This window comes from Streptomyces bluensis, from assembly GCF_014650715.1.
Lineage (GTDB): Bacteria > Actinomycetota > Actinomycetes > Streptomycetales > Streptomycetaceae > Streptomyces > Streptomyces bluensis.
The window spans coordinates 1-115343 of record NZ_BMVM01000020.1 but is presented as its reverse complement, the minus strand read 5'-3'; the positions used below and the strand labels follow the sequence as shown (position 1 = coordinate 115343).

Below are 115343 nucleotides of genomic sequence, written 5' to 3'. Positions count from 1 at the left end.
TCGTCTACAACGACGAGGCCCGGCTGCCCACGGCGGTGCGCTCCGTGCTGGACCAGACGCTGCGCAGCGTGGAGGTCGTCATCGTCGACGACCGGAGCACGGACGGCTCGTACGAGGTGGCCAGGCGCCTCGCCGCCGAGCACCCCGGCCGGGTACGCGCCCACCGGCTGCCCGAGAACAGCGGCGGCTGCGGCGCCCCCCGCAACCACGGCATCCAGCGGGCGCGCGGCGACCACGTCATGTTCCTCGACAGTGACGACGTGCTGGAGCGCAACGCCTGCCGCAACATGCTGGAGGCCGCCGAGACCACCGGCGCCGACCTCGTCTCCGGGCTCTGCGTCCGCGTCCACGTGGACGCGCGCAGCGGCAAGGAGGTCAAGTGGTACCCGTGGCTGTACACGCGCACCCGCACCCTCGACTCGATCTCCGAACTGCCCGACCTGCTGGTCTTCGACACCCTGTCGACCAACAAGTGCTACCGGCGTGACTTCCTGCTGGCCAACGCCCTGGAGTTCCCGGTCGGCATCCACTACGAGGACCTGCTCTTCTCGGCGCAGGCGTACGCGGCCGCGCGCCGCATCACGCTCATACCGAACCGGGTCTACGACTGGAACGTCGTGGACAACCCGGGCGGGGCGGGTGAGGCAGACAAGGCGGCCGCGAAGTCGATCAGCAACCGGCGGGCCGAGATAGCCAACTTCACCCACCGTATGGAGATCCACCGCCGGGTCGACCAGCTGCTCGCCGACCGGGGCCTGGCGGAGCTGAAGTTCCACAAGGACGTCAAGTTCCTCAAGCACGACCTCGTGCTGCACCTGCGGGACCTGCCGTTCCGGGACGCCGCCTACCGGCAGGAGTTCGCCGCGATCGCCCGCGCGTACCTGGAGTCGATCGACCCGGCCGCGTACGCCGAGATCGAGCCGATCCACGCCATCTGCGCCTATCTGCTGCGCAAGGGCGACTGGGACAACCTGCTGCCCGCCGTGGACACGCTCACCAACCGCGACAAGATCTCCGCGCCGCTCGTCGAGCGCGACGGCCGGATCTACTGGTGTGCCGAGCACCTCGACAACCCCGACGACGGGGTTCTTGCCCGCCGCGTCCTGGACGTCACCGAGCTCGGCTACCACACCAGGCCGGTCGGGAGGATGTTCCTGCGCAACGAACTCACCGCGTACCAGGGGCCGTCCGGTGGCGTCGGTGGCAGCGGCGGCGGCGGCACGGTCCGCCTCGCCGGGCGCATCACCAACCCGCTGGGTGTCGTGCCGCCCGGTGCCCGCCTCACCGGTGAACTGGAGTTCGCCGCGCGCCGCAAGGGCGTCCGCTTCCAGGTCTTCCGCTTCCCCGTGGCCACCTTGCGGCACGAGGGCGAGACCATCGCCTGGGAGGCGGCCGCCGACCTGACGCGAGGGCTGCGGCCCGTCGGCATCGTGGACGCCGTGTGGGACGTACGGCTCCACCTCCAAGTCGACGGGGTGCGCACCACCACCCGGCTCACCGCCTCCGAACCCGGCCTCGTCACCGGGCAGTTGCCCGTCCGCCCCCGGCTCACCCGGCTGGTCGCCGACCGTATCGAGCCGCAGATATCCTCCCGTGGTCACCTGGCCTTCCGGCTCGTGCCCGACAAGAAGGCGAACGCCCTCGTCCAGCGCGGCATCCACGGCGCCCCCGGACGGCTCGCCAAGTCCGGCTACCGTAGGGCCAGGGCGGTGCGCAGGACCCTCGCCTCCGGGGACACCAAGATCCGCGTCTACCACGAGGTGTTCAGCCGACTGCCCGTGAAGAAGCGCCTGGTCGTCTTCGAGAGCCATCTGGGCCGCCAGTACAGCGACAGCCCCCGCGCCCTCTACGAGGAGATGCGCCGCCAGGGCCTTCGGTTCGAGGCCGTGTGGGCGTACGCGGACAGCGCGGAGGGATTCCCCGAGGACGCCGTGCTGGTCCGCCGCTGGTCGATGCCGTACCTGAAGGCCCTGGCCCGTGCCGAGTTCTGGATCGACAACCAGAGCTACCCGCTGAAGCTCACCAAACGCCCCGGGACGACGTACATCCAGACCTGGCACGGCTCCGCGCTCAAACGGATGGGCTTCGACGAGCCGGAGTGGAAGCTCCGCTCCCGCGGCGAGCAGGCCGCACAACAGCGCACCCTGGACCGCTTCGACCGCTTCCTGGTCCGCTCCGAGCACGACGTCCGCACCCTCGCACGCGCCTTCCGCCTGAAGGAGAGGACGCTGCTGCGGGTGGGCTATCCGCGCAACGACGCGCTCGTCCGGGCTCGCGAGACCCCCGGACGCCCGCCGCTCGCCGCCGAGCTGGGCATCCCCGAGGACAGGAAGGTCCTCCTCTACGCCCCCACCTTCCGCCGGCGCGAGCAGCGGCGCTTCGAGCTGCCCTTCGACGTGGAGCGCTTCGCCGACACCTTCGGCGACCGGTACGTCCTCCTCGTCCGCTCCCACTACCTCAACCACGTCGTGCTTCCACCGTCCGTCCGGGGACGGGTCGTCGACGTGTCGTCCCACCACGACGTGACCCCCCTCCTGGCGCTCGCCGACGGGCTGATCACCGACTACTCGTCCGTGATGTTCGACTACGCGCTCCTCGACCGGCCGATGTTCTTCTTCGCGTACGACTACGACGAGTACGTGCACGAGGGCCGCGGCACCTACTTCGACCTGCTCGAACGAGCCCCCGGCCCCGTCGTCCGCACCGAGGACGACCTGTACGCCGCGCTCGGCTCCCTTCAGCAGCAGTCGGCCAAGTACTCCGGAGCCCGCGAGCGGTTCGTGGCCGACTTCGGCGAGTACGACAAGGGGCATGCCGCCGAGAGCGTCGTCGACCAGTTCTTCGCTCACTGGAGGCGAACGTGACCCCGTGTCCGTATCCGTATCCCGAGCGTGACATCTTCCTCGTCGCCAACAGCGTCAACGAACTGGGCGGAGTGGCCAGTTGGTCGCACCAGATGGCCCGACTGCTCACCGAGCGCGGGCACCGCGTGCACGTCGTCGGCATCACTCCGCCCGAGATCGCGATGGAGCTGGGCGACCTGCCGTACCCGACCACGACGCTGTACGACGGCCACGAGGCCCACGGCGGCCGGCCCCCGCGCCTCGGCCGTGCCCGGCACGCGAGCATGCGCGCGAAGGCCGCCCGCCTCACGGCGCTCTTCCGGGCCGCGCGCCCCGGCGCGATCGTGATCGTCACGCAGGTGTGGGCGATGGAGTGGGTGGAGCTCGCCGACACGACCGGTCTGACCGTCATCGGGATGAGCCACGAGTCGTACGAGTACAGCAAGAAGAGCTCGCGCTTCCGGCGCGTCCTCAAGCACTACGAGAAGGCCGACCGCATGCTCGTCCTCACCCGGGAGGACGCGGACCTGTGGATCGGCCAGGGACTCAACAACACATCCTTCATGCCGAACCCACTGCCGTTCATACCCGCCGAACCCTCCCCGCGCACCGAGAAGGCCGTCGTCAGCATCGGCCGGCTGCACGACCAGAAGGGCATCGACATGCTCCTCGACACCTGGGCGGAGGTCGCGCCGCGCCACCCCGACTGGACCCTGCGGATCTACGGCTCGGGCGAGGACGAGGAGGCCCTGCGCACCCAGTGCACCGCGTTGGGCCTCGACGACTCGGTGGCCTGGATGGGCCGTACCAGCGACGTGCCCGGCGCTCTGCGCGGCGCTTCCGTCTTCGTCCAGTCGTCCAGGGGCGAGGGCTTCCCGCTGGCCCTGATGGAGGCCATGGCCTCCGCCGTCCCGTGCGCGGCCTTCGACTGCGCCCCCGGCGTCCACGAGATCATCCGCGACGGCGAGGACGGCCTGCTGGCCGCGCCCGGCAACACGGGAGAACTCGCCCGCAGGCTGGACACGTTGATGTCGGACAAGCAGGTGCGGGACCGGATGGGCGACGCGGCCCGCGTCAACATCCAGCGCTACACGACGGACGAGATCGTACGGCGCTGGGAGGAGCTGTTCGGCTTCCTGGAGAGGTGAGCGTTCCCGAGCCGCGCTTTCCGGAGCCGCGCAGGGCGCCCCTGTCGGGTCACTTCTTCCCGCCCGTGAACTTCTCGTACTCCCGCAGAACCTCCTCCGTCGCCCCGTCCATCCGGAGCTCCCCCCGCTCCAGCCACAGCACCCGGTCACACGTGTCCCGGATCGACTTGTTGTTGTGGCTGACGAGGAACACCGTGCCCGCGTGCTTGCGCAGCTCACGGATACGGGATTCGGAGCGCTTCTGGAAGGAGCGGTCCCCCGTGGCGAGGGCCTCGTCGATGAGCAGCACGTCGTGGTCCTTCGCGGCGGCGATGGAGAACCGGAGCCGCGCCGCCATGCCGGAGGAGTACGTGCGCATCGGCAGCGTGATGAAGTCGCCCTTCTCGTTGATGCCGGAGAAGTCGACGATCTCCTGGTAGCGCTCCTTCACCTGCTCGCGGGACATGCCCATGGCGAGGCCGCCGAGGTGGACGTTGCGCTCGCCGGTGAGGTCGTTCATCAGGGCCGCGTTGACGCCGAGGAGGGAGGGCTGGCCGTCGGTGTAGATGCGGCCGTTCTCGACGGGGAGCAGCCCGGCCACGGCCTTCAGCAGCGTGGACTTGCCGGAGCCGTTCGTTCCGATGAGCCCGATGGCCTCACCCCGGTACGCGGTGAAGGACACGTTCCGCACAGCGTGCACCTTGCGCACGCCCGCCGCCTTCTCGGCCTTCTTGCGGCGCAGGATGCGGTTGAGCGCGGCGGTGGCGGTGCCGCGACCCGCGCCCGTGCCGTTGACGCGGTAGACGATGTCGACGCGGTCGGCGATGACGGTGGGGACGGGTTCGGTGGGGACGGGTCCCGTAGGGGCCTGCTCGTGCGGGCGGGTCAGGGTGGTGTCAGCCACGGCCGTAGGTCTCCTCAGCCTTCCAGAAGTAGATGAACCCGCCGACGCCGGCGAGCAGCGCCCATCCGAGGGCGAGGGCCCACACGTGGTGGGGGAGCTGGCTCGCGTGGAAGCTGTCGATCAGCGCGAACCGCATGAGGTCGATGTAGACGGCCGCCGGGTTGCACTGGAGCAGGAGGTGCACCCAGTGGGGCAGGTCCTGGTGGGAGAGCACCTTGTCGATGCTCCACATCACGCCCGACACGTACATCCAGGTGCGCAGCACGAACGGCATCAGCTGGGAGATGTCCGGGGTCTTGGCCCCGACCCGGGCCATGATCATCGCGACCCCGGCGTTGAACATGAACTGGAGCGTGAGCGTGGGCACGATCAGCAGCCAGGACGCGGAGACCGGCACCCCGAAGGCGAGCAGGATCACCACCAGCGCGGCCATCGAGAACAGCAACTGCTGGAGCTGCTGGAGCGCGTACGACACCGGGAGCGCGGCGCGCGGGAAGTGCAGTGCGCGGACGAGTCCGAGGCTGCCGGAGATGGCCCGCGTCCCCGCCATGATCGAGCTCTGGGTGAACGTCCACACGAACACACCGGTGACCAGGAACGGGATGTAGTCCGGCACGCCCCGGCTGGTGCCCATCAGGACGCCGAAGATGAAGTAGTAGACCGCCGCGTTGAGCAGCGGGTTGGCGACCTGCCAGACCTGGCCGAGCTTCGCCTGGCTGTACTGCGCGGTGAGCTTGGCCGTGGCGAACGCCGTGATGAAGTGCCGGCGCGCCCACAGCTGCCCTATGTACTCGGGCAGGGAGGGGCGCGCACCGCTGACGCTGAGGCCGTGCCGCGCGGCGAGCTGCGCGGGGGACTCGGTGGGCGGCGCCGGGGCTGGTGCTGGTGCCTGCGCGTGGGCCGTGGCGGTTGGCGGTGTGGGGAGGGCTCGGCTGCTCACATCCGCTGCTTTCGGTCGAGGTCGTGGGGCGCTCTTGCGGCCCTGTGGGTTTGCGTCGGGACGGGACCGTATCGTCGTAACGCGAGCGTATGCCGAGCGACGTCGGAACGCAACCGTAGCGTCGTCACGCCCTATGCTGGTCGGCATGACTTCCAACGCCGACGCCCCCGAGACGCAGTCGGCGCGGCCGCCGCGCCCGCGCCGCCGGACCCCCGCCGGGGCGGCCGTGCTCCGTGAGGACGTGACCGAGGCCATCCGGGCCGCGGTCTTCGAGGAGCTCGCTGCCGTCGGCTACGGCCGTATGTCCATCGAGGGCATCGCGCGGCGCGCGGGGGTCGGCAAGACGGCGGTGTACCGCCGCTGGCGCTCGAAACTCCACCTGGTTCTGGACCTGGTCTCGGCGGTGGCGGTCCAGGGCCTGCCGATGCCGGACACCGGTTCGCTGGAGGGTGACCTCCGTCTGCTCTACGAGGTCACGTCCCGCGCCCTGCGCCACCCGGTGGCCGGCCAGATCATCCCCGACCTCCAGGCCGAGGCGGCCCGCAACCCCGAGATCGCCGAGGCCATGCAGAAGGCGTTGCGCGAGGGGCAGCAGAGTGTGGCGAGCGGCATCGTCGCGGCGGCGGTCGCCCGCGGTGAGATGCGCGACGGGGTCGACGAGGACCTGACCCTGGACCTGATCTCCGGTCCGTTGTACTGGCGGTCGGTGGTCGTACGGGGCCCGAAGCTGCCGAAGGAGTACCTGCCGAGCCTGGCGAGGGCGACGGCGGCGGCGCTCAAGGCGCTGTAGGGAAGGGATTCGAGGGACGTCGAGGGACGGGCTGAGCGGGCTCGGCCGGGCTGTCCTGGAAAGGGCGAGTAGCCGAAGGGAGAGAAACTCCCCTCGGCTACTACTCGGCGCGTCAGAGCGCGATCAGGCTCAGCCGGCGGCCCGGTACGCGGCCCAGCTCTGCTGCATCCGCGTCACCTGACCCGCGGTGAACTGGTACATGCAGGAGTCGTACGTGTAGTCCATGAAGTTGTGGATCGGGTCCGCACCGGCGTCGCGGGCGCAGGTGTCGCGGCCCGTCGGGCACTGGTAGGCGGCACTCTTCTCGGCCGGGGTGTCGGTGACGTAGTCGCCGTTGCCGTTACAGCCCCCCTGGAAGGTGTGGTACAGACCCGCCCAGTGGCCGACTTCGTGGGTCGCCGTGTCGCCCTCGTTGTAGTTGGTCGCCGAACCCCCCGGCAGCGAGGCGTCGAGGATGACGATGCCGTCCATGGACGGGTTGGCCGCGTATTCGCTGGGGAAGGTGGCCCAGCCCAGCAGGCCGCCGCCGAGGTTGGCCGTGTAGATGTTGAGCGCGTCGGCCCCGCCCTTGCGCAGGGCGGACTTCATCGCCTTCTCCGCCGTGGAGCCGTAACCGACGTTGTACCAGGTGGCGTTGTCGGTGTAGTCCGTGCCCGCCAGGGTGAACTGGAAGCCGGAGTCGGTGTTGCCGGTGCCCTGGCCGGCGTACGCGGCGTTCAGCACGTTCATCTGGGCGTTGATGTCGGCCGAGCTGAGCTGTCCGGTGGGTCCGTCGTGGATGACGTGGAAGTACACCGGGATGGTGGCGGAGGCGGCCGTCGCCGACAGGTCGCGGCCGCTCGTGCGCAGCTTGTCCAGCTTCTTCTTCAGATCCGCGTCCATGGCCTGGGCCTTGGCCTCGCTGATCTCGTTCGGCTCCGCGACGTCCTTGCCCGGTGCCGGGCGGGCCTCACGGGCGGCGGTGCCGACGGCGTCGGTGGTGTCGGCGCACTCGGCGGCCGTCGTCCCGGCCGCGGCGATTCCGGTCGGCGCCGAGAGGGAGGTGAGCATCAGGGTTCCGGCCACGACGGCCGTGCCGAGCAGGCGTCTGCCTACAAGGGGGGATATCCGGGCGAGCGCACGCATGTTGACTCCTGGCGGATGCGAGGGAAGGAAGCGCAGGGGGTGGCCATGGCCGGAGATTACGTGGACATGCCGAGTCCGCAGGAGAGTTGATCAAGACCAATCAAAGCGGGGATAAACAGGGGCGATTCAAAGATCACGACCCTTCGCGCCCCGGGATCTGTGACGACGGCGTAACGCCTGGGGCGGCCTGTGCGGGTGGTGTGTCTGGATTCGGGCTGCGACCCGCATCACCCGCCGTGATCGTGGTGATCTCCCCTTAACAGCCATGCGGGCGGGCGAGATGTGGCTTGAACTTGCTCTTGACATCGCGCGGGCGCATGGGTCGCTCTGCTTTGAGCGGCGCCGTCTCGGCGGCGGTCGCCCGCGGTCGCCCGCGGTGAGGTGCGCGACGGGGTCAGCTCAGGCGGGAGTGATTGGCAGATGTGGGCCAGCCCGGAAGGCAGCCACCAGGCGAAACGGAGCCGCCGGTGGCCGGGATCTGCCAATTGCTACTGCTCCAGCAGGGGTTCCTCGACGGCTTTGAGGGCGGTGAGGAGGGCGTGGAGGGATGCCGGGCCGGTGGTGAGGTGGGTGGTGGGGTGGTCGCTTTCGCGGAGGTGTATCGCGGTGGGGGCGGAGGGCGTGGTGGCGAGTTCGACGCACGTGTCACCCGAATCGGCGCCTGAAAAGGACGACTTCTGCCAGTGGAGGGGGCTGCGCACGCTGGTTCCTTTCACAGCTCGTGGGCGATGCGGCTGATGAGGTCTCGGGATTCCGCGGGCGGGAGGGCTGCCATCATCACTCGCTCATAACGCTTTCGGTACTGCCGCAAGCGCGACTCGGCGTCGAAGAACTCGGGGTCATGGCCCGTGTCCGTCTGCACAGTGTCGAGTTGGGGAACGGGGCCGTGCAGATAGAGCATCGAGTACCCGCTCCCGGCGAAGTCCTCGGTGTCGAAAGGTAGGACGCGTACGGTCACGTTGGCCAACTCCGACCGTTCGAGAATCTGCTTCAGCTGGGCCCGAGCCGTGCCGCGGCCACCTACCCGGATGCGGAGAGCTGCTTCGTGGATGACCGCTTCGTACGGCGTCCCGGACGAACCGGCGAGAACCTGCTGGCGCTGAGCGCGGAACGCCACAAAGGCGTCCAGATCCCGCTTGGGCACGTCTGACGACATGTAGCTGAACATGGCCCGCATGTGGTCCTCGGTCTGCAACAGCCCCGGAATGTGGGCGACTTGGAAGGTGCGGAGGCGGGTGGCGTGATGCTCGCACTCCGCGATGTCGAGCCCTTGCGGGGCAACGACTCCCCGGTACTCCTCCCACCATCCCTTACCGCGTTCGTTCGCCATGCTCACCAAGGCATCCACGTACGCCGCGTCGTCACACGCGCAGTGCGCGGCCAAGCGACGAATGCGGTCCTCACTGATGCCGCCGCGGCCAGTCTCCACATGGCTCTGGTGCATGGGGCTCGACCCGAGGAACTCGGCTGCGGCTCGGGCGCTGATCCCCGCCAACTCGCGCATCTTCCGCAGTTCGGCGCCCAGGCGCTGCTGCCGGGCCGTCGGGTTGTTCCTTGGCGGCATGCGCCTCTTCTCCTGGTCGTCCCGCTGAACGAGTATGCCGCGCAAGCATGGCACGGGTCACACGGTCGGGGACCAGTTCCGGGTATAGCTTGCGCCGGGTATAGGTTGCGCCCTACCTTCGGTGACGCAAAAGGCACTCTGGGTCACTGAGGCCAAGCGCTCCCCCCCATACAGGAGTTGATCAGCCATGCCCGAATACACCCTCAGGTGTCCACCGCTGGACACCACTGCCCGTATCGCCCGCGACTTCGTGACCTCCGTCCTGCGTGCCCTGGGGCTGGACGCCCTCGTGGACGATGCCACCCTCTGCACCTCCGAGTTGGTCACCAACTCCTGTGTCCACGCGAAGGGAACGGGCGCCGTCTTACTCCTCACCGCAGAACGCGAGGCCGTCCGCGTCACGGTCTACGACGAGGACCGCACACCCCCCGCCCTCCGCGAGGGCTACGACGGCGAATCGGGGCGCGGGCTCTGGATCGTCGACGCGCTCACGGACGGCCGCTGGGGAACGGAGCTGCCCGCACCGCGCCTCGGGCTCGACAGCAACGAGGGGAAGGGAGTCTGGTTCGAGCTGGGCGAGGGGCCCAACGGCGGGGCGTCCTGAGCTTCACCCGTGCCCGCCCTTGGAACCCGCACCGAGCCGTGCCGCGGGTGGTAGCGGCGAGTGTGTCGGAGAGGTCTGGAACGCCTGGATCACCAGCGCGGCGAAGCGCCGGGAAGCCGCGACGCGGGTGGCCGTCGATGTGGCGTGGATGCCTCTGTGGGCCGTGAGCATGATGATCAGGTCGTCCAGGACGAAGTCGGGGCGCAGGTGGCCGGCGCCCTTGGCGCGGTGGGCCAGCTTGGCGATCGAGTTCAGCGTGTGCGCACGGTCCGCGGCGAAATCCATCGCGTCGGGGAAGGCAGTCATGAAGGCTTCGGTAAAGCCCTGATTGTGTGCGTGCAGTTCGCAGATCCTCTCGATCACACGGCGGAATCCGCGCCACGGATCCGGATCGGTGAGCCCTTCGTCGACGATGGTGTGGCACGCCCGCATCTGGTCCGTGAAAGCCTCGGTGACCAGCATCTGCTTGGTCGGGAAACGGCGGTACAGAGTGGCGGGGCCCACACCGGCCTTCCGGGCGATCTCGCGCATCGGCACGTCAAGGCCCTCGGTGGCGAACAGCGAGCGGGCCGCGTCGACGATGCGTTCACGGTTGTCCAGGGCGTCGGAACGCAGGGTGTGAGGCAAACGGTCGGTCACCGCTCTCACTTTACTTAAGTGGACGCTGGCGTCCGTTAGCGTCCGGAGGTGTGGAAACGCTGCGCGTCCTCGCGTGCGGTCCATCGAGGTTCCTCGAATGACTGGCCGCACCCATGACCAGACCAGGAGATGACATTGAAAGCAGTCGCGATCCAGGCGTTCGGAAGCCCTGAAGGCCTGGCCGTCATCGACCTCCCGGCCCCGATTCCCGCCGACGGGCAGGTGCTGATCGCCACCGAGGCGATCGGAGTCAGCGGTGCCGACGTCCTGATCCGAAGTGGTGCTCTCGCTGCCTATGGCTTCAAGGAGGGACATGTCCCCGGCGGTGAGGTGGCGGGCACGGTGACAGCAGTCGGCGACGGCGTCGACACGTCATGGATTGGCCGGCGGGTGTGGGCATCCACCGGCGGGGGCGGCGGCTACGCGGAACAAGCGATCGCCCCGGTGGAGGAGGTCCTTCCCCTCCCCGCGAACCTCTCCGCCGCCGAGGCGGTGACGCTCGGGAGCTCCGGTGTGGTGGCCCACTTCGGCCTTTCCCATGCCCACTTCGCACCGGGCGAGTCGGTGCTGGTGCGCGGCGCGGCCGGCAGCCTGGGGATCATGACGGTCCAGCTCGCGGCTCGGGCTGGTGCCGCCGCGGTGGCAGTCACGACATCGTCGGTCGAGCGTGGTGATCGCCTGCGAAAGCTCGGCGCGACCCATGTGCTGGACCGCTCCGGTGAAGGAGGAGAAGACGCTCCCACGGGTTACGACGTCATCATCGACATCGTCGCCGGTGTGGACATGCCCTCGTTCTTCGACAAGCTCAACCCGAACGGTCGCATGGTGGCCATCGGCGCGGTAGGAGGACAGCCGCCGGCGGACTTCGGCGCGAACATGATGGCGGCGTTCAAGAAGTCGATGTCGTTTGCCACCTTCAGCGCCGACACCGTGAGCGAACCCGATCGACGTGCGGTGAGGACCGAGCAGTTCGCTGCCGCGAGTCGTGGCGAACTCCAACTGGTGGTGCACGAGCTGCTGCCGTTGGAGCAAGCCGCGCCGGCACACCGGAAGATGGACGCCGGCGAGGTGTTCGGCAGGATCGTGCTGACACCGTGACGTCGATCACTTCGTACCTGTCCTCGGGCCCGCCACCCCGACGTACTCGCCGCCCCACGCAAGGAACGCGCCCGCATCCGTGGTGAGAAGGGCATCCGATGGGGCGGGCGCCCCCTCACAGTCGCAACCTGAACTCGATCGAGTGGGCTCTCGCGTCACTTTCGCCAGAACAGGTGGTGTGTCACGCCGCTCGGGCTGGGCACGACCTCCAGGTGGAATCGGTCGAGCAGTTCATCGGGGGACTCCCAGAGTCGTAGTCCGGACCCGAGCTTTACCGGCGAGACCGCCACATGCATGGTGTCGACGAGGTCAGCAGCAAGGAACTGCCGGATGGTGGTGACCCCGCCGCCTAGTCGGACGTCCTTGCCCTGCGCCGCTTCCCGCGCCCGTTCGAGGACCATGGCCGGGGCGCCGCCAACGAAGTGGAACGTGGTGTCGCAGAGCGTGAACGACGGACGCTCATGGTGGGTCATGACGAACACCGGCGTGCGGAACGGGGGCTTCTCCCCCCACCAGCCGCGCCACTCATGGTCCGGCCAGGGCCCGCGCTGCGGCCCGAACTTGTTGCGGCCCATGATCTCGGCACCGATGTTGCGTGCGAAGTCTCGCGTGAAGTAGTCGTCGAGGCCCCGGCTCCCGCCGGGATCCGTGCGCATGGGCCAGCTTGCCGTGGCCCCGGCCCAGGCGAACAGCTTCTCCGGATGGTCGTGGCCGAACGGCAGTTTGAGACTCTGGTGCTCGCCGGCACCGATTCCGTCACTCGATACGTTGAAGTTCATAACTCGCAGTAGTTGATCCACGTGTCTCCTCGTCAGGTCCTGTCGCGTCATCGTGTGGCGAGGCGCCGCACATCATGACGTCGAACGGGACATGGCCGGATCGACAGCGGCCCACAACTTTTTCCAAGGCACGTAGGAAGCGGCCCCGCCGGCGGTGTGGCCGTGGCGGACGCGGACGGCATCGGGGTGGCCGCGCGACACTCACCTGCGTCGCAACGGACGTCACACAAGCGCCAACCCGGCGAACCGCCCCGGTCAGAGCACTGGCAGGCCCCCGGTCGGGAGCTACATCTTTGGCCTCGCCCGGTGACGTCTGCGCAACTCAGCCAGTCGTTCGCGGGCTGCTTCGCTCTTGGGTGTCGGAGGCGTCGCGTTGGAGGGAAGCGGAAGCGCCGGCGGTGCGACCATGGCCAACTCCGCCGATACCTGCGTGAAAGCTGTCATGTCAGTGCAGGCAAGATAGGTGAGAGCGCCTGGGGCGCGACCTTTGAAGCGCGACGCCTCAAGGTGAAACGAAGCCCAGACCTGGCCTCTCCGTACGGCGACGCTGCTGCGCCCGTAGCGGTCACCGAACTCGATCTCGATCGTGAGCTCACCCCGCTCTGCGCTGGACCACCAGGTGCGCCAGTCCGGGTCGGCATTGATTGATTCGGCTACGGCGCCAGCTGCGTCGAAATATGGTGCGGGGATGTGACCCTCTCCGTGTAGTGCGAGGTTCAGCCAGAGCGCGGGCAGTGCGGCTCGTACGTTGTCGATGGCCTTCGGCCGCCGCTCGCGCTGCGGTTTCTGCCCTTCCTGATCCCTCTGGCTGCGCACTCGCACAGGCTCGGTCACGACACCTCCAGCGGTCGGAACGGACGGCACCGACCATCCAACCGTTCCCACCGCGTGAGCATCCAGGGCTCGCCGACCTCGCAGGGCTCGCCGACCTCACGACGTGTTCGACTGAAAGGCGAGGCACATGTCCACCGCCTACGCGTCATCACCGTCACAGCGATCCTGGCCAACGCGGCAATCGCCGTCGCGGACCTCCTGAACGAGCTGTCGATGGCGGTACCTCAGTAGGACGACGGACCCTCATAGGCCCCGCCCCGCCCCCGGATGCCTCCGCAGCCAGCCCTCCCACGCCGAGGAGATCATGTCCTCCACGCCGTAGCGGGCCTTCCAGCCGAGCTCGTCGGCGGCGCGGTGTGCCGAGGCGACCACGCGGGCGGGGTCGCCGGGGCGGCGCGGGGTGACGGTCGGGGTCACGTCGTGGCCGGTGAGCGCGTTGATGCGTTCGATCATCTCGCGGACCGAGACGCCCTCACCGCGCCCGATGTTGAGGGTCAGGTGCGTACCGCGGGCGGCCTGTAGGCGATGGGCCGTCGCCACGTGGGCCTCGGCCAGGTCCACCACGTGGATGAAGTCCCGGACGCACGTGCCGTCGGGCGTCGGGTAGTCGTTGCCGAAGATCCGCGGCGCCGTGCCCTCGGTCAGCTTCTCGAAGACCATCGGGATGAGGTTGAAGACGCCGACGTCCGCGAGCTCGGGCGAGGCGGCTCCCGCCACGTTGAAGTAGCGGAGTGACGCCGTCGACATGCCCGTCGCCTTGCCCGTGGCCCGTACCAGCCACTCGCCCGCGAGCTTGGTCTCGCCGTACGGGCTCATCGGCACGCACGGCGCCTCCTCGGTCACCAGCGGCTCGTTCCGCGCGTCGGACGGCATCCCGTACACGGCCGCCGAGGAGGAGAAGAGGAAGCACGGCACCCTCGCCTCGGTGACGGCGGAGAGCAGGACGCGCAGCCCTTCGACGTTCTCCCGGTAGTAGTGCAGCGGCTGTTCGACCGACTCGCCGACCTGCTTCTTCGCAGCGAGGTGGATCACGCCGGTGACGGTGTGCCGGGTCAGGGTGCGGTGCAGCAGCTCGCTGTCCAGCGTGGAGCCCTCGACCAGCCGCACCCCCTCGGGCACCCGCTCGGCGATCCCCGTCGACAGGTCGTCGTAGACCACGGTCCGCTCGCCCGCTTCGCGCAGGGCGCGGACGACGTGCGCCCCGATGTAGCCGGCGCCGCCGGTGATCAGCCAGGTCATGGACAGCCGTCCCTTCTCGCATGCTCCTACGGGCCGTGCGCCAGTCTTGTGTCCACCAATTCAGCTACGGGTCGTGCACCAGTGAAGCAGGCGGTTGCTCGGTCACTGATGAAGCAGGCGTTTGGCTCGTCTGCTCATGACATCTGTCAATCCTCGCCAACCGGGCGCGAGCCGCAACGCGAGCGCCCCGGCGTGGGTCGCGTACGGCTGCACGAGGAGCAGCCCGTGGCGCGCGCTCGGTACGGCCGTCCGCCGCAGCAGCCCGCGCCCGGCGAGCGCGTGGGCGGTGGTCTCCCGGCTGGTGCCGTCCCGGAAGCGCAGCCGCAGCCGCAGGTCCCAGGTGCCCGAGCCCAGCTCACCGAGGTCGACCGGCATGGTGGCCAGCCAGCTCTCGGAGTCCGGCTCGGCCGTGAGGGGAACCGTGCGCGCGAGCCCCACCCGGCCGTCGTCCCGGTGCGTGAACTCCACGTCCACCGCCTCGGGCCCGGCCTGCCCCAGCCGCCCGTACAGCTCGTGCAGGCGCAGCCGGAGCAGGGTGTCGCGCGCGCGGGGGCGCAGTTCGGCGTCGACGGCTACGGGCAGCAGGCGCAGGGGGCGTTCGAGGAGGTGGTCCAGCCGCACCTGGGGCAGGTCCGCCGACCACACCGGGGTGCCGTCGGCCGCGCGGGCGTACGGCGGTGTCAGCCGGGCCGGGCGGGCCGCGAGTTCCTTGAGGCGGGGCACGTCGCGCGGCTCGGCGGAGGCCAGGATCACACGCGCCACGACGCGCCCCGGCGCGGGCGCCCGCGCGAAGTCGGCCGCGTCGAAGGTCTTCAGGTACGCGCGCGTGAGGGCCCACCACGCGCGCCGGTACTCGGCCCCGCGCTGGTCGAGTTCGCGTGCGTACATCCGCACCGAGTGTTCGAGGAACCTCGCCCGCGCCGCCCGCGCCAGCCGCTTCTCCCCGGCACCGAGGAGGATGTCGTACGCCAGCCGGTGGGCCTCCGTCCGCGCCCGCCAGTTGTCGATGCCCGCGCGGTCGAGGGAGATGGACAGCCGGGCCGCGGAACGCCGCACGTGCCAGACGTAGACGGTGTCCGGAACGAGCGCCACGCGCGGGGCGGCGGCCAGCACACGCGCGCTGAACACGAAGTCCTCGTACGGGAACCGCCCGTCGGGAAAGCGGATCCGGTGCCGGCGCAGGAAGTCGGTGCGGTAGAGCTTGTTGACGCACAGCGTGTCGTGGACCAGGCGGGTGTGCCGGGACGGGCGGGCGATCACGGCCGGCTGCGCGTACAGCTCGGGCTGCCACGGGGTCTCGCGCCCGGACGGCAGCTCCCGGCGCACGCACAGGCCCGCCGCGACGTCCGCGTCCTGCTCGGCCGCCGCGCGCAGCAGCGCGTCCACCGCACCGGGCGGCAGCACGTCGTCGCTGTCCAGGAACATCACGTACGGGGCTGTCGCGGCCTCGATGCCGTCGTTGCGCGGGGTGCCGCAGCCGCCGCTGTTGACCCGGCGGCGGATCACCCGCAGTCGCGGTTCGGCGGCGGCCAGCCGCTGAAGCAGCTCCGCGCTGCCGTCCGTCGAGCAGTCGTCGACCGCGATCACCTCACGCACGGCCGGGCCCTGCGCGAGCGCCGAGCGGACCGCGCCCGCCACATGGGTGGCGTCGTCGTATCCGATGACGACGACGCTGACCTGCGAGTGGTGAGGGTCCATGGCTCCCACGAGTCGGAATAGTTGATGTTGTTGTCGTTTTCCCGTTTAAGAGGTACTTAGCCTCTTGTGGGGAAGATGGCAGGAATACGGCTCGGGTTCCGTTCCGGGCTGCTGGATTCCGAGTCGTCCTGATGTCGCGGGCCGGCGGCCGTGCCCCGCCACAGCCGTACGAAGGACAGGACCGCCGCGGCCGTCAGCAGGCCATTGCGTACGAGCATCAGCAGGCAGCCCGTCCAGGTGCTGCCGACGACCTCCTGGTAGAGCACGGGATACGTCACCGCGCTGACCGCCGTCGCCGCCACGATCAGCACGGCCACCGCGCGTTGCGTGGTGTGCCGCGAGGTCAGGCACACGGCGGCCAGCCCCAGCAGCCACACCATGTACTGCGGGCTGATCACCCGGCTGGTGACCGTGAAGAGCAGCACGGCGCTCAGCGCGGCGTCGTACGGGGTCGCAGGCGACCAGCGGCGGGCGCGCGTCCGCCACAGCAGCAGGGCGCCGAAGGCGGCGACGGTGAGGGCGAGCGAGAGAGCCGCGACCTCCGCCACGTACGGCCCCACGAACTCCATCGCGCCGTACCGGTACCGCACGTCCCCGTCCCAGCCCGCGCGGCGGGCGAGACCGAGAGCCGTGCCGCCGAGCGACTCGATCTGCACACCGCGGTGGCCCTGCTGGCGTAAGAAGTCGAACGGCGTCCTGAAGAGCACGGCGAGCGTCCCCAGCAGCACCGCCGTGGTGACCGCGGCGGCCGCCCACGCCTCCTTCGTCGTACGGCCCCTCGGTGTGCCGATCAGCGTCAGCGCGGGCCAGACCTTCGCCAGGGCACCCAGCGCGGCGAACGCCCCGCACGCGCGCGTGGAGCGCGAAAACGTCAACAGGGCGATGACGGCGCACGCCGTGACCAGCACGTCGTACCGCACCAGCGGCAGGTACAGCATGACCGGCAGCCCTGCGGTCCACAGCGCGGCCCCGCTCAGGCTGCGCCCGGCGGGGCGCGTTCCCGCGCGCGTGAGGGCGACCGTGACGACGGCGTCCGCGGCGACGGTGAGGGCCACGAAGGCCTGGAAGTACGTCAGCCCCGGCAGCGCCCCGGGCGCGAGCAGCAGCGGTCCGGCGCCCGGTGGGTACTGCCAGAGCGGGTCGCCCTCCGGGTACGCGCCGCCCGAGAGGACGCCGTACCAGCGGGCGTACAGCCGGTACACCTCACCCGCGACACCGCCGCCGCCGAGCAGGGGGTGGTGGTTGTGGGCGAGCAGCCACAGCATCAGGGCGCGGGTGACCGCCCAGGCCGCGGCGAGGGCGAGCAACCGGGGGCGGACTTCGGAGCGGCCGGGCCGCTCGGGTCGCCCGGGTCGGCTGGGTCGCCCGGGTCGGCTGCGGGTTCGGGGCTGGGTTCTCCGGTCCCGGATTCTCCGGGGCTGGGTTCTTCGAGGCTGGATTCGGCGTGTCATCAGACCGGATCGTAAGTCGGTCAAATGCCACATTCATGGCGATACGCCGCCTGTCGCCACCAACAGGTGCGCAAGCCCGCGAGGTCAGGGCTGCGAGGCGCAGCCTGGCGTCTCCTCCAGTGCCGCCCCGTCCAGCGCGGCCGTCAGGCGGTCGAGGCGGGTGTGCAGATCGCGCAGTTCGTCGAGGTCGAAGCTCGTCGCCGCCATGATCCGGCGCGGTACTTCCAGGGCCCGTTCGCGCAGCGCCAGGCCCTCCTCGGTCGGCCGCACCTCCACCGACCGCTCGTCGCGTGCGCTGCGCTCGCGCCGCACCAGACCGGCCGCCTCCAGTCGCTTCAGCAGCGGCGACAGCGTGCCGGAGTCGAGGCGCAGGTGTTCGCCCAGCTTCTTCACGGGCAACTCGCCCCGCTCCCACAGCACCAGCATCACCAGGTACTGCGGGTAGGTGAGGCCGAGGTCCTTGAGGAGGACGCGGTAGACGCCGTTGAAGGCGCGCGAGGCCGCGTGCAGCGAGAAGCAGATCTGTTTGTCGAGGCGCAGGAGGTCCGCGTCGGGGACCGAGGGCGAGACCGAGGCCGGGTCGGTGGCTGAGGTCGGGGTCGGGGTCATGGGTCGAGAGTACCTCCGGTGTGTCATTTAGTTGTGCACAATTGAATTGCGTGCTCTAATCGTGCCGTGCGGGCGGCCGGACCGAGCCGCCGGACATGAACGTCGAGCCGAACGTGAACTCCGAGAGGGATGGTTTTCCCATGGATGCGATCTACACCGCTGTCGCCACCGCCACCCACGGCCGCGAGGGTCGCGCCGTCACCTCCGACGGCAAGATCGACCTCGCGCTGAGCCTGCCGACGGAGCTGGGTGGCGACGGCCAGGGCACGAACCCGGAACAGCTCTTCGCCGCGGGATACGCCGCCTGCTTCGGCAGCGCCCTGGGGCTCATCGGCCGTCAGGCGAAGGTCGACGTCAGCGAGGCCGCGGTGACCGCCGAGGTCGGCATCGGCAAGCAGGGTGAGGGCTTCGCCCTCAAGGTGACGCTGCGCGTGGAGCTGCCGGACTCCGTGGACGAGGCGACCGGCCGCAAGCTCGTCGAGCAGGCCCACCAGGTCTGCCCCTACTCCAACGCCACCCGCGGCAACATCCCGGTCGAACTCGTCATCGAGTAAAGGGCTCGTGGCCGAGTAAGGGGCTCGTGGCCGAGTAAGGGGCTCGCCGTCGAGCAACGGGCTCGCCATCGAGTACTGACTCAGCCCCGTGCCGCCCCCAGCCTCGCCAGCACCTCCCCCGTCCGCCGGTTCCGGTCCACCACCACCGCCTCCTCCGGCACCTTCCGCCACCGCGTGAGGAGTAGCCAGCGCACGTGGTAACGCCGGGCGATGGCGGTGCGCTCGGCGCGGGTGGACGCCGGGTCGAGGTAGGCGCGGACGTCGGCGAGCCGTCGCGCCCGCTCCCGCTCGTCCAGGGCGGGGTCGGGCCAGGCGGGCGCGACCAGGTTCGGCCCGTACCCGGCGATGGCGTGACCGGCGTAGTACCCGTCGGTGATCACCACCTCGCCGGGCCCGATGTGCCGGGCCGCCCATCCGTACCCCGGCCACTGCGGCGGCTGTGCGAACCCCACCGGGTCCAGCGCACGAGGCACCACCGCCCCCGCCTGCGCGAGGAACCCGACGCACACCCCGGCGGCAGCGGCCGCGCCCAGCGCCCGCCTCGCCCACTCCCACGGCCGGGGCGCCGCCAACTCCACGGCCAGCGCGAGCTGCGGGGGCACCGCCGTGAGCCCCAGGATCCTGCCGTACGTGTAGTGGCCGCTCGTCCAGCCGTACGCCACCACCAGGCACTCCAGCGCGAACATCAGCACCAACGGGTCCCGCCCGGCCCGCCACCAGCGCCCGCCGCCCGCCCGCCGCGCACGGGCCCACAGCGCGGGCACCCCGAGCAGGGCCAGCCAGAAGTGGCCGCCCATGTGCTCGTACAGGCGCCGGTGGATGGCGTCCACACCCGTGTTCCCCGGCAGCGCCAGCACGTCGTAGTACGGCCACACCACGGCGACCCCCAGGGCGACCGCCCCGGTCAGTGCCCACCGGCCCACGACCGGGACGCGCCACGAGCGCTGCCACGCCACCACGATCGCGACCGCCCCCGTCAGCGACGCGACCGCGCTGATCGGATGGACCAGCACGATCAGGCCGTACAGGACGCCGAGTCCGGCGTGCCCCCGCCACGAACATGCCCCACGTGGTGCTCCACGCGATGCTCCACGCGCGCGCGTGCCCGTCATCGCCCATGCCCAGAAGGTCAGCCCGATGGCGAACGTCGACGGATAGCCGAGGTTCGTCGTCATCGACATCAGCCCGAGGTAACCGCTCCACAGCACCCGCTCGGTGCCCCACAGCAGCGTCATGAACAGCACGGCGAGGACCGGCGCCCACGGGCGGGGCGTCAGCGTCCGTACGAAGCGGCCGATCCCCGTCAGCAGCACCGCCAGGTTCACCGGAGCGGCGAGCCTCACCGCCTCCCAGCCCGACAGCCCGGTCAGCCGCGCGAGGGCGCCCTGCACGACGGCGTACGGCGAGTAGTACGGGCTGCCCGCGCCCGGCAGGTCCGCCATCGGATGGGCGGGGTGGAGCAGGTCGGCCTTGAGGCGCTCGACGACCGCCGCGTGCTGGCCGGCGTCGCAGCACAGCGGGACCCGCCAGTACGCCAGCGTCATCACCAGCCAGAACAGGCCGCCGAAGACGGCGTACGGGCTGGGGCGCCAGGTATGCCAGGTATGCCAGGTGCGCCAGGTGCGGCCGCCGCGCACGGCCGTGACACCGTGCGCGGGGCGCCGTACGCCGGCAGGGATACCGTTCTGGCCTGGTTGAGCTGTTTGGGGCATTTGCCGTCTATTCCCCTGGGGGTCAACGGCTTAGCCGCGCGTCACCTCATCGGGTGACCGGGTGTCCCGCCCGGACAGACCCGGCGCCGTGACAGCGCCCGCCGCCCGCCCGTCCTTCCCCCGCATCACCCGCTCCAGCAGCAGCGGCAGCCCGATCACCGGCAGCAGCCACGCCAGCACGATCAGCCGGCCGCCCCAGATGGTGATGTTGGGATGCGCCGCATGGGTGAGGAACCCCGTGCCCGCCGCCGCGAACAGGAACCCCGCGAAGGCCGGCCGCTGCCGCACCACCCCCCACGCCCCCGCCACCAGCGCCGTCAGGAACAGCGGCTCCCAGAACTGCCGGCGCAGCCACTCCACCCAGAAGTTGAGCTCCAGGTGCAGGAACTCCGGCCACGGCCGGGCCCGGTCGGGCCTGTTGTAGTGATGGGTGAGCAGGTCCTGGACGCTGTCGGAGCTGGACGGGTAGTGCAGCAGCCCGGCGGCCACGACCGTCGCCAGGGCACCGACGACCGCCACGGACCCGATCAGCAGCCGTGGCCGGTCGAGCTCCCTGCGCCGTACGGCGGTCACCGCGCACGCCGCCGCCAGGCACACCGCGAGGAACATCGCCTGCGAGTGCTTCACCGTGAACAGCAGCACCAACGATCCGCCGACCAGGGCGGCGCCCGCCCGCCCCCTTCCCCCGATCGCCAGCGCGCACCCCCACAGCGCCGCCAGCGTCAGCGCCAGCATCAGCCCCTCCGTCATGGGGCGCATCGCTGTCGTACCGCACGGCAGGACGTAGAAGAGGGCCTGCCCGGTGAGCGCGACCACCAGGGGCGCGCCCAGCGTCCGCAGCACCAGGAACGCCAGGACGCCCCCGGTCACCGCCATGAGCACGCTCACCAGCCAGACGCCCCACGTCACGCCGAACACCGTGATGAACGGCACCAGCAGCAGGGGATACCCGGGCCGCACCTCGAAGATCCGCATGAACCGCTCGTTCGCGAACGGCGCGATGTGCCCGCCCGTCTGCCCGGCCCGCAGCCGCTTGTCCACCTCACGCCACAGCTCCTCCCGGCACTTGTCGGTGACCCGCGCGGTCGGGTCGGGGGCATGGAAGCGAGCCGGGTCGGCGCTCTGGTTCCGCCGCGCGATGGAGGCCCGTCCCGCGCACGTCCAGTCGATGGCGCCGGCCGCGGCCTCGCGCTTGGAGTCGCCCCGCAGATCGAGCGCGTACGACACGTAGTTCTTGCTGTCGGGCGTGTCCCGGCCGGTGACGCCCGCGAGTTGGAGGAGTGCGAAGAGGGCGGCCAGGGCCAGCACCCAGGTGCGCGGTCTCATGCCGACTCCACGGGGGCCTCGGCGGACACGGCGGGCGGCGGCGCGGGCACCGCGGGCACGTCCGGCTCCCCCAGCATCAGCATCCGTACGACCCGCTCGGCCGCCCGCCCGTCGTCGAACTCGCAGAACCGCGCCCGGAACCCCTCGCGCAGCCGCGCCGACTCCTCGTCCTTCCACGCCCCCGATCTCAACAGCCACGCCAACTCCCGGTAGGTATGCGAAACATGGCCGGGCGCGTCGGCCCTGATGTCGAAGTACGCGCCCCGGCTCGCCGTGAACGCGCCCCAGTCGTCCGTGTGGAGCACGATGGGCCGGTCCAGGTTGGCGTAGTCGAACATCAGGGCCGAGTAGTCCGTCACCAGCACGTCGGAGGCGAGCATCACGTCCTCGACGTGCGGCTCGTCCGTCGCGTCGACGACGACGCCCCGCCGGTGCAGCTCGGCCAGACCGAAACCGCGCGCCGGACCGTCCGCGAGCGACGGGTGCAGCCGGACGACCAGGGTGCGGCCCGCGCCCAGGTCAGCGGCGAATCGCGCGAGGTCGAAACGCTCCACGTAGCCGCCGCGCCGGTAGTCACGGCGCGTCGGCGCGTACAGCACCACCGTGTTCCCGTCCGGGATGCCGAGCCGGGCGCGGACCTCGGCACCGCTGTCCGGCTTGGCGTTCACCAGGACGTCGTTGCGCGGGCTGCCGGACCGCAGCGAGCTGAACCGGCACGGGAAGGCGCGGCTCCACACCAGCTCGGAGTGGCGGTTGGCGACCAGGCTGAAGTCCCAGCGGTCGGAGCGGCGCAGCATCTGCGGCACGTCCACTCCGAACCGGGCACCGGGCTTGCCCAGCAGATCGGCCCCCAGATACTTGAGCGGGGTGCCCTGGTGGGTGTGGATGTGGACGGTGCCGGGGCGTTTCACCAGCGTGGTGGGCCAGTTGACGTTGTTGACGAAGTACGTGGCCCGCGCGGTCACCCGGCGGAAGTCCGGTGAGTCCGGGAGGACGTACTCGATGTCCGGCGGCAGCGACGGCACCTGCTCCGGGCGCACCACCCACACCGCGCGGATGTGCGGGGCGAGGTCACGGGCGGCCCGGTGGACGGCGGCCGGATCGCCGAGGACGCCCTGGTGCGAGAACGCCGAGTACACCGCCAGGTTCGGGTCCAGCGACCGGTGCTCGTGCACGAAGGACACCGCCGACCTGACCCGGCCCGCGGCCGCCGCACGCACCGGCTGCCCGCGTTCGCCGAGCGCCCGGACCACGCGGGCCGCCTGCTGCCGCACCCGGTAGCCCGCCCAGCTGCCCTCCAGGACCCGCAGTTCGGCGGGTACGGGACCCGCGACCCGGTACTTCCGGAACAGCTCCGCCGTCCGCCGGAAGAACTCCGCCCTGTCCTCGGGCGGCAGCCGGTCCGGCTTGGCGAGGACGTCCAGACAGTGCTCGCCCATCTTGTGACGCAGATACCCCCGCCAGCCCGCCAGCCGCGGCCGGGAGCCGACAAAGGCGAAGACCCGCTCGTACTGGTCGAGCAGGTCGAAGTGCTTACGGCTGGTGGTGGACAGGATGTTGCCCTGCCGACGCTGCCGGTACGCGACACAGATCCGGTCCAGCAGGGCGATCGAGCCGGCGGTGAGCAGCACCGGGAACGTCCAGGGCGTGTCCTCGTAGTACCCGGGCGGGAAGGCGAAGCCCTCGCGCTCGACGAACTCCCGCCGGTACGCCTTGTTCCACACCACCATCAGCAGTTCCATGACCTCCGGGTACTCGTCGGCGGTGAACGTGTCGCTCCGGCCGGTCAGCAGGTGCGCGAGGCCGTTGCGCCGGGTGCCGCCCCACCAGTACGTGCGCGCGTAGTCGAAGACCAGCACGTCCGGGTCGCCGGTCTCCTCCAGCCGGTCGGCGATCGCGCGCAGCGCGCCCGGGGTGAGCGTGTCGTCGCTGTCGAGGAACAGCAGGAAGTCCCCGGTGGCGTGCGGCATTCCCGCGTTGCGCGCCCGGCCGAGCCCCACGTTCTCCGGCAGGTGCAGCACCCGCACCCGAGGATCGAGGGCCGCGTAGGCGTCGAGGATCTCCCCGCTGCCGTCCGGCGAGCAGTCGTCGACCGCGATCACCTCCAGATCGGTGTACGACTGCCGCAGCACCGAGTCGAGGCACTCGCGCAGGAAGCCCCGCACGTTGTGGACGGGGACGATGACACTGAAGCGGGGCACTGCCGTGGGCTCCTTACGAGGCGGTCGGGCACGTCCGTGCGGGGGCGGGAGCGGGGACGCGCCGCCCGAGCGGGACCACGGGCGGAATCGACTCGGGCGGCTGGCCGAGCAGCACCCGGCGCACCACCCGCTCCGCGGCCAGCCCGTCGTCGAACTGGCAGAACCGCTCCCGGAACACGGCCCGCAGCGCGGCGGCCTCCGCGTCCGCGTAACGGCCGTCACGGAAGAGACACGCCAGCTCCTCGGGCGTCCGCGCCACCGGGCCGGGCGGCGTCTCCATGAGGTCGAAGCAGACGCCCCGCGTCTCCCGGTAGACCTCCCAGTCGTCCGCGTACACGACGATCGGCCGGTCCAGGTTGGCGTAGTCGAACATGATCGACGAGTAGTCCGTGACCAGCGCGTCGGCCGCGAGACAGACGTCCTCGGACGAGGGGTGGTGCGTGACGTCGAGGATGCGGCCGACGCTCCTCGCGGGCCCGCCCCGGTCGTAGAAGTAGTGGGCGCGCAGGAGGACGACGAACCGGTCGCCGACCGCCTCGCAGAACGCCTCCAGGTCGAGCCCGGAGTCGAACCCGGTCGCGTGGTCGCGGTGGGTGGGCGCGTACAGCAGCGCCACCTTGCCCTCGGGGACGCCCAGCTCGCGCCGGACCCGGGCCACGTCCTCGGCCGTCGCCGTGTAGTAGACGTCGTTGCGCGGATAGCCGTACTCCAGCTGCTCGTACGCCCCCGGGAAGGCCCGCTCCCACACCTCCGTGGAGTGCCGGTTGGCGGAGAGGTTGTAGTCCCAGCGGTCCACACGGGCCAGGAGCTTGGTGAAGCTGCCGGTCGTGGCGGCCACCACCTGGTACGTGGACTGGTCGACGCCCATCGTCTTGAGCGGCGTGCCGTGCTGGGTCTGGAGGTGCACACTGCCGGGGCGTTTGACGACGGCGTCCGCGAAGTTGGCGTTGTTCACCAGGTACTTGGCGCGGGCGAGCACCTCCCAGTAGCGCGGGCTGCCCATGACGGCGTACTCGATGTCGCCGGGATACTTCGGCAGCGCGTCCACCACGTCGGGCTCGACCAGGAACACCGAACGCAGATGCGGGGCGAGTTCCCGGGCCTTGGCGTGGATCGCGGCCGGATTGCAGGTGTAGCCGCGGCCCCAGTACGCGCAGTACACCGCGAGGTTCTCGTCGAGCGGGCGGCGCAGGTGCGCGGCGTACAGCGCACGGGTGCGCAGGCGCCGGGCACGCGGCAGCCGTCGTACGGCCTTCTCGGCGGCCTGGTTGGTGGCGCGCAGCGTGTGGAACACGGTGTACGCGCCCGCCGCGAGCAGCCGGTGCTGCGCCCCGAGGCTGCCCGCAGGGGGACGGAACCCGGCCGGGCGATGGCGCCGGTGGAGCCGGGCCGCCCGGCTGAAGAAGGCACGGCGCCGGTCCGCGGGCAGCAGCTCGGGGCGCGCCGCCGTCCGCAGCACGGCCGCGAAGAGCTGCTCGAACAGCGCCTGGGACAGCCCGCGCTCGGCGACCGCCCGTGACAGCACCAGCTCCACCTGGTCGAGCAGGTCGAGCTGGTGCTCACCCGGCGCGTTCAGCCGGCTGCCCTGCCGGCGCACCAGATGCCGTACGCACACCGAACGCAGCTCGGCCGTCTTCTCGGCGGTGAGCGCGACCAGCCCGCTCCAGCCGACGTCCGTGAAGTGACCGGAGGGGAAGGCCAGCTGCTGCTCGCCGACGAACGCCCGCCGGTACGCCGCGCTCCAGGCCGGGACCTGAGCCCCCTTCAGCCGGGGCGTGGTCGGCTCGCCGTCCCACCAGGGCACCCGCTCGTGGTCGAAGTACAGGACGTCGGGTTCGCCGGACGACGACAGCCGGGCATCCAGCGCCGCCAGCGCGCCCGGCGCCAGCGTGTCGTCGCCGTCGAGGAACAGCAGGTAGGTGCCGCAGGCCGCCGCCATGCCCGCGTTCCGCGCTCCGCTCAGCCCGGCCGACGGCGGCGAGTCGACCGGGGCGACGCGGCAGTCCCGCTCGGCGTACGCGGCGGTCACCGTGGCCGCCGGGGCGTCGGGGGCGCCCTGGACCGGGATCAGCTCGAAGTCGCCGAAGGACTGGGTGAGGACCGAGTCCAGGGCCAGGTACAGCCGCCCCTCGACGCCATGCGTGGGGACGATGATGCTGAGGCGGGGCATTCTGTCCTCCCTGTCAGAGGGTGTCGGGGACGCGGACCCTGCCGCCGGGGGACGGCACCCTGATGAGGGCACTCGGAACAGGCCCTGGGGACCGCGTGTGGCGGGCCGCCGCCGACGGCACCGGGTGGCGCTCGGCGAGGGACGCGAAGGGCGGCAGGCCGTCGCTCTCGCCCAGCACGACCCGCCGTACGACCCGCTCGGCGGCACGCCCGTCGTCATACGGGCAGAACCGCTCCCGGAACGCGGCCCGCAGCTGGGTGGAGCGGGAACCGCGCCAGTGGCCGGTCGTGAAGATGTCGATCAGCTCGTCCTCGCTGCGCGCGATCGCACCCGGCGGGGAGGAGCGCAGGTCGAAGTAGGTGCCACGGGCCGCCTCGTACGCCGCCCAGTCGTCGTCGGCGGCGTGGATCACGATGGGCCGGTCCAGGCACGCGTAGTCGAACATCAGGGACGAGTAGTCGGTGACCAGCACGTCCGAGGCCAGGCACAGACGCTCGACGTTCGGGTGGCCGGTCACGTCGAGGAGCCGCCCGCCGGGCGACTCGACCAGCGGGGCACCGTCCGCGTGGTGGGCGCGGGCCAGCAGCACGAAGCGGGGGCCGAGGCGGCGCAGCACGCGGTCCAGATCGAGAGTCGGGCAGGGCCCGCTCCTGTAGTCGCGGTGCGTGGGCGCGTACAGGACGGCGATCGCGCCCTCGGGGATGCCGAGCGAGGCGCGCAGCCGGTCCACGTCCTCCGAGGTGGCGCGCTGGAACACGTCGTTACGGGGCTGGCCGTACTCCAGCGTCTCGTACCCGGCGGGGAAGACCCGCTGCCAGACCAGCGTGGAGTGGCGGTTGCCGGACAGCACGTAGGTCCACTGGTCGGCGCCGCGCAGCTGCCGGGCGAAGTCGGTGCGGCCGGCGGCGGCCGGGCGGTCCCGGAGGTCGAGCCCCATGCGTTTGAGCGGGGTGCCGGCCTGCGTCTGCACCAGGACCTGGCCCCCGCGCCGGACCAGCCGTGGGTCGATGTCCGTGTTGGCGACCAGGTACTTGGAGCGGGCCAGGGCCGTCCAGTACGCGAGCGAGCCGGGCGTCACCCGGCGGGTCGCTGTCGGGAGCGTGTGGTGATGCTCGGGGCGGGCCACCCACGCGGTGCGCATCCCGGGGGAGAGGGTGCGGAACGCGTCCTCCAGCGCGGCCGGGTTGCACTCGTAGCCGCGTCCCTGCCGGGAGGAGAACAGCGCGCGGTCCTCGTGCAGGGGCAGCAGACGCTGGACGCGGTAGTGGACGCGGAGCGCCGCTCGCCGGCCGCCGTCTGCCAGCAGGGAGACGAACCGGCCCGTGTGCCGCAGCCCCCGCACCGCCGCCGACAGCACCTGGTACGTGCGGTGGCTGCCCAGCCGGACGAGCGCGTGGCGCACACGACTTGGACGCACCGGCCCGCCGGGCGCACGGTAGCGCGCGTAGTGGGCGCGGGCCCGGCGGAGGAACTCGGCGCGGGTGCCGAGCGGCAGCCGGCCGCGCCGGGCGTACAGGGACCCGAGGTGGTCGACCATGCGGCTGAACAGCGCCGGGCGCCAGTGGGCCAGCGCGGGACGGGAGTCGACGTGGGCGAAGAGCCGGTCGTACTGCGCGAAGACGTCGAAGTGGCGGCGGCTCGTCGTGCGGGTGATGCTGCCGAGGCGCCGCCGGCGGTAGTGGACGCAGACCCGGTCGAGGGTGGCGATCGACCCGGCGGCCATCAGGACCGGATAGGTCCAGGGCACGTCCTCGTAGCAGCCCGGAGGGAACGTGAAGCCCTCGCGGTGGAGGAACTCGCGCCGGTACGCCTTGTTCCACGCCACCGGCATGATCGTCAGCAGCCCGGGGCGGTCGTCGAGACGGAAGGGGGCCGGGCCCTCCTCGGTGAGCTGGAAGGTGTGCTCCTCGCGGCGGGTCTCGCCGGACCACAGGGCGCGCGCGTGGCCGTAGACGAGGACGTCGGGGTCGCCGGTCTCCTTGACGCGGTCGGCGATCGCCTGGAGGGCACCCGGGGTGAGGGTGTCGTCGCCGTCCAGGAAGAGCACATAGTCGCCGGTGGCGCGGTCCAGCCCGGCGTTGCGGGCGGGACCGGGGCCCTCGTTCCGGGGCAGGTGGACGGGCCGTACGCGCCGGTCACGGGCCGCGAACTCGTCGGCGATCGCGCCGCACGTGTCGGGGGAGCCGTCGTCGACGACGATCAGTTCGAGGCCGGGGAAGGACTGGGACAGCACGGATTCCAGGCATGCGTGCAGGTAGGCCTGAACCTCGTAAGCGGGGACGATGACACTGAACCTGGGCACGGGGGACATCCATGGGTCGGCGCGGGCATACTGCCCGGCAACGCCCCAGGGGGCGATCGGGTTACGCCAGGTGTGTCATACGGGGGAAGCGGGAGGAACCGAGGTGAACGGGGGAGGGGGCCCGCCGGTGCCGGCGCGCCCCCTCCGATCGAGTGGTGTGACGTGTCCTTCCACGTCGTGCGGAACGGTCTACTTCACCGCACCCGCCATCACTCCGGACACGAACTGCCGCTGGAACGCGAAGAACACGGCCAGCGGGATCACCATGGAGATGAAGGCGCCCGGGGCGAGGATCTCGATGTTGCTGCCGAACTGCCGCACCTGCTGTTGCAGGGCGACCGTGAGCGGCTGCGATTCCGAGTTGGAGAACACCAGGGCGACCAGCATGTCGTTCCACACCCACAGGAACTGGAAGATCCCCAGCGAGGCGATCGCCGGTGCGCCGAGCGGCAGCACGACGGTCAGGAACAGCCGGGCCTCTCCGGCGCCGTCCAGCCGGGCCGCCTCCAGCAGTTCCCGGGGGATCTCCGCGAAGAAGTTCCGCAACAGGAAGATCGCGAACGGCAGTCCGAAGCCGACGTGGAACAGGATGACGCCGATGATGTCGCCGAAGATCCCGAGGTCACGGAAGAGACCGGACAACGGGATCAGCGCCACCTGCACCGGCACCACCAGCAGCGCCACCACGCCCATGAACCACCAGTCGCGGCCCTTGAAGTCCATCCACGCGAACGCGTACCCGGCCATCGCGCCGACCAGGATGACCAGGAGCGTCGCCGGGACCGTGATCCAGATCGTGTTGAACAGGGAGCTGGTGATGTCGTCGTTCTGGAGCAGTGACTCGTAGCTCTTCGCGGTCAGCTGGGCGGGGGCCGTGAAGACCTTCCACCAGCCCGACGTGGCGATGTCGGTCGGCTCGCGGAACGAGGAGACCAGCAGGCCGAAGGTCGGCACCAGCCAGAACAGGGCCACCAGCAGCAGGAAGACGCGCATCGCGCCGCCCGCCACACCGCTCGCCAGCCGGGCGGCCACCGACCGTTCGGCGCGTGCGGCGGTGTCGGGCGCCGGGGCGCCCGGCTTCGGTGCCCCGGGCGTGGTCGTGTCGAGGGCGGTCACCGCTGACGCTCCTTCCGCAGACGCCGGATGTTGACCCACATCACCGGCAGGACGAGCAGCAGCAGAACGACACCGAGCGCGCTGCCGAGGCCCTCGTTGCCTCCGCCGCCGAACGACACGAGATACAGCTGCAGGGCGAGGACGGCCGCGTCGTCCTGACTGGGTTGCGGCGCGATGATGTAGACGAGGTCGAAGACCTTCATCACGTTGATCATCAGCGTGACGAGGACGACGGCCAGGACCGGTGCCAGCAGCGGCACGGTGATCCTGCGGAACACCTGCCACTCGTTGGCGCCGTCCACCCGGGCCGCCTCCAGCAGGTTGCGGTCCACTCCGGCCAGCCCCGCCGCGATCAGCACCATCGCGAAGCCCGCCCACATCCAGATGTACGAGCCCATGATGGCCGGGGTCACCAGGGCCGGGCCGAGCCAGTCGATGCCGTTGTACGGCGCCGCGAAGTTCGAGCCGGGCAGCCGCAGTTGGGCCCCTTCGGCGGACTTGGGCAGGGAGAACGTGCCGTCGGCGCCGCTGGTCGCGGAGGCGACGACCTTGCCGCCCTTGACCGCCTCGACCTTGACGCCCTTCAGCGCTTTCTCACCCGCGTCGACCGCGCCCTTCTCCCCGCCGCCGCCCAGCTTGAAGTCCAGCCAGACGGTGCCGGTGACGCCGTCGCCCGTGGCCGCTTTCGCGTCCTGCGGGGTGCCGGGCAGCCGGTTGGGGGCGATGCCGACCAGGGGGAGCAGGGCCGGGGTGCCCGCCCGGACCGTACCCGTGGTGGTGAACGAGCCACCGCCGGACGGCTTCAGATCACTGACCTGGGGATTGGGGCGGGCCTTCGGATACACCGACTGGTCGACGAACGTGTCGTGCACGGACGTGACCACCGCGTTCGCCACGCCCTGGTTCGGATCCTGCTCGTACACCAGCCGGAAGATGATGCCCGCCGCGAGCATCGAGATCGCCATCGGCATGAAGACGATCAGCTTGAACGCCGTCCCCCAGCGCACCCGTTCGGTGAGGACGGCGAAGATCAGGCCCAGCGCGGTGACGATCGCGGGGGCGACGGCCACCCAGATCGCCGTGTTCCGCACGGCGGTCAGCGTGGAGTCGTCGGAGAAGATGTCGACGTAGTTGTCGAGCCCGACGAAGCCCGAGCCGTCCGCGTCGAACAGACTGCGCCAGACCGAGTACCCGATCGGGTAGACCACGAGCGAGCCGAGCAGCACCAGCGCGGGCAGCAGGAACAGCACCGCCACCCACAGCCGGGTGCCCGTCACGCTCTTACGCGAGGCGACGGGGGGCGCCGGCGTGCTGCCGGTGCCCCCCGTCGACTTGGCAACGGATTGCGTCATATCGGGACGTCAGCCGTTCCCGTACGCCTTGGCCGCGTCAGCCTCCAGCTTGCGCTGGACGCCCGCCACGTTCTTCGGGTCCCGCAGGAAGTCCTGCAGGCCCTTCCACTCGCCGATGCCCTGCGTGCCGCCGAAGGCCGCAGGCGCCTGGTCGGACATGTCGAAGCGGAAGTCGTCGCCCGCGGCGAGCAGCGCCTTGGCGATCTCGCGGGTGACGCCGTCCTTGTACGACTTCATGTCCATCTTGTTGTTGGGCGTGATGACGCCGCCCTGAGCCGTCCAGATCTCGGCCGCGTCCGTCGACGCCAGGAACGTCAGCAGGGCCTGCGCGCCCTTGCTGTCCTTCAGCGCCACCGCCGCGTCGCCGGCGCTGACCACCGGGGAGTCGGAGCCGACCGCCGGGAAGGGGAACATCTTGGCGTCCGTGCCCACCTTCGCCTTGGTGTCGGCGTTGATGTTCGCGGTCACGAAGTCGCCCTCGAAGACCATCGCGGCCGGGGTGTCACCGGAGAACGTCTGGACGACCGACTTCGGGAACTCCGTGCCCAGCGCGCCCTTGCGGCCGCCCGCGATGAGCTCGTCCTTGCCCCACAGGTCGGCCAGCGTGGTCAGGGCCTCCTTGACGGAGGGGTCCGTCCACTTGATCTCGTGCTTGGCCAGCTGGTCGTACTTCTCCGGGCCCGCCTGCGAGAGGTAGACGTTCTCGAACCAGTCGGTGAGCGTCCAGCCGTCGGCGCCGCCGATGGAGACCGCGGGGGACCCCGCGTCGGACAGCGTCTGCGCGGTCTGGACGAACTCGTCCCAGGTCCCGGGCGGGTCGGTGATCCCGGCCGCCTCGAACGCCTGGGTGTTGTACCAGACCAGCGACTTGTTCGCGGCCTTCACATACACGCCGTACTGCTTGCCCTTGTACGCGCCGAGGTCGACCCAGCCCTTCGAGAAGTTCTTCTTCAGCTGCTCCTCGGCGGCGCTGCCCAGGGGCTTGATCCAGCCCTTCTCGGCGAACTGGTGCAGCACGCCGACCTGGGGCAGGAACGCGACGTCCGGCGGCTGGCCGCCCTCGATCTTGGTACCGAGGAACGTGGAGGTGTTGTTGCCCGTGGGGACGAAGCTGACCGTCGCACCCGTGCGCTTCTCGAACTCGTCCAGGACCTTGGTGAAGTTCTCCTGCTCCGGGCCGGTCCAGACGGCCGCGACCTCCAGCTTCTGACCGTCCAGCTTGGGCAGTTGAACGGTGGCCTTGCTGGTGTCGCCGCCCGTGTCGCCGCTGTCCCCGCCGTCGCCGTCACCGCCGCAGGCGGTGAGGGAGAGAGCGAGGACGCCCGCCGCGAGGGCGGCAACGGCCTTGGCGGCCCCAGGTTTTCTGTGTGGTCGCATCTGCGAGAGCGACCTGCGTGCACGAAGTGTGCTGCGCATTCACTGCCCCGTTCTTCGTTCTTCATCCGACAGCCGGAGCGCTGTCCCGTGCCGCACTGTTTACGCTGCGACTTGGGGGGCGGCAAGAGCGTCTGCACGGACAACTTCATGATCGTAATCGCGTCGTGACCTGTGCGTCCGTCGGTTGGGCACGGTTCGTGTGCTGGTGGGGGCTGGTGGGAGGGACGCCCCTCATGGGGCTGCGCCCCGGCACCCCGGCGCACCGGACTTTAGCGCCGCTTCAGCTTTACCGGGGCTCCAGAAGTGACGGCACCTCAGTCGCCGAGACCTCGCGGGCCGCCCGGTCCAGGGCGCTGGCCAGGAGGGCCAGGTCCGTGGGCCCGTTGCCCAGTTCGCGCACCGGGCGGCGGGCCGGGGGGTCGCCCATACGGGTCCAGTCCAGGGGGACGACCGTGGGGCGGAGCGTGGCCGTACGGGGGATGCGGCCGGTGACGCGGCCCGCCTGGAAGGGAGTGGCACGGTCGGAGGCGGAGGCGGGAGCGGGGTGAGCGGTGGGCCGGTCGTGCCGGACCGTCAGCCGGCCGCGACCCGGGGCCGGTTCGTCCGGGCCCGGGGTGGGTGCTTCCAGGACTACGTGGAGTGTGGCCGCACGGGCCAGGTCGGTGTCGGCGGTACGGGTGCCGCTGGAGGTGGCGGCGACCAGGTGCACACCGAGGCGGGCGCCCTCCCGGGCCACGGCTTCCAGGGCCCGTACGACGGAGCCGGCCGACGGGCGGCCCGGGGAACCGAGCGGCGGGGACAGCAGCGCGTCGAGGTCGTCCACGATCACCACCAGGCGGGCGAGCGGCGTGCCGGGGTCGGTGCGGTCACGGGACGCGGACGGGCGCAGCCGCAGGGTGGAACTGGGGGGCGTGTCGAGGTCGTCGGCGCCGGGGGAGGCGGGGAAGGCGGGGGAGGAGGAGCTGGGGGAGGTGCCGGACGGTGCGCCGGTCGCGCTCGCCGAGCCCTTCGCCGAGCGCTGGGCGACGATGCGCCCGGGCACCCCCTGCGCGGTGTGCCACGCGGTGAAGTCGAGGCGGCCCAGCAGCTCCGAGCGGCGCTTGAGCTCGGCGCTCAGGGACTGGGCGAACTCCCGCATACGGACCGGGTCGTGGGCCGCGAGGTGCGTGCCGACGTGGGGCAGGTCGGTGCAGACGCCGAGCCCGTCGCCCGGAGCGGTGCCGCGGTCGCTGCCGTCCCGCCCGTCCACGAGGGCGATGCCGAGCCGGTCGGGGCGCTCGGCGGCGGCGAGTGACGCGGCGATGGAGCGCAGCAACTCCGTACGGCCGCTGCCGGCCGGGCCCTCGACCAGCAGGTGGGGGCCGTCGGCGGCGAGGTCCGCGCACACGGGCCCGCGCGGACCGGCGCCGAGCACGGCCCAGGCCCGCCCGCCCACCGTCTGCGGGTCGTCGGCCGCGTCCGCCCAACGCGCCATCAGGGACGCCGGGGTGGCCCGCGCCAGCCCCAACTCGTCCAGCAGCCGCGCCGACTGGGGCAACGGCGCCGACACGCGCGCGTGCCGCTCCCCGGGGGCGCCGTCCGGCCGCAGCGGCGCCAGTGCCCGCGCGAACCGCTCGGCCCACGCCACCGAGACCGCGTCGACCGCGGCCACGGTGCCGGGTGTTATGGGGCCGGAAAGGGAGGGGGCACCGGTCATGGAGCCGGGAGTGGCCCGGTCGGCTCGGTCGGACCGGTTGCCCCGGTCGTGTGCGGTGTCGTCCGGCAGGTGGCCGACGAGGCTGACGTGGGTGCGGTGCGACGCGTGGCCGGTGCCGGTGCCGGTGCCGGTGCTCGTGGGGCCCGAGGGGCCCGCCGCGCGTGCGTGGGGCTGCCGGGACTCGGGGCGTGGGCGCCACGCTGTGTCGCCCGTCGTGTGCCCCGTGGACCGGGCCGGGGCGACCCGCGTCAGCCGCAGCGCCGTGGCGACGTCCCCGCTCAGCAGGGCGACGGCCCCGCACGCGCGGAACGCGGGCGACACCTCGCACGCGGCCTCGTACGTCTCCGACACCGGTGACGAGGGCGAGGCGGCCTCCGTCTCGGCGAGACACACCACGTGGATGCCCGCCGCCGGTCCCCGCACCGCCAGCCGTGCGACGGCCTTGCGCACCTCGGCTCCGCCCGGGTCGCCGTCCACGAGCACCACCGTGTAGGGCCCCGCGAAGCCGGCGTCCGCTGTGTCCGCGGTGTTCTCGCTGTCCGCCTGGTGGTCCTCCAGGCGGCGCTGGAGCTCGTCCGTGCGCGCGGTGGCCTGGTCGCCGTCGTACGCCAGCAGCAGGCGGCAGTCCTGGCCGTGCCCCGGGCGGACGTGGGGGAGCCAGCCGAGCCAGGACCAGTCGGCCGCGCGCTCCTGCTCGGAGCGGGAGACGTCCGCGCTGATCAGGACCAGCTCCAGGGTGTCGGGCGAGTGCAGCGCGGCGAGCTGTGCCACGACCGCGCGGGCCAGGCCCAGCAGCCGCGCGCGCGGCCCGGCGAGTCCCAGCGCGCCGACCTCGCGCAGCCCGGCCGTCACCGGCACCGCGGGCAGCAGCCCCGAGCCGTCGGGCGCCGCCCGGTCGGCCGTCCCCAGCCGTACCGTCAGCGCCTCCGGGTGCTCCGGGCCCCGCTCCCACAGCCGCGGGCCCGGCCCGAGCGCGGTGAGCAGCAGGGCCGCCGGGTCCGGCCACTTCTCCGGCGCCTGCGCCACCGCGACGGGGGACTCCAGGGTGAGGTCCTCGTCCGTGTCGTACGGGTCGAGCTCCCCGTCGGGCTGCTCGCCGCGCCCGCCGGTCAGCCGTCGTGCCCAGGCGGTGAGGCCCCCGCGCTTCCGGGACTCGCGCGGCAGGTCCGTCCCCCGTACGGGGGTTCCCTTGCGGGTGCCGCCCGGGTCGGGAGCACTGGGGGTCGAGCTCCCGAGGGCCGCCGGGCTGCCGGGAACCGCCGCGCGCCCGGCGGACACCGGGCCCTGGCCCTCAGGCGGCGCCCAGCCCTCCGTCGAGTGGCCCGGAGACGTCCGTCCGGGCCCGGTCTCCGCCGCGCCCCCGTCACGCGCGCCCCCGTCACGCGTGCCCGTGCTCTCGATCCGCGGCGCCCCGGCCTGCCCCGGCACGAGGGGCCCGCCGCCACCGGCGGGTGCCCCGCCTGTGACCACGCGCACATGACCTTCCCCGTCGGGCGCCGTCCCCAGCGCCCCCGAGCCCGTACCGATGCCGCCGGGCGGGGTCAGCCGGAGGGCCGACTCCCCGATGCGCAACAGCGCCCCCGGAGTGAGGGGCACGGGGCGGTCGCCCACGCGGACGCCGTCGAGCGTCGTGCCGTTGGTGGAGCCGATGTCGGCGACCGAGACGCGGCCGTCCTCGGCGACCGTGACCGCGCAGTGCAGGCGGGAGACATCCGGGTCGTCGAGGGGGACGTCCGCGTCGGCGGAGCGGCCGATGTCGATCCTGCCGCCGTGCAGGAAGTGGACGCCGCCCGCGTCCGGCCCCGCCACCACATGCAGCCGGGGCGCCGACTCGTCCACCTCGGGGCCGTGCTCCGGGGCGCCCAGGGACAGCACGGCGCCGTCGACCAGCGGCGGCTCGCCCAGTGTGCAGCGCTGCGCGTCCAGCCGCTCGCCGCCCGCGTACAGCACGACGGCCCCGCCCCCGTGCTCCCGGCTCCGGTCGGACTGGGCGGCGCCCCCGTCCCCGCCGACGGCCGACGCGAGACCGGAGGCCACCGCGGCCAGCGCCGTCCCCGCCGGTGCCGTCACCAGCACATCGCAGGCGGTGGCACGTCCTCGCGGCTCCGAAGACGGCCCCAGCGGGTCTACGACGGTCAGCCGGATCTGCATCGCCGTCAGCGGTCCCTTCCGCGCGGGCACCCGCGCATGCGGGCGAGCCTGCGTGGTCCCCCCACCGCAGACTTCCCCCCACCGCACACGGGCACATCGGCCAGTAATGAAGGCATCCTCGCACCTGTCGCTGACAACGTGCCCGCCCCCGCCGGGCAAGTGATCTTGATTGGTCGGCTCTGCCCGTAAAAGTGCCTGACCAGTGGACAGCGGATGCCCGCCGGATGCCCGCTTGAGATCGGTCACGTCCGTCTCCGGCAACCAACCAGCCCCAGGAGAGCGTCTTTCCGTCGAACGCGTACCTGAATACCGCCGACCCCGCGCGGGAATACCGCCGACCCGGTACGGGAATGCCGTCGAACGCGCAGGGGACGGCGTACGTACTCGCATGCGTCCTCGCCGCGTCTTCGCCGCGTCCTCGCGTGCGTCGCGCGCTCAGCCGTCCGGCGGACGCGTGCGGGGGAGCACGGCACGACGACGGCCCGGTCCCGCGTACGGCGGCATTACAGTGGGTCGGAACATGCGTTCCACCGGCGAGGCCGGTTGAATCGGCAGCAAGCAAAGCACCACGGACCAGGCAAGCAAGCAGCAGGGAGCCCATGACGTGCGGCCGGTAGGGAGCAAGTACCTCCTGGAGGAGCCGCTTGGACGCGGCGCCACAGGCACAGTCTGGCGCGCCCGCCAGCGGGAGACCGCAGGGGCCGAGGCGGCCGTTCCCGGCCACCCCGGCGAGACCGTGGCGATCAAGGTCCTCAAGGAGGAGCTCGCCAGCGACGCGGACATCGTGATGCGGTTCCTGCGGGAGCGGTCCGTGCTGCTCCGCCTCACGCACCCGAACATCGTGCGGGTGCGGGACCTCGTGGTCGAGGGTGATCTGCTGGCGCTGGTCATGGACCTGGTCGAGGGCCCGGACCTGCACCGCTACCTGCGCGAGAACGGCCCGTTCACGCCCGTCGGCGCCGCCCTGGTCACCGCCCAGATCGCCGACGCGCTCGCCGCCAGTCACGCCGACGGGGTCGTCCACCGCGATCTGAAGCCCGCGAACGTCCTGCTCAGGCAGCAGGGCGACCAGCTGCACCCGATGCTGACCGACTTCGGCATCGCGCGCCTCGCCGACTCCCCCGGCCTCACCAGGACCAGCGAGTTCGTCGGCACGCCCGCGTACGTCGCCCCCGAGGGCGCCGAGGGCCGCCCCCAGACCTCCGCCGTCGACATCTACGGCGCCGGGATCCTGCTGTACGAGCTGGTCACCGGGCGTCCGCCGTTCGGCGGAGAGTCCGCGCTCGAAGTGCTGCACCAGCACCTCAGCGCCGAACCGCGCCGCCCGTCCACCGTCCCGGAACCGCTGTGGACGGTCATCGAACGCTGCCTGCGCAAGAGCCCGGAGGAACGGCCCAGCGCCGAGAACCTCGCGCGCGGGCTGCGGGTCGTCGCCGAGGGCATCGGCGTCCACGCGAACGCCGCGCAGATCGCCGCCGCCGAGGGCGTGGGCGCCCTCCTCGCCCCCGACCCGGCGCCCGCGCCGGTACCGGGCACGCCCGGCCCGGTCGGCGCCGCCGACCCCACCCAGGTCCTGCCGAACAACGCGGGCGCCTACGACCCGAACGCCGCCACCAGCGTGCTCCCGCACACCGCGGGCCCGGCGGGCGCCGCCGACCCGACGGCCGTCATGCCGTCGATGCCGCCGAACCAGCCCGGCGGGCCGGGGCAGGGCGGCGGACCGGACGACCCGCACCCCTGGCAGAACCAGCTCCGGGCGGCCCGCGACCGCAACGAGCAGACGCAGATCCAGTACCTCGACCCCAGCGAGGACCCGCTGCGCCGCCGCCCCCAGCGGCAGGCCGCGCGGCAGCCCCAGCAACCGCCGCAGGGCCGCCCGCAGCAGCCACCGCCCGGACAGGCGTACGGCTACCCGCAGCAGCAGCCCCAGCAGTACGCGCCCCAGCGGCAGGCGCCCCCGCCGCCCCCGCCCCAGCGGTACGCGCCGCCGCCCCAGGAGCCCGCGCCGCGCCCGCAGCGCGAGCCCCGGCAACCGCGTCAGCGCAGCGCCAACCCGATGCGCATCCCCGGCCTCGGCTGCCTGAAGGGGTGCCTGTTCACGATCGTCATTCTGTTCGTGGCGGGCTGGCTGGTCTGGGAGTTCAGCCCGCTCCAGCAGTGGATCGGGACGACGAAGGGCTACTGGGACCAGCTGACGACCTGGTACGGCGACATCACCGGATGGATCAAGGACCTGGGCGGGAACTCCGAGCCCAAGGCCCGCTAGCCGCGGCTCCGGTTCCGGTTCCGGCTTATTCGTCTTCGTGCGTCGGTTTCGTGCGTCCGCGATACGTCACCGAGGCTGGTGACTTGTCGACATCTGACGGGTGATTTCCGTCTCCGCGGTGAAGGTTGGCTCGTCGGACGCGTAGTTTTAGCGACAACACGCGTCCGTAGGAGCAGTTTTGACACGGAAGATCGGGAGCCGGTACACCGCGAACCAGATTCTGGGGCGGGGCAGTGCCGGCACGGTGTGGCTGGGCGAGGGTCCGGAGGGGCCCGTCGCCATCAAGCTGCTGCGCGAGGACCTCGCGTCCGACCAGGAGCTCGTGGGGCGCTTCGTCCAGGAGCGCACGGCGCTGCTGGGCCTGGAGCACCGCAACGTGGTGTCCGTACGGGACCTCGTGGTCGACGGCAACGACCTGGCGCTCGTCATGGACCTGGTCCGCGGCACGGATCTGCGCACCCGCCTGGACCGGGAGCGGCGGATGGCGCCCGAGGCCGCGGTCGCGATCGTGGCGGACGTCGCGGACGCGCTGGCGGCGGCGCACGCGGCGGGGGTGGTGCACCGTGACGTGAAGCCGGAGAACGTGCTGCTGGACATGCAGGGCCCGCTGGGCCCGGGCGGCGCCCACCCGGCCCTCCTCACGGACTTCGGCGTCGCGAAGCTGATCGATTCCCCGCGCCGTACGCGCGCGACGAAGATCATCGGCACGCCGGACTACCTGGCACCGGAGATCGTGGAGGGCCTGCCACCCCGGGCCGCGGTCGACATCTACGCGCTGGCGACGGTGCTGTACGAGCTGCTGGCGGGCTTCACCCCGTTCGGCGGCGGGCACCCGGGGGCGGTGCTGCGCCGCCACGTGACGGAGACGGTGGTCCCCCTCCCCGGCATCCCGGAGGAGCTGTGGCAGCTGCTCGTGCAGTGCCTGGCCAAGGCGCCGGCCTCGCGGCTGCGGGCCTCGGAGCTGGGCGCGCGGTTGCGGGAGCAGCTGCCGTCGCTGGCCGGGATGCCGCCGTTGGACGTGGACGAACCGGATACGGAGCCGCAGGAGGCGTACGAGGAGGAGCCCGAGACGGCCGCGCCCCGGGAGCGGGTGCGGCGCGGGGCGGTGCCCCTGGTGCCGGGAGCCAAGCCCGACTCGAACCGCGACACCCACACGTCGATGCGGGTGCCAGGTCCGGACGAGCTGGCCGGGGGTGCGCGCGGTACGGCTCGCGTGCCTCGGGCGGCGGGTGCTCCGCGCCCCGGGTCGGCCCGTCACCGGGCCACGACCCGGCGGCGGCGGATCACGCTCGGTGCGGCGGCGGTGGTGTTGCTCGCGGCCGTGGGGGTGGGCACCTGGGCCGCCACGGCCGGCGACGACTCGGACGGTGCGCCCACGGACACCAAGAACTCAACGCCGATGTCCCCGTGACGGCTGGGCGCTCGGGGGTCTTGTCTCGCCCCCGCCGCCCCTACCCGTCCCATCCTGTCCCTGGGGGCTGCGCCCCCAGACCCCCGCACAATCCAGCCCCTCCGGCGTTTGAGGAGCGGGGGTCCGGGGGCTGAGCCCGAAACAGGGCCCGGGGCTGAGCCCGAAACGGGGCCCGGGGCGGAGCCCGAAACAGGGCCCGGGGCGGAGCCCCGATGGGGGCCGGGGGCGCAGCCCCCTGAGTCGGGGTCGAAGGGGCGGAGCCCCTGGGGATGGGACGGGTAGGGGCGGCAGGGGCGAGGGACACCGCTGGACAGCCGCAGCCGCAGCCGCAGCCGCAGCCGCAGCCGCAGCCGTCGCCACCGCCACCGCCACTGCCGTCGCCACCGCCACCGCCACTGCCGTAGCCGTCGCCACCGCCGTCGCTGCAGCCACCGCCACCGGCTCAGCCATCGCCCCGCCGCGGCCCCCGCCGGTCGAGCCAGGCCGCTTGCCACAGCCGTTAGGCTGGAGGGCGTGTCAGTCGTCGATGTATCCGAAGAGCTCAAGTCCCTCTCCTCGACCATGGAGTCGATCGAGGCCGTCCTGGACCTCGACAAGCTGAGGGCAGATATCGCCGTGCTCGAGGAGCAGGCGGCCGCGCCGTCCCTGTGGGACAACCCCGAAGAGGCGCAGAAGATCACCAGCAAGCTGAGTCACCTCCAGGCGGAGGTGAGGAAGGCCGAGGCCCTCCGCGGTCGCATCGACGACCTCGGTGTCCTCTTCGAGATGGCCGAGGAGGAGGACGACCCGGACACCCGCGCCGAGGCCGAGTCCGAGCTCGCCGCCGTCAAGAAGGCCCTGGACGAGATGGAGGTCCGGACACTCCTCAGCGGGGAGTACGACGCCCGCGAGGCGCTCGTCAACATCCGTGCGGAGGCCGGCGGGGTCGACGCCGCGGACTTCGCGGAGAAGCTCCAGCGGATGTACCTGCGCTGGGCCGAGCAGCACGGCTACAAGACCGAGGTCTACGAGACGTCGTACGCGGAGGAGGCGGGCATCAAGTCCACCACCTTCGCCGTGCAGATCCCGTACGCGTACGGCACCTTGTCCGTCGAGCAGGGCACCCACCGTCTCGTCCGTATCTCCCCGTTCGACAACCAGGGCCGGCGGCAGACCTCCTTCGCGGGCGTGGAGGTGCTGCCCGTCGTCGAGCAGTCCGACCACGTCGAGATCGACGAGAGCGAGCTGCGCATCGACGTCTACCGGTCCTCCGGACCCGGCGGACAGGGCGTCAACACCACCGACTCGGCCGTGCGGATCACCCACCTCCCCACCGGCATCGTGGTCTCCTGCCAGAACGAGCGGTCGCAGATCCAGAACAAGGCCACGGCCATGAACGTGCTGCAGGCCAAGCTGCTGGAGCGGCGCCGCCAGGAGGAGCAGGCCAAGATGGACGCCCTGAAGGGCGACGGCGGCAACTCCTGGGGCAACCAGATGCGTTCGTACGTCCTGCACCCGTACCAGATGGTCAAGGACCTGCGCACGGAGCACGAAGTCGGCAACCCGGAGGCCGTGTTCAACGGCGAGATCGACGGCTTCCTTGAGGCCGGCATCCGCTGGCGCAAGCAGCAGGAGAAGTAACACGCATACGCGCTGACGCGCGGAGCGTTTTGTCGACAAGGCAACTGCTGCCCACCGGGCGGCAGTTGCCTTTTCTGTGTGGGATGTCTGGCTTTTACGTCACACTCACATCTCTTGTCCGGGTTCAAATTGCGCGGAAGCGGATATTGCGCGCGCAACGGCCTTGACGTTGCCATGAAAACTCGGAAGGGTGAAGCGTGGCATGCGTATCTCTGGGGCGCATGTGACGCGGGGGGCTGGAGTGAACGAGCTACCCCTGACGCCGTGGCCCTGAACGCTGCTCTATTGACGATGAGCTACTGGGGGTAGCAGACACATGACCAAGAAGACGCGGATCCGCCTGGCACGGGTGGCCGCCGGTGCCGTGATCGCCGCCGGCGCCTCGATGACCGCCGCCGGTGCGGCGTCCGCCACGGAGACCGAGGACTGCCTGCTCGGGCTCCTGTGCAGCGAAGCCCCGACGACCCCGGCGCCGACGCCCTCCGAGACGGGCATCCCGGAGGACCCGGCGGAGCCGTCGGTGCCGCCGATCACGGAAGAGCCGCCCAGCGAGGAGCCGACCGAGCCGAGCGAGCCCACGGAGGACCCGGGCAACGGTAACGGGAACGGCAATGGGAACGGCAACGGAAACGGCAACAACGGAGGTGGCAACGGGGGCGGCAACAACACCGACCCCAACGGCGGCAGCGGCAACGACGCCGCCGCCCAGGAAGAGGGTTCCTCCTCCCTGACCGACACCGGTTCGAGCGTCCCCGCCGGGACCAACACCGCGGCTCAGGGCGGTGACGAGCTCGCCGAGACCGGTGCCGCCGAGACCACGTTCCTGCTGGTCGGGGCCGCCACGATGATCGCCGGTGGTATCGGCTTCCGTCTGCTTCCCCGCATGATGGGCGGCCGCGGCGGCGCCGCTGCCTGAGCCTGACGGCTCGCCGCACCTCGCGGTACGCACGAGGAAGGGCCCGGAGCGACTCGCTCCGGGCCCTTCCGCCTGCCCTGGTGCTTCTTCCGCGTGCTCTACGCGCTCTCCGGTGTCCTACACCGTCTGGTGCGCCAGCAGCGCCACCGCCGCGATCAGCACGGCGAGCAGCGCGATCAGCGCCATCGGGTTCAGCCCCGCGAAGGGGCCGTCCTGCTGCAGCCGCTCACGGCTCGCCCGGCAGACGGGGCAGCGACCCTCGCTCACGGGCGCCGCGCAGTTCGCGCACACCAACCGGTCGTACGTCATGCGCCTCGCCCTCCTCGCACATGTCCATTCCACGCGTTCACGCACTCAACGCTCCGGGGAAGTCAACCGTTCCCCTCTCCACTGTGCCAGGTTCCTCCGGAAAGAGCGCGGGGTCCCTGCGGGGCCTTGGCCGGTACGCCCCCGTGCCCCCGCGTGGCGGTGCCCCGTACCCCCGTACAAAAACACACATCTCCCACGCAACCCCTCCGGTGACTGCGCTTGTGCACCGGGTTCGCGTATGGTCACGCTCATCTACCCCCGGCGACCCGTGGTGCATCCGTGATCCGATTCGACAATGTCTCCAAGGTCTACCCCAAGCAGACCCGCCCCGCCCTCAGGGATGTCTCCCTGGAGGTCGAGAGGGGCGAGTTCGTGTTCCTTGTGGGCTCCTCCGGCTCCGGAAAGTCCACCTTCCTGCGGCTGATCCTCCGCGAGGAGCGCGCCAGCCACGGCCAGGTGCACGTCCTGGGCAAGGACCTCGCCCGGGTGTCCAACTGGAAGGTGCCGCAGATCCGCCGCCAGCTGGGCACGGTGTTCCAGGACTTCCGGCTGCTGCCGAACAAGACGGTCGGTGAGAACGTCGCGTTCGCGCAGGAGGTCATCGGCAAGTCACGCGGCGAGATCCGCAAGTCCGTGCCGCAGGTGCTCGACCTCGTCGGGCTCGGCGGCAAGGAGGACCGTATGCCCGGTGAGCTGTCCGGTGGTGAGCAGCAGCGCGTGGCCATCGCGCGCGCCTTCGTCAACCGGCCGAAGCTGCTGATCGCCGACGAGCCGACCGGCAACCTCGACCCGCAGACCTCCGTCGGCATCATGAAGCTGCTCGACCGGATCAACCGGACCGGGACGACCGTGGTGATGGCGACCCACGACCAGAACATCGTGGACCAGATGCGCAAGCGCGTCATCGAGCTGGAAAAGGGCCTCCTCGTCCGCGACCAGGCGCGCGGCGTCTACGGCTACCAGCACTGATCCACCGCCCACGGAAAGGCCGGAAGAAGACGCCATGCGCGCCCAGTTCGTTCTCTCGGAGATCGGTGTAGGTCTCCGCCGCAATCTGACGATGACGTTCGCGGTCATTGTCTCCGTGGGCCTCTCCCTGGCCCTGTTCGGCGGCTCGCTCCTGATGAGTGACCAGGTCAACCAGATGAAGGGCTACTGGTACGACAAGGTCAACGTCTCGATCTTCCTCTGCAACAAGAGCGACGCGGAGTCCGACCCCAACTGCGCCAAGGGCGCCGTCACCACGGAGCAGAAGGGCCAGATCAAGGCCGATCTGGACAAGATGAACGTCGTCGACACGGTGCTGTACGAGTCGCAGGACCAGGCCTACAAGCACTACAAGGAGCAGTTCGGCGACTCCCCGCTGGCCAGCAGCCTCACCCCGGACCAGATGCAGGAGTCGTACCGGATCAAGTTGAAGGACCCGGAGAAGTACCAGGTCATCGCAAGTGCCTTCAACGGCCGGGCCGGTGTGCAGTCCGTTCAGGACCAGAAGGGCATCCTGGACAATCTGTTCACGTTGCTCGGATACCTCAACTGGGCGGCGCGCGGCGTGATGTTCGTCATGCTGATCGTGGCGCTGCTGCTGATCGTCAACACGGTGCGCGTCTCGGCGTTCAGCCGCCGTCGTGAGACCGGGATCATGCGGCTCGTGGGCGCCTCCGGGTTCTACATCCAGGCGCCGTTCATCATGGAGGCCGCGGTCGCCGGGCTCATCGGCGGCACCATCGCCTGCTCGTTCCTCGTGCTCGGGCAGTACTTCGTGATCGACAACGGCGTGGCCCTGTCGGAGAAGCTCCAACTCATCAACTTCGTCGGCTGGGACGCGGTGCTGACCAAGCTGCCGCTCATCCTCGCGGCGAGCTTCCTGATGCCCGCCCTTGCCGCCTTCTTCGCATTGCGCAAGTACCTGAAGGTGTGACGCACGCCAACAGGGCCGTCCGGTCAACCGGCCGTACGGCCCTTCGCGTTGTCCTAGACTCACCGGCATGTCAGGCCACGACCCGATCTGTCGGCCCCACCGCTTCCGCCGCGGGGCGGCCCTGACATTCGTCTTCGCGAGCGTCCTCGCGACGGGCGCCGCGACCGGCTCGTTCGGCGCCCCCGGCGAGCAGGGCGGCCAGGACCGCGACTCGGCCGCTGCCTCCCGCGCCACGCCCGAGGGCCACCGCGAGTACGTCGCCAGGGCCGCGGCCGAGGCCATGGCCGACGGCGAGTCCCCCGTGGAGGCCGCCGAGCGCGCGGTCAGCCGTAGCGGGGACCGCTGGGCCGCGGTGTACTCCGAGGGCGAGTACGAGGAGTTCCAGGAGGCCCTCGACGGCGCGTACACCGGTGTCGGACTGTGGGCCCGGCGCGAGATCGACGGCCGGATCGAGGTGACCCGCGTCCGGGACGGCTCGCCCGCCGCCGACGCGGGCATCCGCAAGGGCGACCGGCTGCGCAGCGTCGACGGCGAGGACGTCGACGGCCGGCCCGTCACCGAGGTCCTCTCCCTGCTGCGCGGCGACGCCGAGGACGCCTCCGCCGGCACGACGGTCTCCCTGGGCCTGGAGCGCGGCACGCGCGCGTGGAGCGAGACCCTGCGCCGGGCCCGCCTCTCCACGGACCCGGTGACCGTCCGCAGACTCCCCGACGGGGTCACCGTCATCAAGGTCGCCGCCTTCACCAAGGGCTCGGGCGACCGCGTACGCACCGCCCTCCGGCAGGCGCCCGGCGACGCGCGGATCGTCCTCGACCTGCGCGGCAACTCCGGCGGACTGGTCACCGAGGCCGTCACCACCGCCTCCGCCTTCCTCGACGGCGGCCTGGTCGCCACGTACGACGTGAACGGCGCCCAGCGCGCCCTGCACGCCGACCCGGGCGGCGACACCACGAGACCCCTGGTCGCACTCGTCGACGGCGGCACGATGAGCGCGGCCGAACTCCTCACCGGCGCCCTCCAGGACCGCGGCCGCGCGGTCGTCGTGGGCTCCCGCACCTTCGGCAAGGGCTCCGTCCAGATGCCGAGCCGTCTGCCCGACGGCTCGGTTGCCGAACTGACCGTCGGCCACTACCGCACCCCCTCCGGCCGCGGCGTCGACGGCCAGGGCCTCACCCCCGACCTGGAGGTCGCCGAGGGCGCCCTGAAGCACGCGGAGACGGTACTGAGCGGGCTGGGGCAGTAGCCCGCCCCTCTTCTCTGCCGTTAATGCGCTTCCCGCAGGCCCCCTCCGTGGTGCGAAAATGGACGGCACTATGAGCAAGGGAATGTACGTACCCAAGGAGTCCCTCCCCAAGAAGGGCGGGGCGGCCGCCAAGGCCAAGGACGGCGAGAAGGGCGGCAAGCGCAAGATCGTCGCGCAGAACAAGAAGGCCCGGCACGACTACGCGATCATCGACACCTACGAGGCCGGGCTCGTGCTCACCGGCACCGAGGTCAAGTCGCTGCGTCAGGGGCGGACCTCGCTGGCGGACGGCTTCGTCCAGATCGACAGGGGTGAGGCGTGGCTGCACAACGCCCACATCCCCGAGTACAACCAGGGCAGCTGGACCAACCACGCGGCGCGCCGCAAGCGCAAGCTGCTGCTGCACCGCGAGGAGATCGACAAGCTGGAGTCCAAGGCGCAGGAGACGGGCCACACGATCGTGCCCCTCGCCCTGTACTTCAAGGACGGCCGGGCCAAGGCCGAGATCGCTCTCGCGCGAGGCAAGAAGGAGTACGACAAGCGCCAGACCCTGCGCGAGCAGCAGGACCGGCGCGAGTCGGCCCGGGCGATCGCGGCCGCCCGCCGCAGGCAGCGCGCCTAGGCACAGGGCCTGCCTGGGCCGGTCGGCGGGAATACAGTGGCACCTGTCTGCGTTGATCCCTTACGATGGTGCGAGCACCTCACACGGTGCGTACCTTGAAAAAACAACATGGGGATGATCGGTTTCGACAGCGGATGTCGAAGCAGGGGAAGCGTGTCGAGGAAGCGGCCATGATCTCGTAAACCACAGGCCGAAAAAAATAATCGCCACTGTTAAGAGCGATTCTCCCAAGGCGACGCAGTTCGCCCTCGCTGCCTGATCAGGTAGCTAGGCAACTGCCCCTTACTTAAGGGAGTGTCAGCCCGGGGCTGTTCCCGACCCGGATCCTGGCATCAGCTAGGGGACTAAACCTCGATCCCGGTCACGGGGTGAAGAGGGAAATCAAACAGTGACTGGGCCCGTCGGCGACTTGTTCGCGTGATCGCCGGGGCCGAGAAAATCACAGCGAACTGCACACGGAGAAGCCCTGGTTCCGCACCGTTGGACGCGGGTTCGATTCCCGCCATCTCCACACGATCGGGAGGTCCCCGGACCTCCTCACCCATGTGGGTGAAGGCCCCGCTGCTTTCGAGCAGCGGGGCCTTCGTCATGTCCAGCCTTTGATCCGTGGCGCACCGGACGGGTGCGTCCTCCCTTCACTCCGGGCTCCCCTCGTCGGGGCCCGGCCCGACGAGAGCGGCCCCAGGACCTTGCTATGGCCGCCTCACGTCGAAGGGAGGACGCCCTCAGATGGGCTGTCACGAGGAGCAGAAGCCGACTCTCGTCATGCGGCTGATCCGGCGCTTGCCGGAGCGGGTGGCTAAGCACGCGAGGAGGTGGCTGCTCTTGTGGCTCAGCAGGTAGCCGGATATCCCCAAGGCAAGTGGGGATATCCGACGAGCTCCTGATGAGCCGGGGTCCCGCTCGGAGTTTCCCGCTCCGATGCGGGGCCCACCTTTTCTCTGGTGGCTCAGGAGATTGCCGGATGTCCCCATCCACAGTGGGGAGATCCGACAGGCTCCTATTGAGCCTGGGCCTCCGCCAGTGAAACATCTCCGACCCGGTGCGGGGGCCCTCCGTGCGTCCAAGTACAGCACACAGCCCACTCCGAGGGCACCACATACCAGCCCCCCATCACGCCAGCGAGCGACGTCCCGTACTGGCTCTCTCTGTCAGCCGGGGCGGCAGCAGTGTCGCCTCGGGCACCGTCGCGCCGCCCAGCTTCTTCACCAGCAGGTCCACCGCCCCCGCGCCCACCTCGGCGGACGGGACGTCCACGGAGGTGACCGGGAGGCGGGTGCGGGCGGCGAGGTCGTCCGGGCAGATGGCGGTGACGGAGAGGTCGTCGGGGACGCGCAGGCCGAGGCTCTCGAAGGCGTCGATCAGCGGTTCCAGGAGGGGCTCGTTGTGGACGACGACTCCGGTCAAGGCCGGTCGTTCCCGCAGGAGTTGCTCGGCGACCAGGCGGGCCGCCGCGGGCGTCGCCTCGCACGGGTACACCGAGGACGACAGCCCGTTCCGGGCGGCGGCGGCCGTGAAGCCCTGGGCCACGCGCTGCGCGAACCCGGTCTCGCGCACATACACCTCGGGCGGCGACCCGACCAGCGCCACCACCCGGTGCCCGAGCCGCACCAGATGCTCCACACACACCTCGCCCGCCGCCCTGAAGTCGAGGTCGATGCAGGTCAGCCCGTCGGGCTCGGCGGGGAAACCGATCAGGACCGAGGGTCTGTCCAGGGCGCGCAGCAGGGGCAGCCGGGGGTCGTGGAGCTGGACGTCCATCACGATCAGCGCGTCCACCAGGGCCGTGTCCGCGACCCGCCGCAGCCCGTCCTCACCCTCCTCCTGCGTCAGCAGCAGCACGTCGTGGTCGTGCCCGCGGGCGCTGGTCACCACCGACACCGCGAACTGCATCACCACCGGCACATGGATACCGGCCCGCAGCGGCACCACCAGCGCCAGCACGTTCGATCTGCTGCTGGCCAGCGACCGGGCGCCCGCGTGCGGACGGTAGCCCAGCACACGGATGGCCTCCTGGACGCGCAGCCGGGTCTCCTCGGAGATCGGGCGCTTGCCGCTGAGCGCGTACGACACGGTGCTGGGGGAGACCCCGGCGTGCCGCGCCACGTCAGTGATCTTCACCATCCCTCGGACTCTCCCCTCACCGGAACTCTCCCCTCACTCGGAATGCCGCTTCACTCGGACTCGCCCCTCACCCGGACTCGCCCCTCACTCGGACGCTCCGGTCAGCTCCAGGGTCAGGAAGCCGCTCCCCGTCCCCGCCCGCACCTCGCGCCCGCCCGCCGCGAGCCCCCAGGGCGCCGTCGGAGCGCTGCACGAGGCCCGCAGGGTGTCCCCCTCGCGGACCACGACGTACGTCACGTCCCCGACCGGCACCGTCACCTGGGCCCCGCGCTCCAGCCCGTACGCGCGCAGGGTGACCCCGTCGGCGTACGCGTAGTCGGGCCGGTCGTCCACCACGCCCACCGGGATCACCGCGCCCGGCCGGACGAGGAGCGGCACGCTGGTGAAGCCGTGGCGTTCGCGCACCCAGCGCGGCCCGGTCACCGTGCGACCGCTCAGGAAGTGCGTCCAGGTGCCCTCGGGCACGTAGTACGCGACGTCCCCCTCGTCGCTGAACACGGGTGCGACCAGCAGATCGGGGCCGAGCATGTACTGCCGCTCCAGGTGCGCGCACCCGGGATCGTCGGGGAACTCCAGCACCATCGCCCGCATCATCGGCACGCCCTCGGTGTGCGCGGTGCGCGCGGCCTCGTACAGATACGGCATGAGGCGCAGCTTCAGCCGGGTGAACTCCCGCAGCGCGTCCACGGACTCCTCGTCGAACAACCACGGCACGCGGTACGACGACGAGCCGTGCAGCCGGCTGTGCGAGGACAGCAGCCCGAAGGCCAGCCACCGCTTGAACAGGGCCGGGGTCGGGGTGCCCTCGAAGCCGCCGATGTCATGGCTCCAGAAACCGAAGCCCGACAGTCCCAGCGACAGCCCGCCCCGCAGGGACTCGGCCATCGCCTCGTACGTCGACTCGCAGTCCCCGCCCCAGTGCACGGGGAACCGCTGGCTGCCCGTCGTCGCCGAGCGGGCGAAGACGACGGCCTCCTCCTCGCCGCGGTGTTTGCGCAGTACGTCGAAGACGGTGCGGTTGTAGAGGTACGTGTAGTAGTTGTGCATCCGCTCGGGGTCGGAGCCGTCCGCGTACGCCACGTCGAGGGGCACCCGCTCGCCGAAGTCCGTCTTGAAGCAGTCGACGCCCTGCGCGAGCAGCGCCGCCAGCTTCGACGCGTACCAGTCGCGGGCCGCCGGGCTGGTGAAGTCGACGAGCGCCATGCCCGGCTGCCACAGGTCCCACTGCCAGACACTCCCGTCGGGCCTGCGCAGCAGATGCCCCAGGGCCTTGCCCTCCGCGAACAGCGGGGAGCGCTGGGCGATGTACGGGTTGATCCACACACAGACCCGCAGCCCCCTCGCCTTGAGCCGGGCCAGCATGCCCTCCGGGTCCGGGAACACCCGTGGGTCCCAGCGGAAGTCGCACCAGTGGAACTCGCGCATCCAGAAGCAGTCGAAGTGGAAGACGGACAGGGGGAGTTCGCGCTCCTTCATGCCCTCGATGAAGGAGGTCACCGTCTCCTCGTCGTACGAGGTCGTGAACGACGTCGACAGCCACAGCCCGAACGACCAGGCGGGCGGGAGCGCCGGCCGGCCGGTGAGCGCGGTGTACTTGCGGAGGATCTCCTTCGGTGTCGGGCCGTAGATGACGTAGTACGTCAACTGCTGGCTCTCCACGCTGAACTGGACCCGCGACACCGCCTCCGAGCCGACCTCGAAGGAGACCTTGCCCGGGTGGTCGACGAAGACGCCGTAGCCCGCGTCGGTCAGGAAGAAGGGCACGTTCTTGTACGCCTGCTCGGTCGCCGTGCCGCCGTCGGCGTTCCAGATGTCGACGACCTGGCCGTTCTTGACGAGCGGCCCGAACCTTTCGCCGAGCCCGTACACCGACGTCCCGACTCCCAGGCCCAGCTGCTCGCGCAGATAGTGGGCGCCCGTCGCGTCGCGCAGGATGCCCATGGCCTTGGGGCCGCTGGTGGTGAGGGTGCGGCCGTGGGCGCGGAAGTCGATCTGCCAGGGGCCGGTGCGGGCGACCCGGACGGAGAGGGCGCCCGAGGTGAGGGTGGCGTGGTCGTCGTCGTACGACGTCTGCGCGGCGCTGTGGCTCCCCGGGTGACCGCCCCCGGACCGCCGGACCTCACCGGCCACCTCGAAGTGGGGGCCGCGCGGTTCCTCCCCCTCGAAGTGCGTGAACGTGACGCCGATGACGTCAGGTATCGGCGTGTGCGCGCTGATCGTCAGGACCGGTCCCTTCAGCAGGTCGCCACGGTGGCGGACGGGATGGGTCGGCGCGTGGAACTCCAGGGTCCCCGGCCCCTCCGCGATGTCGAGGACCTCGCGCGGACAGGCGGCGGTGACGCCCTCGCGCAGCAGCCAGTAGCCGTCGGTGAACTTCAAAGCCCACACCCTCTCTTACTTGACCGCGCCCACGGCGATGCCGCGGGTGAGAGTCCGCTGGAAGACGAGGAAGAAGACGATCGCGGGCAGCACGCCCAGGAGCGCCGCCGCGTTGGTCATGGTGGCGTCCATCAGTCGCTGGCCCTGGAGGACACCGAGGGCCACCGACACCGTCTGGTTGTCGTTGGAGATCAGCATGACCAGGGGGAGCAGGAACTCGTTCCAGGTCCAGATGAAGAAGAAGACCAGCAGCACGCCGAGGGTGGGCCGGCTGACCGGGACGACGATCCGCCACAGCACCTGCCACCTGTTCGCCCCGTCGATGCGGGCCGCCTCGATGATCTCGCGCGGGAACCGGCCCAGGACGGCGGAGAGCAGGTAGGTGCCGAAGGCCGCCTGGATGACCGTGAACACGATGATCACGCTGAGCCGGGTGTCGTACAGGCCGGCTTCCTTGCTCAGGTAGTAGATCGGGTAGACCAGCGCCTCCTGCGGCAGCACGTTGGCGAGGACGAAGAAGGCCAGCACCCAGGTGCGGCCCCTGATCCGGCCGATGCCGATCGCGTACGCGTTGAGGACGGAGAGCACGACGGCCAGCACTGCCACCGCGCCGCTGATCAGGAACGAGTTGAAGAGTTTCTGCCCGAAGCCGACGCGTTCCCAGAAGCTCTTCAGGCCGTCGAGGTAGAGGCCGTCGGGGAGGCTGAGCGGGCCGTCGGCCGAGTACTCGGCGGGCGACTTCACCGCGTTGACCGCGACGATCAGGAACGGCACGACCATGAAGAGCGCGGCGATGACCAGGGCCAGGAGCACCGGGGAGCGGCGCAGGGCGGTGCGTGGTCCGGTGGAGGTGCGTACGGCTGTCGTCCTGCCCGTCATGAGCGAAGCCCCTCCTCGGCGTCCTCGGCCCGCGTCTGGAGCCGGAGTCCGGCCAGCGCCAGCAGCAGGACGAGCACGGTGAGCACGGTGGAGATCGCGGCGCCGTAGCCCACCTGGGTCTTCTCGAAGAACGTGGTGAAGGAGAAGTAGGAGGGGACGTCGGTCGCGCCGCCCGGACCTCCCTTGGTCAGCACGTACACCGCGCCGAAGACCTTCAGCGCGGCGATCGTGCACCACGTCAGGACGACGTGGATCTCCGGGCGGATCTGGGGGAGCGTGATGTGCCGGAAGCGGCGCCACCAGCCCGCGCCGTCCAGTTCGGCGGCCTCGTACAGCTGCGGATCGACGCGTTGCAGGCCCGCCATGAAGACGACGAGCGGGAAACCGAGCTGCACCCACACCATCACGCCCATGACGCTGTAGAGGGCGAGGTCGGGGTCGCCGAGCCAGTCCTGCTGCCAGGAGCCGAGGCCGACGGCCTTCAGCAGTGCGTTGAGGGAGCCGTTGTCCGGCGCGAGGATCCAGCTCCACACGATGCCCGCGACCGCGATCGGCAGCACCTGCGGCAGGTAGAAGCAGGCGCGCAGCACTGCGGCCGTCCGGCTGCCGAAGTGCTTGCCGACGAAGTCGAACAGTGCCGCGGCCAGCACGAGCCCGATCGCGGTCGGTACGACCGCCATGGCGACCACCATGAACAGGCTGTGCCGGAACGACGCCCAGAAGGCGGAGTCGTCCACCAGCTCCCGGTAGTTGGCGAGCCCGGACCAGTCGGGCGAGCCCACGCCCTGCCAGTCGGTGAAGCTCACCCCGGTGTTCATCAGGAACGGCACGACCACGACGGCGAGGAAGGCGAGGACGCCCGGCAGCAGGAACAGGACGTACGAGTCACGGGTACGGGAACGGGTGCCGGTGCGAGCACGGGGGCGGGCGCGGCGTGGCCCGCCGCGCCGGTGCCTGCCGGCGGCCCGCCCGCCCCCTTCGACGGTCACCGTCATCGCTTCGGCGCGCCCTTGTCGTACGCGTCCTGCAAGGCGTCCAGATACGCGTCCGGCTTGGCGTCGCCCGTGATCAGTTTCTGGGTCTCGGAGACGAGGACGTTGTAGAAGTCGGGGACGGGCCAGTCCGGGTAGAAGGCCAGCCCGTCCTTCTCGGAGAGGGAGGTGAAGTCGGCGATCAGCTGCTTGGCCCGGGGGTCGGTGATGGCGGACGGGTCGGCGGCCACCGGGACACCGCCCTGGTTGCCCAGCAGGTTCTGGATCTTCTCCGACATGGTGATGTCGATGAAGTCGTAGGCGAGGTCCTTGTTCTTCGCCGCCTTGGGGACCACCCAGAGGTTGCCGCCGGAGCCGAGGGTGAGGTTCGTGCTCGGCCAGAGGAAGGTGCCCCAGTCGAACTTCGCCTCCGTCTTGAAGCGGCCGTACCACCAGCTGCCGGAGAACAGGAGGGGCGACTTGCCCGAGATGAAGGAGACCGCCGCGTCCTCGACCTTCGCGCCGACGGTGCTCTTCGCGATGTAGCCCTTGTCCACCCAGTCGGCGAAGGTCCGAGCGCCGTAGGTCCAGGCGGCGTCGTGGAAGTCGGTCCTGCCCTTGTAGAGCTCGTACGTGTCGACCCAGGAGCGGTCCGCCTTGCTGAGGGCCAGCTGGTAGAGGTACTGCTGGGCGATGTACTCGGCACCGGCGTTGGCCAGCGGGGTGACGCCCTCGTCGACGAACTTGTCCATGGCGGCGGTGAGTTCGCCGATCGTGGTGGACGGGGTGGGTTCTTCGATGCCGTACTTCTTGAACAGGTCCTTGTTGTAGTAGACCAGCGTGTACTCGGCGTAGTTGGGCACGCCGTACCACTTGCCGGAGCCCATGACGCCGGTGGCGTCGTACTGGCTGGTGGTGCGGACACCCGCGCTGAGCTTCTTGTCCCAGCCGCGCTCGGTGACCTCGGCGGTCAGGTCGGTGAGGAGCCCCTGCTGGGACAGCCTGCCCGCCGTCGCGTTGCCCTTGTTGTACTCCATGAGGTCGGGAGCGTCGGAGGAGTTGAGGACCATCGGGGCGGTCTTCTGGATCTGTTCGAAGCCCTTCTCCTCGAACTTCACCTTCACGCCCGGGTGTGTCTTCTCGAACTCCTTGATGGCCGCGTCCCAGGCGACGCCCATCGCGCTCTCGGGGCCTTCGTAGTGCCACAGCCGGAGTGTCTTGCCGTCCGAGGACCCGCCGTCGGAACCACCGCAGGAGGCCAGCAGCAGGACTCCGCTCATCGCCGCCGCGGCCACTGCCGCCGTACGCCTTCGTGCCGTCAACATCCTGTGCCTCCGGGGGAGTCGGATGGGTATCGGGGCGTCACGCGGCCGTCCGGGTGTCGAAGGCCGTAGTCGAATCGTTTCGATGCGTGACGTCGAAGCGCTTCGACGGGGGAAGGTATGTGGGGGGCGTGGGTGCGTCAATGGGGCGGACGGAATTGGGAAGAACCCGGCACCCACAACGGCACGTTGTTGGCTCCTGCACCTATGGTGGTTCGTATTGGTGTTCGGCTTGACGTTCGTCTTGGTGTTCGTCTTGGTGTTCGGCTGACAGGAGGGGCTTGCCCATGACCGTCACGACCACCCGAAGCGCCCCGCGGGCGCCCGTCGTCGCGGGGGCGCCCCTGCTGGGCTCGCTCGCCGACCTGTTGCGTGATCCGCTGGCGACGTATCTGCGGGCCCGGCGCGAGTGCGGCGACGTGGTGCGGTTCCGGATCGGGCCGCCGGGGCTCGGGCAGGAACTCCACGGAGTGTTCTCGCCGGAGGGCGTGCAGCGCGTGCTGGCCACGGAGGCCTCCGGCTACCGCAAGGACACGCCCTTCTACCAGGAGGTACGGGAACAACTCGGCAACGGCCTGCTCACCAGCCAGGACGCCGACTACCTCCGCCAGCGCCGGCTCGTGCAGCCGCTGTTCACCCGCCACCGGGTGAACGGATACGCGGAGGAGGTCGCCGCCGAGGCCACCGCGCTCGCCGAGTCCTGGCGTACGGCGCCCGGCGGGAGCGTCGAACTGGTCGGTGAGATGCGCCGGTTCGCCTTACGCGTGGTCGGCCGCATCCTCTTCGGCATGGACACGGAGCAGGCGGTCGCCGTCATCGAACGGAACCTGCCGCCGCTCCAGGCCCACGCCCTGAAACGGGGCCTGGCGCCCGTCAAGACGCCGCGTACGTGGCCGACTCCGGCCAATCGGCGGGCGGCACGGTACCGGGCGGAGCTGTTCGGGCTGTGCGACAGGATCATCGAGAGCCGACGGGACGGGGGAACGGGAGCGGCGGGCTCCGGTGAGGACCTCGCCACCCTGCTCGTGCGGGCCGAAACGGCCGAGGACGGCCGCTTCGGCCCGACCGAACTCCGCGAACAGGTGCTGGTCTTCCTGCTCGCCGGTCACGAGACCACCGCGACCGCGCTCGCCTTCGCCCTGCACCTCCTCGCCCGGCACCCCGAGGAACGGCGGCGGGCGCGGGACGAGGTGGACCGTGTGCTCGGGGGGCCCGGCGGGCGGGCGCCCACGGCGGAGGACATGGAGGCGCTGCCGTACCTGACGATGGTGGTGAAGGAGGCGATGCGGCTGTATCCGTCCGCGCCGATCATCGGGCGCCGCGCGGTCACGGGGACGGAGATCGACGGCATACGGATACCGGCCGGCGCCGACGTCTTCGTCAGCCCGTGGGTGACCCATCGCCACCCCGACCACTGGGCCGACCCGGAGCGCTTCGACCCCGAACGGTTCACACCGGAGGCGGAGGCGGCGCGCCCGCGTTACGCCTGGTTCCCGTTCGGCGGGGGGCCGCGCGCCTGCATAGGGCAGCACCTGTCGATGCTGGAGTCGGTCCTGGCGCTCGCGGTCCTCCTCCAGAGGCACGACTTCGAGGCGACCGAGGACGGTGACGTGCCGCTCGGCGCCGCGATCACGTTGATCGCGAAGGGGCCGGCGTGGTGTGGGGTCACGGCGCGGGTGGGGTGACGGGCCGTTATGGGCCTGTCACGGCTTGCGCCCCACCCCGCAGTACGCGTCGACGGCGACGGCGGCGGCGGGACCGGCTGAACCAGAGGAGTCGGGACGCCACTCGGGGACCTGGACGATGCCGGGATCCACCAGTTCGAGACCGTCGAAGAACCCGGCTACGTCTCCGATGCTGCGCACGTGGTACGGCACCGCGCCGCTCGCGTTGTACGCCTCCGAGGCGGCGATCATGCCCTCGCTGGTGGCCGTGCCGTCGCTGATCACCAGATGGCTTCCGGACGGGAGTCCGGCCATCAGCCGGCGCACGAGTTCGCGCGCCTCGTCGTAGTCGGCGACATGGCCGAGCGTGTTGAGGATCATCAGGGCGACCGGCCGGGTGAGGTCGAGTGTGTTCGCGGCGGCTTTGAGGACGGCCTCGGGTTCGTACAGGTTGGCGTCCAGGTAGGTGGTCCGGCCTTCGGGCGTGCTGGTGAGCAGGGCCTTCGCGTGGGCCAGCACGATGGGGTCGTTGTCGACGTACACGATCCGGGAGTCCGGCGCCACGCGCTGGGCGACCTCGTGTGTGTTGTCGGCGGTCGGCAGGCCGGTGCCGACGTCCAGGAACTGCCGGATGCCCGGCTCACCGGCCAGATGGCGGACGGCGCGTCCCAGGAAGTGCCGGCTGGTGACCGCCACGTCGACGAGGCCGGGGAAGATCTCCATGATGTGGTCCCCGATCTCCCGGTCGACCTCGTAGTTGTCCTTGCCGCCGACGAAGTAGTTCCAGAAGCGGGCCGAGTGCGGCTTGGAAGTGTCGATCCTGGTCCGTGTCTCCGCGGCGTTGGTCAGGGGATCGGTGTCTGACACGGCAGGGCCTCCTGCGGATCGGTGTGGGTGATCAGAGCACCAACCTAGGTCAACTTGCCGTTGCGACAGGGGAGTTGCAGAGAACTGCGGCTCACGCGCCGTGGGGTTTTGGCCAGCGATCCTCATCTGTGGGGGTGACGAGGGGCACGAGGCCGGCCGAGTACGGCGATCAGTACGGCCGTCAACGACGCCGCCACCGGTATCCAGTAGCCCGCGGTCGCGGACACCTGCTCCGTCACCCGTCCGCCGACCGCCGCACCACACGCGATCCCGCCCAGGAGCCCTGTCACCGCCAGGGTCATGCCCTCGTTCAGGCGGCCCTCGGGTGTGCGCTGCTGGACCAGGGTCATCGTGGTGATCATCGTGGGCGCGGTGGCCATACCGGCGAGGAGGAGAGCGACCGCGAGGGCCGCGAGCGAGCCGGTGAGGGTGGCCGAGAGGAGCGGGAGGGTCATCAGCGCCGTCATCGCGGCCACACACCAGGGCAGGCGCCGCGTGGCGGAGCCGCCGGGCTTCAGCACGCCGAACAGCAGCCCCGCCGCACACGAACCCGCCGCCTGCAGGGCGAGGACGACCCCGGCCGCCGCCTGCTGCCCGCGCACGTCGGCGAACGCGATCGTGACGACCTCCATCGCCCCGAAGACCGCGCCCAGGGCCAGGCAGAGGACCAGCAGTGGCCGCATGCCGGCCGCCCGGAGCGGCGAGCCCGCCGTGGACGAAGCAGCTGTAGGGCATCCCGACGCGGGTGGCTCCGTCGACCGCTGGGCCGTGAAGACCACCACGCCCGCCAGCAGCAGCACGGCGCCCACCAGTGTGCCCGCCTCCGGAAAGACCGCGGTGCACAGCAACGCCGCCAGGATCGGACCGAGCATGAAGCAGAGCTCGTCCGCGGCCTGTTCGAAGGCGTTCGCGGTGTGCCGGGCCGCCGGATCGCCCCGCAGCAGGTGGGTCCAGCGGGCGCGGGACATACCGCCGGTGTTCGGGGTGGTCGCCGTGGCCGCGTAGCAGAGGAAGAGGGTCCAGCCGGGGGCGCCGTACCGCACGCAGAGCACGAGCGCGAGGCTCCCCAGGACCGCGAACACCGTGGCGGGCACGGCCACCCGCGCCTGCCCGTGACGGTCGATCAGCCGCGCGGTCCAGGGGGCCAGCAGCGCCGTCGCGGCCAGTCCCGTCGCCGTCACCGCGCCGGCGAGGGCGTACGAACCACGCGACCCGGCGATCATGACGACCGCGCTCACGCTGAACATGCCCATCGGAAGCCGGGCGACCAGACTCCCGACGGTGAAGGCGCGCGTGCCGGAGAGAGCGAAGAGGCGGCGGTACGGGGTCAGCGGGCCGGCCGCTCCGGCGGGGCCCGGGGAGGGGCGCCGGCGGCGCGGGGCGAAGTCCGCGGCCACCAGCGTGTCGGCGGTGACGGTGAGGAGGAGGCGGCGGGGCTCGTCGGTGGGTGGTTGCGGCATGGGCACCACCGTCGTTCCACACGTGATCAACCGTCCAACACCTGCTCCGTGACGATTCACGCACCTGCGTTGTAGGTTCGCGGGATGCCCGCGCCGACCGTGGATCCCCGACTCCTCCGCGCCTTCCTCGCCGTCGCCGAGGAACTGCACTTCACCCGGGCCGCCGCCCGGCTGTACGTCGCCCAGCAGGCGCTCAGCCGCGACATCCGGCGGCTGGAGAAGGAGTTGGGCGCCGAGCTCTTCGTACGGACGACCCGGCAGGTGGCGCTGACGGCCGACGGCGCCCGGCTGCTGCCGTACGCGCGCCGGGTACTGGAGGCGCAGGAGGAGCTGGTCGCGGCGTTCCAGGTGCCGACGGGGAGGGCGGCCTCGCGGCGGCCGCTGTTCGTCGACGTCAACAGTCCCGGCCTCGTCGGTGAGCGCGTCCTCGCCCGCGCCCGCGAACTCGCCCCCGAGGACGAGCTCATGACCCGCTACGAGAGCGGCCTCACCGGGGCCGCCGTGGAGATCCTCGCCGGACGGCTCGACGCCTCGTTCGGCCGGTTCGCGGGGCTGGACCCGGCGGTGCGCGCCCGGCTCGCCCAGCGGCCGGTGCGGTACGAGCCGATGGCCGTGATCCTTCCCGAGGACCACCGGCTGGCCCTGAGGGGTGAGGTCCCTCTCGCGGCGCTCGCCGGTGAGAGCGTGTACGCGGGCGCGGGGAACCCCCGTACGCCCGAGTGGACGGACCTGGCGCGTCAGCTCTTCGAGGGACGCGGTATCGAGGTGTCGCCGCCCGAGCCGTTGGCCGTCGGGGTCGAGGAGTTCCAGCGGGTCATCGCCAAGAACCGGAACCCCGTCCTCGCCGTGGTGGACTTTCCAGCCGTACCCGGGACCGTGATCAGGCCGCTCGTCGACCCCGTTCCGTTGTCACCCGTGTCCTTGGTGTGGCGAAAGGGCCTCCAGCATCCGGGGGTTGCGGCACTCGGGCGTGCTGTGGACCAACTCGCGGCCGAGGAAGGGTGGCTGACACACCCCGCGGGTGGATGGATTCCGGCCATGGATGCACTCAATATGATGAGCAGCTCCTGATACATCGCACACACACTTCCCCCACGTGCGCTACATTCTTGGCCCGGGCGCATGCGGTAGAGGGGGGCGCCTGGACCGGGTGGGGGCCCGGTCCGGACAAGAAAGTGCGAGATGCCCGGATCGTTCGCGCGCCCGAAAGTGTCCCTTGGGGGGATCAGCGTGCGAGTGGACGACTGGCGGAAAGACGCCCAACCGGACCGGCGGAACACCGGACGCCCGGGCGAGGGCGCAAGCGGAACCGGAACCGGCCCGGGAAGGGGAAACGGAAGCGGAACCGGTCCGTCGAACCGGGACGCGCCCGGCGACCGCGGCGATCGGCAGAGCGGCGACCGCGGCGATCGGCACAGCGGTCACCAGAGCGGCCGGCAGGCCGACTGGCCGGACGCGGTCGGCCGGACCATGTCATGGGCGGGGACGCAACACGTCCGCGTTCCGAGACAGCCGTCGGCATCGTCGGCATCGCCGATATCGGCGACCTCGCCGGCATCCGGTCAAGGAGCGGACAACGGCGGTGAGTCGCCGCGCACCGGATTCTCGTACTTCTCGTCGCGTCATTCACGCGAGTCAACGGAGTACGACACGGAAGGCGGCATGGGACGCGCCGAGGAGCCGTCGCGGTACGACGCGGCAGCCGAGACCCGTCAGTTCAGGGACACGCAGAGGTTCGAGCGGGCCCTGGACACCCGTCCGATCGAGCAGGTGCCGGGCAACCCGGAGCCGGAGCCCGAGTTGGACCCCGGGCCGGTCCCGGACCCGACCCCGGTCCCGGACCCGTCGCGGGCCTGGGAGCAGTCCGACGAGCCGGGCCACACCCACGACCCCCACGAAGTGACCGTCCAACTCGACGGTGTGGGGCGGGAGCTGGAGGACTGGCTGGTCCAGCAGGCCAAGGACGCGCCCGCCGCCGGGCAGGACTCGGACGGCCCGGTGTTCGTGGACGAGACCGGCCGCCGCCGCAGCAGGCTGCGCCGCATAGGCATCGTCGTCGGCCTCGTCTGCGCGGTCTACGCCGTCGTCATCGGCGTCACGCTCGTGTCGGGCAACTCCGACGCGCCCTGGATGCCGGGCCTCGGCGAGCAGGACGACCAGCCCGCGAAACAGGTCGACACGTCCCCGCTTCCCGCCGACCCGGCCGACCCGTCGCAGACGGCGAGCGGCTCGCCGAGCGCGGGCGCGTCGCCCACGGCCGGCGTGACACCGGCGCCGGGCGCCGGAGCTTCGGCCGATCCCTCGGGGGAGGCCTCCGCCCCGGGCGCGAGCACCGGCCCGCGACCTTCGACCAGCCCGGACGAGCCCGCCGGCGACCCCTCACCGGAGCCCCCGGAGACCGGCGAGCCCCCCTCGTTGCCCGACCCGCCGGACCCCAACACCTCGTCCGACCCGCCGCCCGCGCCCACGGAGTCCACGGACACCAACGGCGGCACGGGCACGGGCACGGACCCCGGCTCCTTGTCCTCGAAGAACCCGAACAACCAGAACAACCCGGAGAACCCGGAGAACATCGCCTGATGGCACGCACCAACCGCCACGGCCCGGCCCCGCGTGCCCGCCGTCGGCTGCCCCTGCGCTACCTGCTGCCCGTGCTCGTCCTCACCGCGCTGATGGCGATGCTGATGCTGCGCGGCTACTTGCACAGCGAGATCCTCGCCGACCACCGGGTCCGCCCGCCGGCCTCCTCCGACAAGGTGCCGGAGAAGATCCTTGAGGGCGGCCCGGTCATCGACACCCGCGGTGGCCGGAGCCAGGGCCTGAAGGTGGACGACAAGCGGCTCGTCCTCACCTTCGACGACGGCCCGGACCCCATGTGGACGCCCAAGGTGCTCGACGTGCTGAAGAAGCACCGGGCGCACGCCGTCTTCTTCGTCACCGGCACCATGGCCTCCCGCTACCCGGACCTCGTCCAGCGCATGGTCGACGAGGGCCACGAGGTGGGCCTGCACACCTTCAACCACCCCGACCTGGCGTACCAGTCCAAGGCGCGCATCGACTGGGAGCTGTCCCAGAACCAGCTCGCGCTCGCGGGCGCGGCGGGCATCCGCACCTCACTGTTCCGGCCCCCGTACTCGTCCCACGCCGACGCCATGGACAACAGCTCCTGGCCGGTCACGGAGTACATCGGCTCCCGCGGCTACATCACCGTCGTCAACGACACCGACAGCGAGGACTGGCAGCGCCCGGGCGTCGACGAGATCATCCGCCGCTCCATGCCCGAGAACGGCGAGGGCGCCATCGTCCTGATGCACGACTCCGGCGGCGACCGCTCCCAGACGGTCGCGGCGCTCGACAGGTTCATCCCCATGCTCAAGGAACGGGGTTACGAGCTCGACAACCTCAGCGAGGCACTCGGCGTGCCCAGCGCGCACACCGAGGTCCACGGGCTCGACGCACTCAAGGGCGAGGCGTGGATCTTCCTCGTGCAGGCGTCGGAGCACATCACCGAGGGGCTCGTGATCGGCCTCGCCGTCATCGGCGTCCTCGTCTTCACCCGCTTCGGCCTGATGCTCCTGCTGTCCGGCGCGCACGCACGCCGCGTCCGCGGGAAGAACTTCCGCTGGGGCCCGGCCGCCCCGGTCACCGAACCGGTCTCGGTGCTCGTGCCCGCGTACAACGAGGCCAAGTGCATAGAGAACACGGTGAACTCGCTGATGGCGAGCGAGCATCCCATCGAGATCATCGTCATCGACGACGGCTCCAGCGACGGCACGGCCCGCATCGTCGAGAACATGCGCCTGCCGGGCGTACGCGTCGTCCGCCAGCACAACGCGGGCAAGCCGGCCGCCCTCAACCGCGGTCTGCGCAACGCCCGTCACGACCTGATCGTGATGATGGACGGCGACACGGTCTTCGAGCCGTCCACCGTCCGTGAGCTCGTCCAGCCCTTCGCCGACCCGCGCGTCGGCGCGGTCGCGGGCAACGCGAAGGTCGGCAACAAGGACTCGCTGATCGGGGCCTGGCAGCACATCGAGTACGTGATGGGCTTCAACCTCGACCGCCGTATGTACGACATCCTGCGCTGCATGCCGACGATCCCCGGCGCGGTCGGCGCCTTCCGCCGCTCGGCCCTCGAACGGGTCGGCGGCATGAGCGACGACACGCTCGCCGAGGACACCGACATCACCATGGCGATGCACCGCGACGGCTGGCGCGTGGTGTACGCGGAGAACGCCCGCGCCTGGACGGAGGCCCCCGAGACGGTCCAGCAGCTGTGGTCGCAGCGCTACCGCTGGTCGTACGGCACCATGCAGGCGATATGGAAGCACCGCCGCGCGATCGTCGAGAAGGGCGCGTCGGGCCGCTTCGGACGCGTCGGTCTGCCGCTGGTGTCGCTGTTCATGGTCGTGGCGCCGCTGCTGGCACCGCTGATCGACGTGTTCCTCCTCTACGGCCTCGTCTTCGGCCCGACCGAGAAGACCATCGGGGCCTGGCTGGGCGTCCTCGCCGTACAGGCGGTGTGCGCGGCCTACGCCTTCCGTCTCGACCGGGAGCGCATGACCCACCTCGTCTCGCTCCCGCTCCAGCAGATCCTCTACCGGCAGTTGATGTACGTCGTCCTGCTCCAGTCCTGGATCACCGCGCTCACCGGCGGCCGCCTGCGCTGGCAGAAACTGCGGCGCACGGGCGTGGTCGGGGCACCGCCCGCGGGCATGTCCGGGCAGCGTGTACGCGGTGGAGCCGAGCGGAGGCCGGTGGGATGACGCAGGGATACCAGGAGGAGAAGTCCGAGAACCCGTACTGGGCCGCGTACGAGGAGACATACGGCGTACCGCGGCAGCCCGAGCCCGAGCCCGAGCCCGAGCCCGAACCCGAACCCGGGCCCAAGCTTGAGTCCGACGTGAAGCAGCCGGAGTCCGAGCCCGAGCCCGAGCCCGACGCGAAGCCGACGAAGTCCGGCCGCGACCGCTACCTCGATCTGCTCCGTTCCATCGCCCTGGTCCGCGTCGTGGTGTACCACCTCTTCGGCTGGGCGTGGCTGACCGTCCTGTTCCCCTCCATGGGCGTGATGTTCGCGCTGGCGGGCTCACTGATGGCGCGCTCGCTGGACCGTCCCGCGTGGGGCGTGATCCGGGGCAGGATCCGCCGGCTCCTCCCACCCCTGTGGGCGTTCAGCGTGGTGGCGCTGGCGCTGTTGTTCGCCGGCGGCTGGGATCCGGGGAAGTCGTCCGACGGTCCCACGTGGGGCTGGGTGGAGCTGGTCAACTATCTGATCCCCGTCGGCGCCCCGCCCTTCCCGTGGAGCGTCGGCTCCGCGTCCGGCCTGCTGGAGGACACCTGGGCGGACCAGGCGGTGGGCGTGCTGTGGTACCTGCGCGCGTACCTGTGGTTCGTGCTCGCGTCCCCGCTGCTGCTGTGGGCGTTCCGCAGGGTGCCGTGGGTGACGCTCCTCGCCCCGCTCGCTCTGACGGCGGTCGTGGGCACGGGCCTGGTCACGATCCCCGGTGAGACGGGCAACGCCGTCACCGATTTCGCGGTCTACGGCAGCTGCTGGGTCCTGGGCATGGCCCACCAGGAGGGTTTCCTCGCGAAGATCCCCCGCTACATGGCGGTCTCCTGCTCGGCCCTGATCATGGCCTTCGGCCTGTGGTGGGCAACCGGCCATCTGGGCCCGAACGGCTGGGACCTGAACGACATCCCGCTGGCCCAGGCCACGTGGTCGTTCGGTTTCGTCGTCATCCTCCTCCAGTACTCCCCGTCCTGGCGGGAACTGCCGGGCAGGCTGGCTCGCTGGGACAAGCTGGTCACCCTCTCGAACAACCGTGCCGTCACGATCTACCTCTGGCACAACCTCGCGATCATGGCGACGTTCCCGCTCCTCGACTCGGTCTACGAACTTGGGTTCATGCAGAGCGACAGCGCGGTCGCGGTGCTCGACTCGACGTACGCGATCTGGACGTTCGTGCTGGTGTGGCCGCTGATCGGGCTGGCGGTCGTGGCGCTGGGCTGGATCGAGGACATCGCCGCCAGGCGGAGCCCCAGACTGTGGCCGAACGGCGCGAAGCGCGGGGGGAGCAGGCGAAAGGCCTGATTCGGCACAGACCACCGCGCGGGCCCGTCCTCACGGACGGGTCCGCGTCCTCGTGAGAGCAACGTTCCCTTCCGGTCACCCGGTGCCACAGGCAGGAAACGCGCCCTCCCTACCTTCGGGACTCATCACCCCTCAGCACCCCACATCACCCCCTCAGCACCCCCCTCAGTACGGACCTGAGCACCGGAGCCCCGTGGAGGCGTCATGACACCCCCGAACACAGCCCCCGCATCCAGTAAGGGAGGCCGCTGGATCGACCACTGGGATCCGGAGGACGAGGCCTTCTGGAACGAGACCGGTGAGAAGGTCGCCCGCCGCAACCTGCTCTTCTCCGTGCTGTCCGAGCACATCGGGTTCTCGATCTGGACCGTGTGGTCGGTGATGGTGCTCTTCATGGGCCCCGAGTACGGGCTCACCCCGGCCGACAAGTTCTTCATCGTGTCCATGGCCACGCTGGTCGGCGCCGTCGTGCGCGTCCCCTACACCTTCGCGGTCGCCCTCTTCGGCGGGCGGAACTGGACGATCGTCTCCGCGAGCCTGCTGCTCGTGCCGACCGTCGCCGCGTTCGTCGCGATGGAGCCGGGGACCTCGTTCACCACGTTCCTGGTGTGCGCCATGCTCGCCGGTATCGGCGGTGGCAACTTCGCCTCCAGCATGACCAACATCAACGCCTTCTTCCCGCTCCGCAAGAAGGGCTGGGCGCTCGGCCTCAACGCGGGCGGCGGCAACATCGGCGTGCCGGTCGTACAACTGGTCGGTCTCGCCGTGATCGGCGCCAGCGGTGGTCCGCGTGTGCTGCTCGGGATCTACATCCCCTTCATCGTCGTCGCCGCCGTCCTCGCCGCGGTGAAGATGGACAACATCGCGTCGCTGAAGAACGACACCGGTGCCGCCAAGGAGTCCGTCAAGGAAGCCCACACGTGGATCATGTCCTTCCTCTACATCGGCACCTTCGGCTCCTTCATCGGCTACAGCTTCGCCTTCGGCCTGGTCCTGCAGACCCAGTTCGGCCGTACGCCGCTCCAGGCGGCCTACGTCACCTTCATCGGCCCCCTGCTCGGCTCGCTGATCCGGCCCGTGGGCGGCGCGCTCGCCGACCGCTACGGCGGCGCGCGAATCACCCTGTGGAACTACGTCGCCATGGCCGCGGCCACCGGTGTCATCGTCATCGCGTCCATGCAGAAGTCGCTGCCGCTGTTCACCACCGCGTTCATCGCGCTCTTCGTACTCAGCGGACTCGGCAACGGCTCGACCTTCAAGATGATCCCGGGCATCTTCCAGGCCAAGGCCCTCGCCAAGGGCCTGTACGGCGAGGAGGCCGCCGCGTACGGGCGCCGGCTGTCCGGCGCCTCCATGGGCATCATCGGAGCGGTGGGCGCGCTCGGCGGCCTCGGCATCAACCTGGCCTTCCGCCAGTCCTTCCTCACCGTCGGCACCGGCACCGGCGCCTTCGTCTCCTTCCTCGCCTTCTACGGGGTCTGCTTCGTGGTCACCTGGGCCGTATACCTTCGCCGTCCGGCGGGGGCCCAGGCCGAGCCGGCGGTCTCGGCCGAGGCGAAGCCGCGGCTCAGCTACGCGGAGGTGTGACGTTCTCACGCGAAGACGGCATTGGTAACACCAACGACATGAACCCGAACCGAGTCTGTCACGCGCCGTTGACAGGCTCGTTCGGCACGCATGTGCTGCAACGACTCGACTGCGGGACGAGACATGGACGACGAACAGCAGCGACCACCAGACCACGGGCCCCTCGCCGGGTTCACCGTGGGCGTGACGGCCGCGCGACGGGCCGACGAGCTCGGGGCCCTGCTCCAGCGGCGCGGCGCGTCCGTTCTCCATGCGCCGGCGCTGCGCATCGTGCCGCTCGCCGACGACAGCGAGCTGCTCGCCGCGACCAAGGAACTGCTCGACCAGGCCCCGGACGTCGTCGTGGCCGCCACCGCCATCGGCTTCCGTGGCTGGATCGAGGCCGCCGACGGCTGGGGACTCGGCGAGGACCTGCTGGCCCGGCTGCGCGGGGTGGAGCTTCTCGCACGCGGGCCCAAGGTGAAGGGCGCGATCCGGGCCGCCGGGCTGACCGAGGAGTGGTCACCGTCCTCGGAGTCCATGGCCGAGGTGCTCGACCGGCTGCTGGAGGAGGGCGTCGAGGGCCGCCGTATCGCCGTACAGCTGCACGGGGAGCCGCTGCCGGGGTTCGTGGAGGCGTTGCGGGCCGGGGGAGCGGAGGTGGTGGGCGTGCCCGTCTACCGCTGGATGCCGCCGGAGGACATCGGTCCCGTCGACCGTCTGCTGGACGCGACGGTCGGCCGCGGCCTGGACGCGCTGACGTTCACCAGCGCCCCCGCGGCGGCGTCGCTGCTGTCGCGGGCGGAGGACCGGGGGCTGCTGCCCGAACTGCTCGCCGCGTTGAACCATGACGTGCTGCCCGCGTGTGTGGGGCCGGTCACCGCGCTGCCGTTGCAGGCGCGGGGCGTGGAGACGGTCCAGCCCGAGCGGTTCCGGCTGGGGCCGTTGGTGCAGGTGCTGTGCCAGGAACTGCCCGGTCGTGCTCGTGCGCTGCCTGTCGCCGGGCATCGCGTGGAGATCCGGGGGCACGCGGTGATGGTGGACGGGGTCCTGCGTCCCGTGCCGCCCGCCGGGATGTCGCTGCTGCGGGCCTTGTGCCGGCGGCCGGGCTGGGTCGTCGCCCGGGCGGAGCTGCTGCGTGCGCTGCCCGGGGCCGGGCGGGACGAGCACGCCGTGGAGACGGCCATGGCGCGGCTGCGGACGGCACTGGGCACCCCGAAGCTGATCCAGACCGTGGTCAAGCGCGGCTACCGGCTGGCCCTGGACCCGGCCACGGACTCGAAGTACGCGGACACCTGACGGTTCGCTCCGCGGGCCGGGCGGTCGGCGTCACTGTGGCTCGGGCGCGTGCCCGGCTTTCCCGCCGTGGTGGCTTGGGCGCCTCCGCGTTTGTTCGTGGGTCGGGGGCGCGCCGGGAGGTCTCCGTCCTCGGTCCGGCGGTGCTGTGGGGTGATGACGGTGCCCGGCGGCGGACGCCGGCCGCTGCGGGCGGACACCTCCCGGCACACCCCCTGCCGTGCGTACGCGGCTGCCGGTGCGTGAGGGTTGCAGTTCGTGGGGATGCCGGGCACGCCCCCGCTTTTCAGGGGCGCGGGGAACTGCGCGACCAGCCACGATGAACCCGCAGCCGCCCACCGACAACAACCCGGCAGACGAGAAGTACGGGCCCCTCGCGGGAGCGAATGTGCGGACGGGCGCCCCAGGGGGTACGAACCCCTCGCACGGCGTTCGGTTTCGCCGACTCCAAGGCGGTGACAGGCACATGGCATCGGGTACGGCCACAGCCTCGTACGAGCCGCGTTTCGACTGTGGACGGCTCTGCCTGGATCTCCTCGCGACCACACACCCGGAGGAGCAGCTGCACTCGGTGGAGCGACTGCGGGCATGGATCGCGGGGGCGGGCTGCGTACCACCAGGGACCCAGCTGGTGGGTGCCGACGTGTCCTGGCTCGTGGACTTCCGTGAACTGCGGGACCGCATAGGGCAGACGGTGCACCGGGAGCCGGGACCCGACCCGCGCTTCGTCGAGGTCGCGCTCGCCCGGATCAACGCGTTCGCGCGGGCGGCGACCCCCGCCCCCCGGGTCGTACGGACGGCGGACGGGACGCTCGTCAGGTCACTCGACGGCGCCCCCGGTCGCGCGGCGCTGCTCGCGGTGGTCGCCCGGGACGCCGTGGAGTTGCTCACCGACCCGGCGGCGTGCGCGAGCCTGCGGCAGTGCGCCGGGGACAACTGCCCCATCGTCTACGTCGACACGTCCCGTGGGCGGCGGCGCCGGTGGTGCTCCAGTGAGACGTGCGGCAACCGTGAACGGGTGGCCCGGCACCGGAGGCGGGCGGCCCTGGCCCGGGCGTAGGGCCTCGCCCGCCCCGGCCGGGGCCCATCGCCACGGCGTGGGGTTTGCCCCTGTTCGCCCCTTGCTGCCAACCCTTCTCACGCCTTGTCAACTTCCTTGTGACTCGTGTCAGTTGGGGCGCACCCGTGGCCCCGTGAAGAGCTAAACGTGTCGAGTTTCACAGCATGGATTCATCTCTTCACAATTCCCGCCAACTCGTACCGCGATTGCTCCGGAATTGGGGCTCTTGTTCCCCGGTCGCGTCCCAAGTCGCCCACCGATCAGGAAAGTTGTGGGCCCGCGTTGAACACAGTCCTGGTTACCTACGTAACTCGTGATGAGCGACCGACTGGGGGAACCCCCGGACACCGGAGGTAACCGTGCGCAAGGATTCCGCTGTGGCCGATGACCGCCCGCACAGGGCACGACATCGCGCGTCACAGCCCTCGGAGCCTGACGAGGAGCTGATGCGCGCGCTTTACCGCGAACACGCGGGACCGTTGCTCGCGTATGTTCTGCGCCTGGTCGCGGGCGACCGGCAGCGCGCCGAGGACGTCGTGCAGGAAACGCTCATCCGTGCCTGGAAGAACGCCGGTCAGCTCAATCGAGCGACCGGTTCGGTACGCCCCTGGCTGGTGACGGTCGCACGCCGCATCGTCATCGACGGCCACCGCAGCCGGCAGGCCCGGCCGCAGGAGGTCGACCCGTCGCCGCTGGAGGTCATACCCGCGGAGGACGAGATCGACAAGGCGTTGTGGCTGATGACACTCTCGGATGCGCTGGACGACCTGACCCCTGCTCACAGGGAGGTCCTGGTCGAGACGTACTTCAAAGGGCGTACGGTCAATGAGGCGGCCGAAACGCTCGGCATCCCCAGTGGAACGGTGCGCTCACGGGTGTTCTACGCCCTGCGGTCGATGAAGCTGGCTCTGGAGGAGCGCGGGGTGACGGCATGACGAATGTCTACGGGGGTTACGGAACCGGGGGCTCCGGCCCCGTTGGTGGAACCCCGCAGGGTGGACCCGGTGACATCCACGAAACCGTGGGCGCGTACGCCCTCGGAATCCTGGACGACGCCGAGGCGACCCAGTTCGAGGCACATCTCGCCACATGCGACTGGTGCGGCCAGCAGCTCGACGAACTGGCCGGAATGGAACCGATGCTGGCCGCGCTCGCGGACCTGCCCGGCGCGCAGGGAAGTCCCGGCATCGGAGAGTCGTTGGCGGCGAAGCCCAGCCCGCAACTCGCGGAACGGCTCGTCGGCGAGGTCGTGGAGCGCCGGGCCAAGAGGAGCCGGCGGAACTTCTTCGCGCTGGCGGCCGGTATCGCGGCGATCGTCGCCGGTCCCACCGCCGTCTTCGCGACCACGAGCGGCGACGACTCGTCCGTCGAGGCCGGCGGCGCGCACACCCGTAGTGCCAGCCCCGCCAAGGACGCCTTCGACAGCATCAGCGACAAGGTCACGGGTACCGACAAGGCCACCGACGTCAGCGCCACGATCGCCACGGAGCCCAAGGCATGGGGCACCCACGCGGTCCTGGAGCTGTCGAACGTCGAGGGGCCGGAGAAGTGCTCCCTGATCGCGGTCGGCAAGAACGGCGAGCGTGAGACGGCGACCACCTGGGCGGTCCCGCCACGGGGCTACGGCATCAAGAACGCCACGGACGCCGCGGCCAAGGAGCCGCTGTACACGCACGGCGGTCTGGCCATGGACAGGAACGAGATCGACTACTTCGAGGTCATGACCTTCGAGGGCAAGAAACTCGTCAAGGTCGACATGTAGGCCGGAAGGTAGGCCGGTGTGCGGGCAGGCGGGTACGCAGACCCGTACGCAGGCCGAGAAGTAGTCGACATGTGCAGGACGTGCGGGACTCCGAAGGGCACCGCCGCAGACCTCGTAGCGGTTCTGCGGCGGGCCTGTGAACACACCCCGGGCCGACACATGGCCTCCCGGGGCCCCTTCGCGTACGGTTGACGGCTGCCCAGCACGTCAGAAGGGGGCCCGGTGGCCGCTCAGGTTCAACAGGAAACCGCGCTCGGCTCGGTTCACGACTCCGTCCGTGAACGCGAGATCCGGGTCGAACAGGAACACCTGGACCGGGTGTACCGGCGCCTTGAGGAGAAGATCCACGAGGCGGAGTTCCTGATGAACGACGCGGCCAAGCGCGGCCAGGTCGGCACCCCCGGCGCGCTCGCCGAGCGGGACGCCCAGGTCTTCCGGGCCGGTGTCCACCTGAACCGGCTCCACAACGAGTACGAGGACTTCCTCTTCGGCCGGATCGACCTGCTCCTCGGCAAGGACGGCAAGAAGGGCCCGGACGGCGCCTACACGGCCGTGGAACCCGCCGAGGGCGCGGTGCGCGAGGACGGTACGGCCGACATCGCCGAAACCCTGCACATCGGGCGCATCGGAGTGCTGGACGAGGAGTACGCACCGCTGGTCATCGACTGGCGGGCGCCCGCGGCCGCTCCCTTCTACCGGTCCACCCCCGTCGACCCCGGACGCGTCGTACGGCGCCGCGTGATCCGTTCCAAGGGGCGCCGCGTGCTCGGTGTCGAGGACGACCTGATGCGGCCCGAGCTCAAGGCCCGCCTGGACGGGCACGAGCTGGCCGTGATCGGCGACGGTGCCCTGATGGCCGCGCTGGGGCAGGCCCGCACCCACACCATGCGGGACATCGTCTCCTCCATCCAGGCCGAACAGGACCTCGTCATCCGCGCGCCCGCCGCCTCGGTGACGTACGTCGAGGGCGGGCCGGGCACCGGGAAGACGGCCGTCGCGCTGCACCGGGCCGCGTACCTGCTGTACCAGGACCGGCGCCGGTACGCGGGCGGCATCCTGATCGTCTCGCCGACCCCGCTGCTCGTCGCCTACACGGAGGGCGTGCTGCCCTCGCTCGGCGAGGAGGGACAGGTCGCCATCCGCGCGATCGGGTCCCTGGTCGACGGTGCCGAGGCCGCGCTGTACGACGCGCCCTCCGTGGCCCGCGCCAAGGGCTCGTCCCGCATGCTGAAGGTGCTGCGGAGGGCGGCGCGGGGCGCGCTGGAGCTGAACGATCCGCCGGGTCGGCTGCGCGTGGTCGCCTTCGGGCGCCGGCTCGAACTGGAGGCCGACGAGCTGGAGGGGATCCGGCGCACCGCGCTCGGCGGGACCGCCCCCGTCAATCTGCTGCGCCCACGCGCCCGCCGACTGCTCCTGGACGCCCTGTGGGCACGGTCGGGAGCGGCGACCCGCCACACCGACCCCGAGCTCGCCGCCGAGCTGCGGTCCTCGTTCGACGAGGACATCACGGGCGAGGACGACTTCGTCGCGTTCCTCGACGCCTGGTGGCCCGAGCTGACGCCGCGCGGCGTGCTGGACGCCATGGCCGACGAGCGGCGACTGGGACGCTGGGCCCGCCGGATCCTCACCCCCGGCGAGGTGCGCCGCGTCGCCCGCTCGCTGAAGCGGGACGGGCTGTCGGTGCACGACGTCGCGATGCTGGACGAGCTTCAGTCCGTCCTCGGCCTGCCCGTCCGCCCGAAGAAGAAGCGCGAGCTCGACCCCCTCGACCAGCTCACCGGCCTCGACGAGCTCATGCCCGTACGCGAGGAGTCGCAGCGCGAGCGCGCCGAGCGCCTGGCCCAGGAGCGGACGGAGTACGCGCACGTCATCGTCGACGAGGCCCAGGACCTCACCCCCATGCAGTGGCGGATGGTGGGCCGACGGGGACGTCACGCCACCTGGACGGTCGTCGGCGATCCGGCCCAGTCGTCCTGGTCCGACCCCGACGAGGCGGCCGAGGCACGGGACGAGGCCCTGGGCACCCGCCCGCGCCGCCGCTTCACCCTCACCGTGAACTACCGCAACCCCGCCGAGATCGCCGAGCTGGCGTCCAGGGTGCTCGCGCTGGCGATGCCGGGCTCCGAGGCACCGTCCGCCGTCCGGTCGACCGGTGTCGAGCCGGGCTTCACCGTCGTACGCGAGTCACTCGCCCATACGGTCCGGGAGGAGGCCGCGCGGCTGCTGGACCGCGTCGACGGCACGGTGGGCGTCGTCGTCGCCATGAACCGGCGCGAGGAGGCGGCCCGCTGGCTCGCCGGCCTCGGCGACCGCGTCGTGGCACTCGGCAGCCTGGAGGCCAAGGGCCTGGAGTACGACGCCACGATCGTCGTCTCGCCCGCCGAGATCGCCGACGAGTCCCCGGCCGGACTGCGCGTGCTGTACGTGGCGCTCACCCGGGCGACCCAGCAGCTCACCGTGGTCTCGGGCGAGCGGGACGAACCCGACGCACACGGGGTACCGGATCTGCTGCGCGACTGAGGCGGGGCCACGGCGGGGCCGTGACGGGGCCGACAGGTGAACTCCTGCTACGGGAATGGCCTTGCGGGATCTGTTTGTTAGCCTTGGTGTGGCACCGGCTCGATCCAAGCCCCCGGGCCCAACCTTCGTCGCTTCGAGCGACCACTTGCCGCGAGGCGAGCATGGCGGGTCGGTGCCACTGAGCGTGAGAGAGGCCCACATCAGTCTGCTGATGTGGGCCTCTTCCGTTGCCCTGAACCGGCCTGATCCCGCTTGATCAACGAACAAAACGTTCGCAATCCGAGGGCGGCTACCACGTACTCCGTAGTAGGTGCGACGATCGGACGGCACTACCACGCTTCAATGGCACCACCCAGCTCCAGCTGAAAGCAGAGGAAGTCGGTCATGGCAACGGCGCCCAGCGTCTCCTACTCGATGACGGTCCGGCTGGAGGTGCCCGCGAGCGGAACCGCGGTCTCCCAGCTCACCACGGCCGTCGAGTCCCACGGAGGCTCGGTCACCGGCCTCGACGTCACCGCCTCCGGGCACGAGAAGCTCCGCATCGACGTCACCATCGCCGCCACCTCCACCGCGCACGCCGACGAGATCGTCGAGCAGCTCCGCGGCATCGAGGGTGTGACGCTCGGCAAGGTCTCCGACCGTACGTTCCTCATGCACCTCGGCGGCAAGATCGAGATGGCGTCGAAGCACCCCATCCGCAACCGTGACGACCTGTCCATGGTCTACACGCCGGGCGTGGCCCGCGTCTGCATGGCGATCGCCGAGAACCCCGAGGACGCGCGCCGTCTGACCATCAAGCGCAACTCCGTTGCGGTCGTGACGGACGGGTCCGCGGTGCTGGGCCTCGGCAACATCGGCCCGAAGGCCGCGCTGCCCGTCATGGAGGGCAAGGCGGCCCTGTTCAAGCGGTTCGCCGGTATCGACGCCTGGCCGATCTGCCTGGACACCCAGGACACCGACGCCATCGTCGAGATCGTCAAGGCGATCGCCCCCGGTTTCGCCGGCATCAACCTGGAGGACATCTCCGCGCCCCGCTGCTTCGAGATCGAGGCGCGGCTGCGTGAGGCCCTCGACATCCCCGTCTTCCACGACGACCAGCACGGCACCGCGATCGTCGTGCTCGCCGCCCTGAAGAACGCCCTGCGCGTCGCGGGCAAGTCGATCGGTGACATCCGGGTCGTCATGTCGGGCGCCGGTGCCGCCGGGACGGCCATCCTCAAGCTGCTCCTCGCGGCCGGAGTGAAGAACGCCGTCGTGGCCGACATCCATGGTGTCGTCCACAGCGACCGCGAAGACCTGGTGAACGCCGCCTCGGACTCGCCGCTGCGCTGGATCGCCGACAACACCAACCCCGAGAGCCTCACCGGCACCCTCAAGGAGGCCGTGCGCGGCGCCGACGTCTTCATCGGCGTCTCCGCCCCGAACGTGCTCGACGGCGACGACGTGGCCGCCATGGCCGAGGGCGCCATCGTGTTCGCGCTCGCGAACCCCGACCCCGAGGTGGACCCGGCGGTCGCCCGGCAGACGGCGGCGGTCGTGGCCACGGGCCGCTCCGACTTCCCCAACCAGATCAACAACGTGCTGGTCTTCCCGGGCGTCTTCCGCGGCCTGCTGGACGCGCAGTCCCGCACCGTCAACACGGACATGATGCTGGCCGCCGCGACCGCCCTCGCGGACGTCGTGACCGAGGACGAGCTCAACCCGAACTACATCATCCCGAGCGTCTTCAACGACAAGGTCGCCGGCGCGGTGGCCGGGGCGGTCCGGGACGCGGCGAAAGCGGCCGGGGCGACGGTCTGACCGGGCGCCGGGCAGGCCACGGAGCCGGCCACCGCGCCGGGCGCCGGGCCGGGCGCGACACGGCCACTGTGACAGTGGCCACGGCCCCGGCCCGCCCCGGCGCGTCGCGGACCACGGGGTGCGCGGTTCCCCTTTAGGGTGGCGGCTGGGCCCAGGCCTGTCGGGTCCTGCGGTTCGCAGCCAGGGGTGAACGGAGCGTCACCACGCCGATGCGGTGGCGCTTTTCGTGTGACTCCCAAGGGTGGTCGTGTGACTCCCACGGGTGCCGGATTGGCTTTCCCGCCGCAGGTGGAGGCAGGATGCCTCCCTGGGCGCGAGGGTCTGACGAGGGACCCGGGTGCGGGGACTCACCGAGGACCCTGGCAGCATCGGCTTCGGCCACCACGTGGCTCCGCCGCGTGGCACGCCTCAACGGCAAGAAAACACGGGAGTAACAACATGAACCGCAGTGAGCTGGTGGCCGCGCTGGCCGACCGCGCCGAGGTGACCCGCAAGGACGCCGACGCCGTGCTGGCCGCGTTCGCCGAGACCGTCGGCGAGATCGTCGCCAAGGGCGACGAGAAGGTCACCATCCCTGGCTTCCTGACCTTCGAGCGCACCCACCGTGCCGCTCGCACCGCGCGCAACCCGCAGACCGGCGACCCCATCCAGATCCCGGCCGGCTACAGCGTGAAGGTCTCCGCGGGCTCCAAGCTCAAGGAAGCCGCCAAGGGCAAGTGACCCTGCTCCTCGTACACCACGGGACGGCGTACGGGGCCCAGGAGCGCCAGGGGGCGGCCTCCCGACTCGGGAGGCCGCCCCATCGGCGTACACGGACGGTGGTCGCTAGCCGAGCGCCTTGCCCGGCAGTTCCACCTTCGCGCCCAGCTCCACGAGCTTCTCCATGAAGTTCTCGTAGCCGCGGTTGATCAGGTCGATGCCGTGGACGCGGGACGTGCCCTGGGCGGCGAGGGCCGCGATCAGGTACGAGAAGCCGCCGCGGAGGTCGGGGATGACCAGATCGGCGCCCTGGAGCTTCGTGGGGCCGGACACGACCGCGGAGTGCAGGAAGTTGCGCTGGCCGAAGCGGCAGTCGGAGCCGCCGAGGCACTCGCGGTACAGCTGGATGTGGGCGCCCATCTGGTTCAGCGCCGAGGTGAAGCCGAGCCGCGACTCGTAGACGGTCTCGTGGATGATCGACAGGCCCGTGGCCTGGGTGAGGGCGACGACCAGCGGCTGCTGCCAGTCGGTCTGGAAACCGGGGTGGACGTCCGTCTCCAGGGCGATGGACTTCAGCTGGCCCCCGGGGTGCCAGAAACGGATGCCGTCGTCGTCGATCTCGAAGGCGCCGCCGACCTTCCGGTAGGTGTTCAGGAAGGTCATCATCGAGCGCTGCTGGGCGCCGCGGACGTAGATGTCGCCCTCGGTCGCCAGCGCGGCCGACGCCCAGGAGGCGGCCTCCAGCCGGTCCGGGAGCGCCCGGTGCGTGTAGCCGCCGAGCTTGTCGACGCCCGTGATGCGGATCGTGCGGTCGGTGTCCATCGCGATGATGGCGCCCATCTTCTGCAGCACGCAGATGAGGTCCTCGATCTCCGGCTCTATGGCCGCGTTCGAGAGCTCCGTCACACCCTCCGCGAGGACGGCGGTCAGCAGCACCTGCTCCGTGGCACCGACGGACGGGTACGGCAGCTCGATCTTGGTACCGCGGAGCCGCCGCGGCGCCTCCAGGTACTGCCCGTCCGCCCGCTTCTCGATCTTCGCGCCGAACTGCCGCAGCACCTCGAAGTGGAAGTCGATGGGCCGGCCGCCGATGTCACAGCCGCCGAGGCCGGGGATGAACGCGTGGCCGAGGCGGTGCAGCAGCGGGCCGCAGAACAGGATCGGGATGCGCGACGAACCCGCGTGGGCGTCGATGTCCGCGACGTTCGCACTCTCGACGTGCGACGGGTCCATCACCAGTTCGCCCGGCTCCTCACCCGGACGGACCGTCACCCCGTGCAGCTGGAGCAGCCCGCGTACGACACGGACGTCGCGGATGTCGGGAACGTTGCGCAGCCGGCTCGGAGCGCTGCCGAGCAGCGCGGCGACCATGGCCTTCGGTACGAGGTTCTTCGCACCGCGGACCCGGATCTCGCCCTCCAGCGGGGTTCCGCCGTGAACAAGCAGTACGTCGTCAGAGCCGTTGACGGTCATGAATCTCGCGTTCCGTGGAGTCGGTCAGTTGTCTCGGCAGGCGATCGGCAGACCAGTGGTGCGGGAGCCGAAGCGGCATGAGCCGATGAGCAAGCGTAATGGCCGCCTACCCCCCTTCAGTAAGCCCAAGGGTGTCCGAGGGACGTCATAGGTTCGCCACAACACGAACCGTTCCGGGACGGGCACACCGCGTCACCGCCGAGGTTGCCGACGGCGGCGTGCGCGGGGGCCGCACCTCTGCGCCCTGAACTGCATGCCTGTCGGTGCGGGGATTGGCTCCCCGTACACGGGCAAGATGCGGGATCATGTCTGGCATGACCGAGGTGTCCTCGCTCACAGGGCGGTTGCTCGTGGCCACGCCCGCCCTGGCGGACCCGAACTTCGACCGCGCGGTGGTGCTCCTCCTCGACCACGACGAGGAGGGCTCGCTCGGCGTGGTCCTGAACCGGCCGACCCCGGTGGACGTCGGCGACATCCTGGAGGGCTGGGCGGACCTCGCGGGGGAGCCCGGCGTCGTCTTCCAGGGCGGACCGGTCTCGCTCGACTCGGCGCTCGGCGTCGCGGTGATCCCCGGCGGGACGTCCGCCGAGCGCGCCCCCCTCGGCTGGCGGCGCGTGCACGGCGCGATCGGCCTGGTCGACCTGGAGGCCCCGCCGGAACTGCTCGCCTCGGCGCTCGGCTCCCTGCGGATCTTCGCGGGCTACGCGGGCTGGGGGCCCGGCCAGCTGGAGGACGAACTGGTGGAAGGAGCCTGGTACGTCGTCGAGTCGGAGCCCGGAGACGTCGCCTCGCCCTCCCCGGAGAGACTCTGGCGCTCGGTCCTGCGCCGCCAGCGCAGCGAGCTGGCGATGGTCGCGACGTACCCGGACGACCCGTCGCTCAACTGATGTCTCCGCGCTTCAGTACCCTTGCGCTATGAGCACTCTTGAGCCCGAGCGCGGTACTGGTACGGGCACCCTCGTCGAGCCGACGCCACAGACGTCGCACGGCGACGGTGACCACGAGCGCTTCGCGCACTATGTCCAGAAGGACAAGATCATGGCGAGCGCCCTCGACGGCACGCCCGTCGTGGCCCTCTGCGGCAAGGTGTGGGTGCCGGGCCGCGACCCGAAGAAATATCCCGTGTGCCCGATGTGCAAGGAGATCTACGACTCCATGGGCGCGGGGGACGAAGGCGGCGACGACAAGTAGAGCCCGCGCCGCCCTCGCCCTGGGCGGGTGTCGGTGGCTCCGGGCGGACGGGACGGCCGTCGCGAGCATGGCCGCGGTGCCCCAGTGCGGGTACCGCGGTTCTGTCGTACCTGGGGCCCGGCTGGTCGCGGGGTTCTGAACCGGTTTCCCACCCGGTCCCTGTGGCCCAAGTGCCTTTGGCCATACGGTTATTGATCGCAACGTCTCTGCCCGCGCCCCGTGCGGCGAGTCGTCGCGCGGAATTCTCCCGCAGGTCACAGAGTGGTTGAGACCTCTTGTGGGCATGTTCGTGTACTCCCTAACCTCCGGGGTGTTGTACAGAGCGAAACCGTCATTGCGCATGTTGCAACGCTCCCCCGGAGGAAAAGCTCCATGAAGCTCGCTGCCAGAACGGGCCGCAGCGCCCGGACGTCTCGTACGGCTCGTACGTCTCGTACGGCCCGAATAGCCGCCCCCGTGGCGGCACTTGTGATCGCGGGGCTCACCGCCACCGCCTGCGCGCCCCAGACCTCCGACAACTCCTCCTCCGGCAAGGACGAGAAGACCGGCACCCTGCGCGTCTGGCTCTTCCAGGAAGTCACCAACAAGCCGAAGGAGAAGGTCGTCGACGAGACGATCGCCGCCTTCAAGGAGGCCCACGACGACGTCAAGGTCACCGTGGAGTACATCCCGGTCGAGACCCGCGCCCAGCGGATCAAGGCGGCGTTCAACGACCCCAAGAGCGCTCCGGACCTCATGGAATTCGGCAACACGGACACCGCGGGCTATGTGAAGGACGGCGGGCTCCTCGACGTCACCGATGAGTTCACCGAGTGGACCGAGGCCAAGGACTCCGACCCGACGGCCAAACAGTCCGTGACGGTCGACGGACGGATCTACGGCGCGCCCTTCTTCGTCGGGGTCCGCGCTCTCTACTACCGCACGGACGTCTTCGAGGAACTGGGCCTCGAACCTCCCACGTCGCAGGCCGAGCTGATCGACACGGCCCGTAAGATCCGCGCGGCCAGGCCGGATCTGTACGGTCTCGCCGTCGGCGGCGCCTACACGTTCGGCGCGATGCCGTTCGTCTGGGCCGACGGTGGTGAGATCGCGAAGGGCAAGGGCGGGTCGTACGCGTCGAGCATCGACAGCGCGGCTTCCCAGAAGGGCATCAAGGCGTACACCTCGCTCTTCGGCGACGACAACTGTCCGGCCGCCAAGTGCGCGGGCATGGGCGGCAACGACACGGTCACCGCGTTCGCCTCCGGCAAGGCGGGCATGGCGATCGGCGGAGACTTCAACTACGCGGCTGTAGAGGCCGGCAAGGTCAAGGGCAAGTTCGCGGTCGTACCGCTGCCGGGGGTGAAGGAGGGCTCGATCGCGCCGGCCTTCGCGGGCGGCAACAACATCGGCGTCCTGAAGAGCACCACGCACCGCACGCTCGCCGTGGACCTGATGGAGCGGCTGGCGTCGAAGGAGACGCAGGGCGCACTCTTCGACGCGATGGGCTTCCTGCCGACGTACACCGACGTACGCGCGGACGTCGCCAAGAAGGAGCCCCACATCGAGCCCTTCGTGAAGACGCTGTCCGCGGACACGAAGTTCGTTCCCGCCTCGCCTGCCTGGTCGCAGATCGACGCCTCGCTCGTCCTGCCGACGATGTTCCAGGAGATCGTCAGCGGCAAGAAGGACGTGGCGGCTGCCTCGAAGGACGCGGCGAAGAAGATGAACGACGCCTTCAGTTCCGCTGGGTGACTCCGATGACGGACGGTACGGACCGCGCTGTCGCGGCGGAGGAGTCGACCGGCCACGAGCACGGCACCCACCCCGGCACCGACGACCGCGACGCGCGAAACCCCAGCGCCGCGCCGGACTCATCCGGCGCGGCCCCGGCCCGAACGGCCGACGACGCGGGCCCGGAGCCCGGCCGTGGCGTGGCAGACGGTGGGCGGGGTGGTGTCGCGGGGGCGGCCGGCCTGGTTGGGGCCTCCCCAGGCGGCCGGTTGGCGCGAGCCCCGTCGGCGGGGAGCCAGTCGGAGGGAAGCCGGTCGGCGGGGAGCCGGGAAGCGGGCAGTCGGTCGGCGGGAAGCCGGGAAGTGGGGAGTCGCGCGGCGGGGAGTCGCGCGGCGGGAAGCCGGGCGGTGAAGGGGCGCCGTGGTGCGTCCCGGGCGCGGGGGGGCTGGACGCCCTGGCTCTATCTCGCGCCCGCCCTCGTCGTTCTCGGCGGGCTGTTGGTCTACCCGATCTACCAGCTCGGGCTCATCTCGTTCCTTGAGTACACCCAGGCGCAGGTCAGCGGCGGGCAACCGACGACCTTCCAGGGCTTCGGGAACTACGCGACGCTCTTCGGGGACCCGGAGTTCTGGCAGGTGCTGCTGGCCACCGTGCTCTTCGCGGCGGCCTGTGTGGTGTCCACGCTGGCCGTCGGATGCGCGCTCGCGGTGCTGCTGACACGTGTACGGGCGCTGCCACGGCTGGCGTTGATGCTGGCCGCGCTCGGCGCGTGGGCGACCCCGGCGATCACCGGCTCGACGGTCTGGCTGTTCCTCTTCGACCCCGACTTCGGGCCGGTCAACCGGGTGCTGGGGCTCGGCGACCACGCGTGGACGTACGGGCGGTTCAGCGCCTTCTTCCTCGTGCTGCTCGAAGTGGTGTGGTGCTCCTTCCCGTTCGTGATGGTGACGGTCTACGCCGGCATCCGCGCCGTACCCACCGAGGTCCTGGAGGCCGCCGCGCTGGACGGCGCCTCGCAGTGGCGGATCTGGCGGTCGGTGCTCACACCGATGCTGCGCCCGATCCTGACCGTCGTCACCATCCAGTCGGTGATCTGGGACTTCAAGGTCTTCACGCAGATCTACGTCATGACGAACGGCGGCGGTATCGCCGGTCAGAACCTCGTACTGAACGTGTACGCCTACCAGAAGGCGTTCGCGTCGTCCGAGTACAGCCTCGGCTCGGCGATCGGTGTGGTCATGCTGCTGATTCTGCTCGCGATCACGCTCGTGTATTTGCGGCTGCTGCGCAGACAGGGGGAGGAGCTGTGAGTTCCCTGAGTTCCGTGAGTTCCTTGAGTTCTGATCGGCCGAGGGCGCATGCCCGTCGTTTCGTACGGCGCCCCTGGCGGCTCGCGGCCGAGGCATCCGCGCTGGTCATAGCCGTGGTGGTGGCGTTCCCGCTCTACTGGATGGTGCTCAGCGCCTTCAGACCGGTGGGCGAGATCGAGTCGGCCGAGCCCCGCCCCTGGACCCTGTCACCCACGCTGGATTCCTTCCGGCGCGTCTTCGAACAGCAGGAATTCGGCCGTTACTTCCTCAACAGCCTTGTGGTGGCCGGCGCGGTGGTGCTCGCCTCCGCGATCATCGCGTTTCTCGCGGCGACCGCCGTCACCCGATTCCGCTTCCGTTTCCGCACCACCTTGTTGATCATGTTCCTGGTGGCGCAGATGGTGCCCGTGGAGGCGCTGACGATTCCCCTCTTCTTCGTCATGCGGGACTTGGGCCAACTCAACACCCTGGGCGCGCTGATCCTGCCGCACATCGCCTTCTCGCTGCCGTTCGCGATCTGGATGCTCCGAGGTTTTGTGAAGGCCGTTCCCGAGGCGCTGGAGGAGGCGGCGTACCTCGACGGGGCGAGCCGTACGCGATTCATGTGGCAGATCCTTTTCCCGCTCGTCTTCCCCGGGCTGGTCGCGACGAGTGTCTTCTCCTTCATCTCGGCCTGGAACGACTTCCTGTTCGCCAAGTCGTTCATCATCAGTGACACCTCCCAGTCGACCCTTCCGATGGCCCTTCTCGTCTTCTACAAGCCCGACGATCCCGACTGGGGCGGCGTGATGGCGGCGTCCACGGTCATGACGATTCCGGTACTGATCTTCTTCGTGCTCGTACAGCGACGACTGGTCTCCGGGCTGGGCGGCGCGGTAAAGGACTGACGTGACCGAACTGCTTCCCAAGCCCCGCAAGGTCGTCGCCGGTTCCGGCGAGGTGCGACTGACGGCGCACTCCCCGCTCTACGCCGGCACCGGTGCGGAGGGCGTCGGCCACTGGCTGTGCACCGTCCTCCGGCAGGCCACGGGCCTGCCGCTCCGCGAGGGGCGGGAACTCGACGACACCGGCGGCGACGGCATCGGGCTCCGGATCGACTCCGGGCTCGCCCCCGAGGAGTACCGCCTTGTCAGCGACTCGACCGGCGTCCTGATCGAGGGCGGCAGCGCGGCCGGTGTCTTCTGGGGCGCCCAGACGCTGAGGCAACTCCTCGGCCCCGACGCGTACCGAAGGGCCCCGCTCACCCGCGACCGTGCCTGGGCCGTGCCGTACGTCACGATCGAGGACTCGCCCCGCTTCCGCTGGCGCGGGCTCATGCTCGACGTCGCCCGCCACTTCATGCCCAAGGACGGCGTCCTGCGCTACCTGGACCTGATGGCCGCGCACAAACTCAACGTCTTCCACTTTCACTTGACGGACGATCAGGGATGGCGCCTGGAGATCGAGCGATACCCGAAGCTCACCGAGATCGGCTCCTGGCGGGCACGAACGAAATTCGGTCACCGCGCCTCGCCTCTGTGGGAGGAGAAGCCGCACGGGGGTTACTACACCCAGGACGACATCCGGGAGATCGTCGCCTACGCCGCCGAGCGGCATATCTCCGTCGTCCCCGAGATCGACATCCCGGGCCACTCGCAGGCCGCCATCGCCGCGTATCCGGAACTGGGCAACACCGACGTCATCGACACGACCTCCCTGACGGTCTGGGACACCTGGGGCATCAACAAAAACGTACTCGCCCCCACTGACAACACCCTCCGCTTCTACGAGGGCGTCCTGGAGGAAGTGCTCGACCTGTTTCCGGCCGACGTGGCCGAGTTCTCCTCCTTCGTGCACATCGGCGGCGACGAGTGCGCGAAGGACCAGTGGCGCCGCTCGCCGACCGCGCAGCAGCGCATCGAGGCGCTGGGGCTCGCCGGCGAGGACGAACTGCAGTCGTGGTTCATCCGGCACTTCGACACCTGGCTGACCGCGCGCGGGCGTCGCCTGATCGGATGGGACGAGATCCTTCAGGGCGGCCTCGCGCCGGGTGCCGCGGTGTCGTCGTGGCGCGGCTACCACGGCGGGATCACGGCCGCCCGCGCGGGCCACGACGTGGTCATGTGCCCCGAGCAGCAGGTCTATCTGGACCACCGGCAGCACGGCGGCGCCGACGAGCCGGTGCCCATCGGCTACGTCCGCACCCTGGAGGATGTCTATCGCTTCGAGCCCGTTCCACCGGAGTTGACGCCCGAGGAGGCACGGCACGTGCTGGGCACGCAGGCCAACGTGTGGACCGAGGTGATGGAGGACCCCGCGCGCGTGGACTACCAGACGTTCCCGCGCCTGGCGGCCTTCGCGGAGGTCGCGTGGAGCTCCCTGCCCGCCCCCGGGGAGCGGGACTTCGCGGACTTCGAGCACCGGATGACCGCCCACTACGGGCGCCTCGACGCCCTCGGGGTCGCTTATCGGCCACCTGCGGGGCCACGACCGTGGCAGCGGCGCCCCGGGGTGCTCGGACGTCCGATCGACGGGGCGCCGCCGATCGTGTGAGTGACCCGGAGTCGTGCGAGCCGGACGTTCCCGCGGGAAACGCGGCCCCACAAGGAGAAAGGTTCACAAAGATCATCGAACACCGGCAATGTGCGCTCATCGCAGATGCCGTGCGAAAACGGTCCATCACCGTGCTGAGGTGGGCGAATGCCTCCTAGCGGACCCCCGCGTTCGGGTCTCGCGAGAATGTGCCAGAGTTGCCACGTCCGCCCTGTCAGCACGTACCGTACGGCAGCACAGGTGGGACCAGGTGGGGCAGCGGGAAGGGGCAGCCGGTTTGACCACGCAGGCACCGCAGGCGGCGCAGGCTGTGACGCTGCCCGGCTCGCTGGACGAGGCCGTGGAGGCGCTGGCGGCCATGCCCGCCGCCGTCCCCGTGGCCGGTGGTACGGACCTGATGGCCGCGGTCAACTCCGGGCAGCTCAGGCCCGCCGCGCTCGTCGGCCTCGGCCGGATCAGCGAGATCCGCGGCTGGCAGTACCAGGACGGCCACGCGCTGCTCGGCGCGGGCCTCACACACGCACGCATGGGCCGCCCCGACTTCGCGGCGCTCATCCCGGCCCTCGCGGCGTCCGCGAGAGCCGCCGGACCGCCGCAGATCCGCAACGCGGGCACCCTGGGCGGAAACATCGCGACGGCCGCCCCCACGGGGGACGCGCTGCCCGTACTCGCCGCCCTGGAGGCGACGTTGATCATCGCGGGGCCGGGCGGAGCCCGCCGTGAGGTCCCCGTCTCGCACCTCCTGGCCGGCATGGACCTGCTGCGCTCCGGTGAACTCATCGGGTACGTGCGCGTGCCGCTGCTGCACGCGCCGCAGGTCTTCCTGAAGGCCACCGGACGCACCGGCCCCGGGCGCGCCACGGCGTCCGTGGCGGTCGTCCTCGACCCCGCCCGGCGCGGCGTGCGGTGCGCCGTCGGCGCCATAGCGCCGATGCCGCTCAGGCCCCTGGACGCCGAGGCGTGGGTCGGCCGGCTGATCGACTGGGACGGCGAGCGCACGCTCGTGCCGGAGGCCCTGAACGCCTTCGGGGAGTACGTCGCCGCCGCCTGCATCCCGGACCCGGCGCCCGCGGAGGACGGTTCCGTGGCACCGCTTCCGCCCGCCGTACTGCAACTTCGGCGCACCGTCGCCGTACTGGCCCGACGAGCATTGGGGAGGGCACTGTCGTGACCGACGACCAGCACGGAGAGAGCACGCCCCAGCAGGGCGCGCACGGCGGCTGGGAGCGGCTGCCCCAAGGGGACTACGACGACGGCGCCACGACGTTCGTCCAGCTCCCCGAAGGGGGCATCGACGCGCTGCTGGCCTCGGACAGTCCCCTCGCCGCACCCGGCCACGGCTACGTGCCCCCGCAGATCACGGCGACGCCCGGCGCGCCCGTCGGCACCGACCCGGCGCTCACCGGCACCTGGACGGCACCGGCCGAGGGTGCTCAGTGGCCCGACCCGAACGCCGTGCCCCACGGGACCGAACAGCACGGATTCACGTACGACCCGGGCGGCACCGGCCAGTGGGCCTTCGAGGAGGTCCCCCAGGAGGGGGCGGGCGCCGGGTCCGCTCCGGGCCATGATGTGACCGGGCAGTGGTCGATTCCCGTCGCTGAAGGCGACATCCCGGACGAATCGGGCGAGTTCAGTACGTCGTCCCTCGTCGAACAGTGGGGCGGCACCCCTCCGGCCACGCTCCCCGGGGGCGCGCCCGCGCCCTGGGCGTCGGAGGCGATCGGGACCGCGTGGACCGCACCGCCGCCCGAGCACACCGAGGAGCACCCGCCGGGCGGGACGGCCGCGGGATACGACCCCGCAGCACCCGCAGCATCCGCAGCACCAGCCCCCGCGGAGACCGTTGACGGCCACGGACCGGCCGAGGTGACGGGGGCCCCCGTGGCCGAAGCGCCTGGCGCGCCCCCTGAGGCGCCCGTGGAGCCACCGCGCGACACTTACCCCGGGCCGCTTCCCGAGGCCGCGAGCGAGGCCCCTGAGGCCGTCCAGGAACCCTCCGGGCAGACCGACGTGGCCCCCTCGGAGCCGTCCGCCGCCCCCGAGCCGGAGCCGGCCGGTGACACACCCGAGGCGGCACCGGCCGCCGAGGACACGGAGGAACCGCCGGCCGAGCCCGCCGCGCCCCTGATCGACGACCACCCCCTCGCCAGTTACGTCCTGCGGGTGAACGGCGCCGAGCGGCCGGTCCCCGACGCCTGGATCGGCGAGTCGCTGCTGTACGTGCTGCGCGAGCGCCTCGGCCTCGCGGGCGCCAAGGACGGCTGCTCGCAGGGCGAGTGCGGCGCCTGCAACGTGCAGGTCGACGGCCGGCTCGTGGCGTCCTGCCTGGTCCCCGCCGTCACCGCCGCCGGCAGCGAGGTCCGCACCGTCGAGGGACTCGCCGTCGACGGGCAGCCCTCCGACGTGCAGCGCGCGCTCGCCAGGTGCGGCGCGGTGCAGTGCGGTTTCTGCGTGCCGGGCATGGCCATGACCGTGCACGATCTGCTGGAGGGCAACCCCGCCCCGACCGAACTGGAGACCCGGCAGGCCCTCTGCGGCAACCTGTGCCGCTGCTCGGGCTACCGGGGCGTCGTGGAGGCCGTGAGCGAGGTCGTCGCGGAGCGCCGGGCGCACACCAAGGCCGAGGCCGCGCCGGAGGCCGAGGAGGCGCGCATCCCGCACCAGGCGGGACCCGGAGCGGGCGGCGTCAACCCGGCGGCGTTCGAGGACCCTTCCGGGTACGCCCCCCAGGGGCACCCACAAGGGCACGCCCCGGGGCTGCATGACCAGGCGTACGGACCGGACGGAGGAGGGCAGGCGTGACGAACGAAGCCGCCACCGCGACCACGGCGGAGGCCGCATCGGCCGCCGATCCGCTGACGCACGGCCTGGGCGTGTCCCTGCCGTCCGCCGAGGCCCGCGCCAAGACGGAGGGCACGTTCCCCTACGCGGCCGACCTGTGGGCCGAGGGCCTGCTGTGGGCCGCCGTGCTGCGCTCACCGCACCCGCACGCGCGCATCGTGTCCATCGACACCTCCCACGCGCGCGACATGCCCGGCGTCCGTGCCGTCGTCACCCACGAGGACGTGCCGGGCGCCGCGCTGCACGGCCGCGGCAGGGCCGACCGCCCCGTGTTCGCCTCCGAGGTCGTACGCCACCACGGCGAACCCATCGCCGCCGTCGCCGCCGACCACCCCGACACCGCGCGCATGGCCGCCGCCGCCGTCATCGTCGAGTACGAAGTACTCGACCCCGTGACCGACCCGGAGCAGGCCTTCGAGGCCGAACCCCTGCACCCCGACGGCAACCTGATCCGCCACATCCCGCTGCGCCACGGCGACCCCGACGCGATCGGCGAGGTCGTCGTGGAGGGCCTGTACCGCATCGGCCGCCACGACCCGGCCCCCATCGGAGCCGAGGCCGGACTCGCCGTGCCACGCCCCGACGGCGGCGTCGAGCTCTACCTCGCCTCCACCGACCCGCACACCGACCGCGACACGGCCGCCGCCTGCTTCGGCCTGGAACCCGACCGCGTGAAGATCGTCGTCACCGGCGTACCCGGCGCCACGGCCGACCGCGAGGACCAGGGCTTCCAGCTCCCGCTCGGGCTGCTCGCCCTGACGACCGGCTGCCCCGTCAAACTCGCCGCCACGCGCGAGGAGTCCTTCCTGGGCCACGCGCACCGGCACCCCACCCTCCTGCGCTACCGCCACCACGCGGACGCCGAGGGCAGGCTGGTGAAGGTCGAGGCGCAGATCCTGCTGGACGCCGGCCCGTACGCGGACACCTCGTCCGACGCGCTGGCCGCCGCGGTGGCGTTCGCCTGCGGCCCGTACGTCATCCCGAACGCCTTCATCGAAGGCTGGGCGGTGCGCACCAACAACCCCCCGTCGGGCCATGTGCGCGGCGAGGGCGCCATGCAGGTGTGCGCGGCCTACGAGGCCCAGATGGACAAACTGGCCAGGAAGCTGGGCATGGACCCGGCGGAACTGCGTCTGCGCAACGTCATGTCCACCGGGGACGTCCTCCCCACCGGCCAGTCGGTGACCTGCCCGGCCCCCGTGGCCGAACTCCTCCAGGCCGTACGGGACTTCCCGCTCCCCGCGCTCCCCAAGGACACACCCGAGGAGGACTGGCTGCTCCCCGGCGGCCCCGAGGGCGCGGGCGAGCCGAGCGCGATCCGCCGCGGCGTGGGCTACGGCCTCGGCATGGTGCACATGCTGGGCGCCGAAGGAGCGGACGAGGTCTCGACGGCCACGGTGAAGGTCCAGGACGGCGTGGCCACGGTCCTGTGCGCGGCCGTGGAGACGGGCCAGGGCTTCGCCACGCTGGCCCGGCAGATCGTCCAGGAGACGCTCGGCATCGACGAGGTGCACGTCGCACCGGTCGACACCGACCAGCCCTCCGCGGGCGCGAGCTGCCGGGGCCGCCACACATGGGTGTCCGGCGGAGCGGTGGAACGCGCGGCGAAGATGGTCCGCACCCAGCTCCTCCAGCCCCTGGCGCACAAGTTCGGCATGTCCACCGAACTGCTCCAGATCACCGACGGCAAGATCACGTCGTACGACGGTGTCCTGTCCACCACCGTCGCCGAGGCGATGGACGGCAAGGAACTGTGGGCCACGGCCCAGTGCCGCCCCCACCCGACCGAACCGCTCGACGACACCGGCCAGGGCGACGCCTTCGTGGGCATGGCGTTCTGCGCGATCCGCGCGGTCGTGGACGTCGACATCGAGCTCGGCTCGGTAAGGGTCGTGGAACTGGCGGTGGCCCAGGACGTCGGCCGGATCCTCAACCCCGCCCAGCTCGCCGCCCGCATCGAGGCGGGGGTCACCCAGGGCGTGGGCGTGGCGCTGACCGAGAACCTCCGCACGGCCCGCGGCCTGATCCGCCACCCCGACCTCACGGGCTACGCCCTCCCGACCGCCCTGGACGCCCCCGACATCCGCATCGTCAAACTCGTCGAGGAACGCGACGTGGTCGCCCCCTTCGGCGCGAAGGCCGTCAGCGCGGCCCCGGTCGTGACGTCCCCCGCGGCCATCGCCTCGGCGGTCCGCGCGGCCACGGGCCGCCCGGTCAACCGCCTGCCGATCCGCCCGCAGGCGGCCGTGGTGACCGGGACGTAGGGACCTTTCGCACCAGGCCCCGGGCACCCCGGGCGCCGCCGCGTGTCGCGCCGCACCGGCGTTGTCAGTGGTGCGGCGTAAGGTTCTTTGTCAGTGGGGAACGGCACCGCGCTGCTGGTGGGGGGGGCGTTCCCGGCTGGGGGGAAGCACGACGGGAACCACATGTGCTGGGGGAGCCATGAACACGATCACGACGACGGTGGGTGGCGGGACGATCACGCTGACCGATGAGGAGCTGGGCCCGTACGTCACGCACGCGGGCACGCGGCAGTGGCTGACGGGCCCCGGACTGCCGCATGAGAGCGCCCTGTTGGGGTTCGGCGCGGTGCGCGAAGGGACCGGGCTGCGGCGGGTGGCCGAGCTGGTGGCGGACGCGGGGGTGCTCGCGCAGGAGTTGCGGGACCAGCTGGTGATCGGTTCGCTGCGCACGCTGGACAGGGACCTGGAGTCGATCGTCCTGGACGGCACCACGGGGGAGATCTCGACGACGTCCTTCCACCGCGACCCGGGCCTGATGGACCTGTCCCCCCTGGCACCGTCCCTGGAGGCGCTGCTGCGGTTCGCGGAGGCGACGGAGGAACTGGTCGAGTCCCGGGGCCGTTTCGCGATGTTCGAGGGCCGCGTGGGCCCCAAGCCGGTGGCCGCGATGACCTCGCACCTGACCTCGCACCTGACGTCCCACCTGACCTCGCTCCTCGCCGCGCGGTCGGCGTCGGACGAGGTGCGGGACCTGGCCCCGTACTGGCGGATGGCCGCACTGATCCGCCCCCTCGCCCGTATCGCGGGTCCCGGCGACGGGCTCGCCCTCAAGCTGCCGCTCCGCCTGCTGGACGAGGAGTTCGGCGCGGGCGGGATCATGCGCTTCGAGGAGGTGGACTTCCCCACCACGCTCGTCCACCAGCCGACGCGCCGCTTCCTGACGGAGGTCGGCCTCCCCGAGGACGGCTTCATGTTCCCGCTGGACACGGAGGTGGCGCTGCCGACCCTGTCCGAGTACTACGAGCAGGAGCGTCCCGGATACGTCCCGCCCGCCGAACTGCCCGTGGACGCCGACCGGTTGGTCCGCCTCGGCCAGCTGCTCCAGGACACGAGCCTCGTCGTCGACGGCACGACGGGCGCGATCCTGTGCTGGAGCGAGTCCGACCGCACGCTCCGCCCCCTGAACGCCGACATCTCGACCCTCGCCTTCACGGTCTGGCTCATCCACCGGGAGAAGACCCTGGACGCGCGGTACGACCTCACGGAGTCCTACGCCCACCTCGCCGCCACCATGACGGAGACCCTCGCCACGGTCGACCCCGTCGCCTGCGACGGGACCCCCACGACACCGGACGACGACGGCTGGCGCTACTGGGCGGGGATATTCGAGGACCGGGCGAGCGGCACGCTGTACGCGTAATCCAGGCGGCGTGCAGGAGCGGGCCACACCCGGGGCTGGGTCCCCCGCGTACGTGGGTGGGTACGCGGGGGAGGGGCAGCATGGCTTCTAGAGGACGCCCAGGCCCGCCTTGGGGAGATCTTCCGGCAGGAGGGCGCGCAGATCGTCGACGCTCGGTTCGCGCAGGGCGGTGAGCCGGCGGGCCTGGTGGGTGAACATGGTCTCCAGGAGCTGCCGGGCCAGGCGTGCGTTGCCGAACGTACGGTCGCGGGGGATGGCCTCGATATGGGTGCGCAGGGCGTCGAGGGTGTCCGCGGCGCAGGTGTAGCCGGATTCCTCGGCGTGCCGCTCCATGATGGTGATGAGTTCGTCGGTGGTGTAGTTCTCGAACTCGACGGAGCGTGAGAAGCGCGAGGCGAGGCCGGGGTTGGAGGCCAGGAAGCGCCGCATCTCGTCCGTGTAGCCGGCGACGATCACGACGACCTCGTCGCGGTGGTCCTCCATCAGCTTCAGCAGGGTGTCCACGGCCTCACGGCCGAAGTCGTTGCCGGCGCCCTCCGGGGTGAGCGTGTAGGCCTCGTCGATGAACAGCACCCCGCCCATGGCGCTGTCGAAGACCTCCTTGGTGAGCTGTGCGGTGTGGCCGACGTAGCGTCCGACGAGGTCGGCGCGGGCGACCTCGACGAGCTGGCCGCGGGGCAGCACCCCGAGGGAGTGCAGCAGCCCGGCGTAGAGGCGGGCGACGGTGGTCTTGCCGGTGCCGGGCGGGCCGGAGAAGACCAGGTGGCGGCTGATGCGCGGGGCGGGCAGCCCGGCGGCCTCGCGCTGCTTGGCGGTGGCGAGCAGGCTGACGAGGTCGGTGACCTCGCGCTTGACCGCGCCGAGGCCGGTCATCGCGTCGAGCCTGGCCAGCATCGCCTCCCGGTCCTCGGCGGGATCCTGGCCCGCGGCGGTCTCCTCGCGCACGTCCTCGGGCAGCAGCAGGGTCAGGTCGCGTTCCGCGGGGTCTGCCATGGTGGCCAGGCGGAACGCCTGCCGGTCGACCATCTCCTCGAAGACCTTGCGGGCGGCGCGGCCGTTGCCGAAGGTGGCGTCGCGCGGCATCTCCTCGAAGAGAGCGGCGAGGGACTCCGCGGTCCCGGGACCCAGCTCGTACTGGTGTGAGGCGCACAGGTTCTCGGTGATGGTCACCAGGTCCTCGACCGAGTAGTTGGCGAACTCGATGGTGCGGGTGAAGCGGGAGGCGAGGCCGGGGTTGGACTCCAGGAAGGAGTTCATCTCGGCGGAGTAGCCGGCCGCGATGACCACGACGTCCTCGCGGTGGTCCTCCATCAGTTTCAGCAGGGTGTCCACCGCCTCTCGCCCGAAGTCGTTGGAGCTGGCGCCGTCCGGGGTGAGGGTGTACGCCTCGTCGATGAACAGCACCCCGCCGATCGCCTCGTTGAACGCCTCGGTGGTCTTGATCGCCGTACCGCCGATGACCGATGCGACGAGGTCGGCGCGGGAGACCTCCACGAGATGGCCGGAGGGCAGCACCCCGAGCTGGGCGAGGATGGAGCCGTAGAGGCGGGCGACGGTGGTCTTGCCGGTGCCGGGCGGGCCCGCGAACACCAGGTGACGGCTCATCGAGGGGACGGGCATGCCCAACCGGACGCGGCGCTGGGCGAGTTGGTTGAGGTTCACCAGGGTGCGCACCTGGTGCTTGACCCCTTCGAGGCCGACGAGGGCCTCCAGTTCCTCCAGCGGCTCCGGTTCGCCGCGCCCGGAGCCCGTCCTGCCGCCGCCCGTGGCGGCCTTCACCTCGTCGCCCCAGATGTCGGGTGCGCCGTTGTCGGCGCTGGTCAGCTCCAGCACGTCCAGGCGGTCGCTGGGCCGGGTCTGGGTCAGTCCGCCGCCCCGGTTGTCGCGTACGGTGCAGTTGGTGATGCTGACCGGCTCGGCGCTGTCGACCCGGATGCCGTCGCCGACGCTGGTGCCGATGTCACAGGAGAAGAGTTCGGCACGGGAACCCTGGGCGAGGAGCACACCGTGGGCCGCGGAGCCCGTGATCCGGGCGCGGGTCAGGGTCAGTTCGCCCCCGTCCTCGACGCTCACGCCGCAGCCGCCGCAGGTGTCGATCTCAATGTCGCGGACGTGCGCGGTGCCGTCGCGGCCCACGGAGACGGCGGCCTCCGAGCAGGAGCGTATGACGCAGTCGTCGAACTGCGTGCTGCCGCCGCCGGCGATGCGCAGAGCGTCCTGGGCGGCCCGCTCGACGGTGCAGAACTCCACCCGTCCGCGGCCGTCCTCGCTCACCTCGACGGCATGCTTGCCGGGTGCGGTGATCCGGGCGTGCCGGATGAGGGGGTTGGCGTGCGAGCGGATGGCGACGGCGGAGCCCGCGGCGTCGAGTACTTCGAGGCGGTCGAACTCGGCGGTCGACTCTTCGGCGAGGACGACGGCCGCCGACGGGTCGGCGCAGTCGCGCACCGACGCGCGGACGAAGGACGGCGAGCTGGCGTCGGCCACCCGGATGCCGGCGGTGGACGAGGAGGTGAACGCGCAGTCCTCGAAGGTGCCGCGCGAGCGGTCCGAGACGATCAGACCGTGCCCCTTGGTACCGGCGGTCGTGCACCGCCGGACCAGCGGATCCGCGCCCGAGGACAGCGCGATGCCGTGCCCGTGGGTACCGGAGACGGTGACCTCTTCCAGGGTGGGCCGGGATGTGCTGGTGATGTAGACGCCGATGGCCGTGTCGTGGACGGCGGTGCGCAGCACCTGGGTGGTGCTGTTGCCCTCCAGCGCGATGGCGGGTTTGTCGGCGCCTGTGATGTCGCAGTCCTCGATGGAGCCCTGGGCCTCACCGTTGGCGAGGACGCCGTTGCCGCGGGCGTCGCGCATACGGCAGTTGCGGATCGTGGAGCGGGCGCCTTCGCTGAGCACGATCGCGGAGGTGCCGAGGTTCTCCAGGACGCAGTCCTCGATGACGCTGCCGGTCTCGGAGGTGTCCACGATCCCGGCGCCCTCGCGGTTGGTGACGCGGCAGCCCCGCATGGCGAGCGAGCCGTTCTGCCGTGCGATCAGCGCCGTCCAGCCCGAGCCGATGACGGTGCAGCCGTCCATGGCGACCTGGCCGCGCGGGGCGTCGACCACCGGGACGTCCTCGCTGCCGCCGCGCAGCACCAGGTCGGTGAGCTTCACCGCGTCGGCGACCAGGGTCAGCGCCGTGCCGCGGCGCGGGCTGATCTCCACACTGCCGGGATCGCCCTCGGCGACGATCGTCACCCTGGTGCGGACGGTGAGGTTCTCGGCGTAGCGGCCGGAACGGACGCGGATGATCGCGCCCGTACGTGCCTTGGCCAGTGCCTCACCGATCGTCCGGAAAGCATCCGGCTCTTCCGGGTCGACCGTAAGTACCTGCCGTGACACGCTTCGTCCTCCTGAATTCGCTGGGGAGCTGGCCGGGTTGGGCTCATCTTCCCCTATGGTGAGCCGCATACGTCGCGACCGTTATGGTGAGCCGCATGCGTTGCGACCGTTACCGCCGTGCTTCGAAGTTCGCGGCGGTTGCCGCACTTCCCGTTCTGCTGATGCTCTCGCTGACCGCCCCGGCCGCTCAAGCCGCCGAAGGCGACCCGGTGAGTCTTCCCCCGTTGCGGCTTCAGGTGGGGGCCGACGAGGGCTGCGCCCCCGCCTCGTCCAAGTCCGCCCAGACCCAGCCCTGGACGCGCCGGGCGTTGCAGCTCTCCCGATCCTGGCAGCTGTCCCACGGCGCCGGGGTGACGGTGGCCGTGGTGGACACCGGGGTGGGCCTGTCGGTCCGTGCGCTGGCCGACCGGGTGAGTGCCGTGGGCGGCGCGGGCCAGGACTGTGTGGGGCACGGCAGTTTCGCCGCCGGGCTGATAGCCGCCGGTCCCAGCGGAAAGGACGGCGCCGTCACCGGGGTCGCGCCCGCGGCGAACATCCTCGCCCTGCGCGGCACCACCCAACGCGGCCTGCCCAGCGCCCAGTTGATGGCCGACGGCATCAGGACCGCGGTCGACCGGGGCGCGGACGTGATCTACGTCGGCCACGCCGTGCCCAACGACCCGGGCAAGGTGCTGCTCAGCGCGCTCGCCCGCGCCGCCGCCAAGGACATCCTGGTCGTCGCCCCCGCGGTACCGGACATCGCCCCGGACGGCGCCGACGGCAGGCCCGACCCCCGGGCCCGCGCCTACTGGCCGGCCCGTGCCCCGCAGGTGCTGTCGGTGGTGGACTACGGCCCCGACGGCGGCCGTCCGCAGGGCGCGCCCGTCGCTCTCGCCCCCGATCTGGCCGCGCCGGGCGACGCCGTGGTGGGCATCGGGCCGAAGGGCAGCGGTCACTACATCGGTTCGGGTTCCTCGCTGGCGGCGGCGCACGTCGCGGGCGCGGCGGCGCTGGTCCGCGCCTACCACCCCGGCCTGTCGGCCAACGAGGTCTCCCGCCGGCTGGTGCAGGCCGCCTACCCCGACACGATCCCCCGTCTGGACACCTACGCGGGACTGACGGCGGTCCTCGCCACGAAGGGCGCCGCCGAGCCCCGCGAGGAGGCGGCCCACGTCCCGCCGCCCCCCTCGCCGCAGCCCCGCATGCGTGCACTGATGTTCGCGGGCGGCGGACTGGCGGTGGTGCTGCTGGTGGGGGCGGCCATGTTCGTGGTGCCCCGGGGCCGGGCACGCAACTGGCGCCCGGCCCAGTAGGGCCCGTACCGGATGGCGCGGCGGGGCGGCCGTCCCTGCCGCCCCGCCCGCCGGGCGCCGCGCACGCGACGCCCGCGCGGAGCCGGGGGTCCTCACGAGGTCCCTCCTCATGAGCCGCCCGCCTTCACCAGTTGCCCCGCTCATGAGGTCAGTTGCCCCGCTCATGAGGTGTCCCGCCCAAGAGGCGCCCCTTCTCCCGGACTACACGGGTCGGCTGCACGCATTCTCCGGACCGGACACGGCTCACACGCCTCGCACGGCTCACGACTCCTCCGCACCCACCAGGGCGGTCTGGATCTGCACGGTCTTGCGGCGGGCGATCCGCACACCGCGACCCGGCACCAGGATGCGGCCCTTGACGTTGCCGAAGAGGTAGCCCTCGGTCGGCGGGCAGGACAGCAGGATGCCCGGGGTGTTGACCTCCTGCATACGGCGCAGCAGCGGATCGTTCAGACCGCGCCCGGCGCCGGCCGCCGAGCGGGCGACCACCATGTGCAGACCGACCTCGTAGCCGAGGGCCAGATGGTCCATCAGCGGGCTGAACGGCTGGTTGAGCGGGCCGCCGCCACCCACCATGTCGTAGTCGTCGACGAGGACGAACAGCCGGGGCCCGGTCCACCAGTCGCACAACCGCATCCGGGAGGGCGCGATGTCCGGGCCGGGCAACCGGGTGCGGATGGCGCGCGCCGCGCCGTCGACGAGTTCCTTGAGCGCGTCGATGGAGATGGCGTGCCCGAGCCGGTACTCGTCGGGCACTGCCTCGACCAGCTCGCGGCGGTAGTCCACCACCATGATGCGGGCCTCGGCGGGGCTGTAGCGGGCCATGACGGACTGGGCGACCAGGCGCAGCAGGTTGGTCTTGCCGCTCTCGGTGTCGCCCACCACGATCATGTGCGGGTTGGCGCTGAAGTCATGCCACGCCGTGCCCATCTGGTCCTCTTCGATGCCCAGAGGCACCCGCAGATCGCCCTCGGCGGGCGGCAGTTCGGTGGCGGGCAGCTTGGTGGGCAGCGTCCGTACGGGCGGCGCGGGCGGCCCGGACCAGTGCTCGCTCACCCGCTTGACCAGGTCGGCCACACCGTCGGCGAGGTCGTCCGAGGAGGGCCGCCGGTCGGCACGGGGCAGCGCCGACAGCCAGTGCAGCTTGGAGTCCCGGGTCAGGCCGCGGCCGGGGATGCGCGGCACCCCGGCGGCCTTGCGCACGTCGATGCCGGAGTCCATGGGGTCACCCATGCGCAGCTCCAGGCGGGTGGCGGACTGGTCGCGGATCTGGGCGCTCAGCTCCACCCAGCGCGAGGTGGTGGTGACGAGATGGATGCCGTAGTTGAGGCCGCGCCCGGCGATGGCGTTGAAGGTCGGGATGTACTGGTCGTAGTCCTGCCGGACGGTGGCCCAGCCGTCGATGACGAGGAAGGCGTCGCCGTGCGGCTCGTCCGGGAACTCCCCGGCGGCGCGGCGGCGCCGGAAGGTGACCATCGAGTCGATGCCGTGGTCCAGGAAGAACTTCTCCCGATGGGTGAGCAGGGAGTTGACCTCGGCGACGACCCGGCCGACGCGCTCCTTGTCCATGCGGCTCGCGACCCCGCTGACGTGCGGCAGGCCGGTCAGGCCGGCCAGGCTGCCGCCACCGAAGTCGAGGCAGTAGAACTGCACTTCGCGCGGGGTGTGGGTGAGTGCCAGCGAGGAGAGGAGAGTGCGTACGAGGGTGGACTTGCCGCTCTGCGGGCCGCCGGCGATGGCGACATGGCCGCCCGCCCCGGACAGGTCGACCTCCAGCTTGTCGCGCCGCTGGTCGAACGGCCGGTCCACGATGCCGACCGGCACGGTCAGCCGGCCCCGTGCGGAGGCGTCGACCGTGGTCAGCCCCCGCTCGGGGTGCGGGGTCAGCTCGGGCAGCAACTCATCCAGCGTGGACGGCGCGTTGAGCGGTGGCAGCCACACCTGGTGGGCGGGCGGGCCGGCGTCGCGCAGGCGTTCCACGGCCACCGACAACAGCGACTCGCCGTCGTCCTCGGTCTCGTCGGGCTTCTCGTTCTCGGTCTCCGGCAGGTCGGGCAGCTGCCGGGGCACCACCCAGCCGGCCGTCCACGGCACCACCTGGCTGGCCACCCGGGCCTGGTGGGCGGAACCGCTGCGGCGGCGGTAGGGCCCGGACACATAGGCGGCGCGGAACCGGCTCAGCGCCTCCACACCGGTCTTGATGAAGCCGCTGCCCGGTGTCGGCGGCAGCTCGTAGGCGTCCGGCACGCCGAGCACACCGCGGCTCTCCATCGCGGAGAAGGTGCGCAGACCGATCCGGTACGACAGATGGCTCTCCAACTGGTGCATACGGCCCTCGTCCAGGCGCTGCGAGGCGAGCAGCAGATGCACGCCGAGGCTGCGCCCGAGCCGGCCGATCATCACGAACAGCTCCATGAACTCGCGGTGCGCCGCGAGGAGTTCGCTGAACTCGTCGACCACGACGAACAGGCTCGGCAGCGGCGCCAGCGGCGCCCCGTCGGCCCGCGCCTTCTCGTACTCCAGCGCGGAGGTGTAGTTGCCGGCCGCGCGCAACAGCTCCTGGCGGCGGACCAGCTCGCCGTGCAGGGCGTCCTGCATCCGGGAGACCAGCGACACCTCGTCCGCGAGGTTGGTGATCACGGCGGAGGTGTGGGGGAGTTCGTCCAGGCCGAGGAAGGTCGCACCGCCCTTGAAGTCGACCAGGACGAAGTTGAGGGTTTCGGAGGAGTTGGTGAGCGCCAGCGCCAGCACCAGGGTGCGCAGCAGCTCGCTCTTGCCGGAGCCGGTGGCGCCGATGAGCATGCCGTGCGGGCCGGTGCCGCCCTGCGCGGACTCCTTGATGTCCAGTTCCACCGGGACGCCGTCGGAGCCGACGGCGATCGGCACCCGCAGCCGCTCGGAGCCGGTACGGCGCCGCCACAGCGTGTCCGGGTCGTGACGGTACAGGTCGGGGATGCCGAGCAGCGAGGTCAGTTCGACGTCGGCGGCCAGTGGCTCCCCGGAGTCCTGGGTGACGCCCATACGGTACGGGGCGAGCCGTTTGGCGAGCGAGGTGACGGTGACCGTCCCCAGCTGGTCGGGCAGACCGAGCGGGGTGTGCTGCTCCTTGCGCTCCCGGTCGGTGCGCACCAGCCGAAGGATCTCCTCGGTCAGATCGAGCCGCAGCGTGGTCCGCCCAGGCCGCCAGGTCAGGCAGTCGCCGAGGTCGATGACGACCGAGTTGCGGAAGCCGGGCCCGTCCATGCGGTGCCCGCCGGGCGCCGGAACCCCGTCGAGGACGACGACGGTGAACGGCTCCTCACGGGCCGGCAGCGCGTCGGGGTCGAACGGGGGCCGTTCGGCGAACTCGCCGCCGAGGAGGTCGTCGAGTTCGTTGACCGAGGCGGCGACCATCCGTACCGAGCCCGCACCGTCGGACTCCTGCGGGTGCAGAGCGTGCGGCAGCCACTTCAGCCACTCCCACTCCGAGCGCCGCTCGTCCGCCGCGCACACCGCGATGCGCAGCTCCTCCGGGGAGTGCACCACGGCCAGCTGGGCCAGCATGGCCCGTACCAGGGGGCGGACGCGGTCCTCGTCTCCCCGGAACAACACCCGTGCCCAGGACCGCAGATACACCGCGATCGGCTGGTCCGGCACGGTGGAGTAGGCGCGAATGAAGCTGCGCAGGGCGTGCGCGGCGAGCGGTTCCAGGTCCTCCACCGGCTTGGTGGACAACGGCGCCAGGCGCAGCGCCAGCTTCTGGTCGCCGACCGCGACCCGTACCTCGGCGAAGTCCTGGTCGGCGGGCCGGCGTTCCCACAGCCGGGTGGTGCCCACCAGCGCCCACAGCGCGGCGGGCGCCGGATGCCGCCAGGCCAGTGCCCGCTGCTGGTCCTCGACGGCGCCGCGCACCTTGCGCCGTACCTGCCGCAGATAGCGCAGATAGTCGCGTCGCTCCCCCTTGAGCCGCTGTTTGCGCTCGCTGTTGCGACGGGCGTACTGACCCAGGATCATGGCGGCCGAGGAGACCACCATCAGGCCCAGCGCCAGATACATGAACCCGCCGCTCATGCCTCGGGGTCTGATGTACATGAGCATCATCGAGACCGACATCAGCGCCATCGGCAGGTAGTTCCACACCGCCGAACTGTCCGGCGTGACCTCCGGGAGCGTCGGCGGCTCCTGAAGACTCATCTCGCCTTCGGGCATGTCCGGGCCGCGCCGCCGCGCGGGCCGACGGAACAGTACGGTACTCAACGAGCTGTCTCCTTAGGGGCGGTGCCGACGTGGGGGCCGCACCGGGGAATCTACGATCGGGAGTTGCGAAACGCTGGGGGCGATCGGGCACTGATGTTGTACGGCGGGGCAGCCGGGCGCGGCGCAGGGGCAGTCGCTGGAGACAGCGGAGACGGCGACCGGCGGCCAAAGCAGCATAGGCGGCCGCGGTAGCGGGAGTTGGTCCGGGGCAGGCACCCGGTCCGGGTGAGAAGAGTCTACGATCCGTCTACGGTTCCCCCGGACGGCCGTGTCGAGCAGGCGGTCCCCGAAGTGTGCAGCCGATCCGCGCACACGTCCAACGAACGACCCTCCCCTGAGACAACGAACCCCCCTCCCTGAGACTTCGCGGTCTCCCGACGAAGCGATGAGTGACCCCCATGACAGACAGCGCAACGGCAGGCCTGTGCCGCGTCACGGTGCGCGCGCCCGCCAAGTCCATCGACCTCGCGGTGCCGGGCGACGTCCCGGTCGCCGATCTGCTGCCCACCCTGGTGAACTACGCCGGCGAGGAAGTCGCCGAACAGGGCCTGGAGCACGGCGGCTGGGTGCTCCAGCGGCTCGGCGGCGCACCGCTGGACGAGGACAACAGCCTGGAATCCCACGGGGTGCTCGACGGAGAGACGCTCTATCTGAGGCCGCGTGCGGACACCTTGCCCGAGGTCGCCCTGGACGATCTGGTGGACGGCATCGCCAACACCATGCAGGACCGCCCCTTCGGCTGGAACCCGCAGACGAGTCGCCGGCTGCTGCTGGTGGTGCTGGTGCTCACCCTGGCCGGGGGACTGGCCGCGCTGGCGCTGCCGGGACCCTCCGGCGCGCTGCGGGGCCTGGCGGCGGCAGCGGGCGGCGTCCTGCTGCTCGGCGGTGCCGCGTCCGCGAGCCGTGCCGTCGGCGACGCCGAGGCAGGCGCGGCACTGGGCCTGGTGGCCGTACCGTACTTCGCCCTGGCGGGCTGGCTGCTGACGGGCGGACAGCTCGGCGGGCCCCACTCCTACGAGACGCTGGGCGCGCGGCTGCTGGCGGCCGGGGCCGCGGCGGCCGGCAGCGCGATGCTGGCGGTCGCGGTGGTCGCCGCCTTCGCGGCGTTGTTCTTCGCGCTGGTCGCCATCGCCGTGGCCGGAGTGCTGGGGGCGGTGCTCATGATGGTGGCCGGTCTGAGCCCGGCCCACGCCGCCGGGATCGTCGCCCTGGCCGCGGTGATCTTCGGGGCGTTCGTGCCGTCGATGTCGTTCCGGCTCTCGGGCCTGCGCATGCCGCCGCTGCCCACCAACGCCCAGCAACTCCAGGAGGGCATCGAGCCGCACCAGCCGTCCGCGGTGGCGGCCCGCGCCGTGGTCGCCGACGGCTGGATGACCGGGCTGTACGCGGCGACCGCCGCGATCTGCGCGGCCAGCCTGCTCGGGCTCGCCCACGAGCCCGGCCTGGCCACCCTGCTGACCATGCTGGACCTGACGCTGCTTCTGCTCCTGCACAGCCGGGGCCTGGGCAACACCCTCCAGCGCCTGGCCCTGGTCGCGGCCGCGGTGTGGGGAGCGGCGCTGCTCGCCTACGACCAGTCCGTCGGCGCCGGGCCGACGGGACGGCTGCTGATGGTCGCCGGGATGCTGGCGGTCGCCGCGGCCCTGGCCATCGCCTCCTGGACGGTGCCGGGACGGCGGCTCGTGCCGTACTGGGGCCGGGCGGCGGAACTGCTGCACTCGGCCGCGGCCATCGCCCTGCTGCCCCTGTCGCTGTGGGTGCTCGGCGTGTACGGCTGGCTGCGCGGCCTCAACGGCTAAGGACGGTTTCCATGCAGAACAAACGCGACCAGGTTCAGGCCCATATGTTCCTCATGGGCCGGCTCACCTCCAGCATGCTGCGCTCCGACCCGGACGCGCCCGAGTCGCCCCAGGGCCGCACCAACCGCGGGGTCGCCATCGGCGTGATCGTCGCCCTGCTGGTGGCCGCCGGGGCCTTCGTCATCGGCCTGTTCCTGCCCGGTAAGCAGGACTCCTGGCGGACCTCCGGCGATCTGATCGTCGACAAGGACACCGGCGCCCGCTACCTCTACCTGGACGGCCGGCTGCGCCCGGTGCGCAACTACGCCTCGGCGCTGCTTCTCGCCGGGGCCGACCTGGCCACCACGACCGTGAGCAACAAGTCCCTCAAGGACACCCCGCACGGCACCCCGGTCGGCATCGTGGGGGCCCCCGACGAACTGCCCGAGCCGGGCGATCTGTCCGACGCGCCCTGGCAGGTGTGCTCCGCGTCGCCGGACGACGGCACGTCCGGGACCAAGCCCGTCACCACGCTCGCGGTGAGCAACGGGGCCGGGGGCGACGGGCTGGGCAAGAGCGAGGGGATGCTGGTGGCCGGACCGGACGGCACCCGGTATCTGCTGTGGCAGGGCAGCCGGCTGCGCCTCGACCGCACCTCGGGGGCGCAGGAGTCGCTGGGCTACGCCTCCACGGCGCCCGTCCCGGTGTCGGCGGCCTTCCTGAGCGCGCTGCCCGCCGGACCCGATCTCACTCCGCCCAGCACCCCCGGCATCGGCGGTTCCGGGGCACTGCCGGGCGGGGCGAGCAGGGTCGGGCAGGTGTACAAGCTGGCCGTGCCGGGCGGCGAGCCCCGGTACTACCTGCTGCGTGAGGACGGTCTGGCGCCGCTCACCCAGACCGAGGTCGCGCTGGTGCTCGGCGACAAGGAGACCCGCGAGAAGGCGTACGGGGGGCAGACCCCGGTGGCGCTGGAGTTGACCTCGGACGACCTCAGGGGCCGGCTCGCCCCCGGCAGTGAGCAGGACAAGGGCCCGGCCGTGTCACCGGAGAACCCGCCGCAGGCGGTGGCCGTCGGCAAGGACCAGGTGCTGTGCGCCGAGGTGACACCGCAGGACGAGGGCACCCGCGTCGGTCTGCGGCTGACGGACGTGGATGACCTGGGCACGCTGGCCCAGCACGCGTCGGGGGCCGCTGCTGCCGCCTGCCTGCCCGTGGAGCGGATCACCGTGCCGCCGGGCCGCGGAGCCCTGGTGCGGCCGGTGGGCGCGGGGGGCGCTCAGGTGGGCGGCACCGTCTATCTCGTCACGTCGACCGGTGTCAAGTACCGCCTGACGTCCAAGGAGGCCGTCACGGCCTTCGGTTACGAGGCGGTGAGTCCGTTGCAGATGCCGTCGCTGACGCTGGCGATGCTGCCCTCGGGCCCGGATCTGTATCCGGAGGCGGCGGTGCGGGGCCGCGCCGACGTCACGGCGCCGCGTTGTGCCTGGCAGGACAAGCGAGACAAGTGAAAAGCAATCTGACGGCAAGTCAGAAGGCTCGAAGCGCAACACGTGCGCCCTAGCATCAGCCGCACTGATTGACGAGAGGGGTACGCATGTCCGCGAACGGGATGCAGCAGTCAGAGGAAAACGCGACACGGAACGGTGTCCAGGCGCTGGAGATGGCGTTCAGTGGCGTCCTGAAGTGCCGCCAGGACGTCGAGACCACCAAGACCAACCTCATGTCCGGCTACAAGGGCAGTGACGGTGGCGCCTTCCGTGACCTGGTCACCGCCTGGGAAGAGCAGGCCGACGTCATCCTGAAGAACGTCCAGGACATGATCGACACGCTGAACAACACCCTCGCCGAGCACGGCAAGCAGCAGGGCGCCCGGAACGAGGAGATCAACCAGGCGTACCAGCAGTCGGAATCCGTCTTCGACACCCTGGTCGGCTGACCCGGGCGGCCCGGCCGGGCGCGGCACGGCCGGACCGCGGGGCCCCGGCGGCCCGGTTTCCCACCCCCATTCACGGCAGAGGCGAGACGAGGACAGGCATATGAGCGACTTCACCGACGGCTACATCTACGTCGACTACTCGCATATGAGCAATGCGGCAGACGACATGATCACCCAGACCAAGGCGATCGCGACCACGCTCTCCAACCTGGAGATGGAGCTCAACGAGCTCAAGAACACCTGGATCGGTGACGACAAGGACGTCTACACCCAGAAGCAGCAGGCGTGGGACAACGCCGTCAAGGCGATGGAGGAGCTGCTCACGAAGCACTCCGCGCTGCTGACCTCGGTTTCCGAGAACTACCAGTACAGCGAGCAGTCGCTGACGCAGATGTGGGACTCGGTGAAGATCGGCCGCTGACTCGCAGGCCCGCGACGGGGGTGGTGCACCGCCCGGCCCCCGTCAGCGGGACACGGCGGGACACGGCAGGATCCAGCAGGCCCAGCGGAACACGAGCAGCAAGGGACGCATCATGGCATTGCCGAAGGAAGACCCGAACTCGAAGACCGGCAAGCTCACCATGGACAAGGCCGGTCTCCAGGCGTTCCTGGACGACCGGGTCGTGCCGTTCACGGACCAGATCCGCAAGATCCAGCTGGACGACCCGGTTCTCGGTCCGTCGATGGGCACTCTGGTGGGCGACGCGGATCTGGACTACGACAGTGCGGAATTCGACGCCTACGGCTCCGGCCGCCCCCTCGCCATCGGCATGATGCTGAAGACGGACTACCTCCACGGCAAGGGTGCGGCCCTCAACAAGGCGGTCGGCAAGAGCGCCGAGGACCTGGTCGCCATCTTCGAGGAACAGCAGAAGCTTTTCGGTGACATCGAGGAGAACCTGAAGGACACCATCAGCACCCTCTTCTCCACCCAGGGCGACAACCTCACCAACATCGAGGGCCAGGAGTTCCTGGACATCTTCGAGGACGTGGACGACTCCATGGCCACCAACTCGACGAGCGGTTCTGGCGGAAACAGCAAAGAGGAATGACCGGGTGTCCGCAGCTGCCGGCGACTGACCGGGCACGTTCCGCCCCGCCGTACCAGCCCCGCCGTACCACGTAGCCGAGCAGCTCCACCGGAAGGTTCCGCGCCATGTCCGACAAGGTTCCCGTCGCCCATTCCGACAACGACTACTGGGAAGTCGCCGTCAAGGTCCTGACGGGCTATCCCATGCCGCAGCGGTCGACGCTCTTCGACTCCCTCATTGGCAATGACGACATTCCGCTGATGCGTGTCGAGTTCTCCGACCACAACGGCGAGCCGTCCAACGCCATCGTCGACGCGGTGGACGACATGGAGTGGCGTAGCGAGAACTCCGGGTGGCGCATCTCGAACACCGACTTCGTCGTGCCGTTCTACTCGGGGAAGCACGGGCCGATCTCCTCGGCGGCCGTCGGGACCAAGGTCGTGATGAAGAAGGCCCGGATCACGATGCTGGGCACCACGAGCACGGATTCCCCGCCGGCCGGCGGTGTGGTCCTGGGCGGCGAGTTCAAGAGCGGCCTCGGCAAGGACTTCGAGGGCCAGTCCAAGGACACGGAGTGGAGCAACGAGGCGCTGTCGCAGTACAGCTACGGCGGCGGCAAAGCCCTGGAGCAGTTGCTGAACACGGGCAGCACGCTCAACTTCCGGTGGAACAACCTCGGTGTCACGGACGGGGACGCTGTCGACCTGGAATCCTTCGTCCGGGCAGCCGACGCCTTCGACCGGGCCGCACAGTTCTTCCGTATGCGGCACCAGGAGCTCCAGGACATGGAGTTCGACCTCGGCAAGGAGGAGGCGTCCTGGAAGGGGCAGGCCGCCGGGGTCTTCAGGGACATGATCCACGGGTTGGTCCGCAACTACGAGTCCTACAGCGAGCAGTTCCCCACGTCCGGCGACGTCAAGTCGAAGTACGGCGACGATCTCCGCAACTTCCGGACAGAGGTGGAGAAGGCGGCCCGGAATCTGTACAACACCTGGGACAGCTGGCAGCTGCTCACCGGAAACCCGCTGCGCTGGCTGCACGATGTGCTGCTCGAAGTCACGGACTACGTCTGGGACAACAACATCACCAAGGTCCGCTACTACGAGACGTATGGCCAGTACGGCTATGCCATAGGCGGCAACCACAAGGTCAAGTACGACGGTTTCCGCGGCGACCACCCGGACTACGGGCCGCTGGAGGAGAAGAGCACCTGGAAGAAGATCGGCGAAGAGGCCATCAGGCGGTGGCAGAACACCGTCATCGAGCGCCTGGGCGAGTCCGGCAAGCGGGCTCTCGTCGACGTCGAGAACGCCTTCAACGACCAGACCTTCCCGAAGAAGATCGACACGGTCACCACCAGTCTGAGCGACGAGTTCTCCAAGGACCAGGCCGAGCGGGAGAAGGCCGACCTGGAGAAGGAGAAGGAGGAGCAGGAGAGGGAGCTGGAGGAGAAGGAGCGGGAACAGGAGGAGAAGGAGGCCGAGGCCGAGCGGAAGGCCGAGGAGAAGGAGCGGGAATGGGAGGAGAAGCAGGCCGAGGCTGAACGGAAGCAGGAGGAGAAGGAAAAGGAGTACGAGCAGAAGCAGGCCGAGGCCGAGGCCAAGGCCGCGGAGAAGGAGGCCGAGCAGGAGCGGAAGCAGGCGGAGGCCGAGCAGCGGGCCGAGCAGAAGCAGGCCGAGGCCGAGGCCAAGCAGGCGGAGAAGGAGGCCGAGCAGGAACAGAAGCAGGCGGAGGCCGAACAGCGCGCCGAGCAGAAGCAGGCCGAGGCCGAAGCCAAGGCCGCGGAGAAGGAGGCCGAGCAGGAACAGAAGCAGGCGGAGGCCGAACAGCGCGCCGAACAGCAGGCGAACGAGCAGCAGGCCCGTCAGGAACAGCTGCAGGCCGAGCAGGAGCAGAAGCAGGCGGAGGCCGAGCAGCGCGCCGAGGAACAGCAGGCGAAGGCCGAACAGCGCGCCGAGGAGCAGCAACAGCAGCAGATCCTCGCCACCAACCAGGCGCGTGCCGACAACGAGCGGCAGCAGAAGGAACAGGAGCGCAAGCAGGCCGAGGCCGAGCAGCGTGCCGAGGAGAAGCAGGCCGAGGCCGAGGCCAAGCAGGCGGAGAAGGAGGCCGAGCAGGAGCAGAAGCAGGCCGAGGCCGAGCGGAAGGCCGAGGAGAAGCAGGCGGAGCAGGAAGCCAAGGCCGAGGAGCAGCAGAAGCAGGCCGAAGAGCAGCGGATCAAGACCGAGGCCGAGTACGAGGAGAAGCAGGCCGAGCAGGAACGCAAGGCCGAGGAGCGGCAGGCCGAGCAGGAGGCCAGGCAGGAGCAGTTGCAGGCCGAGCAGGAGGCCAGGGCCGAGGAGCAGCAGCGCAAGGCCGAGGAGCAGCAGGCCGAGCAGGAGGCGAAGCAGGAGCAGCGCCAGGCCGAGCAGGACGCCAGGGTCGAGGAGCAGCAGGCCCGTCAGGAGCAGGTGCAGAAGGAGGCCGAGCAGCGCGCCGAACAGCAGGCGGGCGAGCAGCAGGCCCGTCAGGAACAGTTGCAGGGCGAGGCGGAGCAGCGCCAGCGGGAGTACGAGGAGCGCCAGGCCCAGCAGATGTCCGACGCCCAGGCCCGCTACGACGAGCAGCAGCAGGCGGCGCGAGACCTCGGGCTCGGCGGTGAGCGGGAGGTCAGGGACCCCGTCCTCGACTCGCTCAACTCCCTGCCCGACTACGGCGGCGGCCAGGGACTCGACGGCTCCGGCGCCGGTACGACGACCCTCAACCCGGACGGCTCGGTCACCCAGGACTACCCGGACGGAAGCCACCGGACCATCGAACTGCCCAGCGGTGACACCACCACCGTCCTGCCGGACGGTTCCACCGCCATCGACACGCTCCGCCCCGGGGAGACGGTCACCAACCCCGACGGCAGCACCACCACGCTGAACCGCGACGGCAGGCTCACCACCGAGTTCCCCGACGGCAGCAGCAGCGTGCTCGACCCGGACAAGGGCTCCGTCACCTATCACCAGCCCGACGGCAGCAGCGTCACCACCCCGATCGACAGGGGCCAGACGCTGCCCAGCGACCTGGGCGGCGGCACCTCGGACCGCACCGCGTACAGCTCCCCGTACGCCGGGTCCGGCTATGGCTATGAGGAGGAGCTGTACGACTCCACCCCGTACTCCTCCGGCCCGTCCGGCAACGGCAGCGGCAGCGGCAGCGGTGGCGGTGGCGGAATGCCGATGCTGCCGCCCGGCACCCGTATGAACGGGATGACCACCGGCGGGCCCAACGACGCCGAGCGGGTCCGCGGGTCGTTCGACGACAGCCAGGTCGTCACCCAGCGCACCACGAACCCGGCGAGCCGCAACGGGAGTTCCTACGAACAGGAGATCCCCGTCGCCCAACGAGGGTCCACCGCCACCAGCTCCGCAGGTATGCCGTTCTACCCGCCGATGGGCGGCGGTGGCGCCCCGGGGCAGCAGCAGACCGAGAGTTCGGACCGCGACCGGGCCTCCTGGGTGCCGGAGGACGAGGACGTGTGGGGCACGGACGAGGGCGGCGCCCCGGCCGTGATCGGACGCTAGTGACACACGGCCGCACGGCCGAGGAGGCCGGACAGACGCCGAGGAGAGCCACGAACAAGGAAGGGCACGCGTAAGCGATGGACTCGATCAAGGACCGGCTGGAACAGGCCATGGCCCAGCTTGAGGAGACCCGCAGGGCGGTCGACAGCGCCAAGGAGCGGCTGAGCCAGGCCTCGGCCACGGTGCGCTCGCACGACCGCTCCGTGGAGGTCACCGTCAGCTCGCAGGGGCAGCTCACCGCGGTGAAGTTCCTGGACGGCAAGTACCGCACCATGGGCGCCGCCCAGTTGTCGGCGTCGGTGATGGAGGCCACCCGGCAGGCGCAGGCGCAGATGGCGCAGGCGGTGATGGACGCCTTCCGGCCACTGACCGACCAGATGGGCGACGGGCCGCAGCCCGCGAACGCCGGCGTCGACTGGGACGAGGTCTTCGGACCGCTGATGAGGTCCGTGGAGCGGGGTTCGGAACGGCGCGCCGGAGCAAGCGATAAACTGCGCGATGAGATCCACGAGGATGGGGAGGGCCGGTAGTCGTGGCGGACTTCGGATACCAGGACGCCTTCGAGGCCGACCCGGCCCGGCTGCAGGCCGCCATCACCGAAATGCAGGCCATTGCCAAGGAAGCCGGAGCCATCGCCAACGGATTCGCCACCACCATGGGGCACTTCGGGAACTGGTACGGCATCGACGACAAGTACGCCGAACAGGTCGGCCCTGAATGGGACCGTGAGATAGAGACCACGACGAACACCTTCTTCGCCCTCCAGGACGCCATCTCCGGCACCGTCGACGGTCGTTTCGCAGAGCTGGAGGAGATCAGGGCCGCGCAGGGCTTCGCCACGGAAAGCATCGCCGAGGCCCGAGCGAACCTGAGCAAGATCGGCGACTTCGACAACGGCGCCGGCGGCAACGGAAAGCGCTGAGCAGAGCCGACCGTGTCCAAGAACCTGCCCGACGACGATATCGAGTTCCCAGACGAGGTAAGAGTCTGGTTGATCATCCTGCTCGGCGAAGAAGGAATGCAGGCCTCCTCGAAGCAGGCCTACAGCAGCAGTATTCCCTTCGAAGAGTACGCGCAGCGCCTGTTGGAACTGCGCAATCGGATCAACGACTCGATCTCGATGGTCTCGGGTGCTCTGCCACCGCGTGTGGCGGAGAACTACAAGGCGGCGATGTCCCAACTCGTCGGCGGCAGCCTGGACTTGGTCACACAGTTCTCCGACGAACTGCGCAAGCGCCGCGGTAACCAGACCCAGCGGTCGCAGGACATCGCCGAATCCAAGATCGAGATGATCTGGGAGATCTTCCAGCTCATCATGGAACTGGCGCTGCTCGCCGCCATGTCGTACTTCACCGGCGGCCTTTCCCTCTCCGAAATGGCCCTGGCCAAGGCGAGAACGCGGTTGCAGCTCCTCTACGTCATCTACCGGGCACTGCAGAACTCCCATCTGCTGCCCGGGTTCAGCGAGGCGCTGCAGGAGATGTTCACCGCGTTCGCGGCGCGGTTGACGATGCTGGCCGCCTACAAGGGCGACCGCAATCCGGGCGGATTCGATGGGGGCAAGCTCGGTGAGGCGGCCTTCTTCGGTTTCGTGGCGGGCGGCTTCATCTCCGGTCTGCACGGGATCCTCGATTCCAATGTCGTCAAAAACATCTTCAAGAACACCTTCGACAACTGGAACGACAACAAGTGGGGGAACTTCGGAAAGAACGCCTTCGACAGCTTCGCCTCCGAGGGCGTCGGCGAGGCGGGTGCCGAGACGGTGGTCAATGGGATACTCCGCGGCGCCTGGAGCTTTGATCCGAGCACGATCTGGATGGCCGGTGTCAGCGCTGTCTCCGAAATGCTCATCAGCGGCCCGCTGGACAAGGGCGCGAAGTTCCTGAACAACAAGTTCCTGGACGGGCGGAACATGTTCGCCCCGATGTTCAACCTGCCGCCCGACATCAACTCCCTGCTCGGCGTCGGCGGCGGCAACCGGAACTCCGGGACCACGTCCCCCCGTCCGGAGACCGGCAGCGCGTTCTCCCCGAACTCCTCCGACGGGCTGGGCCCCGACCTCACCTCGCCGACGGCGACCGGTCCGGACCTGTCCGTCGCACCTCCGGCCACGGTCACTCCACCGGCGCCCGCGCCTCTCACGACCCCGACCTCCACCACGACGACCTCCACCACGACGACGGGCACCCCGGCCCCGGAGACCGCGACCGCGTCCCCTTCGCCGTCGGTGACCAACCCGCCGGCGCCCAACTCGCCGACGGTCGGCGGCCCCGCGACCACCGACACCACGGCCAACACGTCCGTGACCGGAGGTGCGTCGCCGGTCACCGGCATCCCGGGCTCGGGCACGACGTCGTACCCCAGCAGCGTCACGTCCACGGGGTCGTACCCGGACTCGGACGTGGAGTCCCTCGCCGGTACGGACCCGTTCAGCGACACGGTCTCGGACGCCGGTACCGACGTCACGGACCTCACCGACCCGGGGGACGGCACCGGCATCCCGGACCTCGCCACGACCCCGAACCCGCTGACGGGTGCCGACGGCGTGACGGGTCTGCCCAAGACCGCACCGCAGTCCGGCACCACACTGCTGCCGGACGCCACGTCACTGCCCGACACCACACTGCTGCCGGACGACGCCTCCGTGCCGGGTCTCGCCCCGCAGCCCACCGCCACCGGCGCCGGGGGACCGGCGGCCGCCAACCCCGCCACCGGTACGCCCAGCCCGTCCGGCGCCCCGCAGCGGACGGGAGCGGACGCGTTCGGCGACACGACGCGGACGACGCCGCTCCCGGACCAGGCCGCGGACCGGCCCGAGGAGCAACGCGCGGACGAGGTCTCGGGCCAGTCCTCCGAACAGCCCTCGGACCACGCCCAGGCCGACCAGAACCCGTCCGACCAGAACCAGTCCGGCCAGAACCAGTCCGACCCGGCCCGGTCGACGCCGCCGGACTCCGTCACCGGTGCGCAGCCGCGGCCGACGGCCGGGACACCGCTGCCGCAGGGCGCCGAGGCACCCGCCACCGGACCCGCGTCCCCGGTCCCCACCGTCGACGGCGGCCCAGACGCCTCGGACGCCCTGGACACCGCCGACCTGACGGCCGACCAGGACGCCGCGCGCTCCGACGCCTCCGACACCACGGCCCCGCCGGCCGTGGCCGCCGAGGAGACCGCGGGCCCCGTCCCGCTCCAGCCGCCGCCGACCGACACCTCCGCCCACACCCCCGTGCGCCCGGAGCAGTGGCGGTCCCAGCAGCCGTACAGCCCTGCCACCCCGATCCACACCGAGATCCCGGCCCCGGCGGCGGACGGCCAGGGCCCCGCAGCCACCCCCACCGCCCAGCCCGCCCCGGACACGGTCGTCCGGACCGTCGTCCAGCGCATCCAGGCCGACGACGGACGCTGGGTGCGCACCCTGACGCTGGACCTGCCGGTGCGTCCCGGCGACGGGTTCTCCGCCGACCGGCTCCCGCCGCTCCAGGAGCAGATGCGCGGCCTGCTCGACGGGTATGCCAACGACGGCCTGCGGTTGCCGAGTTCGGGCGACCAGCTGCACATCGACCTGAACCTGGTGCACGATCCCTCGAACGCCGAGGCCATCGAGCTGACCGAGGTCATGGCGGACACCCCGGCCACGTCCGGCCAGTTCCACATCCAGCTGGTCTCCGACGACCCGGCCCTCGGCACAGCGGAGCGTGAGCGGCGCCGGACTCGCAACGACGCGACGGCCCTGCGCCAGATCCTCCGCTTCGCCGGCGTCGACCTCGGCGGCACCCCGGACGCCCTGCCCGGTGCGGCCCTGCCGCCGCAGCATCTCCGGACCATCGAGGACCTGACCGACTCCGCTCAGTCCGCCCCGCCCGCACCGGACGACGCCACCCTCGCCGCGCCCGCCCCCACCGTCACCACGACGTCGGGCGACCCCGCCGCCGTACTCCCGACGCCTCCCGCGCGGCGGCCCGGCCCGATGCCGCGGAAGACCGACCCGCTGGGCGCCCAGGCGGTCGAGCCCGCGAACCCGCGCCCGGCCGAACCGCCGGCCACACAGCAGGCCGAACGACCGCTCCTGCGGGAGCCGGTGCCCGCAACCGCCTCGGCCACCCGGTCCTACGACCCGAGCGGGGCCTTCGACCAGGAGTTCGCCGACGTGGTGGCCGAGTTCCCGGTCGTCTTCGACGACGGCCGGGTCACGGTGTGGGGCCAAGGGCAGGACGACCAGGATCTGCACGTGTTCGTGGCCGAGATACCGGGGCTCGGCCTGCGCGGGATCTACAACCCCGACGGGCCGAGCGCCGGACGGGTCTCGGACCAGCAGGGGCGGCTGTTCTCCGACGGCCCCGCCTGGGACTGGTACCTGCCGGGCCGCGGTCTGGTCGCCTCCTCCCGCGTGGCCGACTTCCAGCGGCGGTCCGACAACCCGGAAGCCGGGCCGGTGCCGGTCGTCCCGCCCGCTACGGAACGGGTCAGCGCGACACCGCCGGTCGATCCCGCCGTGGTCGCCGCTTCCCCCGAGACGCCGGTGAACGGTCCGCTTCCGGACGCGCTGTGGCGCAGCGGCAACCAGCCGCTGTACAAGTTCAGCCGCAGGGCACCCGCGACCGTCTTCCGCGAGGGGCTGCCGGCCAAGGGCAGCGACCTGGTCCCGCTGATCGACCATGTCTACGACTACGGACAGGTCGGATCGCGGTCCGGCTACCTGAGCACCACCACCAATCCGAACTACGTGCGCGACTCGGTTCAGGCCGACCCGCTCTCGGCGGAGGCCCTGTTCAGCCACTACGCCTGGCGCTACGACATCGACGCCCCCGGCGGTATCGACGTCAACGCCACCCTGGGCCCGGCCTCGCCCTTCCCCGACCAGCAGGAGATCGCCTTCCCCGGCGGTGTGCACTCCCGGTTCATCCGCGGCGTGCAGCCGATGCGGAACGGGCTGCCCGTCGGGACGTACATCCCCAACCCCTCGTACACCCCCCACGCCACGCTTCTCCGGGAGCCGCAAGGAGCGCAGCAGACCGCCGAGCAGGACACCGAGCAGACCGCGACGAGCCCCCAGCCCGCCGACGGCAGTCCCGCCACCGCCTCCCCGTCCACCCAGGCCGGCCCCGCCACCGCCTCCCCGCTGCCGTCGCCCACCGGGCCCGGCCCGACGGCTGCCGCCCCCCTGTCGTCCAACGACGCGAAGCTGGCGGCCGGCCGGGAGGTCAGCGCGCTGCTGCACAGCACCGGCCACCCGGTCGTCCTCGCCGGGCGGGCCCGGCGCACGGTGCAGTTCCACAGCCCGAACACCGTGGGCACCGTGGACTTCCTGCTGGACGGCGACCCCGCGCGGCTCGCCGACACCCTCAACCAGGCCATCGCCCGGCGCTTCCCCGACGCGCCGCGGCCCGCCCTGCGCCCGGACACGGACGGCCGCACCCTGACCGGGGTGATCGAGGGCGTGGAGTTCACCCTCGCCGACGGTGCCGGCGTCTACACCGACACCGCCGTCATCGACGGCTTCACGGTGCCGTCCACCCTCCACTCCCTGGCCGACACCGCCTACGAACTGGCCCTCGCCCCCGACGGACACCAGCGCGAAGAGGACCTGTTCCACCTCCTCAAGAGCACGGCGGACCCGGAGCTCGGGAACGGCGTCTCGATCGACGAGATCGAGACGCTGCGCGGTGCGGACTACCGGCGTACCGCCGCGCCCGGCGCCGCACCGACGCTGAGCGCCCGCCTGCTGGAGGTCGTGAGCGGGTTCACGGACCGCCCCGAGGCGCGTGCGGCGCTTCAGACGCGGTGGCAGGAACGCGCCGCCTCCCCGAGCGAACCGCGCCGGTTCGACCGGGGACTGGACCGGCTGCGCGCCGACCTGGCCCCCTTCCGGACGGGTGGCCCGGCCGGCCCGGTCGTGGAACTGGCGCGGCTGCTGCCCACCATGACCCCGGACGAGCGGACACGAGAGCTGACGCTGCTCGGACTGCGGGCGCCCGACCAGCTCGAACGGCTCGCGTCCAACCGGGCGTTGGCGGATGTGCTGCGCCGCACCCTGTCGGCCTCGGACTTCGCCAGGGCGGCGGCCGAGATGATCGTGCAGCTGCCGGCCGGTGTGGACCGGCGCTGGGCGGCGCGGCAGGAGGCGCAGGCGCAGATCAGGCGTATGCTGCGCGATCCCCAGGTGACGGCGGACGTGCTCAGGAAGGGCTACCGCGTGATGGTGGTGCCCAAGAGCCGGGCGCTGACCTCACTGAGCCCGTTCGGTCATCTGGCCGGGCGGGAGGACACCCTGCGCGGCGTGATGGAGAACCGCACGGTGGGTGTCGGAGAGGAGAACCTCCTCGGCGAGACCAACAGCGTTCCGGGTGCCCGTCCCGCCCTGGACAGCGGGTACTCCTCGTTCACCCATGAGTTCGCGCACGCGGTCCACAACGCGCTGAGCCAGGAGGACCGGCGGCTCATCCGGCGCGCCTACGTGGCCAAGCTGGCCCAAGGGGCCGCCGGCGTGTGGCCGGACGGCCGGCTGTACGGCACGCTCCCCGACGGGCGGCGCGTCACGAACTACTCGTCCGTGAGCGAGTACGAGTACTTCGCCCAGCTCACCAACGTCTACCTCGGCACCAACGCCGGAACGGACCCGCGCTCCGGGAACCAGCGGAACAACGACGGTGTGTCCTGGGTGGCGGAGCATGAGCCCACGCTTCTTCCGCTGCTCCAGCGGCTGTACGGCACCGACCCGCAGGCCCTGCACCCGGAGCCGTCCAACCCGATCGCGCTCAACCAGCAGGAGGACGAGACCTGGGAGGGCTTCCGCGCGCTGTGGGACCAGGCGGCGGGCATCCACATCCCGCAGCCCCACGAACCCGTCCCCGCCCCGGAGGACACCCCCGTACCCCCCACGGGCGACGGCGGCCCCGCCACCCCGTCGACGCATGCCGCGCCGCCCGCGCCGCCCCCGGGTCCGGCGAGCCCCCAGCCGTCCGCGCACACCACCGCCGCCACCGGGCCCGGGGCCGCTGCCGCCCCGCAGCCCCCATGGCTCCGTGCGGTGACGTCCGATCCGTCCGTCACCGACGAGACGAAGCTGGCCGTCGGCCGCAGGTTCAGCGATCTGATGCGGGGCATCGGCCATCGGGCCGTGCTGTCCGGACCGGCCCGCAACCGGGTGCAGTTCGACAATCCGCGGTCGTTCGACCGGATGGACTTCCGTACGACCGGCGACCCCGGGCACCTGGTCGCCGGCCTCAACAAGGCCATCGCCCAGTGGTTCCCCGGAGCGCCGCGGCACGCCCTGCACGCCTTCACGGACCCCAGTGGCCACACGACGCTCACCGGGGTGATCGGCGGAGTCGCGGTCACCGTCACCTCCGGGGCCGTCGGCTACACCGGCACCGACACCGTCGACGGGTTCACCGTGCCGGGCGTCACCGACTCCCTGGCCGACACCGCCGCGGCGCTGGGCCTGAGCGTCACCCCCGAGCAGCGCGAGGAGGGCCTGTTCGACCTGCTGTGGGGGCTGAGCTACGCGCCGGTCGACGATGCGCTCCCGGCCGGCCGGCTGGAAGCGCTGCGCGGCCAGGCATACCGCGCCGGCCGCCCGGCCGGGTCCGCTCCGCTGCTGACGGTGCAGCTCAGCGAGCTGGTGAGCGGACCGGCCCGGGAGTCCTCGGTCCTTCAGGCGTATGAGTCGGCCTGGCTGTCGCTGGGCGCCGTACCGGACGACGTGCGCTGGCTGAAGGACGAACTGGCCACCCTCGACGAGGCGTTGCGCGACACCGACGCCGTGCGGTCCGACCCCGTGCGTACGCTGGCGCGGCAGCTGCCCGGCATGACGGCCGACGACCGCAAGCAGGAGCTGGCACGGTTGTCGCCCGCCGACCGGGAGCGGCTGGCCTCGGACCACGCCCTCGTGGACGCGCTGCTCGACGCCCTCCCGGCCCCGGAGTTCGCCTCGACGGCGGCCCAGCTGATGCTGCAGACGCCGGCCGGTGTCGAACAGCCGGTGTCGGCGCGGCCTGTCGCGCAGCGGCAGCTCGTCCGCATGCTGCACGACCCCCGGGCGGCGGCGACGCTGCTGAAGAAGGGCACCCGCACGATCGTGCTGTCCCGGAGCGAGACGTTGCCCTCGCTGCCGGCCTTCGGTGACCTCGCGGGCGGGACGAGCGCGGACGGCCGGACCTGGGAGCAGGTGCGTGGCCTGTCGCAGTCGACGGGCGAGGTCGTGGTGCCGGAGGAGAACCTGCTCGGCGAGTTCACCACGGTCCCGGGGACTGGTCCCGCCCAGGCGGACGGCTACTCCACGCTCACCCACGAACTCGCCCACGCCATCCACCAGTTCGTGCTGACGCCCGACCAGCAGAAGCGAATCAAGGACGCCTACGACGCCAGGCTGGCTCGCGGGGACCGGGCGCCGTGGCCGGACGGCCCGCTCTACAGCCGGCACAAGGGGCGCCTG

General features: G+C 71.1%; 79 protein-coding genes and 1 other RNA gene (1 of these 80 running past the window's edge). 48 read left to right on the top strand and 32 right to left on the bottom strand.

The genetic code is table 11. The features are described 5' to 3' along the window. Both IE262_RS33640 and IE262_RS33635 read left to right on the top strand, forming a co-directional pair. On the top strand, positions 1-2864 hold the 3' portion of the coding sequence (locus IE262_RS33640; RefSeq protein ID WP_189879061.1) for a bifunctional glycosyltransferase/CDP-glycerol:glycerophosphate glycerophosphotransferase. Its footprint begins 88 nt before the window's first position; only the last 2864 of its 2952 coding nucleotides appear in the window; its start codon lies off the left edge, out of view; it ends in the stop codon at positions 2862-2864. Continuing rightward, complete coding sequence (locus IE262_RS33635; protein ID WP_229877753.1) at positions 2861-3991, top strand: glycosyltransferase; 1131 nt, start codon at positions 2861-2863, stop codon at positions 3989-3991. The genes IE262_RS33640 and IE262_RS33635 overlap by 4 nt, the downstream gene beginning before the upstream one ends. Before the next feature lie 49 nt (positions 3992-4040). Here IE262_RS33635 and IE262_RS33630 read toward each other — a convergent pair whose 3' ends face one another. Then, complete coding sequence (locus IE262_RS33630; protein WP_373305204.1) at positions 4041-4874, bottom strand: ABC transporter ATP-binding protein; 834 nt, start codon at positions 4872-4874, stop codon at positions 4041-4043. Then, positions 4867-5814, bottom strand: coding sequence for an ABC transporter permease (locus IE262_RS33625; RefSeq protein WP_189879059.1), 948 nt, complete (start codon positions 5812-5814; stop codon positions 4867-4869). Before IE262_RS33625 ends, IE262_RS33630 begins: the two co-directional genes overlap by 8 nt. 145 nt (positions 5815-5959) lie before the next feature. Here IE262_RS33625 and IE262_RS33620 point away from each other — a divergent pair, with 145 nt between their 5' ends. Continuing rightward, positions 5960-6604 (top strand): TetR/AcrR family transcriptional regulator, encoded by a 645-nt coding sequence (locus IE262_RS33620; protein WP_134035216.1) that lies wholly within the window; start codon positions 5960-5962, stop codon positions 6602-6604. Between the two features lie 129 nt (positions 6605-6733). On the opposite strand, the gene IE262_RS33615 is transcribed toward IE262_RS33620, so the two are convergent. From IE262_RS33615 to IE262_RS33605, 3 genes are all read right to left on the bottom strand, one after another. Continuing rightward, positions 6734-7729, bottom strand: a complete 996-nt coding sequence (locus tag IE262_RS33615) for a zinc metalloprotease (RefSeq protein WP_189879057.1) — start codon at positions 7727-7729, stop codon at positions 6734-6736. Between the two features lie 488 nt (positions 7730-8217). After that, positions 8218-8430: a DUF397 domain-containing protein gene (locus tag IE262_RS33610; protein WP_189879055.1), complete on the bottom strand. Its 213-nt coding sequence runs from the start codon at positions 8428-8430 to the stop codon at positions 8218-8220. A gap of 11 nt (positions 8431-8441) precedes the next feature. Then, the gene (locus IE262_RS33605) at positions 8442-9293 is read right to left on the bottom strand and encodes a helix-turn-helix domain-containing protein (RefSeq protein WP_189879052.1); all 852 of its coding nucleotides are present in this window, start codon (positions 9291-9293) and stop codon (positions 8442-8444) included. A 187-nt stretch (positions 9294-9480) separates the two neighbouring features. On the opposite strand from IE262_RS33605, the gene IE262_RS33600 reads away from it, so the two are divergent. Then, entirely contained in the window at positions 9481-9897 is a 417-nt protein-coding gene (locus IE262_RS33600; protein ID WP_189879050.1) for an ATP-binding protein, read from the top strand. Between the two features lie 3 nt (positions 9898-9900). Here IE262_RS33600 and IE262_RS33595 read toward each other — a convergent pair whose 3' ends face one another. Next, the gene (locus tag IE262_RS33595; RefSeq protein ID WP_189879089.1) at positions 9901-10536 is read right to left on the bottom strand and encodes a TetR/AcrR family transcriptional regulator; all 636 of its coding nucleotides are present in this window, start codon (positions 10534-10536) and stop codon (positions 9901-9903) included. 135 nt (positions 10537-10671) lie between these two features. On the opposite strand from IE262_RS33595, the gene IE262_RS33590 reads away from it, so the two are divergent. After that, positions 10672-11634, top strand: coding sequence for a zinc-dependent alcohol dehydrogenase family protein (locus IE262_RS33590; RefSeq protein ID WP_189879088.1), 963 nt, complete (start codon positions 10672-10674; stop codon positions 11632-11634). Positions 11635-11789: 155 nt separating this feature from the next. On the opposite strand, the gene IE262_RS33585 is transcribed toward IE262_RS33590, so the two are convergent. The 6 genes from IE262_RS33585 to IE262_RS33560 form a co-directional block, all read right to left on the bottom strand. After that, positions 11790-12434 carry a dihydrofolate reductase family protein gene (locus tag IE262_RS33585; protein ID WP_189879048.1) on the bottom strand — a complete coding sequence of 215 codons (645 nt, stop codon included), beginning with the start codon at positions 12432-12434 and terminating at the stop codon, positions 11790-11792. Between the two features lie 264 nt (positions 12435-12698). Continuing rightward, complete coding sequence (locus IE262_RS33580; protein WP_189879046.1) at positions 12699-13247, bottom strand: hypothetical protein; 549 nt, start codon at positions 13245-13247, stop codon at positions 12699-12701. 243 nt (positions 13248-13490) lie between these two features. Then, entirely contained in the window at positions 13491-14486 is a 996-nt protein-coding gene (gene galE, locus IE262_RS33575) for a UDP-glucose 4-epimerase GalE (RefSeq protein ID WP_134035237.1), read from the bottom strand. A gap of 102 nt (positions 14487-14588) precedes the next feature. Next, a complete protein-coding gene (locus IE262_RS33570) occupies positions 14589-16184 on the bottom strand; it encodes a glycosyltransferase family 2 protein (RefSeq protein ID WP_189879044.1) in 1596 nt (531 codons plus the stop codon). A gap of 56 nt (positions 16185-16240) precedes the next feature. Beyond that, entirely contained in the window at positions 16241-17449 is a 1209-nt protein-coding gene (locus tag IE262_RS33565) for a glycosyltransferase 87 family protein (protein WP_229877755.1), read from the bottom strand. 270 nt (positions 17450-17719) lie between these two features. Further along, entirely contained in the window at positions 17720-18244 is a 525-nt protein-coding gene (locus IE262_RS33560; RefSeq protein WP_189879040.1) for a MarR family winged helix-turn-helix transcriptional regulator, read from the bottom strand. Positions 18245-18384: 140 nt separating this feature from the next. On the opposite strand from IE262_RS33560, the gene IE262_RS33555 reads away from it, so the two are divergent. Further along, on the top strand, positions 18385-18798 hold the full coding sequence (locus IE262_RS33555; protein WP_134035249.1) for an organic hydroperoxide resistance protein: 414 nt from the start codon (positions 18385-18387) through the stop codon (positions 18796-18798). Positions 18799-18878: 80 nt separating this feature from the next. Here IE262_RS33555 and IE262_RS33550 read toward each other — a convergent pair whose 3' ends face one another. The 9 genes from IE262_RS33550 to IE262_RS33510 all read right to left on the bottom strand — a co-directional run bounded on the left by IE262_RS33550 (position 18879) and on the right by IE262_RS33510 (position 36201). Next, positions 18879-20510 (bottom strand): hypothetical protein, encoded by a 1632-nt coding sequence (locus IE262_RS33550; protein WP_189879038.1) that lies wholly within the window; start codon positions 20508-20510, stop codon positions 18879-18881. Positions 20511-20540: 30 nt separating this feature from the next. Then, entirely contained in the window at positions 20541-21836 is a 1296-nt protein-coding gene (locus IE262_RS33545; protein WP_229877751.1) for a glycosyltransferase family protein, read from the bottom strand. Next, on the bottom strand, positions 21833-24037 hold the full coding sequence (locus IE262_RS33540) for a bifunctional glycosyltransferase/CDP-glycerol:glycerophosphate glycerophosphotransferase (protein ID WP_189879036.1): 2205 nt from the start codon (positions 24035-24037) through the stop codon (positions 21833-21835). The genes IE262_RS33545 and IE262_RS33540 overlap by 4 nt, the downstream gene beginning before the upstream one ends. Positions 24038-24050: 13 nt before the next feature. After that, positions 24051-26207, bottom strand: coding sequence for a bifunctional glycosyltransferase/CDP-glycerol:glycerophosphate glycerophosphotransferase (locus IE262_RS33535; protein ID WP_189879034.1), 2157 nt, complete (start codon positions 26205-26207; stop codon positions 24051-24053). A 13-nt stretch (positions 26208-26220) separates the two neighbouring features. Further along, on the bottom strand, positions 26221-28509 hold the full coding sequence (locus IE262_RS33530; RefSeq protein ID WP_189879032.1) for a bifunctional glycosyltransferase/CDP-glycerol:glycerophosphate glycerophosphotransferase: 2289 nt from the start codon (positions 28507-28509) through the stop codon (positions 26221-26223). Between the two features lie 189 nt (positions 28510-28698). Further along, positions 28699-29625, bottom strand: coding sequence for a carbohydrate ABC transporter permease (locus tag IE262_RS33525; RefSeq protein ID WP_189879029.1), 927 nt, complete (start codon positions 29623-29625; stop codon positions 28699-28701). Next, entirely contained in the window at positions 29622-30977 is a 1356-nt protein-coding gene (locus IE262_RS33520) for a carbohydrate ABC transporter permease (RefSeq protein WP_229877749.1), read from the bottom strand. Before IE262_RS33520 ends, IE262_RS33525 begins: the two co-directional genes overlap by 4 nt. A gap of 9 nt (positions 30978-30986) precedes the next feature. Next, entirely contained in the window at positions 30987-32354 is a 1368-nt protein-coding gene (locus tag IE262_RS33515; RefSeq protein ID WP_189879027.1) for an ABC transporter substrate-binding protein, read from the bottom strand. Between the two features lie 286 nt (positions 32355-32640). Beyond that, positions 32641-36201 (bottom strand): FHA domain-containing protein, encoded by a 3561-nt coding sequence (locus IE262_RS33510; protein ID WP_189879086.1) that lies wholly within the window; start codon positions 36199-36201, stop codon positions 32641-32643. A gap of 604 nt (positions 36202-36805) precedes the next feature. Between IE262_RS33510 and IE262_RS33505 the strand changes: the two genes are divergently transcribed. From IE262_RS33505 to IE262_RS33490, 4 genes are all read left to right on the top strand, one after another. Further along, positions 36806-38467, top strand: a complete 1662-nt coding sequence (locus tag IE262_RS33505; protein WP_134035273.1) for a serine/threonine-protein kinase — start codon at positions 36806-36808, stop codon at positions 38465-38467. A gap of 178 nt (positions 38468-38645) precedes the next feature. Then, positions 38646-39878: a serine/threonine-protein kinase gene (locus IE262_RS33500; protein WP_134035276.1), complete on the top strand. Its 1233-nt coding sequence runs from the start codon at positions 38646-38648 to the stop codon at positions 39876-39878. 513 nt (positions 39879-40391) lie between these two features. Beyond that, positions 40392-41498: a peptide chain release factor 2 gene (prfB, locus tag IE262_RS33495; protein ID WP_134035279.1), complete on the top strand. Its 1107-nt coding sequence runs from the start codon at positions 40392-40394 to the stop codon at positions 41496-41498. A 316-nt stretch (positions 41499-41814) separates the two neighbouring features. Then, entirely contained in the window at positions 41815-42414 is a 600-nt protein-coding gene (locus IE262_RS33490) for a hypothetical protein (RefSeq protein ID WP_189879026.1), read from the top strand. Between the two features lie 117 nt (positions 42415-42531). On the opposite strand, the gene IE262_RS33485 is transcribed toward IE262_RS33490, so the two are convergent. Beyond that, complete coding sequence (locus tag IE262_RS33485) at positions 42532-42723, bottom strand: hypothetical protein (RefSeq protein ID WP_189879024.1); 192 nt, start codon at positions 42721-42723, stop codon at positions 42532-42534. A gap of 279 nt (positions 42724-43002) precedes the next feature. Here IE262_RS33485 and ftsE point away from each other — a divergent pair, with 279 nt between their 5' ends. The 5 genes from ftsE to ssrA all read left to right on the top strand — a co-directional run bounded on the left by ftsE (position 43003) and on the right by ssrA (position 47023). After that, on the top strand, positions 43003-43692 hold the full coding sequence (gene ftsE, locus IE262_RS33480; RefSeq protein WP_134035288.1) for a cell division ATP-binding protein FtsE: 690 nt from the start codon (positions 43003-43005) through the stop codon (positions 43690-43692). 34 nt (positions 43693-43726) lie between these two features. Further along, complete coding sequence (ftsX, locus tag IE262_RS33475) at positions 43727-44644, top strand: permease-like cell division protein FtsX (protein ID WP_189879022.1); 918 nt, start codon at positions 43727-43729, stop codon at positions 44642-44644. 67 nt (positions 44645-44711) lie between these two features. Then, positions 44712-45887: a S41 family peptidase gene (locus IE262_RS33470; protein WP_134035294.1), complete on the top strand. Its 1176-nt coding sequence runs from the start codon at positions 44712-44714 to the stop codon at positions 45885-45887. Between the two features lie 82 nt (positions 45888-45969). Then, on the top strand, positions 45970-46509 hold the full coding sequence (gene smpB / locus IE262_RS33465) for an SsrA-binding protein SmpB (protein WP_134035924.1): 540 nt from the start codon (positions 45970-45972) through the stop codon (positions 46507-46509). Positions 46510-46619: 110 nt separating this feature from the next. Further along, positions 46620-47023, top strand: a transfer-messenger RNA (tmRNA) gene (gene ssrA, locus IE262_RS33460). Between the two features lie 599 nt (positions 47024-47622). Here ssrA and IE262_RS33455 read toward each other — a convergent pair. The 5 genes from IE262_RS33455 to IE262_RS33435 form a co-directional block, all read right to left on the bottom strand. Next, positions 47623-48633: a LacI family DNA-binding transcriptional regulator gene (locus tag IE262_RS33455; protein ID WP_134035297.1), complete on the bottom strand. Its 1011-nt coding sequence runs from the start codon at positions 48631-48633 to the stop codon at positions 47623-47625. An 84-nt stretch (positions 48634-48717) separates the two neighbouring features. Beyond that, entirely contained in the window at positions 48718-51012 is a 2295-nt protein-coding gene (gene yicI, locus IE262_RS33450; protein ID WP_189879020.1) for an alpha-xylosidase, read from the bottom strand. A gap of 15 nt (positions 51013-51027) precedes the next feature. Further along, a complete protein-coding gene (locus tag IE262_RS33445; protein WP_134035303.1) occupies positions 51028-51891 on the bottom strand; it encodes a carbohydrate ABC transporter permease in 864 nt (287 codons plus the stop codon). Further along, positions 51888-52886, bottom strand: coding sequence for a carbohydrate ABC transporter permease (locus IE262_RS33440; protein WP_189879018.1), 999 nt, complete (start codon positions 52884-52886; stop codon positions 51888-51890). The genes IE262_RS33445 and IE262_RS33440 overlap by 4 nt, the downstream gene beginning before the upstream one ends. Continuing rightward, complete coding sequence (locus IE262_RS33435) at positions 52883-54187, bottom strand: ABC transporter substrate-binding protein (protein WP_134035310.1); 1305 nt, start codon at positions 54185-54187, stop codon at positions 52883-52885. The genes IE262_RS33440 and IE262_RS33435 overlap by 4 nt, the downstream gene beginning before the upstream one ends. A 284-nt stretch (positions 54188-54471) precedes the next feature. Between IE262_RS33435 and IE262_RS33430 the strand changes: the two genes are divergently transcribed. Further along, complete coding sequence (locus IE262_RS33430; RefSeq protein WP_189879015.1) at positions 54472-55869, top strand: cytochrome P450; 1398 nt, start codon at positions 54472-54474, stop codon at positions 55867-55869. A gap of 18 nt (positions 55870-55887) precedes the next feature. On the opposite strand, the gene IE262_RS33425 is transcribed toward IE262_RS33430, so the two are convergent. Both IE262_RS33425 and IE262_RS33420 read right to left on the bottom strand, forming a co-directional pair. Then, positions 55888-56715, bottom strand: a complete 828-nt coding sequence (locus IE262_RS33425; RefSeq protein ID WP_229877747.1) for an SAM-dependent methyltransferase — start codon at positions 56713-56715, stop codon at positions 55888-55890. 122 nt (positions 56716-56837) lie between these two features. Beyond that, the gene (locus IE262_RS33420) at positions 56838-58175 is read right to left on the bottom strand and encodes an MFS transporter (RefSeq protein ID WP_189879011.1); all 1338 of its coding nucleotides are present in this window, start codon (positions 58173-58175) and stop codon (positions 56838-56840) included. Between the two features lie 84 nt (positions 58176-58259). On the opposite strand from IE262_RS33420, the gene IE262_RS33415 reads away from it, so the two are divergent. The 12 genes from IE262_RS33415 (at position 58260) to IE262_RS33360 (ending at position 74993) form a co-directional block, all read left to right on the top strand. Continuing rightward, positions 58260-59246, top strand: a complete 987-nt coding sequence (locus tag IE262_RS33415; RefSeq protein WP_189879009.1) for a LysR family transcriptional regulator — start codon at positions 58260-58262, stop codon at positions 59244-59246. A gap of 591 nt (positions 59247-59837) precedes the next feature. Continuing rightward, positions 59838-60755, top strand: a complete 918-nt coding sequence (locus IE262_RS33410) for a hypothetical protein (protein ID WP_189879007.1) — start codon at positions 59838-59840, stop codon at positions 60753-60755. Beyond that, entirely contained in the window at positions 60755-62941 is a 2187-nt protein-coding gene (locus tag IE262_RS33405; RefSeq protein WP_189879006.1) for a bifunctional polysaccharide deacetylase/glycosyltransferase family 2 protein, read from the top strand. The genes IE262_RS33410 and IE262_RS33405 overlap by 1 nt, the downstream gene beginning before the upstream one ends. Then, complete coding sequence (locus IE262_RS33400; RefSeq protein WP_229877745.1) at positions 62938-64269, top strand: acyltransferase family protein; 1332 nt, start codon at positions 62938-62940, stop codon at positions 64267-64269. The genes IE262_RS33405 and IE262_RS33400 overlap by 4 nt, the downstream gene beginning before the upstream one ends. 204 nt (positions 64270-64473) lie before the next feature. Next, a complete protein-coding gene (locus IE262_RS33395) occupies positions 64474-65856 on the top strand; it encodes a nitrate/nitrite transporter (protein WP_189879003.1) in 1383 nt (460 codons plus the stop codon). Positions 65857-65979: 123 nt separating this feature from the next. After that, on the top strand, positions 65980-67134 hold the full coding sequence (locus tag IE262_RS33390) for a uroporphyrinogen-III synthase (RefSeq protein ID WP_134035336.1): 1155 nt from the start codon (positions 65980-65982) through the stop codon (positions 67132-67134). Positions 67135-67597: 463 nt separating this feature from the next. After that, positions 67598-68191, top strand: coding sequence for a CGNR zinc finger domain-containing protein (locus IE262_RS33385; protein WP_134035339.1), 594 nt, complete (start codon positions 67598-67600; stop codon positions 68189-68191). Positions 68192-68550: 359 nt separating this feature from the next. Beyond that, entirely contained in the window at positions 68551-69126 is a 576-nt protein-coding gene (locus tag IE262_RS33380) for a sigma-70 family RNA polymerase sigma factor (RefSeq protein WP_079049401.1), read from the top strand. Then, positions 69123-69953: an anti-sigma factor family protein gene (locus tag IE262_RS33375; protein WP_189879001.1), complete on the top strand. Its 831-nt coding sequence runs from the start codon at positions 69123-69125 to the stop codon at positions 69951-69953. Before IE262_RS33380 ends, IE262_RS33375 begins: the two co-directional genes overlap by 4 nt. Before the next feature lie 222 nt (positions 69954-70175). Beyond that, entirely contained in the window at positions 70176-72473 is a 2298-nt protein-coding gene (locus IE262_RS33370; protein WP_189878999.1) for a HelD family protein, read from the top strand. Positions 72474-72857: 384 nt separating this feature from the next. After that, positions 72858-74273, top strand: a complete 1416-nt coding sequence (locus tag IE262_RS33365) for an NAD-dependent malic enzyme (RefSeq protein ID WP_134035348.1) — start codon at positions 72858-72860, stop codon at positions 74271-74273. A 438-nt stretch (positions 74274-74711) separates the two neighbouring features. Further along, positions 74712-74993 (top strand): HU family DNA-binding protein, encoded by a 282-nt coding sequence (locus tag IE262_RS33360; protein WP_007382399.1) that lies wholly within the window; start codon positions 74712-74714, stop codon positions 74991-74993. Between the two features lie 105 nt (positions 74994-75098). On the opposite strand, the gene murA is transcribed toward IE262_RS33360, so the two are convergent. Next, the gene (gene murA / locus IE262_RS33355) at positions 75099-76445 is read right to left on the bottom strand and encodes a UDP-N-acetylglucosamine 1-carboxyvinyltransferase (RefSeq protein WP_134035350.1); all 1347 of its coding nucleotides are present in this window, start codon (positions 76443-76445) and stop codon (positions 75099-75101) included. Between the two features lie 314 nt (positions 76446-76759). On the opposite strand from murA, the gene IE262_RS33350 reads away from it, so the two are divergent. The 10 genes from IE262_RS33350 (at position 76760) to IE262_RS33305 (ending at position 89698) form a co-directional block, all read left to right on the top strand. Beyond that, on the top strand, positions 76760-77332 hold the full coding sequence (locus IE262_RS33350) for a YqgE/AlgH family protein (RefSeq protein WP_189878997.1): 573 nt from the start codon (positions 76760-76762) through the stop codon (positions 77330-77332). A 28-nt stretch (positions 77333-77360) separates the two neighbouring features. Then, a complete protein-coding gene (locus IE262_RS33345; protein ID WP_134035357.1) occupies positions 77361-77636 on the top strand; it encodes a DUF3039 domain-containing protein in 276 nt (91 codons plus the stop codon). 456 nt (positions 77637-78092) lie between these two features. Beyond that, positions 78093-79370 (top strand): extracellular solute-binding protein, encoded by a 1278-nt coding sequence (locus IE262_RS33340; protein WP_229877743.1) that lies wholly within the window; start codon positions 78093-78095, stop codon positions 79368-79370. A gap of 386 nt (positions 79371-79756) precedes the next feature. After that, positions 79757-80659: a carbohydrate ABC transporter permease gene (locus IE262_RS33335; RefSeq protein WP_134035931.1), complete on the top strand. Its 903-nt coding sequence runs from the start codon at positions 79757-79759 to the stop codon at positions 80657-80659. Between the two features lie 23 nt (positions 80660-80682). Beyond that, entirely contained in the window at positions 80683-81546 is an 864-nt protein-coding gene (locus IE262_RS33330) for a carbohydrate ABC transporter permease (protein ID WP_134035364.1), read from the top strand. Between the two features lies 1 nt (position 81547). Further along, positions 81548-83191, top strand: coding sequence for a beta-N-acetylhexosaminidase (locus IE262_RS33325; RefSeq protein WP_189878995.1), 1644 nt, complete (start codon positions 81548-81550; stop codon positions 83189-83191). 277 nt (positions 83192-83468) lie between these two features. After that, positions 83469-84362, top strand: a complete 894-nt coding sequence (locus IE262_RS33320; RefSeq protein ID WP_166681625.1) for an FAD binding domain-containing protein — start codon at positions 83469-83471, stop codon at positions 84360-84362. Further along, the gene (locus tag IE262_RS33315; RefSeq protein ID WP_189878994.1) at positions 84359-85996 is read left to right on the top strand and encodes a 2Fe-2S iron-sulfur cluster-binding protein; all 1638 of its coding nucleotides are present in this window, start codon (positions 84359-84361) and stop codon (positions 85994-85996) included. The genes IE262_RS33320 and IE262_RS33315 overlap by 4 nt, the downstream gene beginning before the upstream one ends. Continuing rightward, positions 85993-88299, top strand: a complete 2307-nt coding sequence (locus IE262_RS33310; RefSeq protein WP_189878992.1) for a xanthine dehydrogenase family protein molybdopterin-binding subunit — start codon at positions 85993-85995, stop codon at positions 88297-88299. Before IE262_RS33315 ends, IE262_RS33310 begins: the two co-directional genes overlap by 4 nt. Before the next feature lie 178 nt (positions 88300-88477). Further along, positions 88478-89698, top strand: coding sequence for an SUKH-4 family immunity protein (locus IE262_RS33305; RefSeq protein ID WP_189878990.1), 1221 nt, complete (start codon positions 88478-88480; stop codon positions 89696-89698). Between the two features lie 87 nt (positions 89699-89785). Here IE262_RS33305 and IE262_RS33300 read toward each other — a convergent pair whose 3' ends face one another. Next, positions 89786-93085 carry a right-handed parallel beta-helix repeat-containing protein gene (locus IE262_RS33300; RefSeq protein WP_189878988.1) on the bottom strand — a complete coding sequence of 1100 codons (3300 nt, stop codon included), beginning with the start codon at positions 93083-93085 and terminating at the stop codon, positions 89786-89788. Positions 93086-93180: 95 nt separating this feature from the next. Here IE262_RS33300 and IE262_RS33295 point away from each other — a divergent pair, with 95 nt between their 5' ends. Continuing rightward, positions 93181-94377 (top strand): S8 family serine peptidase, encoded by a 1197-nt coding sequence (locus tag IE262_RS33295; protein WP_189878986.1) that lies wholly within the window; start codon positions 93181-93183, stop codon positions 94375-94377. A gap of 261 nt (positions 94378-94638) precedes the next feature. On the opposite strand, the gene eccCa is transcribed toward IE262_RS33295, so the two are convergent. Further along, positions 94639-98613: a type VII secretion protein EccCa gene (gene eccCa, locus IE262_RS33290; protein WP_195826390.1), complete on the bottom strand. Its 3975-nt coding sequence runs from the start codon at positions 98611-98613 to the stop codon at positions 94639-94641. A gap of 398 nt (positions 98614-99011) precedes the next feature. On the opposite strand from eccCa, the gene eccD reads away from it, so the two are divergent. The 9 genes from eccD to IE262_RS33245 form a co-directional block, all read left to right on the top strand. Then, positions 99012-100412, top strand: coding sequence for a type VII secretion integral membrane protein EccD (gene eccD, locus IE262_RS33285; protein WP_134035389.1), 1401 nt, complete (start codon positions 99012-99014; stop codon positions 100410-100412). Positions 100413-100423: 11 nt separating this feature from the next. Further along, entirely contained in the window at positions 100424-101899 is a 1476-nt protein-coding gene (gene eccB / locus IE262_RS33280) for a type VII secretion protein EccB (protein WP_134035392.1), read from the top strand. 86 nt (positions 101900-101985) lie between these two features. Then, positions 101986-102327: a hypothetical protein gene (locus tag IE262_RS33275; protein WP_134035395.1), complete on the top strand. Its 342-nt coding sequence runs from the start codon at positions 101986-101988 to the stop codon at positions 102325-102327. Positions 102328-102427: 100 nt separating this feature from the next. Continuing rightward, the gene (locus IE262_RS33270; protein ID WP_134035398.1) at positions 102428-102748 is read left to right on the top strand and encodes a WXG100 family type VII secretion target; all 321 of its coding nucleotides are present in this window, start codon (positions 102428-102430) and stop codon (positions 102746-102748) included. A 112-nt stretch (positions 102749-102860) separates the two neighbouring features. Beyond that, positions 102861-103379 (top strand): type VII secretion system-associated protein, encoded by a 519-nt coding sequence (locus tag IE262_RS33265; protein WP_229877741.1) that lies wholly within the window; start codon positions 102861-102863, stop codon positions 103377-103379. 104 nt (positions 103380-103483) lie between these two features. Further along, positions 103484-106909 (top strand): AAWKG family protein, encoded by a 3426-nt coding sequence (locus IE262_RS40270; RefSeq protein WP_189878984.1) that lies wholly within the window; start codon positions 103484-103486, stop codon positions 106907-106909. A gap of 77 nt (positions 106910-106986) precedes the next feature. Then, positions 106987-107439 (top strand): YbaB/EbfC family nucleoid-associated protein, encoded by a 453-nt coding sequence (locus IE262_RS33255; protein ID WP_134035404.1) that lies wholly within the window; start codon positions 106987-106989, stop codon positions 107437-107439. 2 nt (positions 107440-107441) lie between these two features. Continuing rightward, positions 107442-107831, top strand: a complete 390-nt coding sequence (locus IE262_RS33250) for a hypothetical protein (RefSeq protein ID WP_134035407.1) — start codon at positions 107442-107444, stop codon at positions 107829-107831. 12 nt (positions 107832-107843) lie between these two features. Continuing rightward, on the top strand, positions 107844-115343 hold a 7500-nt coding region (locus tag IE262_RS33245), incomplete at its 3' end, for a scabin-related ADP-ribosyltransferase (RefSeq protein WP_444545237.1).

What these genes read in the sequence shown, in the direction of transcription:
- IE262_RS33620 (WP_134035216.1), top strand. Translation starts at nt 5,960, where the DNA reads ATGACTTCCAACGCCGACGCCCCCGAGACGCAGTCGGCGCGGCCGCCG.
- IE262_RS33615 (WP_189879057.1), bottom strand. Translation starts at nt 7,729, where the DNA reads ATGCGTGCGCTCGCCCGGATATCCCCCCTTGTAGGCAGACGCCTGCTC.
- IE262_RS33605 (WP_189879052.1), bottom strand. Translation starts at nt 9,293, where the DNA reads ATGCCGCCAAGGAACAACCCGACGGCCCGGCAGCAGCGCCTGGGCGCC.
- IE262_RS33600 (WP_189879050.1), top strand. Translation starts at nt 9,481, where the DNA reads ATGCCCGAATACACCCTCAGGTGTCCACCGCTGGACACCACTGCCCGT.
- galE (WP_134035237.1), bottom strand. Translation starts at nt 14,486, where the DNA reads ATGACCTGGCTGATCACCGGCGGCGCCGGCTACATCGGGGCGCACGTC.
- IE262_RS33570 (WP_189879044.1), bottom strand. Translation starts at nt 16,184, where the DNA reads ATGGACCCTCACCACTCGCAGGTCAGCGTCGTCGTCATCGGATACGAC.
- IE262_RS33565 (WP_229877755.1), bottom strand. Translation starts at nt 17,449, where the DNA reads ATGCTGTGGCTGCTCGCCCACAACCACCACCCCCTGCTCGGCGGCGGC.
- IE262_RS33560 (WP_189879040.1), bottom strand. Translation starts at nt 18,244, where the DNA reads ATGACCCCGACCCCGACCTCAGCCACCGACCCGGCCTCGGTCTCGCCC.
- IE262_RS33555 (WP_134035249.1), top strand. Translation starts at nt 18,385, where the DNA reads ATGGATGCGATCTACACCGCTGTCGCCACCGCCACCCACGGCCGCGAG.
- IE262_RS33550 (WP_189879038.1), bottom strand. Translation starts at nt 20,510, where the DNA reads ATGCCCCAAACAGCTCAACCAGGCCAGAACGGTATCCCTGCCGGCGTA.
- IE262_RS33545 (WP_229877751.1), bottom strand. Translation starts at nt 21,836, where the DNA reads ATGAGACCGCGCACCTGGGTGCTGGCCCTGGCCGCCCTCTTCGCACTC.
- IE262_RS33535 (WP_189879034.1), bottom strand. Translation starts at nt 26,207, where the DNA reads ATGCCCCGCCTCAGCATCATCGTCCCCACGCATGGCGTCGAGGGGCGG.
- IE262_RS33520 (WP_229877749.1), bottom strand. Translation starts at nt 30,977, where the DNA reads ATGACGCAATCCGTTGCCAAGTCGACGGGGGGCACCGGCAGCACGCCG.
- IE262_RS33515 (WP_189879027.1), bottom strand. Translation starts at nt 32,354, where the DNA reads ATGCGACCACACAGAAAACCTGGGGCCGCCAAGGCCGTTGCCGCCCTC.
- IE262_RS33510 (WP_189879086.1), bottom strand. Translation starts at nt 36,201, where the DNA reads ATGCAGATCCGGCTGACCGTCGTAGACCCGCTGGGGCCGTCTTCGGAG.
- IE262_RS33490 (WP_189879026.1), top strand. Translation starts at nt 41,815, where the DNA reads ATGACCAAGAAGACGCGGATCCGCCTGGCACGGGTGGCCGCCGGTGCC.
- IE262_RS33485 (WP_189879024.1), bottom strand. Translation starts at nt 42,723, where the DNA reads ATGACGTACGACCGGTTGGTGTGCGCGAACTGCGCGGCGCCCGTGAGC.
- ftsX (WP_189879022.1), top strand. Translation starts at nt 43,727, where the DNA reads ATGCGCGCCCAGTTCGTTCTCTCGGAGATCGGTGTAGGTCTCCGCCGC.
- IE262_RS33470 (WP_134035294.1), top strand. Translation starts at nt 44,712, where the DNA reads ATGTCAGGCCACGACCCGATCTGTCGGCCCCACCGCTTCCGCCGCGGG.
- smpB (WP_134035924.1), top strand. Translation starts at nt 45,970, where the DNA reads ATGTACGTACCCAAGGAGTCCCTCCCCAAGAAGGGCGGGGCGGCCGCC.
- IE262_RS33455 (WP_134035297.1), bottom strand. Translation starts at nt 48,633, where the DNA reads ATGGTGAAGATCACTGACGTGGCGCGGCACGCCGGGGTCTCCCCCAGC.
- IE262_RS33445 (WP_134035303.1), bottom strand. Translation starts at nt 51,891, where the DNA reads ATGACGGGCAGGACGACAGCCGTACGCACCTCCACCGGACCACGCACC.
- IE262_RS33440 (WP_189879018.1), bottom strand. Translation starts at nt 52,886, where the DNA reads ATGACGGTGACCGTCGAAGGGGGCGGGCGGGCCGCCGGCAGGCACCGG.
- IE262_RS33435 (WP_134035310.1), bottom strand. Translation starts at nt 54,187, where the DNA reads ATGTTGACGGCACGAAGGCGTACGGCGGCAGTGGCCGCGGCGGCGATG.
- IE262_RS33430 (WP_189879015.1), top strand. Translation starts at nt 54,472, where the DNA reads ATGACCGTCACGACCACCCGAAGCGCCCCGCGGGCGCCCGTCGTCGCG.
- IE262_RS33420 (WP_189879011.1), bottom strand. Translation starts at nt 58,175, where the DNA reads ATGCCGCAACCACCCACCGACGAGCCCCGCCGCCTCCTCCTCACCGTC.
- IE262_RS33415 (WP_189879009.1), top strand. Translation starts at nt 58,260, where the DNA reads ATGCCCGCGCCGACCGTGGATCCCCGACTCCTCCGCGCCTTCCTCGCC.
- IE262_RS33410 (WP_189879007.1), top strand. Translation starts at nt 59,838, where the DNA reads ATGGGACGCGCCGAGGAGCCGTCGCGGTACGACGCGGCAGCCGAGACC.
- IE262_RS33405 (WP_189879006.1), top strand. Translation starts at nt 60,755, where the DNA reads ATGGCACGCACCAACCGCCACGGCCCGGCCCCGCGTGCCCGCCGTCGG.
- IE262_RS33400 (WP_229877745.1), top strand. Translation starts at nt 62,938, where the DNA reads ATGACGCAGGGATACCAGGAGGAGAAGTCCGAGAACCCGTACTGGGCC.
- IE262_RS33395 (WP_189879003.1), top strand. Translation starts at nt 64,474, where the DNA reads ATGACACCCCCGAACACAGCCCCCGCATCCAGTAAGGGAGGCCGCTGG.
- IE262_RS33390 (WP_134035336.1), top strand. Translation starts at nt 65,980, where the DNA reads ATGGACGACGAACAGCAGCGACCACCAGACCACGGGCCCCTCGCCGGG.
- IE262_RS33385 (WP_134035339.1), top strand. Translation starts at nt 67,598, where the DNA reads ATGGCATCGGGTACGGCCACAGCCTCGTACGAGCCGCGTTTCGACTGT.
- IE262_RS33375 (WP_189879001.1), top strand. Translation starts at nt 69,123, where the DNA reads ATGACGAATGTCTACGGGGGTTACGGAACCGGGGGCTCCGGCCCCGTT.
- IE262_RS33365 (WP_134035348.1), top strand. Translation starts at nt 72,858, where the DNA reads ATGGCAACGGCGCCCAGCGTCTCCTACTCGATGACGGTCCGGCTGGAG.
- IE262_RS33360 (WP_007382399.1), top strand. Translation starts at nt 74,712, where the DNA reads ATGAACCGCAGTGAGCTGGTGGCCGCGCTGGCCGACCGCGCCGAGGTG.
- murA (WP_134035350.1), bottom strand. Translation starts at nt 76,445, where the DNA reads ATGACCGTCAACGGCTCTGACGACGTACTGCTTGTTCACGGCGGAACC.
- IE262_RS33350 (WP_189878997.1), top strand. Translation starts at nt 76,760, where the DNA reads ATGACCGAGGTGTCCTCGCTCACAGGGCGGTTGCTCGTGGCCACGCCC.
- IE262_RS33345 (WP_134035357.1), top strand. Translation starts at nt 77,361, where the DNA reads ATGAGCACTCTTGAGCCCGAGCGCGGTACTGGTACGGGCACCCTCGTC.
- IE262_RS33305 (WP_189878990.1), top strand. Translation starts at nt 88,478, where the DNA reads ATGAACACGATCACGACGACGGTGGGTGGCGGGACGATCACGCTGACC.
- IE262_RS33295 (WP_189878986.1), top strand. Translation starts at nt 93,181, where the DNA reads ATGCGTTGCGACCGTTACCGCCGTGCTTCGAAGTTCGCGGCGGTTGCC.
- eccD (WP_134035389.1), top strand. Translation starts at nt 99,012, where the DNA reads ATGACAGACAGCGCAACGGCAGGCCTGTGCCGCGTCACGGTGCGCGCG.
- eccB (WP_134035392.1), top strand. Translation starts at nt 100,424, where the DNA reads ATGCAGAACAAACGCGACCAGGTTCAGGCCCATATGTTCCTCATGGGC.
- IE262_RS33275 (WP_134035395.1), top strand. Translation starts at nt 101,986, where the DNA reads ATGTCCGCGAACGGGATGCAGCAGTCAGAGGAAAACGCGACACGGAAC.
- IE262_RS33270 (WP_134035398.1), top strand. Translation starts at nt 102,428, where the DNA reads ATGAGCGACTTCACCGACGGCTACATCTACGTCGACTACTCGCATATG.
- IE262_RS33265 (WP_229877741.1), top strand. Translation starts at nt 102,861, where the DNA reads ATGGCATTGCCGAAGGAAGACCCGAACTCGAAGACCGGCAAGCTCACC.
- IE262_RS40270 (WP_189878984.1), top strand. Translation starts at nt 103,484, where the DNA reads ATGTCCGACAAGGTTCCCGTCGCCCATTCCGACAACGACTACTGGGAA.
- IE262_RS33255 (WP_134035404.1), top strand. Translation starts at nt 106,987, where the DNA reads ATGGACTCGATCAAGGACCGGCTGGAACAGGCCATGGCCCAGCTTGAG.